Genomic DNA, 112,900 nt, shown 5'->3' on the forward strand with positions numbered 1-112,900 from the left:
GACTCAGGCGCAGGCGCGGGTCTATGCGCAGCTGCGCGAGGACCTGCGCCAGCCGCGCCCGATGCTGCGGCTGGTGCAGGGCGACGTGGGCAGCGGCAAGACCGTGGTCGCGGCGATGGCGGCGTTGCTCGCAGTCGCCGACGGGCGGCAAGCCGCGCTGATGGCGCCGACCGAGCTGCTGGCCGAGCAGCACCTCAACAACCTGTGCGGCTGGCTGGAGCCGCTGGGCCTGCGCGTGTGCTGGCTGGCCGGCAAGGTCACCGGCAAGGCGCGCGCGCAGGCGCTCAAGGACGTTGCCTCGGGCGCCGCGCAGGTGGTGGTGGGCACCCACGCGCTGATGCAGGAAGGGGTGGACTTCCATGATCTCGCGCTGGCCATCGTCGATGAGCAGCACCGCTTCGGCGTGCACCAGCGGCTGGCCCTGCGCGACAAGGGCAAGGGCAGCGTGCCGCACCAGCTGGTGATGACCGCCACGCCCATCCCGCGCACGCTGGCGATGAGCGCCTACGCCGATCTCGACGTGTCGGCCATCGACGAACTGCCGCCCGGCCGTACCCCGGTGACCACCATCGCGCTGGCCGCGGAACGCCGCCCGGAACTGGTCGAACGCATCCGCGCGGCGTGTGCCGAAGGGCGGCAGGCATATTGGGTCTGCACACTCATCGACGAGTCGGACGAAGTGGTGGCGCAGGCCGCGCAATCCACCTTCGAGGCGCTGCAGGCGGCGTTGCCCGGGGTGAGGGTGGCGCTGGTGCACGGACGCATGAAGGCGGCGGAGAAGCAGACCACCATGCGCGCATTCAAGCAGGGCGAAACGGGCCTGCTGGTGGCGACCACGGTGATCGAAGTGGGCGTGGACGTGCCCAACGCCTCGCTGATGGTGATCGAGAATGCCGAGCGGCTGGGCCTGGCCCAGTTGCACCAGCTGCGCGGGCGGGTCGGGCGCGGCAGCGCGGCGTCGAGCTGCGTGCTGCTGTACCAGTCCCCGCTGTCGGCGATGGCGCGCGAGCGGCTGGATACGCTGCGGCAGACCAGCGACGGCTTCGCCATTGCCGAGAAGGACCTGCAGCTGCGCGGCCCCGGCGAGCTGCTGGGCACGCGCCAGACCGGGCTGGCGGCCTTCCGCATGGCCGACCTGGCGCGCGATGCCGACCTGCTGCCGCAGGTGCATGCCCTCGCCGACCGGCTGCTGGCGGATGCGCCGCAAGTGGCGGACCGCATCGTCGACCGCTGGATCGGCGGCGCCGCGCGCTTTGCCGCGGCGTAGCGCTCAGGCCTCGCAGGCGGGCACGGCGCCGCAATAGATGCCGTGCAGGGTCTCGATGACGCGCTGGGCCGGGCCATCCGCCAGCGCGTAGAGGATCGTCTGCCCCTCGCGCCGCGTGTTCACCAGGCCGTCGTTGCGCAACACCGCGAGGTGCTGCGAGAGCGCCGACTGGCTCAGGTCGACCCGGGCATTGAGTTCGCCTACCGAGCGTTCGCCGCCGAACAACAGGCACAGCAGCATCAGGCGCTTGTCGTTGGCCAGCGCGCGCAGCAGCCGCGCGGCGTCGCCGGCGTGGGCACGCATGGCTTCCGGGTCCATGTCGAGGGCTGGCGGCGGAGGGGAGGGGGCCATCTTGGGCATTGCAGCGGGGCGGATGCGGCAGGAGGACGGCTTGAATTTATATCAGTTGACACTAATATAAGCAACAGCTAATGTATTCCTGCCGATGCGGCAGACCGGGGGTGGAAGATGGCCAGGATCGTGGTGATGGGAGCCGGGCTTGGTGGCATGAGCGCGGCCTACGAGCTCCGCGAAACGCTGGGCAAGGGGCACGAAATCGTGCTGGTGGGCAACGGCGACAGCTTCGGCTTCACGCCGTCCAATCCGTGGCTGGCGGTGGGCTGGCGCAAGCGCGACGAGATCAGCCTGGACGTGGCCGAACACGTCGGCCGCCACGGCATCCGCTTCGATGGCAGCGGCGTCGCCCAGATCGACGCCGCTGGCGATGCGGTGGTCACCGGCAGCGGCGAGCGCATCGGCTACGACTACCTGCTGGTCTGCACCGGGCCGAAGCTGGCCTTCGAGGAAGTGCCCGGCACCGGCCCGGACGGCGGCTTCACCCAGTCGGTCTGCACCACCCCGCACGCCGCGCATGCGTGGGAGGCCTATCAGGCATTCCTGCAGGATCCCGGCCCGGTCGTGATCGGCGCGGTGCAGGGCGCCAGCTGCTTCGGCCCGGCCTACGAGTTCGCGATGATCGTCGACGCCGACCTGCGCAAGCGCAAGCTGCGCGACAGGGTGCCGATGACCTTCGTGAGCAGCGAGCCGTACATCGGCCACATGGGCCTGGGCGGCGTGGGCGATTCCAAGGGCCTGATGGAATCGGAGCTGCGCCAGCGCCACATCAAGTGGGTGGTGAACAGCAAGGTGGCCGAGGTGCGCGACGGCGAAATGACCGTGGTGCCGCACGACGACAAGGGCCAGCCGCTGGAACCGCAGCAGCTGCCGTTCAAGTTCTCCATGCTGCTGCCTGCGTTCAAGGGCGTGGAGGCGGTGGCCGCGGTCGAAGGCCTGTGCAACCCGCGCGGCTTCGTGCTCGTGGACAAGCACCAGCGCAGCCCGAAGTACCCGAAGATCTTCGCGGCCGGCGTGTGCGTGGCGATCCCGCCGGTGGAAGCGACCCCGATCCCGACCGGCGCACCCAAGACCGGCTTCATGATCGAGTCGATGGTCACCACCATCGTGCGCAACATCCGGGCCGAGCTGAAGGGCGAGACGCCCGACTTCGAAGGCACCTGGAACGCGGTCTGCCTGGCCGACATGGGCGACACCGGCGCGGCGTTCGTGGCGCTGCCGCAGATCCCGCCGCGCAACGTGACGTGGACGAAGATCGGCAAGTGGGTGCACCTGGCCAAGATCGGCTTCGAGAAGTACTTCCTCTACAAGATGCGCCACGGCACCAGCGAGCCGATCTACGAGAAATACATCCTCGGCCTGCTCGGCATCGAGCGGCTGAAGGACGTCAAGCGTTCCAACTGAATCCCGACCCCCAAGGAGAGAGACATGACCCTCGATCGAGCCGTACAGGCATTTGCCGGCGTGATGGTGCTGGTCAGCGTGCTGCTGACCCAGTTCGTCCACCCCAACTTCTTCTGGCTCACCGTGTTCATCGGCGCCAACCTGTTCCAGTCCGCGTTCACTGGTTTCTGCCCCGCAGCGATGGTGATGAAGAAACTCGGTATCGGCCGCGGCGACGGCGCGTCCTGCAGCCGTTGCTGACGCCGTTGCACCAGAGGAGAAGATGATGCGCAAGCTGCGGCCCCTGTTGTTGCCAACCCTGCTGGCCCTGGCGGCCTGCGCTGGCGATGCGCCCGTCGCCACGCCGGCCCTGCCCGAGGACCTGACCACGTTCACCGTGGCCGAAGGGGGCGTCTTGTCCGGCCAGGGCTGGGACGGCGTGGTCGAGGCGGTGCGCCGCGCCGACCTTGCCGCGCAGACGGCGGGGCGGGTGTCGGCCGTGGCGGTGGACGTGAACGATCGCGTCCGCGCCGGCGAGGTGCTGCTGCGCATCACCGCGGTGGAGCAGGACGCCGCCGCCAACGCCGCGCGCGAGCAGCTGCGCGCCGCGGAAGCGTCCGCCGCGGAAGCCGAGCAGAACTACCGGCGCTTTGCCGCGCTGGCCGACGCGCAGTACGTGTCGAAGGCGCAGATCGACCAGGCTCGGGCGGCGCGCGACTCCGCGGTGGCGGCGCGCAACGCCGCTGCGGCGATGCTGGCGCAGGCCGTGCAGCAGTCGCAGTACACGGTGGTGCGCGCGCCGTTCGACGGCGTGGTGGCGCGGCGCGATGTCGAGCCCGGCGAAACCGTGGCGCCCGGCATGCCGCTGCTGACGGTGTACGCGCCGGACGCGCTGCGCATCGAAGTGGCCATCCCGCAGACCCGTGCCGAGGCGATCCGCAGGGATTCGCGCGCGCAGGTGTTGCTCGGCGATGGCCGCAAGGTCGCGTCGGCGGACGTGACGGTGTTCCCGGCGGCCGATCCGGCCAGCCACAGCGTCAACGTGCGGCTGAATCTGCCGTCGCTTGCGCCGCAGCCGGCGCCGGGCACCACTGCGAAGGTGGTGTTCGCCGCCGCCGCGGACGGAGGGGCGGGTGCCGCACAGGCGACGGTGCGCATTCCCGCCGCCAGCATCGCCCAGCGCGGCGAGCTGACCGGCGTGTACGTGGTGCAGGACGGCCGCCTGCAGCTGCGCCAGCTGCGGCTGGGTGCGCGCAGCGGCGATGCGGTGGAGGTGATTGCCGGGTTGAAGGCGGGCGAGGTGGTGGCCAGCGATCCGGTGGCTGCCACGCAGGCTATTGCCGCGCAGCGCAAGGCGGCGGAGGCGAGCCGTGACTGACGGGCAGCGTTTCGGCATTTCCGGGCGGCTGGCCGCGGCGTTCCAGCGCAACCCGCTGACCCCGATCCTGGCGATCATGGGGCTGCTGCTGGGCCTGCTGGCGGTGGCGATCACGCCGCGCGAGGAGGAGCCGCAGATCGACGTGACGATGGCGAATGTCATCGTGCCGTTCGATGGCGCCAGCAGTCGCGACGTCGAGCAATGGGTGGCCACGCCGCTGGAGCAGAAGCTGTCGGAGATCGAAGGCGTCAAGCACGTGTATTCGATCAGCCGGCCCGGCATGGCGGTACTGACGGTCGAATTCGAGGTCGGCGTGCAGCGCCAGCCGGCGCTGGTCCGCCTGTACAACCAGGTGTTCTCGAACGCCGATTTCCTGCCGCAGCGGGCCGGCGTCGGCCAGCCCATCGTCAAGCCCAAGGGCATCGACGACGTGCCGGTGATGGCGCTGACCCTGTGGAGCGACGATCCGCACATGGACGCCACCGCGCTGGGCGAAGTGGCGCATACGCTGGAAGCCGAACTCAAGCGCGTGCCCGGCACCCGCGACGTTTACACCATCGGCGCGCCCGACCGCAGCGTGCTGGTGACGCTGGATGCGGCCAAGCTGGCCGCCTACGGCATGAGCGGCAACGATCTGGCGCAGGCGCTGCAGACGGCCAACGTGGTGCACCAGGCCGGCGAGCGCGTGGACGCGGCGCAAGGCGCGGTTCCGGTGACGGCGGGCAGCTATCTGGCCAGCGCCGAGGACGTGGCCGGGCTGGTGATCGGCAGCCATGGCGGCAAGCCGCTGCTGCTGTCCGACGTGGCGACCATCGAGGCGCGCGGCGATCTCGCCCGCCAGTACGTCTGGCACGGCGCACCCACGGGCCGGGCCGGGCCGAAGGCCGGCAGCGCGCCGGCGGTCACGATGGCGATTGCCAAGAAGCCGGGCAGCAACGCCAGCGACATCACCACCGCGATTGCCCAGCGCATCGAACAACTCAAGGGTGAGCTGATCCCGCAGGGCGTGCAGGTCAGCGTGACCCGCGACTACGGCGCCAGTGCCAGCGACAAGGCTTCGACGCTGATCCAGAAGCTGGTGTTCGCCACCGGCAGCGTGGTGCTGCTGGTGCTGTTCGCGCTGGGCTGGCGCGAGGCCATCGTGGTCGGCGCGGCGGTGGTGCTGACGCTGGCGGTCACGCTGTTCGCCTCCAAGGTGATGGGCTTCACCCTCAACCGCGTGTCCCTGTTCGCGCTGATCTTCTCGATCGGGATCCTGGTCGACGACGCCATCGTGGTGGTCGAGAACATCCACCGGCACATGGCGCGCGGCGGCAAGACCCTGTTCGAGGCCATCCCGCCGGCGGTGGACGAAGTGGGCGGGCCGACCATCCTCGCCACCTTCACCGTGATCGCCGCGCTGATGCCGATGGCGTTCGTGTCGGGCCTGATGGGCCCGTACATGCGGCCGATCCCGATCAACGCCTCGGTGGGCATGCTGCTGTCGCTGGCGATCGCGCTCATCGTGACGCCGTGGCTGTCGCTGAAGCTGCTGGCCCGCCACGGGCACGCGGCGGAAGGTGGTCAAGCCCATGACGAGAAGCAGGCCAGCTGGCTGCATCGCCTGTTCGAGCGGGTGATGTCGCCGTTCCTGCGCGGCGACGGCGCGGCGCGCAGGCGCGGCCTGCTGTTCGCCGGGATGGTGGGCCTGGTGCTGCTGTCGGCGTCGCTGGCGGTGTTCAAGCTGGTGGTGCTGAAGATGCTGCCGCTGGACAACAAGTCCGAGGTGCAGGTGGTGGTGGACATGCCGGAGGGCAGCACGCTGGAGCAGACCAACGCGCTGCTGGCCGAGTTGGCGGCGAAGCTGGACACCGTGCCGGAGGTGCTGGACTACCAGGCCTACGCCGGCACCGCCGCGCCGATCAACTTCAACGGGCTGGTGCGGCAGTACTTCCTGCGCAGCGGCAGCAACGTGGGCGACCTGCAGGTCAACCTGGTGGACAAGCACGCGCGCGACCGCCAGAGCCACGAGATCGCGCTGGCGATGCGGCCGATGCTGGCCAAGGCCGGCGCGAAATACGGCGCCTCGGTGAAGGTGGTGGAAGTGCCGCCGGGCCCGCCGGTGCTGTCGCCGCTGGTGGCCGAGGTGTACGGGCCCGACTACGCCGGCCAGCGCAAGGTCGCGCTGGCGCTGGCGAAGGAGCGCTTCGCCGCTACCGAGGGCATCGTCGACGTCGACACCAGCGTGGAGGCGGACTCCCCGCGCGAGCGGATCGTGGTCGACCGCGAGCGCGCCGCCCGCCTCGGCGTGCCGCAATCGGCCATCGCCGATGCCATCGCCATGGGCGTGTCCGGGCTGGACGCCACCTACGTGCACGACGGCGCCTCGAAATACCCGCGCCCGGTGCGCCTGCGCCTGCCGGCGCAGGACCAGGCATCGCTGGCCTCGCTGCTGGCGCTCAAGGTGCGCGGCGCGCAGGGCCAGCTGGTGCCGCTGTCCGAGCTGGTGCGGGTGGAGGAGGCGACGTGGGACGGCGCCATCCACCACAAGGACGGCCTTCCGGTGGTCTACGTGACCGCGGACGAGGCCGGTGCGCTCGACAGCCCGCTGTACGGCATGTTCGGCATCGTCGGCCAGCTCGGCGACCACAAGGTCGCCGGGCAACAGCTTGCGCAGACCTTCATCACCCAGCCGGCCGATACCAGCGGCTATGCGGTGAAGTGGGACGGCGAATGGCAGATCACCTACGAGACCTTCCGCGACATGGGCATCGCCTACGCCGCCGGCATGGTGCTGATCTACCTGCTGGTGGTGGCGCAGTTCCGCAGCTACCTGGTGCCGCTGGTGATCATGGCGCCGATCCCGCTGACCGTGATCGGGGTGATGCCCGGCCACGCGCTGCTGGGCAAACAGTTCACCGCCACCAGCATGATCGGCATGATCGCGCTGGCCGGCATCATCGTCCGCAACTCCATCCTGCTGGTGGACTTCATCCAGCAGGAGGCCGCGCGCGGCGTGCCGCTGGTCGATGCCGTGATCGACGCCTGCGCGGTGCGCGCCAAGCCCATCGTGCTGACCGGCGTGGCGGCGATGCTGGGTGCGTTCTTCATCCTCGATGACCCGATCTTCAATGGCCTGGCGATCTCGCTGATCTTCGGCATCCTCGTCAGTACCATCCTCACGCTGGTGGTGATCCCCTTGCTGTACTACGTGCTGCGGCGGCGTACGCTGGACGCTGCCACGGCTGCCTGAAGCGATGATTGGAGGAATGGCATGAGCGAAGACGATGGCATCCGCCTGCTGCTGGAACAGGAAGGCCCCTACGCCTTCCGGATCAGCTTCGAAGGCACGGGCCTGGACGCCCTGCACACAGACGAGAGCGCGCCTTTGGGCGAAGGCGCCGGCCCGAACCCCTCGCACCTGCTGCTGGCCGGCGTGGCCAACTGCCTGTCGGCCAGCCTGCTGTTCGCGCTGCGCAAGTTCAAGAATGCGCCCGGTCCGATCCGCACCGAAATCGTGGCGCACAAGGCGCGCAACGAAAACGGGCGGTGGCGGATCCCGCGCGCAGAGGTGGCGATACGGCTGTCCGACGCCGCCGCGGGGCTGGAGCACTTCGACCGCGTGCTGGGCCAGTTCGAGGAGTTCTGCATCGTCACCCAGAGCGTGCGCGAAGGCATGCAGGTGGACGTGCGCATCATCGACGCCGACGGCGCCGAATACGTTCCCGGGGGCGCGGGGGCGGGCGCATGAGCGCGCCGTCCACCATCGTTGCCTGCCCGGCTTGCAACGGCTTGAATCGCGTGCCCAATGCGCGGCTGGCGGAGGCGCCGAAGTGTGGCAAGTGCGGCGCGGCGCTGTTCGTGGCGCATCCATTGGCGTTGGGCGCGGCCGGTTTCCATGCCCACGTCGAGCGCGCCGAGCTGCCGGTGCTGGTCGACTTCTGGGCGCCGTGGTGCGGCCCGTGCCGGATGATGGCGCCGCAGTTCGAGGCGGCGGCGGTACAACTGGAGCCCGCGCTGCGGCTGGCCAAGGTGGATACCGAGGCGCAGCCCGCGCTGGGCAGCCGCTTCGGCATCCGCAGCATTCCCACCCTGGTGCTGTTCCGCCAGGGCCGCGAGCTGGCGCGCCAGGCCGGTGCGATGGGCGCGGCTGATATCGTGCGCTGGACGCGCCAGTACCTTTGATTGCAGGAGTGTTTCCGTGAGCCAGTCCTATCCCGAGCTGATCGACGACCTCAATGCCGCCATCGGCAAGCTGCGCGAGGGTGCCCCGGATCCGATGCGGGGCTTCTCCGCATTGGCCCGCGAAGCGCTCAAGCCCGGCGCGCTGGACGTGAAGACCAAGGAGCTGATCGCGATCGGGATTGCCATCGCCACGCGTTGCGACGGCTGCATCGGCTTCCACGCCAAGGCCGCGATCAAGGCCGGCGCGACCCGCGAAGAAATCCTCGAAACCCTGTCGATGGCGATCTACATGGGCGCCGGCCCGTCGATGATCTACGCGGCGGAAGCGCTGCGCGCCTTCGACGAACTTGCCCCTTCGCAGGAGGCGCAGGCATGAGCATGCTGCGGCGAATCGTGTGGCCTGCACTGCTGCTGGCGGTTGCGCTGGCGACCGGCTGCGCGCATGCGCCGCCAGCGGCGACCTCGGTGGCGCTGCTGCAGCCGCTGCCGGGGCTGTACACCGCGGGCCAGCCGGCAGCCAGCGACTGGGCGGCAATCAAGGCGCGCGGCGTGCGTACCGTGGTCAACCTGCGCGCACCGGGCGAGCTCAAGGACCGCGACGAGGCTGCCGAAGTCCGCGCGGCCGGCCTGCGCTATGTCGAAATCCCGGTCAGCGGCGCCGAAGGCATCAATCCGGCCAATGCGCGCGCCCTCCACGAGGCGCTTGCGCCGGCCCACGGGGGCGGCGTGCTGGTGCATTGCGCCAGCGGCAACCGCGCCGGTGCGCTGCTGGCGCTGGAGCAGCGCGAGGGCGACGGCGTGGCTGCGCAGCGGGCGCTGGACATCGGCAAGTCCGGTGGCGTCACCGGGCTGGAAGGCAGGCTCCGGCAGGCACTGGGGATCCAGGAGTAAGGAGGCGGCATGGGCGCACGCATCACCGTCGTCGGCGCGGGCTTCGCCGGCCTGACCGCGCTGCGCACGCTGCGCAGGCACGCACCCGACGCCTCACTGACCCTGGTGGCGCCGCGCGCCGAACTGCATTACCTGCCGGGCACCATCTGGATCCCCTCCGGCCTGCGCAGCCGCGCCGACCTGGTGGTGCCGTTGGACGAATTCCTGCGCCGTGAGCGCATCAGCTTCCATCGCGCGCACGCCACCGGGCTGTCGGCGGACGGGCGCATCCTGCACACCGAGGCCGGCGACATCCCCAACGACGGCCTGGTCATCGCCACCGGTGCCCGCTTCATCCGCAAGCTGCCCGGCATCGAGCACGCCATCATTCCCTGCGAAGGCGTGGACGCTGGCGAGGCGATCCGCGACCGCCTTGCCGCGCTGGAGGGCGGCACGCTGTGCTTCGGCTTCGGCAGCAACCCGAACGAACCCATCGCCATGCGCGGCGGGCCGGTGTTCGAGTTCACGTTCGGCATCGAGACCCTGCTGCAGAAACAGCGGCGGCGGGAGCGCTTCCGGCTGGTGTTCTTCAGCCCGTCGGAAAAGCCGGGCCAGCGGCTGGGCGACAAGGCCGTCGGCTTGATCCTGGGCGAGATGCGCAGGCGCGGCATCGACACCGTACTGGGCGAGAAGCCGCAGCGCTTCGAAGCCGACGCGGTGCAGCTGGAGCGCACCCGCATCGACAGCGCCATGACCCTGTTCATGCCGGGGCTGACCGGCCAGGCGTGGCTCGACGACACCACGCTGCCACGCTCGCCCGGTGGCTTCGTGCAGGGTGACGCGCAGTGCCGCGTGCCCGGTTTCGACTGCACCTTCGTCGCCGGCGACGGCGGCAGCTTCCCCGGTCCGGACTGGCTGCCCAAGCAGGCGCACCAGGCCGACCTGCAGGCCGAGGTGGCCGCACGCAACCTGCTGCGCACCCTCCGCGGCGAGCCGGCGGAGGAGGCATTCACCGCCGAACTGGTGTGCATCGTCGATACACTGGATCGTGGCCTGCTGGTGACCCGCAAGGGCAGCGGCGGGCGGGCGTTGCCGCCGCTGCGCATGATGCATTGGGCCAAGGCCGCGTTCGAGAAGCGCTACCTGCGCCGCTACCGCTGAGTCGCTGCCGCTTGCCGGCATAATGCGGGGATGACCGCAGACCGCATCCCGCTACTCATCGATACCGACCCCGGCGTGGACGACGCGCTGGCCCTGCTGATGGCCTTCGATGATCCGCGCCATCACGTGGTCGGCCTGACCATCGCCGCCGGCAACGTCGGCCTGGGCCATACCGTCGCCAACGCGCTCAAGCTGTGCGAGGTGTGTGGCGTGGATGTGCCGGTATTTGCCGGCGCCGACGCGCCGCTGGTGTTCCCGGCCCGCGACGCCGCCTACGTGCACGGCCGCGACGGCTTCGGCGACACCGGCTACGCGCGTTCCTCGCGCGCCGCCGAAAGCGAACACGCCGCGCTGGCCATCCTGCGGCTGTCGCATGAGCACGCGGGCAAGCTGCTGCTGGTCGCGCTGGGCCCGCTGACCAACCTCGCGCTGGCGCTGAAGCTGGATCCCACGCTGCCGTCGCGGGTGGCCCGCTGCGTGGTGATGGGGGCCGCGGTCACCGCCCATGGCAACATCACCCCGGCCGCGGAGTTCAACATCGCCTTCGACCCGGAGGCGGCGCACATCGTGTTCTCGGCCTTCCCGACGGTCGAGCTGGCCGACTGGGAGGCGGTGCTGGCGCACGGTTTCCGCCATGACGACGCGGAGCGCTGGCTGGCCGCCGATTCGCCGCGGGCGCGGTTCTATGCCGGCATCTCCGCGCACACCCGCGCCTGGGCCAGGGCCGGCCGCGGCGAGCGCTGGCACGCCGCCGACGCGCTGGCGATGGCATTGGCGCTGCAGCCGGAGGGCGCGCTGGAGCTGCTGGCGCGTCCGCTGGCGGTGGAAACCGCCGGCCAGCACGCCCGCGGCGCCACCATCGTGGACTGGAACCGGCAGACCGGCGCGGCCGACAACGTGGCCATCCTGATGCGCTACGACCAGGCCCGGTTCGAGGCCATGATCGAGCGCGCCCTGGCCGCTTGCTGAGCCGGGGCAGGGTGGCTCCCGGGCCCCGGTTGCGCCGGGAATGCGGGGGTCGCTATAATGCGCGGCTCTTTCTCCCGTTCCACTTCCCAGAGTTTCCATCATGAAAGCCGGCATCCATCCCGAATACCGCGACGTCGTCTTCCAGGACGTGACCTCGGACTTCAAGATCCTGACCCGCTCGACCCTCTCCAGCAAGGAGACGGTGAAGTGGGAAGACGGCAACGAGTACCCGCTGATCAAGGTGGAAGTCTCGTCGTCCTCGCACCCCTTCTACACCGGCCAGAACAAGGTGATCGACACCAGCGGCCGCGTGGACAAGTTCCGCAAGCGCTACCAGAAGTAAGCGCCCGCGCAGCGTGTCACCCAGACGGCCGCCCCTTGGGCGGCCGTTTCGTTTTGGTTGATCCGGGTCAGGCGGCTGCGACTTTCGTCCGGGGTGCCGGTCTGGCCGCATATGCGATAATTCCGCTTTCCCATGCGCTGGCGCATGGCCCCGAGCGGCCGCGTGCCGGGCACCCCCAATGGAGTTGCGCCGTGTCCGAACTTGACCAGATCACCCTGACCGCAGGCGACAAGACGGTCGCCATGCCCGTGCTGAAGCCCACCCTGGGCCAGCCCTGCGTGGACATCGCGAAGCTGCCCAAGGAAACCGGCTGCTTCACCTACGATCCGGGCTTCGGCGCCACCGCCAGCTGCAAGTCGGCCATCACCTACATCGACGGCGACGCCGGCGTGCTGCTGTACCGCGGCTATCCGATCGAGCAGCTGGCCGAACACTCCACCTTCACCGAGGTGGCCTACCTGCTGATGCACGGCGAACTGCCCAACGCCCAGCAGCTGGACGGCTTCGAGCACGAAGTCACCCACCACACGATGATGCACGAGGCGTTCCGCACCTTCCTGTACGGCTTCCGCCACGACGCGCACCCGATGGCGATGCTGACCGGCATGCTGGGCTCGCTGGCCAGCTTCTACCACAACGACCTCGACCTCGACGATCCGGAGCAGCGCCGCCTGGCCGCGATCCGCCTGATCGCCAAGGTGCCGACCATAGCGGCGGCCTGCTACCGCTATTCGATCGGCTGGCCGATCCGCTACCCGCGCAACAACCTCGATTTCACCACCCGCTTCCTGCACATGATGAAGGAAGTGCCGAGCGAGCCGCTGGAGCTGAACCCGGTCGCCGCCAAGGCGATGGACCTGCTGTTCATCCTGCACGCCGACCACGAGCAGAACGCGTCGACCTCCACCGTCCGCCTGGTCGGTTCCACCGGTGCCAACCCCTACGTCAGCGTCGCCGCCGGCGTGGCCGCGCTGTGGGGCCCGGCGCACGGCGGCGCCAATGAGGCGGTGCTGAAGATGCTGGCCGAGATCGGCAGGCCGGAAAACGTGAAGTCCGCGGTCGACAAGGCCAAGGACAAGGAATCCGGCTTCCGCCTGATGGGCTTCGGCCACCGCGTCTACAAGAACTACGACCCGCGCGCGGCGCTGGTGCGCAAGATGACCCACGACGTGCTGGGCGCGCTCAACGTCAACGACCCGCTGCTGGAAGTGGCGGTGCGTCTGGAGGAAGCGGCGCTGAAGGACGACTACTTCGTGCAGCGCAAGCTCTACCCGAACGTCGATTTCTACAGCGGCCTCATCTACAAGGCGCTGGGCATCCCGGTGGAGATGTTCACGGTGATGTTCGCCATCGCCCGCACCGCCGGCTGGGTCAGCCACTGGTTGGAGCAGCAGGAAGATCCGGAAAACCGCATCGGCCGTCCGCGCCAGATCTACACCGGCGCCGGCAAGCGCGACTACGTGGATCTGGGCAAGCGCTGAGCCTGCCGCCGCGTGGCCACGGACGCCCCGCATTGCGGGGCGTTTCCGTCTGTGGCGTGCAGCGTCGAGAGGGGCGGGAGGGGTGGCGGCGAGGCAGCAACTCCTCTGCGGCAGGGTGTAGGGGCTGCGGGTCAGCGCGCCGCCTCGCCGGGAGCTTCGTCTTCGGCCAGCAGGGTCCGCAATTGCGCGGCCGAGGCGCGCCGCATCGGCTTCTCGTCGATGCTCGACAGCGGCGCCTGGCGCAGTCCGTCCAGTGGCAGCACGGTGGCATCGAACGCCAGGTCTTCCGCGCCGAAAAGCCAGCCGGGCGCATCCAGCTCGCGCGTGCGATCCAGCCGCAGGCGGCGGCTGCGCGCCTGCGCGGGGATGCCATGTTCGTCCAGCCAGCGCGGCACCGCGTCGGGGTCGTCGCTGTGCAGGTGCAGGGCGACCGGCGAATGGGCGTCGGCGGTGCCGTCCAGCACCGGGCCGACCAGGCGCGGTTCGAACGCGGCGAAGAACTCCAGCGCGCGCAGCGCGGCCTCGCGGCGTCGGCGCACCTCGGCCACCTGTCGATCGCCCAGGAACAGCCGCTGGTATTCGCGAAGCGCCTCCTCGATCTCGCGGTTGCGCGGCAGCGAGGCGTCGTCATGGATGCCCAGCCGCTGCGCGGCCTTGCGCTTCGCCAGCTGGAAGTCGCGGATGCCGCCTTCGGCCATCAGCCTTGCGGCTTCGTGGGCCAGGCGCTGCCGGCGCTCGCGGGTGCGCGCCTGCGCGTGCTGGTGCGCATGAACGTGCTGGCGGCTGTCCGGCATCGCGGTTCCTCGCGGCGACCTGCGCCGACTCTACCCGAGCTGGCGCGGCGTTGTCCGTGACGAAGGTGGGCGGCCTCAGAAGATGTCGAAGGATTCCTCCGCCGGCTGCGCCTCGATCTCGGGCTCGACCAGCGACTCTTCCTCCATCCGCTGCAGGTCTTCGGCCTTGACCCATTCCACGATGCCGCCGTCGCCGCCGGGTAGCAGCCGGCCACCGGGGCTGACGCTGACCTTGACCATGCCGGCCGGCGGATCGGGCAGCCGCTCGGGCTGGTCCTTCAGGGCCGCCTGCATGTAGCTGATCCAGATCGGCAGCGCGGCCTTGCCGCCGTATTCGCGGTAGCCCAGCGAGCGGAAGTCGTCGCGGCCCACCCAGACGGTGGTGACGTAGGGGCCGCCGAAGCCGGAGAACCAGGCGTCGCGGTGGTCGTTGGTGGAACCGGTCTTGCCGCCCACGTCCTCGCGGTTCAGCACCCGCGCGGCGGTGGCGGTGCCGCGCTTGACCACGTCGCGCATCATCGAAGCAAGCTGCCAGGCGACGCGCGGGTCGATGGCGCGCGGGGCGGCCACCACGTTCGGATCGATCGGCTGCGGCGCGGCAGCGGGTTGTGCGGGTTTGCCTGCGGCTGCCGCAGGCGCGGCGGTGCCGGCAGGGCCCAGATCAAAGCCGTCCACCCGCGCGCTGGACGGCACGGCAACGGCCTGACCGGGAGGGGTGGCGCCCGCGCAGGACGGGCAGGCGACCGGCGCGGCCTCCTTGAAGACCTCCTTGCCGTCGCGGTCGCGCACGTTGTCGATCACCCACGGCGTGACCAGGAAGCCGCCGTTGGCGAAGGCGCTGTAGCCGCGCGCCACCGACAGCGGGGTCAGCGAAGCGGTGCCCAGCGACATCGACAGGTTGGGCGGCAGGCTGGCCTCGTCGAAGCCGAAATGGCTGATGTAGCGGCGCGCATATTCCACGCCGATGGTGTCCAGCAGCCGCACCGACACCAGGTTGCGCGACTGCACCAGCGCCTCGCGGACCCGCATCGGGCCGGCGAAGTTGCCGCTGTCGTTCTGCGGCCGCCATTCCTTGCCGCGGCGGTCCTTGAACACCACCGGAGCGTCCAGCACGATCGAAGCGGGGTTGAAGCCGCGCTCGAATGCCGCCGCATAGAGGAAGGGTTTGAAGCTGGAGCCGGGCTGGCGACGCGCCTGGGTGGCGCGGTTGAACTTGTTGCCGGCGAAGCTGTAGCCGCCCACCAGCGCGCGCAGGGCGCCGTTGTCGGCGTCCAGCGACACCAGCGCCACCTGTGCCCGCGGAATCTGGTCGATCTCCCAGCGCGCCGGCGCCTCGGGCTTGTCGGCGGGCGCGGGCAGCCGGCGCACGCGCACCACGTCGCCGCGCTTGGCCAGCGCGGCGGCCGGCTTGCCGGTCCAGGCGATGGCGCTGCCGCTCAACGCCAGCTCGCTGCCGTCGCGCAGCACTACCGCCAGCCGGCCACCGGCGTTGTCGGTCACCACCGCCGGCAGCAGGTCGTTCTGCGCCGGGATGGCGCGCAGCAGGCGGCCGATGGCGGCGGCGTCCGCCCCTTCCGGGATCTGCACGGCCTGGTCGGGCTTGCGCCAGCCGTGGCGGTGGTCGTACACGCGCAGCCCCTCCACCACCGCGCGGTCGGCGGCGGCCTGCAGCACCGGGTCGATGGTGGTGGTGACGTGGTAGCCCTTGGTCAGGACGTCGCCGCCGAAGCGTTCCACCATCTGCTGGCGCACCATCTCGGCGACATAGGGCGCGTACACTTCGATCTCGCGCTCGTGCGGCTTGGCGTGCATGGGCGCCCGGCGCGCGGCGTCGGCGTCGGCGCGACTGACGAAGCCCAGCTCGGCCATGCGCGGGAGAATGTAATTGTCGCGGCGGATGCGGGCGCGCTCGGGGTTGCTGATCGGGTTGCCGCTGGACGGGAACTTGGGGATGCCGGCCAGGGTGGCGGCCTCGTCCAGGCTGAGCTGGTCCAGGGTCTTGCCGTAGTAGAACTCGGCGGCCGCCGCCACGCCGTAGGCGCGGTTGCCGAAGAAGCTCTTGTTGAGGTACAGCTCGAAGATCTCGTCCTTGTCCAGCTCCCGCTCCATCTTCATCGCCAGCAGCATCTCGGCAAACTTGCGGCGGAAGCTGTATTCGGAGCTCAGGAAGAACTGCTTGGCCACCTGCTGGGTGATGGTGGAACCGCCGGCCACCCGCTCCCGGCCGCCGGTCTTGGCCAGCAGCCAGAGCGCGCGCAGCACGCCCTTCACGTCGATGCCGTGGTGGTCGTAGAAATTGGCGTCCTCGGCGGCCAGGAAGGCCTGCTTGACCCGCGGCGGGACCTTCCCGATCTCCACCGGGTAGCGCCGCATTTCACCGAACAGCCCGATCAGGCGGCCGTCGCGGGCATAGACGTACATCGGCTCCTGCAGCTCGATCGAGCGCAGGCTCTGCACGTCCGGCAGCCGTGCGCTGACCGCGTAGACCATGATGCCGAGCGCCACGCCGCCGGCCAGGCAGGCGGCGGCCGCGCCGAGCAGGATCCAGCGCAACAGGCGGGGGATGCGGGGCATGGGCGCAGATTCCGATTGCAGCAAACGGGGCTGCGGAGTATAGAGTAGGCGCCGGCAACGACCGGCCCACGGGGGTGGCCGGTTTCCCTTCGCGCATGCGTAAATGGAGACCGGACAGGGCGAAATGGGGCGTGCGCGGCCGGTGCGTCGGTTGAAACCGGTTGCCTTGTCGTGAAAAGTCCGTTATTCATGTAGCACAGCACCTGTTGCGCGTAAGCGCCTGTGGCAAGGGGAGATACCGTGGGTCTGGGGACGAAAGCGCAACCGCCGTTGATCGGCGTGGACATCAGTTCGACCGCGGTCAAGCTGTTGCAGCTTGCGCGCACCGGCGACCGTTACCGCGTGGAGCACTACGCGGTGGAGCCGCTGCCGCCGAATGCCGTGGTCGAGAAGAATCTGGTCGAGGTCGAGGCCGTGGGCGAGGCGATCCGCCGCGCCGTGGCGCGCTCGGGCACCCGGGTCAAGAACGCCGCCGCTGCGGTGTCCGGCTCCTCGGTGATCACCAAGGTGATCCCGATGCCCGCTGCGCTCAGCGAGGACGAGCTGGAATCGCAGATCGAGCTCGAAGCGGTCAACTACATCCCGTACCCGGTCGAGGAAGTGAATCTCGATTTCGAGGTGCTGGGGCCGATGCCCGGCAATGCCGAGATGGTGCAGGTGCTGTTGGCGGCCTCGCGCTCCGAGAACGTCGAGATCCGCGCCTCGGCGCTGGAACTGGGCGGTTTGGCCGCCAAGGTCATCGACGTCGAGGCCTTCTGCATCGAGAACGCCTTCGCGCTGATGGCACCTACGCTGAACGTGCCGCGTGATGGGCTGGTGGCGCTGGTCGACGTCGGTGCCACCATGACCACCCTCAATGTCCTGCGCGGTGGCCGCAGCATCTACACCCGCGAGAACGTGTTCGGCGGCAAGCAGCTGACCGATGAGGTCATGCGCCGCTACAGCCTGAGCTACGAGGAAGCTGGCCTGGCCAAGCGCCAGGGCGGGCTGCCGGAAAGCTACGAGATCGAGGTGCTCGATCCGTTCAAGGAAGCCATGGTCCAGCAGGTCAGCCGCCTGCTGCAGTTCTTCTACGCCGGCAGCGAGTTCAACCGCGTCGACCAGGTGGTGCTGGCGGGTGGCTGCGCCTCCATCCCCGGCATCGCCGCGATGGTGGAAGAGCAGCTCGGCATCCCGAGCGTGATGGCCAACCCCCTGGCGCAGATGACGCTGGGCCCGCGCGTGCAGGCGCATGCCCTGGCGCAGGACGCACCGGCGTTGATGATCGCCTGCGGCCTGGCACTGAGGAGTTTCGACTGATGGCACGGATCAACCTCCTCCCATGGCGCGAGGAGCGCCGCAAGGCCCGGCAGAAGGAGTTCGCCGGCATGCTCGGGCTGGCGGTCCTCGCCGGCATCCTGCTGTCGTTCCTGATCGTCAGCTTCTATAGCGGCCGCATCTCCAGCCAGACCGCCCGCAACGAATACCTGCGCGGGGAGATCAGCAAGGTCGATGGCCAGATCAAGGAGATCGAGGCGCTCGACAAGAAGCAGGCGAAGCTGCTGGCACGCAAGGAAGTGATCGAGCAACTGCAGGCCAACCGGGCGCAGATGGTGCACCTGTTCGATTCGCTGGTCCGCACCATCCCCGACGGGGTGGCGCTGACCGCGATCAAGCAGGAAGGTGACATCCTCACCCTGAGCGGTCGTTCGCAGTCGAATGCGCGGGTTTCCACGTACATGCGCAACCTCGAGAGCTCGGGCTGGATGACCAACCCCGACCTCAACGTGATCGAGGCCAAGGAAGGCAATGCCGGCCTGCCCTACGAGTTCAACCTCAAGGTCAAGCTCGCCAACCCGAACGCGGCCAAGGACAGCGAGACCGCGCCGGTCGTGCCGGCGGCGTCTGCGCCTGCTGCTGGAGGAGCCGCGTCGTGAACAACAAGAAGAAGGTTAATCTTCGCGAACTGGAACTCAACAACATCGGCAACTGGCCGCGCGAAGCGCAGCTCGGTTTCTGCGGCCTGATCGTGCTGCTGCTGGTGGTGTTGGCGTGGTTCCTGGTGGTCAGTGGCAAGCGTGACGAGCTCAAGGGCCTCGAGGCCCAGGAAACCGAGCTGCGTACCGAGTTCGAAACCAAGCAGGGGCGCGCCGCCAACCTGGAGCCGCTCAAGCAGCAGCTGGCGCAGATGGAGCAGCAGTTGCAGCAGATGCTGCGGCAGCTGCCCAGCAAGACCGAAATGCCCGACCTGATCGTGGACATCTCGCAGACCGCACTGGCCACCGGCATCCAGAATGACCTGTTCCAGCCTGGTCCGGAGGCGAAGCAGGAGTTCTACGCCGAGAAGCCGATCATGCTGCGGATGGTGGGCAGCTACCACCAGTTCGGCGCCTTTGTCAGCGGCGTGGCGTCGCTGCCGCGCGTGGTCATCATGACCATGCACGACATCTCGCTGCAGCCCAAGAAGACCAAGGACAACCCGAACGCCCGCATCGGTGCCAACAGCGCCCTGGAGCTGGCCGGTACGGTCAAGACCTACCGCTACCTGGACGAGGACGAAGCGGCGCAATCCGAGCCGGCCGCTGACGCCGCCAAGAAGGAGGGCAAGTGACCATGCGCCTGACATCGCTTCGTCGCGTCTCCCGCCTTGCATTGGTGTTGTTGCTGTGCGGACTGCTGGCCGCATGTGGCAGTGGCCGCGGCGACCTGGAGAAATGGGTGGCCGAGGTGAAGGCCAAGCCGGCCCCGGCGTTGCCGCCGCTGCCGGTCATGCAGCAGTTCGAGACCTTTGAATACACCGCGCAGAACATGCGCGATCCGTTCGACCAGGCCTTCAGCGGAGACGGTGCCGGTAGCGGCCCGCGGCCGGATCCGGGCCGGCGCAAGCAGACGCTGGAAATGTTCGCCCTCGACAGCCTGAAAATGGTTGGCTCGCTGGGAGGCGGCAAGAACCTGGTGGCGCTGGTGATGGCCCCGGACAAGGTGACCTACCGGGTAAGCCCGGGGGCCTACCTGGGGCAAAGCGACGGCCGGGTGACCGGCGTCTACGAAGACCGGATCGAACTGGTCGAACTGGTTCCGGATGGCGCAGGCGGATGGCTGGAACGTCCCGCCAAGCTGGCGCTCGAAGACAATTGATTTGGGGAATACACCGATGACCGTCACCAACGCCAAGCAAACGCAGATCGTCCGGCGTCCCTTGCCCCTCCGGGCACTTGCGGCCGGCCTCGCGGCAGGCCTTTACGCAGCCGGCGCGGCCGCTTCGCCCGCCAGCCCCGTGCTGGTGGGGATGGGCCAGTCCGCGACCGGCGCCATGGCGGATCCCGCCAAGCGCACCGCGGAAGCAGTCACTGTCTCCGCGATCGATTTCAAGCGCGGCGACGGGGGAGCAGGCAAGCTGATCCTGCGCTTCTCCGGCGACGGCGCTGCGCCCGACCTGCGCAACATGGGCTCCAGCGTGGTCGTCGATATCGGCAATGCGCAGCTGCCGGCGGCACTGCAGCGCCCGATCAACGTGACCGATTTCGCCACCCCGGTGCAGCGGATCGATGCGCGTGCGACCAGCAATGGCGCCCAGCTGGTGCTGGGGACCACGGGCACGTTCGAGTCCATGGCCTACCAGCGCGGAAATGAATACATCGTGGAAATCCTGCCGCGTGCGGCCGCACCTGCGGTGGCGAAGGCGGAGAGCCGGATGCCCGCCGTCGGAGCCACCGCCAGCGGCGCTGCCGGCAGCGCCAGTGCAGTGCGCTATGGCGGCAAGCCGGTCACGTTCAACTTCCAGGACGTGCCGGTGCGCACCGTTCTGCAGTTGATCGCGGACGAGTCCAACCTCAACATCGTCGCCGCAGACACCGTGCAGGGCAACGTCACCCTGCGCCTGGTCAACGTGCCCTGGGACCAGGCGCTGGACCTGGTGCTGCAGGCCAAGTCGCTGGACAAGCGCCGCAGCGGCAACGTGGTGTGGGTGGCCCCGCAGAAGGAAATCGCAGATTTCGAGCAGGCCAAGGAAGATGCCCGCATCAACCTGGAGGAACGCGCCGAGAAGGTGACCGAGTACATCCCGGTCAACTACGCCAATGCCGAGGACATCGCCCGCCTGCTGACCGAAGAAAGCAAGGGCAACCAGCAGGGTGGTGGTTCGCAGGGTGGCCAAAGCGCCCAGGACCGTGGCTTCCTGTCCGGCCGTGGCAGCATCAGCTTCGACAAGCGCACCAATACCCTGCTGGTGATCGACATCCCGCAGCGGGTGGCCAACATCAAGGACCTGGTCCAGCAGCTCGACAAGCCGGTCGACCAGGTGGTGATCGAGGCCCGCATCGTGATCGCCAACGAGAACGTGGCGCGCGAGCTGGGGGCCAAGTTCGGCATCAGCGGGAACAAGGACAGCTCTTACTTCAGTGGTGATCTCGGTACTAACACTGAGAACAACAAATCCATCGTGGCAACAGACATTGCCAACCGCAACGAGATCGCGCGCGTGAATCAGGCGAACGCGCAAATGCTAAGCAAGTATCAGAACGATACGATCAAGTACCAGAACGAGTACTCGGCTTGGCAGGCGAAGGGTGATGCCTCAACTGCTGCTCCTACACCGCCGGCGTCGCCAGTCTTCGAAACCGCGAAGACGGTGACCAATACCATCACTCGCGGACTGATGAGCAATCTCCCTGCGGTCCTGAGCGGGGCGAACGCAGGTTCCTTGGCGCTGTCGATCCTCAATGCGGGCTATCTGCTCGACATCGAGCTGTCGGCGATCCAGACCCAGGGTCGTGGCGAAGTGATTTCCAACCCGCGCATCGTCACCAGCAACCAGAAGGAAGCGGTGATCCGGCAGGGCAAGGAGATCGGCTACCTCACCGTGACCGGCGCCGGCGGCCAGCTCACCCCGACCGTGGCGTTCAAGGAAGCGCTTCTGGAGCTGAAGGTCACGCCGACCATCACCAACGACGGCCGCGTGTTCCTCAACCTGGCGGTGAAGAAGGACGAGCTGGACGGCTTCGTGAACATGGGCTCCTTCGGCGAGGTGCCGCAGATCGCCAAGCGCGAAGTCAATACCGCGGTGCTGGTCGAGGACGGCCAGACGGTGGTGATCGGCGGCGTCTACGAGTTCAGCGACACCTCCGAAATCACCAAGGTCCCGTTCCTCGGCGACATCCCGCTGCTTGGCAACCTGTTCCGCAACAAGAACCGGAGCAAGAGCAAGGCCGAGCTGCTGGTGTTCGTGACGCCGAAGGTCATGCGCGTCGCCCAGCACTGATCGCTAGCCGTCTGCGACGACCGGAACGGGAGCCGAAGGGCTCCCGTTCCGTTTTCTGTCGTCGCGTCATCACGATCGAGCAGGCCGGATTGTTCACCAGCGCGCCGCGCACGTGCGAACCTTTGTCGACAAGACAGGTCGAAGCTGTCTGCATCCGAGGGACAGAGATGGACAACCCGGCACCCGAAGTTTCCCGCCTGCATGCCGTCTTCCGCGGCCTGCGCGACGCGCTGGCGGAGGAGATCGTCGGCCAGGCCGCGCTGATCGAGCGCCTGCTCATCGCCCTGCTGGCGGATGGCCATCTGCTGGTGGAAGGCGCGCCGGGGCTGGCCAAGACCACCGCGATCCGTGCGCTGGCATCGCGGCTGGAGGCGGACTTCGCGCGCGTGCAGTTCACTCCGGACCTGCTGCCCGCCGACCTGACCGGCACCGAGGTGTGGCGGCCGCAGGACGGCCGTTTCGAATTCCAGCCCGGGCCGATCTTCCATTCCATCCTGTTGGCGGACGAGATCAACCGCGCGCCGGCCAAGGTGCAGTCGGCGCTGCTGGAAGCGATGGGCGAGCGGCAGGTGACGGTGGGGCGGGCGACCTATCCGCTGCCATCGCTGTTCCTGGTGATGGCAACGCAGAATCCCATCGAGCAGGAGGGGACGTTCCCGCTGCCGGAAGCGCAGCTGGACCGGTTCCTGATGCATGTGCGGATCGGCTATCCGCAGGCCGATGCCGAGACCGAGATCCTGCGGTTGGCGCGCGAACGGGCCAAGGATGCGCTGCGCCCGGCCACCGCGCCGGCGTCGCGCATCGCGCAGGCCGACGTATTTGCCGCACGTCGCGCCGTGCTCGACCTGCACATGGCGCCGCCGCTGGAGCGCTACCTGGTCGAGCTGGTGCTGGCGTCGCGCGATCCCGCCCGCTACGACGCCGCGCTCGGCCGGCGCATCGCCTGGGGCGCCAGCCCGCGCGGGTCGATCGCGCTGGAGCGCTGCGCGCGGGCGCGCGCGTGGCTGGACGGGCGCGACTACGTCACCCCCGACGACGTGCGCGCGGTCGCCCCCGATGTGCTGCGGCATCGGGTACTGCCCAGCTTCGAGGCCACCGCCGAAGGTTGGGACGGCGAGCGGCTGGTAGGCGAGCTGTTGCGGCTGGTGCCGCTGCCGTAAGCGCGCGGCCCGGGAATCGGCAACTGCATGACTCAGACACCGCTATCCGGCGCACAACCGCCCATGGGGCCGGGGGCGGGCGATGGCGTGGTGCCCAGCCTCTCCGAGCTGGTGGCGCTGCGTGCGCTGGCGCAGGGCCGGCGGCCGCCGCTGCGCGGGCAGCACGGCGTGCAGGGGCATGCACTGTCCACTCTGCGCGGGCGCGGGATGGAATACGCCGAGTCGCGCGAATACGCGGCCGGCGACGACGCCCGCCACATCGACTGGCGGCTGACCGCGCGCAGCGGCAAGGCGCATACCAAGCTGTTCCAGGCTGAACGCGAGCGGCTCACGCTGGTGGTGGCGGATACCGCGCCGGCGCTGTATTTCGGCACCCGCGTGCGCTTCAAGTCGGTGCAGGCGGCCCGCGCAGGCGCGCTCGCCGCATGGCTGGCCGCGCGCGACGGCGACCGCATCGCCGCGCTGCGCGGCGCATCGCAGGAAGCGCCGGTGGCGCCGGCTTCCGGCCAGCGCGGCGCGCTGCGCGTGCTGGATGCGCTGGTGCGCTGGTATGCGCGGCCGCCGGAGGACGATGTCGGGCTGGCTAGGGCGCTCGAGCATGCGCGCCGCCTGCTGCGACCGGGCTCCCGGGTGATCGTGCTGGCCGATCCCGCCAGCGTGCTGGCGGTGCCGGTGCCGCTCTGGGCTGGCGTCGGCCAGCATCACGACGCCGTGGTGCTGTTGCTCACCGATCCGCTGGAACGGCGTCCGCCGGTCGCGCGCCTGCCGTTCTCGCTGGGCGGGGAACGGCTCGAGCTGGCGCTGGATGCGGCCGCGGTCCGGCAGCGCTGGCAGCAGGCCTTCGATGCGCCGATGCAGGCGGCGCTGGCGCTGCTGCAGCGGCAGCGCATCCGCGCCCGGCCGCTGTCCAGCGACGATCCCACCGATGCGTGGCTGGCGCTGCTGGATGGCCCGGCGGGGAGGGCGATGTGAACCTGCAGCCCGCGCCGACGCTGCAGCTGAAGGACGTGCATCCGGGCATCGCGCCGGACTGGTGGCCGCCCGCACCGGGCTGGTGGCTGCTGCTGGGCGTCGCGCTGCTGCTTGCGCTCTGGCTGGGGCGCTGGTGGCTGCTTCGGCACCGCCGTCGGCGCGAACTGGCGCGCTATTTCGACGAAACGCTGGCGCGGACGGCATCGCCGCCGGCGCAGGTCGCGGCGATGTCCGAACTGCTTCGGCGTGCGGCGCGGCGCATCGATCCGCGGGCGGACCGCTTGCAGGGCGAGGCGTGGCTGGCGTTCCTCGATGCCGGGATGAAGCCGCCGGCATTCCTGCACGGGCCGGGCGCGCTGCTGGTGGATGGCGCGTTCCGGCCCGCCGTCGATCCGGTGGCGGTGGAGGCCCTGCGGGTGGTTGCGCGCAAGCGATACCTGCAGTGGATGCGCCGCGCATGACGGCCCTGCGCGAACTGCTGGCCATCGATGGCTTCGCCTGGCCGTGGATGCTGCTGGCAGCCGCACTGCCGTGGCTGCTGTCCCTGCTGCCGCCTTTGCGTGCCGGCGACGGCGAGGCCGCGCTGCGGGTGCCCTGGCGTCGGCGCCTGCGCGACGTGGCCGAAGGCGGCAGTGGCCGCCCACAAGCGCGCGGGTTCCCGTGGCTGCGGTGGCTGGCGTGGTGCCTGCTGTGCGTGGCCGCCGCGCGGCCGCAGCAGCTGGGCCCGCCGGTGGCGCCACCGCAGGCCGGGCGCGAGCTGATGCTGGCGGTGGACCTGTCGGCCAGCATGGGCGAGGAGGACATGGAGCTGGGCGGACGCATCGTCGATCGCCTCACCGCGGCGAAAGCGGTGTTGGCCGACTTCCTCGACCGTCGCGCGGGTGATCGCGTCGGCCTGATCGTGTTCGGCGATCGCGCCTATGCGCTGACGCCGCTGACGCTGGATCGCCAGAGTGTGCGCCAGCAGCTCGACGGCACCGTGGTGGGCCTCGCCGGCCGCGCCACCGCGCTGGGCGATGCGATCGCGCTGGCCACCAAGCGGTTGCAGCAGCGCGATGCCAATGCGCCGGCACGCGATCGGGTGCTCATCCTGCTGACCGACGGGGTCAACACCGCCGGCCTGCTGGAACCGGAGCGGGCCGCGCAGATCGCCCGCGATGCCGGCGTGCGCATCCACGCCATCGCATTCGGCGGCGCTGGCGCCGCGGTATCGGTGTTCGGCTTCCAGCTGCCGCTGGGCGGTGGCGACGAGGTCGACGAAGCCGGCCTCGCAAAGATCGCCGAACTGACCGGCGGCCGGTTCTTCCGCGCCCGCGCGGTAGATGAACTGGCCGGCATCTACGCCGAGATCGACCGGCTGGAGCCGGTGCAGCGGGCCGGACAGGTGGTGCGGCCGCGCATCGAACGCTACCCGCTGCCGCTGGGCCTGGCGCTGGGCCTGGGCGGGCTGGTGTTGCTGGCGCGGAGGCGCGCGGCATGAGCACGACTTGGGCCGAGCTGGCGCAACTGCATTTCCTGCGGCCGTGGTGGTTGCTGGCGCTGCTGCTGGTGCCGCTGCTGGCCTGGCGCCTGCGCGCGCGCGCGCGCCGGCGTTCCGGCTGGCGCGATGCGGTGGACGCGCACCTGCTGCCGCACCTGCTGGAGCCTGGCGCAGCGGCGACGGGCGGCGCATGGGCGCGGCGGTTGGCGCTTCTGGGACTGGTGCTGGCGCTGCTGGCGCTGGCGGGGCCCAGTTTCCGCAAGCAGGCGCAGCCGCTGTGGCAGAGCCGGCAGCCGCTGGTGGTGGCGCTGGATCTTTCCCGCGCCGCGCTGGCGCGCGACCTGCCGCCGACCCGGCTGGCGCAGGCGCGCGCCAAGCTCGCCACCCTGCTGCGCGAGCGCGCCGGCGGGCAGGTGGCGCTGGTGGCGTTCGCCGACGACGCCTACACCGTCGCCCCGCTGACCGACGATGCCGCCAACGTCGCCCTGTTCCTCGATGCGCTGGCGCCGGACGTGATGCCGGCCGACGGCCAGCGCGTGGATCGCGCCATCGCGTGGTCGCAGCGCCTGCTGCAGCAGGCCGGTTTTCCCCGCGGCGACATCCTGCTGCTGACCGATCATGCGGACGCTGCGGCCATCGCGATGGCGGCCAAGGCCGCGGCCGCCGGCTATCGGGTGTCGGCGCTCGGACTCGGCACGGCGCAGGGCGGCGTGTTCGAAGCCCCCGGCGGGCTGGCGCAGGCGCGGCTGGACGCACCGTCGCTGCGCGCGCTGGCGGCCAGCGGTGGCGGCGGCTATCGCGCCCTGGCAGCGGACGATGCCGATCTGCGCGCGCTGGGCGTGCTGGAGCCGCGGCAGGCGGAGGGCGCCACCGCGCGCGGTGCCAGCGTGCTGCAATGGCAGGACGATGGCGCATGGCTGCTGCCGCTGGCGCTGGCCTGCTTCCTGCCGCTGTTCCGTCGCGGCAGCGCGCTGGCGCTGCTGCTGGCCGCCGCGCTGTGGCTGCCGCCACCGCCCGCCAGCGCGCAGGACGCGGGCAGCCGCGGCGGCGCGCTGTGGCAGCGCGCCGACCAGCTGGCGTACGAGCGGCTGCAGGAAGGCATCGCCGCGTACCGGGCGAAGGATTACCCGCGCGCGATCGAGAAATTCTCCGGCCTCACCGGCGCCGACGCCCAGTACAACCTGGGCAATGCGCTGGCCCAGGCCGGCCGTTACGACGAAGCGCTGGCCGCCTACGACCGCGCGCTGCGCCAGCAGCTCGACATGCCCGATGCGCGCTACAACCGCGCCCAGGTGGAAGCGGCACGCCGGCAACAACAGCAACAGCAAAATCAACAGCAGCAGCAAGATCAACAGCAGCAGCAAGATCAACAGCAGCAGCAAGATCAACAGCAACAGCAAGATCAACAGCAACAGCAACAGCAACAGCAACAGCAACAGCAACAGCAACAGCAAGATCAAAAGCAACAGCAAGATCAAAAGCAACAGCAAGACCAGAAGCAGCAGAACGGTCAACAAGGCGCAGGGCAACCCGCATCGCCCGGCGGCCGACAGGAGCGGCAACCCGGGCAGCAGGGCGCGCAGCAATCGCCGGGCGGACAGCCGTCGCCCGATGCGCAGCAGGACGGGCGCGAGCAGGCGCAGGCCGATGCGGCGCAGCGCCAGCGCATGCAGGAGGCGCTGCGCAAGCAGCAGGGCCAGCGCGGCAAACCGCAGGGCGAAGCGTCCGCGCCCGCGCGGGAAACGCCGGAGCAGCGCGAGCGCCGGCTGGCCAACGAGGCGTGGCTGCAGCGGGTGCCGGATGACCCGGGCGCGCTGCTGCGCGCGCGTTTCCAGCTGGAAGCGCGGCGCCGGCGCGAAGGCGGCGGGCCATGAGCAGGATGTTCCTCCGCGCGCTGCTGCTCCTGCTGGCGCTGGCCTGGCTGCCGGCGTCCGCGCAGACGCGGGCGTGGCTGGATCGCGCTGAAATCACCTACGGCGAAACCGTGGCGCTGAACATCGCCACCGACCAGCCGGTGGCGGAAATCGATTACGCCCCGCTGCGCGCGCAGTTCGAGATCGGTGGCCAAAGCGTGCGGCGCAGCTATGCGCTGGTCAACGGGCAGGCGCGGCGCACGTCGGTGTTCTCGGTCGGCCTGCGCCCGCGGGCGCCCGGCCTGGCCAGCGTGCCGGCGCTGCGGGTCGGCAACGCCAGCACCGCGCCGCTGCGGCTGGTGGTGCTGGAGCCTGCGGTGCAGCCGGCCAGCGCGAATGCCGACGTATTCGTGGAAACCAGCGTCGACGCGCTGCAGCCCTATGTGCAGCAGGCGGTGGGCGTGACCGTGCGGCTGAACTACGCGGTTCCGCTGCTGTCGGGCCAGCTGGAGCTGGAGCCGCCGGCGCGCGCCAGCCTGCAGCGGGTGGGCGAGGACATCACCTACGAGCGGATGCTGGGCGGGCGCCGCTACAGCGTGGTGGAGCGCCGCTTCCTGCTGATCCCCGAGCGCAGCGGCCCGCTGCTGCTGGCGGGTGCGCGCCTGAACGGCATTACCGGCGGCGGATTCAGCGGCCCGTTGTTCGAAGACGACCGTCAGCCGCTGTCGGCGGCGGCACCGGACACCCGGCTGCAGGTGCAGCCAATCCCCGCCAATGCGCCGCAGCCGTGGCTGCCGTTGCATCGGCTGGCGCTGCGCTACCTGCAGGCGCCGACCCAGGCGTTCGCCGGACAGGCGGCGGAGATCGAACTGGAGATGCTGGCCGACGGCGCCACGGCCGGGCAGGTGCCGGCGCTGGAACTCGGCGCGGTGGCGGATGCGCAGGTGTTCGCGGAGCCGCCACGGATGGAGGTGCAGTTCGTCGACGGCCGTCCGCGCACCACCGTGCGGCGGCGGTTTTCGCTGGTGCCATCCAAGCCGGGCCCGCTGGCGGTGCCGGGGCCGCGGATCCGCTGGTGGGATGCAGGCAGCGGCACTGCGCGTCTTGCCACGTTGCCGCCGCTGCAGCTGCAGGTGGCGGCGGGTGCCAACGTCGGCGGTGCGGAAGCGCCACCCGCGCCGGCCGAGGCTGGCGCGGCCGCGGATGCGCGCAAGGACGCGGTGCCGAGTACGGCGGTCATGCCACCGCGGTGGTTGGATTGGAAGCGCGCTTCGGTCTGGTTGCTGCCGCCGCTGCTGTTGCTGCTGGTGGCGCTTGCGGTGATCGCCGCCCGGCGCCGGCGCGCGCGCCTCCAGGCGGGCACCTCGCAGCCATCGCGTGCGCCTGCCGCCGCGTCGCCGCCGTCACTCGAGGCCGCGCTGCGCTCGGGCGACTTCGGGGACATCCGGCGCGCACTGGCTGCGCAGGCCGGGTTGCAGCGCGACGACTTCGACACGCTGCTGGCGCGGCTGGAAGATCCCGCGCAGGTACAGGCATTGCGTTGGGTGCAGGCCGCGCGCTGGGGCGGCGGCGACCAGCAGGCCGCACTGCAGGGGCTGCGCGCCGCGTTTGCGGGCGGTGCGCGCTGGCGGCCGGCGAAGCGGAGCGCGTCATCCCTGCTTCCGCCGCTGTATCCGGACTGAGCCGGCGCGTTTGTTAAGCTCGACCGCTCGATGGGGGACCACACGATGGCGAAAGCGGCAACCGGCAAACTGCAGCTGCACTGGAAGATGCTGATCGGCTTCATCGCCGGCCTCTCGCTGGGGCTGGTGGCGCACTACGCGTCAGGCGCGGATGCAGGCTGGGTGCAGTGGTTGACCGCCAACATCACCCAGCCGGCCGGCACGCTGTTCCTGCGGCTGATCTTCATGCTGATCATCCCGCTGCTGTTCTCGGCGCTGATCATGGGCGTGGCCGAGATGGGCGACGTGCGTTCGCTGGGGCGGGTGGGCTGGAAGACGCTGGGCTACACCGTGATCGCCTCCGGGCTGGCGGTGGTGCTGGGGCTGGTGCTGGTCAACTGGCTGCAGCCGGGCGCCGGCATCGACCGTGCCGCCGCGGACGCGATGCTGGCGCAGGGCGCCGACCGCGCGCAGGCCATCGTCGGTGGCGTGGGCACGCAGGCCAAGGGCTTGGACCTGCTGCTGGGCATCGTTCCCGACAACGTGGTCAAGGCTGCGGCCGAGAACACCATCCTCGCGGTGATGTTCTTCGCGCTGATGCTGGGCATCGGCCTGGTGCTGACTCGCAGCAAGGCCACCGATGTACTGCTGCAGGGCATCCAGGGCCTGTTCGAAGTGTCGATGACCTTGATCGGGCTGGTGATCCGGCTGGCGCCGTATGCGGTGTTCTGCTTCATGTTCAACCTGGCCGCGCTGTTCGGCTGGGACCTGCTGCGCTCGCTGGGCGCCTACGTCGGCGTGGTGGTGCTGGCGCTGCTGCTGCACATGCTGGTGGTGTATTCGCTGATGCTGAAGTTCCTCGGCGGCTGGTCGCCGCTGAAGTTCTTCCGCGGCTCGCAGGAAGCGATGGTGATGGCGTTCTCCACCGCCTCCAGCAATGCCACCCTGCCAGTGGCGCTGCAGGTGGCGGAAGAGAAGCTGCGCCTGCCGCGCAAGGTGTCGCGCTTCGTGCTGACCGTAGGCGCGACCGCCAACCAGAACGGCACCGCGCTGTTCGAAGGCGTGACGGTGCTGTTCCTGGCGCAGTTCTTCGGCGTCGACCTCAGCCTGCAGCAGCAGGTGACGGTGATGTTCGTCTGCATCCTGGGCGGCATCGGCACCGCGGGCGTGCCGGCCGGTTCGCTGCCGGTGGTGGCGCTGATCTGCGGGATGGTCGGCGTGCCGCCGGAAGGCATCGGCCTGATCCTCGGCGTGGACCGGTTCCTCGACATGTGCCGCACCACCCTGAACGTCACCGGCGACCTGATGCTGGCGGCGGTGGTTTCGAAGGGTGAAGCGGCCGAAGACGAGGCGGAGTCCTCGATGGCGTGAAACTCCGCCGGGTTGCAATGGAGAGGGTGGAGATGAGCGGGGGCGTGCGCTGATGGAGGTACGGGCGGCCATGGCAAGGCTTGCCGCGCTGGTTCGCACATGCGTCGAATAGTGCGGCGGGAATGGGTGTGGGGAGGGGAGGCGATGCAATGTTGAGCCTGCAGCTGCTGGGCGAGCGCCGACTGTGGCGCAACCGGCGCGACATCAGCGCGGAAATCCACTACCGAAAAGGCTGGGCGTTGCTCGCCTATCTGGCAGTCGAACGCGGCCAGTTGCATTCGCGCGAGAAGATCGCGCAGCTGTTGTGGCCGACGCTACCCCCGGTTGCCGCGCGAACCAACCTGCGCCAGGTCCTGTCCGATCTCGGCCATGCCCTGGATTGCGCGCACGGCAATATGCTGGACATCACCCGCGACTGCATCAGCCTGCCGTCGCGCGACTGCTGCAGCTTCGAGATGGACCTGCAGTTGCTGGAAGAAACCGCCGGGCTACCGTCGGCACCGGACGAAGCGGCGATCCTGGCGATTGAACGGAAGGCCGGACAGTTTGGTGGGGCGTTCCTCACCGGATTCCTGCTACCGAACTGCGTCGACTACGGGCACTGGCTGGTGGGCACGCGGCAGCGCCTGGCGGCGCTGACCGAACAGGCGCTGGTTCGGCTGTGCTCCGCCCAGCAGGCGATCGGTCGCCTGCCGCAGGCGATCGACAGTGCGCGCCGGTTGGTCGTGCTGGATGGCTGGAACGAGGAGTATCGGCGCCGGCTGATGCTGCTGTTGGCGGAGTGTGGGATGCACGCGCTGGCGCTGGAGCAGTACGCGCAGCTGGAAACCGAACTGCGCGCCGAGCTGGACACGGCGCCGGAGGCGCAGACCCAGGCATTGCGCATGCGAATCGAGGCCGATGGCCGCCGGCAGCGCGCGGCGGCCGGCGCCGGTGTCGCGTCGCTGCTGCCGCGCGCCGCCAGGAAGGAAGACGGTGCGGTGGAGACCCTGTTGATCGGTGGCGTGGCCACGGCCGCAAGCGGTTGGCTGCAGGTGACGGCGGGCAACGAGTCCGGCCGGCGCATCGTGATCTCGGATGCGCCGGTGGTGATCGGTCGTTCCCGCGAGAGCAGCCTGTACGTCCCGCATGACACCGTGTCGCGCCGGCACTGCGTGGTCTGGCGGGACGATGCCGGGTTCCACGTCTGCGACCTCGGATCGACCAACGGCACCCGGGTCAACGGGGCCATGGTGCAGGAAGCCGCCCTCGGCGACGGCGACCGCATCATCCTCGGCGAGATCGAGCTGTGCTTCGGCTGCGATTTCGCCGCGGTCGATTGAGGCCGCGGCGCGGGATCAGCGGCTCATGCGCAGGTAACCGATTACCTCGGCAACCTGGCCATCCTTGTTCGCGAACCCGTTCATGGTTTCGTCGGATTGCCGGCTCCACGGCGCGCCGGTGGCGGTGCCCGAGGCTTGCTGGCCGGCTTCGCGGAAACTGCCGTGGCGTGCATCCACCCGGCCGTCGATCTTGGCGTCGAGCAGGGTGGCTAATTCCGGGGTCAGGCCCTGCAGCCGCAACACGTTGCGCGGCAGGCTCTGATAGTTGCCGACGCTCCCATGCGGCTCCGACCACGTCACCGCCCCGAAGCAGGCGCGGACTTCGTGCGGCAGGCCCTGTCCATCCTGGTAGACGGCGCGATCGTGCTGGCCTTCGGCGCGGCCGGCCGGCAGGGTCACGCCGCGCGCAAGCATGGCATTCAGCAGTGGGTCGTCGCAGAGGAAGTTGTTCAGACCGTTGTTGACCCGTCCGCTGGGATTGTCGAAGTCGTCGCCGGGCACTACCCCGACCCCGGCCACGAACTGGTCGTAGGTGAGGATCCAGCCCTGCACGAAGTCGTGGCTCAGGCGTTCGGCGGCGGCGCTGCGGTAGACGTCGCGGCCGACGGTCAGGGCGCCCACGATCAGGGCGATGATGACCAGCACCACCGACATTTCGATCAGCGTGAAGCCGCGGCTGCGGTGCGACGGGATGGAGGACGATTGCTGTGGCATGGGTGTCTCGATGGGGATCGTGGGTCAGTACATGCCGATGCTGTCGGCGGTCTTGGCGTGTTCGCGCACGCTGTCCTCGAGGACGTTGGCGCGATTGATCAAGGGGTCAACGTCCTTGTAGGCCTTTTCCGAGGCTTTCAGCGCGGTATCGGCGAAGCCGACCATGACGCCAGCCGTGATCGTCACGGCAACGGCAGCGCCGGTTGCGATGGCGGCCAGCGCGACCTTGTAGGTCGCGACCGCGCCCATGGTCAACAGGCCCTCGGCCACGGTGTCGGCGATGCCACCGGCGGCACCGGCGGTGGCCGATAGGCCCGACAGCACCGCGGCGGCGCCGTTGGCGACGTTGGCTTCGGCCTGCTTGACTGAGATCGCCAGCTGTTTCTTGTAATCACCCAGCGCGGTGTGCTGGAGCGTGATCGCTGCCGCTGCATTGAAATGCGCGTGGCCGGCAGCGGCGAGGTTGTCGCCGCAGCGCATCCGCCCCCACAGCTGGTCGAGATCAACCGCCAGTACCCGGTCGTGGAAATCCGGTCCCTGCGCGCGTTTCGGCGAGTCGAACGCCGGCGCGCTGCCCTGCTGGTGGCCGCTGAAGCTGGTGCCGCCACCCGGCAGCGCCAGCGCATAGGCGACGTGGGCATCGATCTGGCTACTGGCCCGGGCCGAGGTGACGTGCAGGTAATTAGCGTCAAGCGTGGCATTGCCGGCGCTGCGCAGGGCCCAGCACAGGTCGAGGCCGTTGACATTGCCGAGTGGCAGTTCGATCCCGGTTTCGCTGCCGCTGATGACCTGCAGCGGGTCGTAGCGATCGCGGCGGACGGCGAGATCGGCATCCATGCGGCGATCGCCGGCGCGCCGCAGCACGCCGTAGCGGATCGCTCGCGCGCTGGCATCGGGCAGTCCCAAAGTCTTGTACGGCAGGCGACCGACCTGGCCGCTGCCGCAGTCTTCCACGCCGCTGGCGTCGCTGGCCGGGCAGGGCAGGCGGCTGTTGACCATGGCATAGGCCAGCAGTGCGTCGTCGGCGCGATTGAGCAGGCTGCGGCTGGCGCTTGCTTGCTGCTCGCTGGCGGCGGTGCCGAGGAAGCGTGCCAGCAGCAGGGTGACCAGGCCGAGCACGACCAGCACCACCGCCAGTTCGATCAGCGAGAAGCCGCGGGCGCGGGTTGCGGCGGAAGGCGTCATGGCTGCAGTCCTTTGGCATCGAGCGCGATCGCGTGTTCGCGGCTGTCATGGGCAAGTCCGCGCATCCGGGTGAGGTTGGCTTCGGCGGCGCGATGCTGTTCCCTGGCTTCCTCCAGATCGGCGTCCGCCTCCTCGAGATCCTTGATGGCCGCATCGAGATTGATGATCGCGACCACGAGTTGCGCAGTGGCTCCGGCATGCGAGGCAATGCCGGTGGCAATGGCCACCGCATCCGGCGGCCAGCCGGCGGCGGTCTGCAGGATCGCGATGGCTTCCACCACCACGCCCCAGGCGATGTCGAAGCCGGCGAACACCTCGCCGGTCTTGGCGTTGGACCTGTTCATCTCCGCGACCTGGATCGCGAACTTGCGGAACGCCTCGTACTCGGACGCGACCCGGGCGAGGTCGTAGGCGGCATAGGCTTCGCGCACTGCGCCGTGGACGCCGGCGACGCGATCCGGGCAGGCCAGCCGGCTGGCCAGCTCGCCGGGGCCGACCGCGAGCACCTGGCGCGCGCCGATGTCGGCGCTGCCGGGCAGGGCGAAGGGCTGGTTCGCGGCCTGCTGTTGGCCGACCGGGCCGAGGTGCATCAGTGCGAAGGCGGTCGGTATGCCTTGCATCCCGTCCAGCGACTTGTCGCTGTCCGCCTTCAGGCTCATGCACAGGTCGAGACCGTTGATCCGCGTGGATGGCGGCGTGCTGCCGCCGGCGTCCAGCGCCGCGGGCAGCAGCGGAGCAAAGCGGTCGCCCGGTGAGGCGGTCAGGGTTGGCTGCACCTGGTAGCGCAACCGGATCCTGCTCGGCAGACCCAGTGCCTGGGTCGGCAATACCGCGCGGCCATGCTCGATCACCGCCGCCGGCAGGCGGTCATGTGCCAGCGCATAGCCCAGCAGGGCCTGTTCGGCCTGGGCCAGGTCGCGCGCGGCGGCCTCGTTCTCGGCCAGCTTGGGGGCCAGCGGCAGCACCCGCCACAGCACCACGCCGAGTACGGCAATGGTGGCCATCACGACGGCAAGTTCCACCAGCGACCAGCCGGCGTTGCGGCGTGCGGGCGTCATGGTGTGGCCCCGGCGGGAATACCGCAGGTTGCCGGCTGCACCGGCCCGGTGGCGCCCTTGCAGTTGGCGCCTTCAAGGATGGCTTCGGCACCCTGGAACATCGGTACCTGCTGGCCGCCGGTGGAGCCGCTGGTGCTCAGGCTGCGCAGCGCATCGCATTGCGCCTGCGCGGAGTCATAGGCCTCGCGCTTTTTCTCCAGCTCCTTGGTCTGCTCCAGCACCGCCTTGCGCAGCCCCAGCAGCTTGTAATAGGTCATCGCATAGGTTTCGCGCTTGTCATTTTCGTCGCGGTGCTGACCCGGCACGATCAGCACGTCGCAGGGCCAGATGAGTGTGCAAATCCAGTGACCGCCCGGCAGGCCGCCGTCATCCAGGTAGTCGGCGATCGGCGGCGAGGGCAGGCCGAGCGCAGTCGAAAGCTTCTGCTGGTAGTCATGCCAGGCAGCGCGTTCGTTCGACTTGGCCGTATCCAGATCCTGCTGTTTCCACGCCAGGCACTGGCGTTGCTCCACCTGGCCGGAGGTGAGGATGTCGAGGTCGCAGGTGGTCATTCCGAGCAGGGCATTGCGATCGTTCTTGCAGCGCATCGTGCCGACGGTGTCGCTCGGCGGGCTGGCATCGCATTGCTGCACTCGCGGCCGGAGCTGGGCGATCGCATCGTTCATCTGGTCGAGCTGGGTTTGCGCATGCTTGACCAGGATCTCGGTGGTTTCCCAGTCGAAATACGCCTGCTCGGCGGCGCGAATGGCCGCAAGCTTGGGTTGCAGCATTTCTTCCATTTGCCGGCGACTTTCCAGCCAGGCATCGACGCGCTGGTTGTAGTCGTTGATGGGCTCGTAGTCGGTGTGGCAGGACACGGCACCGTTGCTGTCGGTGACGCAGTGTGGCCAGGAGTTGCGCACCGGCTTGGGCGGGTACTTGATCAGCGCCGACGGGATGACGCCCAGCCAGTTGAGCCTGGCCTGCGCGGCGTCGCGGTCGGCGATGGTCTGCTGCAGTTTTTGTTCGAGCTGCTCGACTTCCTGCTTCAGGCCGTCCTTCCAGTAGGGTGGGTCGACCGTGATCAGGTTGCCGTCGGCGTCGGCCTTCTCGCGCATCCATCCGCCTTCGGCGGCGATGCAGGCCTTGTCGGCCAGTCCGCCGATGTCGGCCGGGCCTTTGCCCGCCGCCTGCTTGGCCATATCGCGGGCTTCGATAGTCTTGGCCAGGCCCACCGATGCGGCGGCCAGCGCGGCGGCGGCCAATGCAGTCGAGGCCGATGCGAATCCGATCGCGATGCTGGCCGAGGTGACTGCGGCGGTGTAGGGCGGAATCAGGCCGCAGGTGACGAACGGCGGGATCGGGCAGGAGGCGATCGCGGCCGCGAGCTGGGCAGAGGCCGTGGCCAGGGTGCTGACCGAATTGGCGATGCTGGCGGCGGCAAGGGCGACATTGAGAATTGCGAACACTTCCGAGACTGCGGCCATCTTGACCGCGTTCTCGGTCTGGTCGACCAGGGCGGCGTTCTGCGCATCCACCTCGTCGGAGACGTCCACCGCCAGCGCCAGCATGTCCAGTGACGCCAGCACGACGCCATCGGGCTTGTCGGGGGCAACGTATTCGCAGCCGAGCGTCTGCGCCAGCGTGTGGAAGTCGCGCACCCGGACGCGGTCATCGTAGTCGGCATCGTTGGCGCGTGCCGGCGACTCCATTTCCGCGGCGGTGGTCTGGTTGGCGCCGTCGAACAGGCCGTTGCGGCCGGGATTGGCGCCGGCGATGCTGATCGCGTAGGCCACGTTGGCCGCATCGCCGCGGATGTCGGTGCTGCGGGCGCGGTCGGTGATGACGCCGGAGGCGGTTTCACGCGCGGCGTTGTGCAGCACCTTGCAGAAATCGAGGCCGTTGATGGCGGCGAAATCGTGCGGTTCGCCATCCCACTTCTTCGGGTTGAACTGGTTCTGCGCGAGCACCAGGTCGGCCTCGCCGCCGTCGCCGCCGAAAGCCATGTAGCGCATCGGCGGCAGCGCGCCGTCGCCGCCCGGATGCACGCTGCGCAGCGTGTTGACCGGAAGCCAGCCCTTCTGGTTCGGGCCCACGCAGTCACTGGCGGCGCTGGTGGGAGTGGCCACGGGGCAGGGCAGGTGGGCGTGGCGCGCGGCATAGGCCGCCAGTGCCTGATCGGCCCATTGCAGCGCCTGCTCCTGGCTTTGGACTTGCTGCATCGGCTTGCGCGCCTGCAGCAACAGGAAGCCGGCGGTGACCACGGCGCCGATCACGATCACGATGATCGAGGTCTCCAGCAGGCTGAAGCCCCGCTGCAGGAACGGTCTTGGCACTGCGCGCATGCGGCCTCCCGGCATCAGAATTGCGGCCCGGACATCGCCTGCTTGACCAGGTCGTAGACCGGCAGCAGCAGGGCGACGATCAGCAGGATGAACATGCCGCCGGCCAGCAATACGACCAGCGGCTTGATGATCTCGGACAGGTTGGTGATCAGCCGCTGCAGGCGCAGGCTGTATTCGGCCGACAGCCGCGCGAGCTGGCTGTCGAGCGTGCCGGTGTCCTCGCCGACCGAAATCATGCGCACCATCATTGGCGGGAAGCCGCCGACCTGGCGCATCGCCGAGGACACCCGGTCGCCGCGCTCGAGCACCTGGCGGATCGCGATGACGCGGTCGCGGAAATACTCGTCGCGGATCGCGCGCTCCATCACCTTGAGGCTGCTGACCATGTCGACGCCGGCCTTGATCAGCAGCGACAGGTATTCGGTGAGGAAGGCAAGGCCGCCGGAGTTCATGATGGTCTTGGCGATCGGCAGCCGGTGCAGCAGGTAATGCACGCTGCGCCGGAACGGGCGGCTGTAGCGCCAGGTCACCCACAGCACGAAGGCAAGCACGACCATGCTGATCAGGATGCCGACCACGTGCGCGGTGAACCACTCGGAGAACGCGATCACCGCCACCGTCAGCGGCGGCAGCTTGGCGTTCATCTGCTTGAACAGCGAGGTGAGGTTGGGGATGACGTAATAGATCCAGAAGCCGCCGGCGGCAAAGATCGCGCTGAACACGAACGCCGGGTAGATCAATGCCTGCCGGGTGTCGGCGGTCATGCGAGCGACGCGTTCGACGTGGTCGGCGGCCTCGGTCAGCATGCGATCCATGCTGCCGGTCTCGTCGCCGATCATCACCAGGTTGCGCACGGTTTCCGGGAAGGTGTCGGGATAGCGGTTGAACGCCTCGCTCAGGCCGGCGCCGGCATCAAGCTCATCCAGCAGGTTGCGCGCCACCCGCGCGGCGTTGGAGGCGCGCCCGGTGCCGACTTCCTGCGCCACCGCGCGCAGTGCTTCCAGCACGGGAATCCCGCTGCTGGTCATCACCGCCATGTCGCGCAGCATGCCGGCCAGTTCCGGCGGGCGGATGTTCGGCCGCAGCAGGTGGGCGAGGCTACGCTGGGTTTCCGCCAGCCAGCCGGGCAGCCGCTTGAGCAGGATCACGGTGGCGTCGTAGTTCTTCTCCAGCCACATCCGCGCCGAGCTGTCGTGCTCGACGGAAAGTTGCGCGATCCCGGCCTTGATCCGGCCGCTGGAGAGCAGCAGGCGATAGTAATAGACGTTCATGTGCCGACCGGCTCCGCAGCAGGACCGTCGCCGACCACGCGCAGCACTTCGGTCGCGGTGGTCTGGCCCATCATTACCCGGCGCTTGGCCAGGCTGACCATGTCGGTGAAGCCGCTGCCGTAGGCGAGGTTGCGAACCGCTTCGCGGCCGCTGTCATCGGCGATCGCGTTGGCGATGGCGTTGTCGAGGACCAGAATTTCGTAGACCGGCAGGCGGCCGTAGTAGCCGCTGCCGCGGCAGCGATCACAGCCGGCGCCGCGACGGCCGCAGGCATGCTCGTCTTCGATCCCGAGCCAGGTGCGTTCGGCGGCGGTGAACGCGACGTCTTCGCTGCAGAACGGGCAGTTCTGCCGGACCAGGCGCTGGTTGACCACGGCCAGCAGGTTGTCGGCGATGACTTGCGCCTCCAGTCCCAGCGGGCGCAGTCGCGGCACCACGCCGAACACGCTGGAGACGTGCAGCGTGGACAGCACCAGGTGACCGGTGGCGGCGGCTTCGATCGCCGCCTGCGCGGTTTCCGCATCGCGCATTTCGCCGAGCAGGATCACGTCCGGGTCATGACGCAGGAAGTGGCGCAGCGCGGAGCCGAACTCGTAGCCGGAGCGGCGGTTGACTTCGGTCTGGCAGGCGCCCGGGACGCGGTATTCGATCGGATCCTCGACGGTCAGCACGTTGCGCTCGATCAGCGACTGCATGCGCAGCGCCGCGTGCAGCGAGCTGCTCTTGCCGGAGCCGGTCGGGCCGGTGATCAGCACAAGACCGGCAGGCTTGGCGAACATGCGCTCCAGGGCCGCCACGTCCTCGCTGAAGAAACCGAGTTCGCCAAGCCCCGACAGGTCGCTGTGCTCGGGCAGCAGTCGCAGCACCATGCGCTCGCCCATGTCGCTGATCAGGGTCGAGACGCGCACGGTCAGCGAGCTGTCCAGGATGCTGATGCGGAAGCTGCCGTCCTGCGGCCGGCGCTGCTCGGAGATGTCCATTTCCGCCGCCAGCTTGATGAAGCCGAGCAGGCGATGCAGCGATGGGTGCATCGCCAGCATCGGCCGCAACACGCCGTCGACGCGGAACAGCACGTGGATGCTGCCTTCGGCCGGGGCGATGTGGATGTCGGTGGTGCGTTCGCGCACCGCCAGGTGAAGCAGGTAGTCGAGCAGTTTTTCCGGGCTGTAGGCGTGGTCGGCGTCGGCGGCGATGCGACGGATCTCGCGTTCCAGCAGCGACTCGATCGGGTTCTGCGCGAAGTAATAGGTATGCCGGATCAGCTGGCTGACCCGGGTGAACTCGCCTTGCAGGAAGGTGCAGCGCAGCCCGCAGCGCTGAAGCACCAGCTGGGACACCGCGTCGCGGTCGGCATCGCCGATCAGCACTTCCAGCGCGTTATCGAGCCGGCGCATCGGCAGGAACGCGCGCAGCAGGCACAGTTCGCGATTGAAAAGTGCCAGTACCTGCGGATCCGGAGCGGGCAGGGTGTCGATGCTGACGAAGCGGGTGCCGTGCAGTTCGGCGAGCACGCGGACGATGTCCGATTCGCTGGCCAGGCCATGCTTGATCAGCAGCGAGCCGAGCCTGCGCTTCTCGCTGCCGGCGTTTTCGACCGCGTGTTTCTGCAGCGCATATTCCAGCTGGGCGGCGTTGAGCATGCCACGGCTGAGGAGGATCTGGCCCAACGGCATGGGCTGTGCCTTGGCTGCGTCCGGACGGGAGCCAAGGGCAGACGGGAGGTTTTCAACGGCGGACATGCACAGGCTCCGTGGAACTCGTTGGGGCGGTGGAGGCAGGAAGTTCAAGCAGCAGCAGGCTCAGCGGATCCGCATTGCCATCGGCCGGCAGGTGATGGCGCTGCTGGAAGCGCGCCAGTGCCTGCCGCGTCTGCGGCCCGAACAGGCCGTCGGCAGATTCACCGTCGGCGGAATCGAAAGCCTGTTGTTCCAACAGGCGTTGCTGCAGGGTTTGCACCGCCGCGCTGCGCAAGCCGGCCTGTAGCTGCGCCAGCGGCAACGACGGCCGCCAGGCTGCCAGCCAGCGCGTGCCGGAGCGGGTCAGACAGGTGTCATCGCGGTGGGCGAGCACCGGCTGGAAGCGGGCGGGCAGGTCGAAGACCTGCACGGCGCGGGCATCGCCAGCGGATGGCGACAAGCGCTGCAGGCAAGCGTCCCAGCTGTTTTCTGCAGGGACGTTGCTGATGACGACGGCGGGTTGCGATGTCGGTGCCGGTGCGGGCCACAGCGCGACGCCGGCGCTGGCAAGTCCGGTGGCCAGCAGTGCGGCCGCTGCAAGCGGCCAATGGCGCCAGCGTCGGCGCGTCGGAAGGAAACCGGCTTCCGCCGCCGCCGCCCGCACCATGCCGGCATCGATGCGCGGCTCACCGCGCGCGATCACGCCGTACAGGCAGCGATCCATGATCAGGTGGATGCGGCGCGGATTGCCGGCGCTGCGGCGATACAGCAGCGCATGCGCGGCAGGCTCGATCCGGAGCTGTTCGGCGGCGCCGGCCTTTTCCAGCCGGAACTCGACGTAGCGCACGCACTCTTCGGCGTTGAGCGGCTGCATCCGCACGTGCTTGACGATCCGGCTGGTCAGCTGGCGGATCGCGCTGGTGGCGAGGATGTCGTCGAGTTCGGACTGTCCGGCCAGCACGATCTGCAGCAGCTTTTCCTGCCCGCTTTCCAGGTTGCTGAGCAGGCGCAGCAGTTCAAGGCTTTCGATGCCGAGGTTCTGCGCGTCGTCGATCACCAGCACGCAGGTGGTGCCTTCGTTCCAGCAGCGCAGCAGGAAGCGGTTGAAGGCATCGAGGTTGGCGGCGGCATCGGCGCCGGGCTCGAGGCCGAAGTCGCGGCAGATCGCGGCGAGCAGGTCCGGGCCCTGGAGGAAGGTGTTGAACACCAGCGAGGCGATCGCACCTTCGCGTACGACGTGATCCAGAAGCCGGCGCAGGAAGGTGCTTTTGCCCATTCCGATTTCGCCGGTCAGCAGCACGAAGCCCTTGCGCGCAAGCAGGCAGTGCGCGGCTTCCGCCAGCTCCAGTTGAAGCGACCCGGTGTGGAAATAGCTGTCGGCGTCCGGGGTTGGCGGAAACGGCGAGCGCGCCAGCCCGAGGTGGCGGAGATAGGCGCTGGCGGCCGGCGTGCTCACCGCAGTTTGGCCTCGACCTGCAGGATGGCGCGCTCGAGCGCGACCGACTCCACGTTGTCCGCGCGCAGCTGCTGCAACCGGGCGCGCGCGCTGTCGGCCTGGCCGTTGTCGGCCTCGAGGATCGCGAGGTTGATCGCCACGGTCTGGTCGCTGGGCATGCGCTCCGCGATCCTGCGGTACAGCGCCAAAGCGCCTGCGGCATCGCCACGGACGTGGGCAACCCAGGCCTGCATCCGCAGCAGGGTCAGGCTTCGCGGCGGCAGCTCGCGTTCCAGTTGTGCAAGGCTTTGCTCGGCGCTGCCGAAGTCGCCGGCATGCACGGCGGCATTGATCGCGGTCACCAGGCGGGCCACGGCCTGGCCTTCGGCAGGCGTGTCGTTTTCGCTTGCATCGCGCACGCTGATCTCGGCGACCAGGGCCGCTGCCGGAATTGTTGGTGTGTGGGCGGTGGCGACCGCCGATGCCCGCATCGGCATGGCGGCGGCGGGCGCAGGCGACGCGACGACTTCGGTGCGTGCAATGGCTTCTGCAGGGGCGGGGCGCGCAGGCGCCTGCGGCACGGGCGCCGGCGACGGTGTGCGATGGCTGGCTGCGACAGCGGCGGCAACCGGGGCCGGGGCGATGCGTGCGTGCGGCGGCGCACTGGCCGACGCAGCCAGCGTGCGCGTGGCCACGGGTGCGGCCTGGACGGTGGCAGTCGGACGCGTTGCCGCCCACAGCAGGCTGCCGGTGAGCAGCACGCCGCCGCCGGTGGCGAGCAGCAGCCACCGGCGAGGCCGGGCGCGGTTGCGCGCGGCTGCGCGCACCGGCGTGACAGGCACGCCGGCCGATGCGTCCAGCGCCTGCAACGCATCGAACATCATGCTCATATCACGCTCACCCGCAGCACCATCACCAGCTCGCGGCTGTTGTGCGACTTGTTTTCGGAACCGAACAGCTTGCCCAGGCCGGGGACGTCGGAGGCGCCGGGAACGCCGTTGTCGGAGGCCTGCGACTGCTGGTCGATCAGGCCGCCGAGCAGCACGGTGTCGCCGTTGTTGAGGTTCAGGGTGGTGGTCATGCCCTTGAAGCTGATCACCGGCAGGGTCACCGAATTGCCGTTGCCGACTTCAACCAGCTGGAGGCTGCCCGGCGCGACTTCGGTCTGCATCGGGTGCACCAGCAGTTCGACCGTGCCGTCCTTGTGGATCAGCGGGGCAACGCCGATCACCACGCCGGAGAACAGCGATTCCGTCTGCACGTCGGAGGAGGTGTTGGTCGCGCCGCCGCCGGGGTTGCTGAAGCTGGTGGTCGACTTGCTGACGTAGCGGATGTTCTGGCCAACGCTGAGGTAGGCCGGGGTGGCATTGCGCACCCGCACGCTGGGGTTGGACAGCACCTTCACGTGGCCGAACTCGCGCAGCATGTTGAGGGTGGCGCTGAAGGTGTCGCCGAGATAGCCCAGGCCGGTGCCGCGGCCGAGCGAGGAGCCGATCACCTGCTTGGGGATGGTCAGGATCTTGTCGAGCGTGTTGTGCTTGCCGGCGGGGAAGCCCGAGGAGCTGATCGGCTTGCCTTCGGCATCGAGCCCGTAGAACGGATCGGCGGTCATCGGGTTGTCGCCGGCCACGCCGGCGATGCGGCCGCGCAGCTTGGCCCAGTCCACGCCGTAGCGGAACGAGTCGCCGAGCTGGACGTCGATCAGCTGCGCTTCGATCAGCACCTGGCGGCTGAGCATCTTCTGGTTGCGTTCGATCAGTTCGGACACCGCGCGCACCTGCGACGGTTTGGCGCGCACGTACAGGGTGCCAGTCAGCGGGTCGAGGCTGAAGCGCGGCGTCTCCATCGGCGGGCCATCGCTGGATTTCGCCGCGGTGTCGACCTTCAGGATCGCGTCGACCGAGGCGGCAAGCTGCTTGTACGGGTCGTTTTCCTTGCCGACCTTGCCGTCGAGGATGAGCTTGCCGCGCAGCGAGTCGCCACCGCCGCTGCCGCTGGAGCCGGCGCCGAACACGTCGCCGCCGGTGCTCATTTCCAGCGAGGTGGTGGTGTTGAGCATCTCCACGTTGAAGATGCGTTCTTCCATCGGGCTGACCACCAGGGCGCCGCCGCGGGTTTCGCCGGAGAGGTCGAACGCGGTCAGGATGTGGTTGTACACCTCGCGCGCGGTGACGTTCTTCAGGAACAGGCTGGCGCGCTGGTCGCGGGCCAGCACGTTCGGATCGACGATCAGGTTCATGCCGAGCTGGTCGGCCAGCGCCCAGAGCAGCGCGCCGACGTTGGCCTCGTGCATGTTGATGGTGACGATGCGGTTTTCCAGCGGGTCGTACTTGGGTGCGACCGGGGCGGCCGCGACCACGACCGGCGGCGTCTTTTCCAGCGCCTGGCGCAGCCGCTGCTGCTCGGCGGCAAGCTTGGCGGACTCCTCCTCGACCCGCGAAGAGATGGTTTCCAGAGACTTGTATTCGGTCTTCGGCATGCTTTCGATGCTGCGCTGGGTTGCGCAGCCAGCGAGCAGCACGGAGGTCACGGCGGCTGCGATTGCCAGGCGACGCAACGGGAAGGACCGGGAGGTATCGAGGGCGTTCATCAGAGCGGGTCTGCCTTGTCGTTGGGCGGGCGGGCGTTAGCGGGTGGTCGTGGCCAGCCAGCCGAGCAGCGTGCTGGCGCTTTCGGCGAGGACCACGTCGTCGTAGGTCGCGTCCATGGCGCGACCGGGAGCGGCGATGCAATGCGCGGAGGTGTCTGCCATCGCGCGGTTGAGGCCGTCGAAACCGGGATGCGTGCTGCCCACATCGTCGCGATCGGCGACGGGTGCGATCAGCGCGAATGCCGGGTTGGCGACGATATGGCTGCAGCTTTCCGGGTCGGCGGCGCTACCGCGTCCGGTCAGGAAGGGGCGGTCGCTGCCGCGCGCCAGCTTGGCGGCCTGGGACAGCGCGCTGCGCAGGCGGGCGACGCCGTCGAAGTCGATGGTGCCGAGATCCGGCGGCGCGACCAGATCCGCGCCCGCGCCCTGGCGGGAGACCGCGTAGCGCATGCGCTGGTCCGGCTGCGGTGGCGGCAGGCCGAGGCTTTCATAGGGCAGCCAACCGACCTGGGCACCAATCGGGCAGCTTCCGGCCAGGCCTTCGCGTCCGCCCGCGCCATTGCTGCTGAGGTCGGGACAGGGCAGGCGCTTGTTCCTGAGCAGGAACGTGCGCACCGCTGCGCGTGCGGTTTCCGCCTCGGCCTGCGCACGCGCACGCGCGCGGACGTCGAGCACGCCCGAATAGGCGCCGCTGGCCAGCACGCTGAGCACGCCGATGATGCTGATCGTCACCGCCAGTTCGAGCACGGTGAATCCCGTGGCGCGATATGGCGGGGAGCGGCGTGGGCGGATGCCGGCGGTCATCTCAGCCACCGGTGGCAGGCAGGGTGGCCGGCGTCAGCGGCGGCAGGGTCGAGCCGGGCGCGCGCACGTCTGGATCCATCTGGGTCTGCAATTGACGGATCCTGGCCATCTTGGCCTCCATCTGCTGCTTGCGCTCGGGGCTGTCCGCCTGCTGCATCAGCTGCTGCAGCTCCTGCGCGACGTCCTGCATCTGTATGCTGATTTCGAGATTGCGGCGCACGGCGGGGAGATCGATCTGCGAAGTGACGGCCGGGTCATTCATCGCCTCCAGGGTGTCCAGCGCCTGGCGCAGGTGCGCATTGGTTTCCTTCGCACGCAGGCTGGCGGCGGCGGCCACGCCGCGGATCGACTGCTGCAGCTGCTGCAGCTGCTGCGCGCGCAGCGCGTCGGCGGCCGCGGCCTGCGGGGCGCGGTCGGCAGTGGCGCCGGTTGCGTCCTGTTGCAGCCACGGCGGCGGGGCCTCGTCGGCAGTCGCGGTCTGCGGGGCGGGGTCGGCGCTGTCGACGGCAGGTGCGTCGGCGGCAGCCACCGGCGGTGGTGTCGTGGCCGTGCCGCTGCGCGTCGCAAGCGCGCGCAGGGTCAGCACCACGACCAGGCCGACGACGACCAGCAGCGCGGCAGCCACGAGGATGACGCGGCGGTTGTTCATCGCGCGCCCCCGGTGGCCGCCTGCCCGGCAAATGGCGCCGGCAAGCGCAGGGTCAGGCGTTCGCCGCTGCTGGCGTCGAGGCTCACGTGGTCGCGGCCGATCGTGAGCACCCGGCTGCCGTCGGCCAGGCGTTCGCCGGCCCGCACCAGCACGCCATCGACGATTGCGCGACGGCCCTGGTCGGTGGACAGGATCAGGGTCAGCTGATGGCTGACGACGACGGGTTCGGCCGGCGTGCCTTCGTCAGACGCCAGCCCGGCGGGTGCGGCGGACGAGGGCGTGACCGCCGGGCTGGACGCAATCGCGACGGGGGCCAGGGCGAGCGCGTCCAGCGCCGCCAGGGCCTTCCGGTTCTGGTCGATGTTCAGCTGCAGCTGGGCGATCGCGGTCGAGCCTACTTCATCCGCATAGGCGTGGCGGACGCTGGGCTTGGCGACGATCATCGCGCTTCCCCAGGCGACCACGCAGAGCCACAGCGCCAGCGCCAGGCTGGCCGAATACTTGAGCTTCACGATGCCTTCTCCGGGGTGGTGGTGGCGGCCCGGCGCAGCAGGTAGGAGAACGCGCCGCCCACCGATTGCGAGCGCACGTTGCCCTGCTGAGGGTCGATCGCCTCGGGCAGGTAGCCGGCGGCGCGCAGGCGCTGCACGAAGCGCGCGACCTGCATGCCTTCGCTGTTGCCATTGGGGCCGTGGTTGACCATGCCGTCCACGCGCAGGCGATGGCCCTTGCCGCCGGTGTCGGCTTCCAGGCGCAGGCGCAGGATGCGGACATCGTCACCGGCAGCGCTGCGCAGTTCCTGCAGCGCCGCATTCGGGTCGAGTGCCTGCTGCAGGCCGGCCGCGCGGCTGACGAACTCCAGCAGCGATGGATACGCGTCGGGGATGGCCTGCTTCGGCTGCAGGCGGGCGATCTCGGCGTCAATCTCGGAGATCTGCGCATCAAGGTTGGCGGCACGCTCGTTGGCGGTGTGTGCGGCCAGCGACCAGCGACCGCCCAGCCCCCCCAGCGCCAGTGCCAGCACCAGCGAGGCCGCGCTGGCCCAGGGCAGCACCCGTTCGGCCATGTACATCAGGCGGCTGCTGAGCGGGTTGACCGCGGCCAGCGCATTGGCGTGCGCGACCAGGCCGGAAATCCCGCTGCGGTATTGCACGCCATCGGCGTCGCGAACCAGCGTGTGCGGGCCGAGCCGGACATGGGTGCCGCTGTTGGCGGAGAAAATCTCCATCAGGGCTTCGTCCAGCCAGCGGCTGGCGGTGATCGGAGCCACCGGCCGCGGCGCGGCGACCGGCGCGTCGTCGATGTCGTCCTCCACCGGCTGGGGCTCGAACTGCCCGTCGAACGTCATGTCGTCGTCCGCGGCGGTATCGGCAAGCGGCAGGCCCGGCGCGAATCGCGGCGACGGAGCGACGGAGCGCAGGGTCGGCGTCTCTTCGATGTGCACGCTGGCGTGCGCGCCGGTGGATGCGGCCGGTGCGCGGGTCAGGCAGCCGTACCATTCGACTTCCAGCGTTTCCAGCGCCTCGTCGGCGCCGGCCAGCTCGCGGCCGGCACGCTCGGCCAGTGCGCTGACGGTCATCGCCAGATCGCTTTCGGACTCGCTGTAAGCCAGCCCCGAAACGTGTACGATGCGGTTGCGCAGGTTGGCCACGAAGGTGAACTGGCGGCCGCTGTGCAGCACCACGCCGCGGCCGGGGCGCAGCATCCGCCACAGCAGGGCCAGCGATGGCACCAGCAGGCAGTGGTCGTCGTGATCCTCGGCCCAGGCGAACATCTGCTGCCAGCGATCCAGCGGCACGGCGGTGAACAGGGCCTGGTAGCCGTTGCCCACGGTCTTGCTCTGGTGGATCAGGATCTTGCTTTCGTTGTCGATCAGGCCGTCGGCGCGCAGGCGCTTCTCGATCAACGCCACCGCATGGGCGGGACTGCCTTCCAGCGAGATGACCTGGCTGACCCCGCCATCGAAATCGACGATGGCGACGGCCGAGCGATCAAGCTTGGGGCGGGTGTCCAGCCGGTTGACCCGGTTGCCGTCGAAGGCCAGCCACTGGCCGTCCATGTGCAGCAGAGACAAAGTGCTCATGGAGCCTCCGTGAGGATGGCCGGCGCGGCCGGCATCGCCTGGGTGCGGAACAGCAGGGTGCCGCGCAGGCTCAACATCAGCGGCGGACTGCGTGGATCAGTGGTGTCGAACAGGCCTTCGTCGGCGCGGGTCACCGACAACTCGAATGCCTCCGCGCCGAAGATCCGCTCCGAATTGCGGGTGACCCCGCCGAGCAGCGGATTGATCTCGTCCCGGACCAGCGGGGTCTGGCTGATGTTGATCAGGCGCTCGCCCCAGTTTTCCTGGACGAAACCGCCGGATTGCGCCCGCTGCACCAGCATCTTCGCGCCGTCCGCCAACTGCACCCGCAGGCGCGCCTCATGGCTGCGCTGCTGGGCGGCTGCCAGCGCCTGCTGGCGGCCGCCGACCTGCGCATAGGCTTCGGCCAGGTCGCTGCGGGCCCGGGTGAACCAGATCACGGCAACCAGCAGGGCTCCCATTGCGATGGCGAACAGCAGCAGCGAGGCCCGCCGCGACTGGCGGACCCGGTTATGCCAGGGAATGCTGGCGGAGACGGACGAGGTCATGGCCGTCGATCCTTACTGGTTCATCTTCAGGTGGGCGACCACGGTCAGCACCTGCTGGTCATCCGTCGCGGCGGCGTTGGCGGTGTTGTCGCCGGTGGCGTTGATGTCCTGACTGTTGTTGCCCAGCCACTGCGCGCCCGGATTGAACTCGGTGCCGGCGGCGCGGACCACGCCTTCCTGGCGGAAGGCGCCGTTCTGTGCGTCGGGCTTGCCGTCGATCGACTGGTCAAGCGCGCGTGCCAGATCCGGGGTGAGGCCGGTGATCACCATCACGTTGCCGGAACCGGAGGCGGTGCCCGGCGGATTCCATTGGAAGCAGACCTGGATTTCCTGCGGATTGCCGTTGGTATCCAGGTAGACGTAGCGGTCTTCCATGCCCTGGCCGCGGCCCGGCGGCATGGTGACGCCGGACTTCAGCATCAGGTTGCGCAGGTCGAAGTCGGGGCCGCTCTGGAACGGGCGCGCCATCTTCGGACCGGCGTTCTTGCGGCAGATCGCGTCGGGCGCGGTGGCATTGGCCATGTCGCCGCCGGACAGGGTGTCGGCGTTGCCGGCGAAATTGAAGCCGTTGACCATCAGGCGCGGTGCGCTCTGGTTGTCGCCGATCGGTGCGCCGAGCCGCTGCGCGTAAGTGTTGTAGGCGACCACCCACTGGTCGACGAACTTCTGCTTGATGCGGGTGTATTCGGCGTTGCGCTGGACGTCGCGGCCGATCATGACCGCGCCCAGGATCACGCCGATGATGACCAGCACCACCGCCATTTCGACCAAGGTGAAGCCACCCTGGCCCGCGCGGCGGCCAGTGATAGAGCGTGCTTGCATGAGTTTTCCCCTAAGAGATGGTGATAAGTGGACGCAGGCGGGCTGCCCCCGACGCAGCGCCTGGAAACGTAAATGCCGGGTGTAAGAGGCTCGTAAGAGCCTTGCGGGTGGCGGTTTCCCGATGCCGTCCTGCCGTGCGGGTTGGGCGCGGCGCGACAGCCAGTGGCCGGGGATGGGACAATGGGCATCCCCTCCGCCTTGCCCGATGCCATGACTGCGCCCAGCCGCCGCGACCTCGCCAACGCCATCCGTTTCCTCGCCATCGACGCGGTGCAGGCCGCCAACTCCGGCCACCCGGGCATGCCGATGGGCATGGCCGACATCGCCGAAGTGGTCTGGAACGACTACCTGAAGTGCAACCCGGCCAACCCGGGCTGGGCCGACCGCGACCGCTTCGTGCTGTCCAACGGGCACGGGTCGATGCTGCAGTACGCGCTGCTGCACCTGGCCGGCTATGACCTGCCGATCGACGAGCTGAAGCGCTTCCGCCAGCTGGGCAGCCGCACCCCGGGCCATCCGGAGAACCACGTCACCCCCGGCGTCGAGACCACCACCGGCCCGCTCGGCCAGGGCCTGGCCAACGCGGTCGGCTTCGCGCTGGCGGAAAAGCTGCTGGCGCAGCGCTTCAACCGCGACGGCCACGCCATCGTCGACCATCGCACCTGGGTGTTCCTGGGCGACGGCTGCCTGATGGAGGGCATCAGCCACGAGGCCGCCTCGCTGGCCGGCACCTGGGGCCTGGGCAAGCTGGTCGCGTTCTGGGACGACAACAAGATCAGCATCGACGGCAACACCGACGGCTGGTTCACCGACGACACGCCGAAGCGTTTCGAGGCCTACGGCTGGAACGTGATCCGCGGCGTCGACGGACATGACGCGGTGGAGATCAAGACCGCCATCGAGACCGCGCTGAAGTCGTCGGACAAGCCCACCCTGATCTGCTGCCGCACCACGATTGGTTTTGGCTCGCCCGCGAAGGCAGGCAAGGAATCCAGCCACGGTGCGCCGCTGGGCAAGGACGAAGTGCAGGCCACCCGCGATGCGCTGGGCTGGGCGCACGCGCCGTTCGAGATTCCGCAGGACATCTACGCCGGCTGGCGCGGGCGCGACCGCGCTGGCGCAGAGGCCGAGTGGAACACCCGCTTCGCCGCCTACAAGGTCGCGCATCCGGAAGCCGCCGCCGAATTCGAGCGCCGCCTGTCCGGCGCGCTGCCGGCCGGTTTCGAGGCCGCCGCCGATGCCTTCATCGCCAGGCTGCAGCAGGACGGCCCGGTGATCGCCAGCCGCAAGGCCTCGCAGAATGCGATCGAGGCGTTCGCGCCGCTGCTGCCGGAGCTGGTGGGCGGTTCGGCCGACCTGGCCCATTCCAACCTGACCCTGTGGAAGGGCAGCAAGTCGGTGGCCGGCAGCGACCCGGACGCCAACTACGTCTATTACGGCGTGCGCGAGTTCGGCATGACCGCCATCGGCAACGGCCTGGCCCTGCACGGCGGCTTCATTCCCTACGACGCCACCTTCCTGGTGTTCAGCGACTACGCCCGCAACGCGGTGCGCATGAGCGCATTGATGGACGTGCGCGCCATCCACGTCTATACCCATGACTCCATCGGCCTGGGCGAGGACGGCCCCACCCACCAGCCGGTGGAACACATGGCCTCGCTGCGCCAGATTCCCAACAACGACGTCTGGCGTCCCTGCGACGCGGTGGAATCGGCGGTGGCATGGAAGGCGGCCATCGCCCGCGCTAACGGCCCGTCCTGCCTGGTGTTCAGCCGCCAGAACCTGGCCCACCAGACGCGCACCGACGCGCAGTTGGCCGACATCGCGCGTGGCGGCTACGTGCTGAAGGACAGCGTGGGTGCGCCGGAGCTCATCCTGATCGCCACCGGCAGCGAGGTCGGGCTGGCCATGCAGGCTGCGGAGAGGCTGGGCGACAAGGTGCGCGTGGTGTCGATGCCGTCGACCGACGTGTTCGAGCGCCAGGATGCGGCCTATCGCGAGGCGGTGCTGCCGAAGGCCTGTCGCAAGCGGGTGGCGGTGGAGGCCGGCGTGACCGGTTTCTGGCGCCAGTACGTGGGCCTGGACGGCGCGGTGGTGGGCATCGACAGCTTCGGCGCCAGCGCCCCGGCCGATGCGCTGTTCCCGCACTTCGGGATTACCGTCGAACGTTTGATCGAAGTCAGCAACGCGCTCTGAAATCGCGCGTAGCCTTGCCCTTGCGATGATCCTGCGTTCCCGCCATTTCCGGCACTGGATGGCCCGTCTTGCACTGGCGGCCATCCTGCTGGTGTCGCTGATGCCCACCGTCAGCCGCTGGCTGGAAAGCGGTGCGCAGCGGCTGCCGGACATGGTGCTGGCGATGTGCACCAGCGACGGCATGGCGTTTACGAAGCCGAGCCTGCTGGCCGACAGCGGCGGCACGCCGGCGCCGATGCCGGCCGGCGGCATGCCCGACGAATACTGCGGTTACTGCCCGCTGCTGTCCGCGCTGGCGCCGGTGTTGCTGGCGCTGGCGCTGTTCCTGCCGCCGCTGCGCCGTCGCCTGCTGCCGGCGTCGACATTGCCCACCCCGCATGCGCCACCGCTGCTGCGCGGTCTGGGCGCGCGAGGGCCACCGATCCTGCTCTGAACCACAAGCGTTCCACCTGGCGGAATCCCGCCTCCCCACTTGTGCTTTGGAGCCAACATGAATCCCCTTCGTTCCGCGACGGCCGCGCCGTCGCGCCGCGTGCTTGCCTGCGCGCTGGCCGCCGTGCTGTTCCCCGTTTCCGCCATCGCCGCAGACGGCGACGATGCGAAAAACCTCGACCGCGTGGTGGTCATCGGCATGCCCACCCAGCCGCTGACCTTCGAAACCGATCCCAAGCTGCCGCGCCAGCCGGTGCCGGCCAGCGACGGCGCCGACTACCTCAAGACCATTCCCGGCTTCACCGCGCTGCGCAACGGCGGCACCAATGGCGACCCGGTGCTGCGCGGCATGTTCGGTTCGCGCCTGAACCTGCTGACCAACGCCGGCAGCATGCACGGCGCCTGCCCGTCGCGGATGGACAACGCGATGTCCTACGTCGCCCCGGAAACCTTCGATGCGCTGGTGGTGGTGAAGGGCCCGCAGACCGTGCGGTGGGGGCCCGTGGGCTCGGCCGGCACGGTCCGCTTCGAACGCGACACGCCGCGCTTCGAGCAACGCGAACTGCGCGCGCAGGGCAGCCTGCTCGGCGGCAGCTTCGGCCGCAACGACCAGGTGCTGGAGCTGCTGGCCGGCGCCCCGCGCGGCTACGCGCGGCTGGATGCCAACCGTTCGGAAGCGCGCGACTACGAGGACGGCGATGGTGCGCGCGTCCCCTCGGCGTGGCACAAGTGGAACGCCGACCTGGCGCTGGGCTGGACGCCCGATGCCGACACCCTGTTGGAACTGTCGGTCGGCGCCGGCGATGCGCAGGCGCGCTACGCTGGCCGCGGCATGGACGGTTCGCAGTTCCGTCGCGACAGCCTCGGCCTGCGTTTCGAGAAGGCCTTCGCCGGCACCCTGCGCAAGGTGGAGGCCAACGCCTACCGCAACGCCGCCGACCACGTGATGGACAACTACACGCTGCGCGATCCCAATCCGCTGGGCAGCATGCCGATGCCGATGGGGTCCAACGTCGAGCGCACCACCACCGGCGGGCGGGTGGCGCTGGAGTGGGGTTGGCAGGCGTTCTCGCTGGTCGCCGGCGTGGACGCGCAGCGCAGCGACCACCGCCGCCGCAATGCCATGGGGCGCGATGCGTGGCGCGCACAGCCGTGGACCGACGATGCCGGCTTCCGCCAGCAGGGCGTGTTCGCGGAAAGCACTTGGACGCTGTCCGGGGCGCATCGGTTGGTGGCGGGCGCGCGGGTCGACCGCGCCGAAGTCACCGACCATCGCGCCACGCTGGGCGCGATGGTCAACCCCAGCTTCGGCCAGACCCGCAGCGAAACCCTGCCGGCCGGTTTCCTCCGTTTTGAACGCGACATCGTCGGCAGCGGCTTCGGCTGGTTCGCGGGCGTGGGCCACACCCGGCGCATGCCCGACTACTGGGAGCTGTTCTCGCCCAATCGCGGGCCGATGGGCAGCGCCAACGCCTTCCTCGGCGTGCAGCCCGAGAAGACCACCCAGCTCGATGCCGGCCTGCAGTGGCGCGGCGCGCGCGGCAGCGCGTGGGTGTCCGGCTACCTCGGGCGCGTGGACGACTTCATCCTGTTCCGTTACATGAGCGGCGGCATGATGGGCAGCACCTCGATGGCGAGCAATGTCGATGCGCGCATCCACGGTGCCGAAGCCGGCGGCGAGTTCCGCCCGACGAAGGACTGGACGCTGGGCGGCAGCGTGGCCTGGGCCTGGGGCGCGAACGCCGATGCCGGCACCGCGCTGCCGCAGATGACGCCGCTGGAGGGCCGCTTCACCGCCGCCTGGGACAACGGCCGCTGGAACGCCGGCGTGCTGCTGCGGGCGGTGGCAGCGCAGGCCCGCGTGGCCGCAAGCCAGGGCAACGTCACCGGTCGCGACCTCGGCCCCAGCAAGGGCTTCGCCACGCTGGCGCTCAATGGCGGCTATCGTGTCAGCGAGCGGGTGCAGGTGTCCGCCGGCGTCGACAACCTGTTCGACCGCCGCTACAGCGAGCATCTGAACCTGGCCGGCAACGCCGACTTCGGCTACCCGGCAATGCCGGTGCGGATCAACGAGCCGGGGCGCAATCTCTGGCTGAAGCTCAATTTCTCGCTGTGAAGCGTGTGCCGCGCGTGGCCGGTCAATCCCGCCGCGCGCGGCATCGGGCGAAACCGATACCGAGGTGCAAGCAATGAAGCAATGGACAGGTGGGATCGTGGCGCTGTGCCTGCTGGCGACCGGCGCGATGGCGGGCAACGCACACGTGCAGGTGCGTGACGCGTGGACACGCGCTGTGCCGGCGGTGGCGCCGGTGGCTGGCGGGTTCCTCACGGTGGTCAACGACGGCGATGTCGATGATCGCCTGCTGCGGGTGGAAAGCGACATCGCGCAGCGGGTGGAACTCCACCAGATGCGCAACGACGGCGGCGTGATGCGGATGCGCGCGCTGCTCGACGGCGTGGCCGTGCCCGCGCACGGCAAGCTCGAACTCAAGCCCGGCGGCTACCACCTGATGCTGATCAAGCCGCGGCGCGCGCTGGTGGAAGGCGGCCACTTCGAGGCCACGCTGGTGTTCCAGCGCGCCGGGCGGGTGCCGGCCCGGTTCGAGGTGCGCGCGATGGGGGCGGGCCGCTAGCAAGCGGATGCCGCCGGTTGGCCCTGTCCGTGAGCACCGGGCATCCAGCCTCCTCGGTGTGCAAGGCATGGCGCCTGCAGCTCGCAGGCGCCCATTGCGGCAGGTCGCCCTGCGATTCCGCTTGACATGAACATTTACGTCTGTAATCTGAAGAAAAGATTACGGGCGTAAACGATGCAGATCAGCGAAGCCGAGTCGGTGGTGATGGACGTGCTGTGGGCGCGCAGCCCGCTGGGTGCGGACGAAGTGGCACAGGCGCTGGCCGGCCGCCAGGACTGGCAGGACGCCACCATCAAGACCCTGCTCAACCGCCTGCTCAACAAGGGCGCGATCCGGGCCGAGAAAGACGGTCGCCGCTATCTGTACTCGCCGATGGTCAAGCGCGAGGACTGGGTGCTGGCGGAAAGCCGCGGCCTGCTGGAGCGGTTGTTCGACGGCCGGGTGGCGCCGCTGGTGGCGCATTTTTCCGCCCACCGCAAGCTGAGCAAGAAGGACGTGGCCGAACTGCGCAAGCTGCTGGAGGAGATCGACGATGGCAAGCCATGAGCTGTTGCAGGGATTGATCGAAGCCACCCTTGCCGGCAGCGCGGCGATCCTGCTGGTGCTGGCCCTGCGCTGGCCGCTGCGGCGTGCGTTCGGCGCGCGGGCGGCCTATGCACTGTGGCTGCTGGTGCCGCTGGCCATCGTGGCAACGTTGCTGCCGCCGGCGACCGCCGATGCCGTGCGCGCGCCGGCGGTGCGGATGCTGGTGCTGCCGGCGGACTTCGCCGTGACCGCGGCGCCCGCGCAGACCGGCATCGATTGGCGCGGCCTGCTGCCCGGCCTCTGGCTGTGCGGTGCGCTGGCCTGCGGGCTGCTGCTGTGGCGCGCGCAAACCGCATTCCGGCGCGGGCTGGGACGGTTGCTGCCGCATGGCGAGGCGCTGCGCGCGCAGACCGTCAGCGCGGGCCTGCCGGCGACGCTTGGCCTATGGCATCCGCAGGTGGTGCTGCCGGCCGATTTCGATACGCGCTTTGAACCGGAACAGCGCGCGCTGGTGCTGGCGCACGAACGCCGTCACATCGCCCGCCGCGATCCCTGGGCCAACGCCGTCGCCGCGCTGCTGCGCTGCCTGTTCTGGTTCAACCCGCTGCTTCACTTCGCCGCCGCGCGCATGCGCCACGACCAGGAACTGGCCTGCGATGCCGACGTGCTCGCCGCCCATCCGCAGCAGCGTCGCTCCTATGGCGATGCCCTGCTTAATGCCCAGCTCGCGCTGCAGGTCGCACCGCTGGGCTGTCACTTCGGCTTCGGCCACCCGCTCAAGGAGAGAATTGCCATGCTTGCTCATCCCGTTTCGACGAATCGGCGCTGGTTGGGCAGCGCTGCCTTGGCCTGCCTGCTGCTGGGTGGTGGTTACGCGGCATGGGCGGCGCAGCCGGCGACGCCGGCGGCTGTTCCGGCAAATGGCATCGCCGCCGACATCGTGTTGCGCGTGGACGAGGACGCGCCGCGCGCGCTGCGCATCGTGAGCGAGGCGGACAAGCCGTTCTCCCTGGAGTCCGACGCCAACGGCAGGCGCTTCACCATTGCCGGAACCGTGTCGCGTGTCGCCCATCAGGACAAGCCCGCGATGCTGCTGCAGCTGCGCATCGACGAAGGCGGCAAGCGGATCGCGGAGCCGAAGCTGGTCGTGGTGAATGGCAAGCCGGCCGCAGTCCATCTGGGAACCGAGGCGCAGGCGCAGGATGGCGGCAAGGCGTTCAAGGGCCTGCGGCTCGACATCACCCTGACCGACTCGACAAAGGCGCCTGTGGTCACCATGAACCGGAGCCAGGCCAACATGCGCGAGATGATCAGCGGCCTGGCGCGCGATCACGGTATGGCGGTGACCGGATTGGAGCTGATTCCAGAGAAGCAGCAGGTGTCGATGGGCCTCGATGGCATTCCGTTGGAAACGGTGCTTGCGCTGGTCGGGGAGTCGATGGATCTGGATGTGCGTCAAGTCGGCAAGCGGATCGAGATTTCGCCGAAGAAAGGCGGTGCTGCCGCCAGTGCATCGACCCTTCAGCCAGGGCAGGTCATGGATGCGTCGCGCGCGCTGCATCCTCCGCGTTATCCGGCCGACGCGCTGAAGGAAGGCAAGACCGGGGTGACGGTGCTGGTGGTGGACATCGATGCCCGCGGCGGCGTCACCGGCACCAGGGTCGAGCGGTCGTCCGGCGACGCGCGGCTCGACGGCGCCGCGCAGGAGGCAGCGGCGAAGTGGCGGTTCATGCCTGCGAGGAAGCAGGGCCGGCCGGTGGCCAGCAAGGTGCGGGTCCCGGTGGAGTTCGCGCAGGACGAACCGACGCAGCAGGCGGGTTGAGCATGCCGGTTCGGTGGAGCGAGGCGGCGCCCGCGAGCGTCGTGGTGCTGCTGTCCGCAGTGGCCGGCTGCGCCTCGCAGCCGGCCGCGCCGCCGCCGCGCGAAGGCTATGCCGCCGACGGCGCGGTCAGCGCGGAAATCGTCGAAACCATCGATGCGGGTGCGCGCTACCAGCCGATGCCGGGCAGCAGCTATCTCAGTCCCTTGCCGGTTCGCGACAATGCCAAACCCGAGTATCCGCCGGCGTTGCTGGACCGTCGCCTGCCGCCGGCCGAAGTGGTGGTGCGGCTGATCGTGGATGGCGCCGGCAAGGTGGCCGACGCGCGCATCATGGAAAACGCCGGCGGTGAGCCGGCGTTCGCGGAAGCGGTGCTGGTGGCGGTGCGCGGCTGGACGTTTTTCCCGCTCAAGCGCGTGACCGGCAGGGTAGTGGAGCCGCTGCCGTTCACCCAGGAATACCGCTTCGTATTCCGCCAGGTCAACGGCCGCGCGGTGGTGGAGCTGGGCGGCTGAAACCCGCTCAGGGCGCCGCCTGCGCGCCCAGCGCCTGGTTCAACAGCTGCGCCAGCCGTTTGCCGGCCAGCTGCACGCGCGCCTCGGCCAGCGGGCGGAACCTGTCCAGGTAGGCGTGATCCATCTTGTGCTGGTCGTCGGCCGGATACAGGCCGTGGACATCGATCAGCCTGCAGGAAGCGGCGGCCCATTCCAGCAGTACGCCGGCACCAGGGCGCGGCGCGGCGGGCGTGGCGATGCCGGTGTCCAGTGCGTCGGCGTAGTCGCGCAGCCCCAGCCCGCGGCTGGCCAGGATGTAATAGTCCCAGACCGAGTGCAGGTTGGTGCCCATCACGCCGTCGACATAGCTCTTGCGCGCATAGGCCTCGGGCTCCAGCGGCGTGCGCAGGCTGACCTGGAAGCGGTTGCCGCCGCTGTCGGTGCGGTTGCCCGCGTGCATCGGCTGGTGTTCGTCGCCAACCAGGTGGACCACGAACTTCAGCGCATCGCGACGGGCTGCGAGCGGCTGCTTGCGGTCGGCGAGGATGGCCAGCTGGCGGTCCAGCGCGCCGACGACGCAGTCGCCGTCCGGGCAGTCGCGGACCAGGTCGAAATCGCAGCCGCCGCCCTTGGCGTTGATGTAGTGCCAGCGCGAGGTCGCCTTGAAGCGCTCGGGGTCGGTGCTGCGCAGCTCGTCGGCCCAGGAGGCGACGCCGGCCAGGGTGGGCGTGGGCTCGCCGGCCAGCAGGCGGGCGATTTCGGCCCGGGCCTTCGGATCGAGATGGCGTTGCGCCAGCTCGCCGACCAGGGCGTGGCCCAGCGGCGCCCAGGCGAGCGCGGTGGAGGTGGCGCCCAGGCAGAGCAGGGCCGCAGCAAGCAGGGGGCGGAAACGGAGTCGGATGGCCATGCCGGGAGGATACCCCGGCATGGTCGCCACCGGATGACCGGATCAGAACGCGAAAACGTAGGCGACGCCGTACACCGAAGGGTCGATGTTGACGGTGTTGCGGGTGCCCAGGTTCGCACCGTTCAGCTTGACCTTGGTGTCGATGTCGATGGTGCGGTAGTCCACGCGCAGCGCGGCCTTCTCGGCGAGCTTGAAGTCGATGCCGACGTGGCCGGCCAGCCCCCAGGAATCCGACAGCGACAGCGAGGTGCCGGCGATCGGGCCTTCGGTCCTGGTGCTGAAGAAGCGGGTGTAGTTCACCCCGGCACCGACGAACGGACGCAGCTTGCCCTGGCCGAAGTGGTACTGCAGCGACACCGTCGGCGGCAGGTGCTTGGTGGAGCCGACCTTGCCCACGCCGGCCACGTCGATGTCGTGCTGGAACGGCAGCGCCGCCAAGACCTCCACGCCCAGGTTGTCTTTCAGGAAATACTCGGCAGTGATGGTCGGGCGGAGGTTGTTGCCCACGTCCATCCTGAGGTTGCCGAGCGGAGTGGCGGTCAGGGTGCCGTTGTTGGACTTGGGGGCGACGTTGTGGGCGCCGATGCCGATGGTCCAGGTGCCGGTGGACTGGGCAAGCGCGGGGGTGGCGGCCAAGGCCAGGGCACTGACCAGGATGGTGCGGGGGAAGTGCATGCTGCGGGACTCCATGGGTGGGTTTGTTTCAACTGAAACAAATGATCCGCCCGCCCATCCGCGCCGGTATTGATCGGGATCAAACCGGTCCCGGCGGTCGCGTCGGGGCGATCCGGTAGAATGCGGGTTTGCCCAATCCCGTCAGGAGTCTCGTTCCATGGCCATCAAGGTCGGCATCAACGGTTTCGGTCGCATCGGGCGCTGCGTGTTCCGCGCGGCGGTGCAGAACTTCGGCGACGACATCGAGATCGTCGGCATCAACGACCTGCTGGAGCCGGACTACCTGGCCTACATGCTGCGCTACGACTCCGTGCACGGCCGCTTCGACGGCGACGTGAAGGTCGAGAACGGCCAGCTGGTGGTGAACGGCAAGACCATCCGCCTGACCGCCGAGCGCGACCCGGCCAACCTGAAGTGGGATGCAGTGGGCGCCGACGTGGTGCTGGAGTCCACCGGCCTGTTCCTCACCGACGAGACCGCGCGCAAGCACATCGCCGCCGGTGCGAAGAAGGTGCTGATGTCGGCGCCGTCGAAGGATGCCACCCCGATGTTCGTGTACGGCGTGAACCACGCCAAGTACGCAGGCGAGGACGTGATCTCCAACGCCTCCTGCACCACCAACTGCCTGGCCCCGATCGCCAAGGTGCTGAACGACAAGTGGGGCATCAAGCGCGGCCTGATGACCACCGTGCACGCCGCCACCGCCACCCAGAAGACCGTCGACGGCCCGTCCAACAAGGACTGGCGCGGCGGCCGCGGCATCCTCGAGAACATCATTCCGTCCAGCACCGGCGCGGCCAAGGCGGTCGGCGTGGTGATCCCGGAACTCAACAAGAAGCTCACCGGCATGAGTTTCCGCGTGCCGACCAGCGACGTGTCCGTGGTCGACCTGACCGTCGAGCTGGAGAAGCCCGCCACCTACGCCGAGATCTGCGCGGAGATGAAGGCGCAGAGCGAAGGAGCGCTGAAGGGCATCCTGGGCTACACGGAAGACAAGGTGGTCGCCACCGATTTCCGCGGCGACGCCCGCACCAGTGTCTTCGACGCCGAGGCCGGCATCGCCCTGGACGACACCTTCGTCAAGCTGGTCAGCTGGTACGACAACGAATGGGGCTACTCGAACAAGTGCCTCGAGATGGTCAAGGTGATGGCCGGCAAGTAAGCCCGCGCCGTTCGCCGCCATGGAAAAGCCCCGCCTTGAGCGGGGCTTTTTCGTCCTTCACTCGCCGATGGCGGAGCGGATCAGCAGCTTGAGCTTGTCGGGCACGCCGTCCCACTTGCTGGCGTCGGGCAGCGCCGGCTTCTTCACCGCCAGCACCGGCCACTGCGTCGCCAGTTCCGCGTTGATGGCGAGGAAGGGCTCCTGCCCCGCCGGCACGTCGTCCTCGGCATAGATCGCGCCGACCGGGCATTCGTCCACGCACAGGGTGCAGTCGATGCAGCTTTCCGGATCGATGACGAGGAAGTTCGGGCCTTCGTGGAAGCAGTCGACCGGGCACACCTCCACGCAGTCGGTGTGCTTGCAGTTGATGCAGTTCTCGGTGACGACGTGGGTCATGGGCGCGACGCGGGTCTTCCAGTCTGCCGTGGGCGGCGCCGGCCGGGCCATGACCCAGGTCAAGGCGGGACTGCCGCGCGGGGGGATAATCGTCGCCGCCCGCAATGCCGCGCCGCCAGGAGTCCCGCCCGCCATGCCGCATCCGGCCGCAGCCCCCGCCCCGGAAGAGGCGATCCCCGCGTTCGCACAGATCGAGGCACTGGTGGATCGCTTCTATGACCGCATCCAGGTGCACCCCGAACTCGGCCCGGTGTTCAATGCCGCGGTCCACGACTGGCCCGAGCACAAGCGCCTGCTGACCTCGTTCTGGGCGTCGGTGATCCTGCGCGCCGGCAGCTATCGCGGCAATCCGATGGCGGCGCACCACGGCCACCCGATCACCACCGCGCACTTCGTGCAGTGGCTGGCGCTATGGCGGGAAACCGCCGATGCGCTGCTGGCCCCTGCGCAGGCGGAACTGGTGCACGAGTACGCCAGCCGCATCGGGCGCAGCCTGCGCTACGGCCTGGGATTGCCGGAGCCAGGCGATGGCCGGATCCCGCTCGGACCGCGGCCGCCCTTGCCGCGCGGCGGCTGAGCGCGGATGCGCAGTGGGATCAGGCGTAGAACATCAGCTTCGCCAGCACCACGATCCCGACCATCAGGGTCAGCACCACGCGGTGGGTATGCCGGAACCGGCAGGGGTCCATGGTGCCATTTCGTCCGGCGCGCACCGCGCCGATGAAGACCACCAGCACCCCGAATGCGAGCAGCGCCTTTAATGCCAGCAGCCAGCCCCATCCGAACCGCGGCTGGAGGCAGGAAAAACCGTTGCAGCGGATGTGGAAGAGGGCGAAGCCGCTGAGGAACAGCAAGCCAACGAAGCCCGGCATCAGGCGGCGCGCGCGCGCCATCACCGCCTGCTCGATCCGCTCCATCAGCGCGTGGTCGAAGTTGCGGTGGAGCGACTCCAGCACCAGCACCTCGAAGCACACCGCGCCCACGAACACGATCGCGCAGGACAGGTGCAGCAGCAGGATCAGCGGATACCACGATGCCATGGCGCGAACTTACGCCGTGCACGCCGGACAGTCCGTGATCCGGGTCAAGACGACGACGCGCCGGGTGCGGATGCTGTGGTAGAAAGCGGAGGATGAGCGAGACCCCGCCGCCCCCGGCCTGGAGCCTGCGCAAACGTCTGGCCAGAGGACTGGTGCTGACCGCTATGCTGCCGATGGTGCTGTTCGCAGCAATCCTGCTGGTGAGCGAGTGGCAGCGCAACCGCGACGAGCTGATGCGGCGGCTGGATGCGAACGCGACCCTCAATGCCGCGGTGGTCGACGACTTCCTCGACAGTCAGCTGGCCGGTGTGCGCCTGCTGGCCAACCAGATGAGCGACGATCCCGCTCGGCGCGGTGAGGAGCTCGGGCGGTTGCTGGACATCTATCCCTCGATGCTGCGCGTGCATCTGGTGGATGCCCGCGGGGATGTTGTGGCCGTTCGCGATGCGCGCGGCCGCGCCCTGCCGCCGCTGCCCGGGCTGGTGGCTGGGGAAGTCTGGTTCCAGTCCATGCGCAGCGGATCGGGCGCTGCCGTCTCCGGCGTCTATCGGCGCAGCGCCTACGGCACGGAGGAGGTGGTCGGCGTCGCCGCGCCGCTCCTGCGTGACGGTCGCTTTGCCGGTGCCCTGCAGGCGGAGATTCCGGTGCAGACCTTCACCCGCCTGACGGCGGAAAGCCTGGGCCGCCGTGGATTGGCGATGCTCCTGCTGGATGCCGACAACCGGGTTGTGCATGCGGGCCCGGAGCTGCGTTGGACCCCCCGGGCCGAGGCGGGGGCCGATGGCCTGGCGCTGCAACGCAATGCCATCACGCCGGGACGCGGAGCGCGGATCCTGCGCATGGATGGTTTGCTGCGCGACGGCGGCACCGCTTATGTCGAGGCGGTGGCCATGCGCAATGGCTGGACCCTGGTCCTGGTGGCCTCGCGCAGCCACCTGCTGGTGCCGCTGCTGCCGCGCCTGCTGTTGCTTGCGGCGCTGCTGGCGGTGAGTGTTGCAGGCGTGGCCTGGGCGCTGTGGCTGCAGCGCCGCCTGCTGGGCCGGAGCATCGGCTACCTGCTGGGCAGTCTGCGCGGGTATGCGCTGGGCGGCAGGATGGTGTCGGACCGGAACGACGCCATCCCGGAAGAGCTGCGGCCGCTGGCCGACGGCATCGGCGAGCTGGGCGCGCGCATGAACGCGGCGTTCGACGATCTGCAGACGGCGTTGGAGGAGCGCGAGCACGAGATCGCCGCGCGCACCGCTTCGCTGCGCGAAGCGGTCTCCGAGCTCGACCGCCTCAGCCGCACCGACGCGATGACCGGCTGCCTCAACTACCGCGGGTTCACCGAGACCGGCGAGCGGCTGTTCAGCGAGGCGCGTGCAAGCGGCCGTTCGCTGTCCGTGCTCGCGCTCGATATCGACCATTTCAAGCGCTACAACGACCTCTACGGCCATGCCGAGGGCGACGGTGCGTTGCGCCGCTTTGCCGGCGCGGTGCGCAGCGCGCTGCTGCATGCCGATGACGTGCTGGCGCGTCCGGGTGGCGAGGAGTTCACCGTGTTCCTGCCGGCCACCGACCACGCGCAGGCGCTGCAGGTGGGGGCGCGCGTCTGCCAGCGGGTGCGTGATGCCGACATCGCGCACCTGGGTTCGCCCAAGGGGCGGCTGACCGTCAGCGTCGGAGTGGCGACGCTGCAGCCGGGCGACGCCGACCTGGAGGATGTCCTGCGCCGCGCCGACGCCGCGCTGTATCGGGTCAAGGCGGCGGGGCGCGACGGCGTGGGCGCCTGAGCGCACGCCCCGCTGACGCGGTGCGTGTGGCGGGCCGCCGTCGCCGGTATCCTGCCGGCGGGGCCAGCGGCATTGGCAAGGGATGGGGACAGGCATGGAAGGTCTGATCGGGTTGCTCGTGCTCGCGATCCTGGCGGTGCCGGTGTTGTTGGTCGTGGCGCTGGTCTCGGTGTCCGGGCTCAAGCGCCGCGTCGCCGACCTGGAAGCGGAAGTGGCGCAGCTGCACCGGCGGGCAACGGCACCGCCGGGGCAAGCCCCCGCCGCCCCCGCATCGGGCGACTGGATGCAGCGATCCGCACCGCCGCCGGAATCGCCACCTGCCGCGCAGGCGCAGCAGCCAGCGCCCGCCGTCGTCATGCCCGCGCCTGCGGTGGCCGATGCGCCCGCGTCGCCACCGGCTGCGCCTGCGATAACGGCGCGCCCGCTCGAAGCCACTGCGGCGTCGCCATCGCCGGGCCACGCGCGGCCTTCGCGCGCCGTCCCGCCTGCGCCGGCGCGCCCGGACTTCGTCACCGTCAGCATTCGTGCAGTGAAGCGCTGGTTCAGCGTCGGCAACGTGCCGGTGAAGATCGGCATGCTGGTGCTGCTGGCCGGCGTGGCGGCGCTGCTGAAATACGCCGCCGACCAGGGCTGGATGGTGATGCCGCCGGAATTCAAGCTCGCCGCCGTCGCGGCGGCGGCGCTGGGGGCGCTGGTGTTCGCCTGGCGCAAGCGAGAGAGCAATCGTGCGTTCGCGCTCAGCCTGCAGGGGGGCGCCATCGGGGTGTTGCTGCTGGTGGTATTCGCCGCGTTCAAGGGCTTCGGCCTGCTGCCTGCGGGGGCGGCGTTCGCGTTGAGCGTGATCCTGGTGGCCGGCGCAGGTGCGCTGGCGGTGCTGCAGGATGCCAGGGCGCTGGCGGTGTTCGCGCTGCTGGCCGGATTCCTGGCGCCGATCTGGTTGTCCACCGGCGGCGGCAACCACGTGGCGTTGTTCTCCTACTACGCGATCGTCAACGCGGCGATCGTCGGGATCGCCTGGTATCGCGCCTGGCGGGTGCTCAACCTGCTCGGCTTCGCCTTCACCTTCGGCATCGGCACGGTCTGGGGCGTGCTGGACTATGCGCCGCACAAGTACGCCAGCACCCAGCCGTTCCTGCTGCTGTTCTTCCTGTTCTACCTGGCGATCCCGCTGCTGTTCGCACGGCGCCGTCCGCCCGGCCGCCGCGACCTGATCGATGGCTGCCTGCTGTTCGGCGCGCCGCTGGTGGCGTTCTCGCTGCAGGCAGGGCTGATGGCGGGCAGGCCGATGGCGCTGGCGTTCTGCGCGCTGGGCGTGGGCGCGCTGTACATGGCACTGGCGTGGTGGCTGCGGCAGCGCCGCGGCTTCGACCTGCTGCTGCAGGCCTATGCGATGCTGGCGGTCGGTTTCGCCACGCTGGCGGTGCCGCTGGCGCTGTCGGCGCAGGCCACCGCCAGCGTGTTCGCGCTGGAAGGCGCCGCACTGGCGTGGCTGGGGCTGCGCCAGCAACGTCGGCTGCCGCAGTTCGCCGGTGCCGGGTTGCAGCTGGCGGCTGCGGCCGCCTTCGCCATCGCCCGCGCCAACGGCGTGGACGCCGGCACGATGGTGTTCAACGGCAACTTCATGAGCGCGCTGCTGATCGCACTCGCCGGATTTGCCAGTGCCCGTGCCTACCGCCAGGCGGGCCACGACACCCCGGCGCTGGCCTACTACGGCTGGGGCCTGGCCTGGTGGCTGCTCAACGGCATCCACGAAATCGATGCCTGGCTGCTGCATCGCTCCGTGCCCGATGCGCTGCTGGCGTTCGTCGCGCTGACCGGCTGGCTGGCGGCGGAAGTGCATCGCCGCCGCCCGGCGGGTGCGCTGGCGGTCACCGCGCTGGCCGCCCTCGTCGCGGCGGCGCCGCTGGCGCTGTGGCAAAGCGCGACGCACGCGCAGCCGTTCGCCGGCCACGGCCTGTGGGCATGGTTGGCGTTCGCGCTGCTGGGCGTGCGCAGCCTCTTGTGCCTGCGCGACAGCGGTCATCGCGCCGCGGCGGCCGCGCAGTTCGCCTGGTGGCTGGTGTGGGCGTTGGCGGCCAGCCTCCTGTTGGACTGGCTGGGTGGGCGCACCGCAGGGCTGGCCGATGGGTGGCGACAGGCGCTGGTGGTCATGCCGTGGCTGGCGCTGGCGACAGCGGCGCTGTATCGCTGGCGCTGGCTGTCGATGCCGCTGGGCGAACGCTTCGATGGCTGGCGCGAGCGGCTGCTGGCGGTGGTGTTCGCGGTGCTGGGCCTGTGGTGGGTCGCCGCGCTGTTCCGGGTCGGCGGCGCCGCGCCGTTGCCATGGGTGCCGCTGCTCAACCCGCTGGAGCTGGCGCAGCTGGCCGCGCTGGTGCTGGCGCTGCGCTGGCAGCTGGGCGATGCGCGCCGGCCGCAGCCGGCGCTGGGCATCCTGTTCGCGCTGCTGGGCTTTGCCTGGCTGACCGCGCTGGTGCTGCGCGCCGTGCATCACTGGGGCGACGCGCCGTGGTCGGACGCGCTGCTCTCCACCAGTCTGGCGCAGACCAGCCTGACCGTGGCGTGGAGCGTGTTGGGCATGCTCGGCTGGGTGGCCGGGTCGAAGCGCGGCCAGCGCACGCTGTGGCTGGCCGGCGCGGCGCTGATGGGTGTGGTGCTGGTCAAGCTGGTGGTTGTGGATCGCCAGCACCTTGGCAATCTGCTCGGCATCGGCTCGTTCATCGCCTACGGCCTGCTGTGCACGGTGGTGGGGTATTTCGCGCCGGCGCCGCCGAGGCGCGCCGGCGATGAGGGGATGGAGGTGTCCGCATGAAGAACATCCGCATGCACCGCTGGCTGTGGTTGCTGGCCCTGCCCATGGCCGCACTCGCGGCGATCGCCGACGACTACGCCGGTCGCTGGCCACTGACGCTGGAGCGGACCGACGGCGGCGCCTACCGGGTGGTGCTGGACCGCGGGGTGTACCGGCAGCTGCAGTCGCCGGCGTTGCGAGACCTGGTGGTGGTCAACGCGGATGGCGCAGCCGTCGCGACGGCCGTGTTTCCGCCCGACGCACCGTTGGCGCAGGCGGGCGGCAGCGTCGCGCTGCCGTGGTTCCCGCTGCCCGGCGATGCCGGCGCGACCGGGCTCGACGTCGCCGCGATCAGCGAGGTCACCAGCGACGGCAGCCTGCGCCGGGTCGAGCTGCGCGGCGCCAATCCCGCTGCGGCCGGCGACAGCGGTTTCGTCGTCGACGCCAGCCACCTGCGCGAACCGGTGGTCGCCCTGCGCTTTGCCTGGTCGGAGGCGCAGGCCTTCGATCGCGGCTACCGCGTCAGCGTCTCTGACGACCTGCGGCAGTGGCGCGAGGTCGAGCCGGATGGCCGGCTGGTGCAGCTGCGCAACGGCGACCGCCGGGTGGTGGAAGACCGCATCGCCCTGCCGGGCGTGCGCGCGAAGTACCTGCGCCTGTTGCCGAATACGCGCCAGCAGGGGCCTCTGGCTTTGACCGGCGTGCGCGCAGAACTGGCGGGGCAGGTCGCCGCCCCGGCGCTGCAGTGGGAAGCGCTGCAGGGACGCCGGGTCGAAGGCCGCGACGGCGTGCATTTCGAATACGCGCTGGCCGGGCGCTTCCCGATCGAGGCTGCCGACGTGGTGGCGGCCGGCAACAGCACCCGCGGATGGCTGCTGCAAAGCCGGGGCGGCGACGATGCCGCGTGGCAGGCCGCGGCCGCGCCATGGGTGGCCTACCGGCTGGACGGCAGCGAAGGCTCCACGCGCTCGCCGCCGCAACCGTTGGATCGGCTGGTGCGCGACCGCCAGTGGCGGCTGCTGGCACGCAGCGACGGCGCGCAGGAAGCGCCGGTGCTGCGGTTGGGCTACCGCCCGGAAGTGGTGCTGTTCCTCGCTGAAGGCCGGCCGCCCTTCGCGCTGCTGGCGGGAAGCGCGCGCGCCATGCGTCCGGCCACGCCGTTGCCGCAGCTGATCGACACGCTGCGCGTCGCGCGCGGCAGGGACTGGCAACCGGCGGTGGCGACCCTGGGCCCGCGCGAGGAGCTGGCCGGTGCCGCCGCGTTGCAGCCGGGAAGCGCCGTCGACTGGCGCCGCTGGCTGCTGTGGGGCCTGCTGCTGGGCGGCGCCCTGCTGGTGGCCGGATTTGCCGCCAGCCTGCTGCGCAAGCGGCCTCCTGCCGGGTGATGCGACGCGCGCTGGCGTCGCGCGCCGGTTTGCCGCGCCCGCGTGGGGGCCGGACAATAGGCGCAACTCTCCACGGGAACACCGCACCATGTCCATCGTCCGCATGACCGACCTCGACCTTGCCGGCAAGCGCGTGCTGATCCGGCAGGACCTCAACGTGCCGATCGACGAGGCCGGCCACATCACCTCGGAGCAGCGCATCCTGGCCTCGCTGCCCACCCTGCGCCTGGCGCTGGAGAAGGGCGCGGCGGTGATGGTGACCTCGCACCTCGGCCGGCCGAAGGAAGGCGTGTGGAGCGGCGCCGATTCGCTGGCGCCGGTGGCCGCGCGCCTGTCCGGACTGCTGGGCCGTGAAGTGCCGCTGGTGAAGGACTGGACGGACGGCGTGGACGTGGCGCCGGGCCAGCTGGTGCTGCTGGAGAACTGCCGCATGAACGTCGGCGAGAAGGCCGACGACGAGGCGCTGTCCAAGAAGTACGCCGCGCTGTGCGACGTGTTCGTGATGGACGCCTTCGGCACCGCGCACCGCGCGCAGGCCTCCACCCACGGCGTTATCCGCTTCGCCCCGGTCGCCTGCGGCGGCCCGCTGCTGATGGCCGAGCTCGACGCGCTGGACAAGGCCCTGGCCAACCCGGCCCGCCCGCTGCTGGCCATCGTCGCCGGCAGCAAGGTGTCCACCAAGCTGGAACTGTTGGGCAGCCTGGTCGGCAAGGTCGACCAGCTGATCGTCGGCGGCGGCATCGCGAATACCTTCATCGCAGCAATGGGCCACGGCGTCGGCAAGTCGCTGGTGGAGCCGGACCTGCTGGATACCGCGAAGAAGATCATGGCCGACGCGCATGCGCGCGGCGCCGACATCCCGCTGCCGGTGGACGTGGTGGTGGCGCCTGCGTTCGCCGCCGACGCGCCGGCCACGGTCAAGCCGGTGGATGCGGTGGGCGCGGGCGACATGATCCTCGACATCGGCCCGGCCACCGCCGCGCGCTACGCGGAACTCATCGCCAAGGCCGGCACCGTGGTCTGGAACGGCCCGGTCGGCGTGTTCGAGTTCGACGCCTTCGCGGCCGGCACCGAAGCGGTGGCGCGCGCGATCGCGGCGTCGCCGGCATTCTCCATCGCCGGCGGCGGCGACACCCTGGCGGCGGTGGACAAGTTCGGCATCGCCGATCAGGTGTCCTACATCTCCACCGGTGGCGGGGCGTTCCTCGAGTTTCTCGAAGGCAAGACCCTGCCGGCGGTGGCGGCGCTGGAAGCGCGCGCGGGCTGAAGTCGATTGCAGCGATGTGGCGAGGCTTGCGCGCCGCATCGCTGTGGTAGCGTTGACGGTCATCCACTGACAGCGATGTCATCGCCTTCATGACCGCCGCAACCACGCAGGAACAGCGTCGCCACACCCGCATCGTCGCCACCCTCGGCCCCGCCACCGATTCGCCCGGGGTGCTGGAGGCGATCCTGCGCGCCGGCGTGGACGTGGTCCGGTTGAATTTCTCGCATGGCGATCCGTCCGCGCAGGTGGCGCGCGGCGAAGCGGTGCGCGAAATGGCGGCGCGGATCGGCCGCGAGGTCGGCATCCTGGCCGACCTGCCGGGGCCGAAGATCCGCGTCGAAACCTTCGCCGAGGGCAAGGTCTCGCTGAAGGCCGGCCAGCGCTTCGACCTGGTGGCCAGCCTCGACGCGCCGCCCGGCGATGCCAGCCAGGTCGGCGTCAGTTACCTGGAACTGCCCGGCGACGTGGCGCCTGGCGACGTGCTGCTGCTGGACGACGGCATCGTGCAGCTGCAGGTGGTCGCGGTGGAGGGCGAGCGCATCGCCACCACCGTCCTCAACGATTGCGTGCTGTCCAACCGCAAGGGCCTGAACAAGCAGGGTGGCGGGCTGTCGCTGGGCGCGATCACCGAGCGCGACCGCGAGCTGATCGCCATCGCCGCCGGCATGCAGGTGGACTTCATCGCTGTCTCGTTCTGCCGCAGCGCCGACGACATGCACGAGGCGCGGCGGGTGGCGCGCGCGCACGGCAGCAAGGCCGCGCTGGTGGCCAAGATCGAGCGCACCGAGGCCATCGAGAACCTGGCCGAGATCGTCGATGCCAGCGACGTGGTGATGGTGGCGCGCGGCGACCTCGGCGTGGAGATCGGCGACGCCGAGCTGCCCGGCCTGCAGAAGAAGATCATCCGCGAGGCGGTGGCGCGCGAGAAGGTGGTGATCACCGCCACCCAGATGCTGCAATCGATGGTGGACAGCCCGATGCCCACCCGCGCCGAGGTGCTGGACGTCGCCAATGCGGTGATCGACGGCACCGACGCGGTGATGCTGTCGCAGGAGTCCGCCGCCGGCAATTGGCCGGTGCGCGCGGTGGAGACGATGGCGCGGATCTGCCTGGGCGCTGAGCGCCAGTTCGCGGTCGACATCGATTTCGAGAAGGCGCCCCGCGGGCTGGAGCGCGCCGATCAGGCCATCGCGATGGCCACCATGTTCCTGTCCGAGCACATCGGCGTGCGCGCGGTGGTGGCGATGACCGAATCCGGCGGCACCGCGCGCTACCTGTCGCGGTTCCGCTCCTCGGTACCGGTCTACGCGTTTTCCCACCACGCCAACGCGCGCCGGCGGATGGCGATGATGCGCGACGTATTCCCCATGCACTACGACAGCCGCGGCCAGACCCCGCGCGAAGCCGCGCGCGGCAGCATCCGCCTGCTGGTGGAGGCGGGCCTGCTCGGTGCCGGCGACCGGGTGATCTTCACCAGTGGCGAGCACATGGAAACCAAGGGCGCCACCAACACCCTGCGCCTGCTGGAGATCGGCCCGGACGGGCGCGCCACCGGGTTGGGGGAGCTGTAGCTCGCCCCATTCATGGACGCGCGCCGACGTCGTCGCATACTCCCCCGAAAATATGGCGTGATGCGATTCGCGCAAATTGGGGGGGGGAGATGACGGCGATGGGCTGGGTCTGGAAATTTCTGGTGATTTCCATCGTGCTCTCGATCTCTCTGCGCGCGGGCGCACAGGAGGTCGAGTACAGGGTTGCGAATGAGGGGCGGATCTCGTCCTGGTGGCGACTGGCGGAGGGTGTCGATGTCGCAGGACCTGGGTATCCCGAGAAGTCGTTGTCGGCACGCCCGGATGTTTGCCTGGCTCTGGGCTATGTCATACAGCGGGATGGAACGATCGCTGATCCCGTCATCGTCAAGCGCTGGAGCAGCGCCGCTGCGTTGGACAATGCCGCGTGGGAGGATTTCGGTCGGTCCGCGGCCGGAGAGCTCCAGCGGTGGCGCTTCGTTCCCGTGCAGGGGGCGGTCGCGAGGCCCACTTTCACGGTTGCAACTTTCTATTTTTCCGGCGGTGAAGCCGGCGTGGACGACCTGAAGCAGCATTGCCGCATCGACGATGTGCATGACGCACTGGTCGATGTTCGGCAGGCGGCGTACGACCGCGGGAGCCTGAACCGGGAGTGGCTGGATCGTGCGTATCGTGAGACCCTGCGTCGGGAGATCCGCGCCAACCAGGCGAACCGCTGCCGGCTGAGCCACAGCATGGCCGAAGGCTGCTTCGATTGAGTCGTAGCGAACACACACCTGTCCGAGGAAGGAACATGTCGACCAAAGCCATCGTGTTTGCAGCAGGGCTGCTGTCCCTTGTGGCGGCAGCGAGCGCGGGTGCGCAGAGCGTGCGCGTGGTGAACGAGGGCGGCATCCGCGACGAGTGGACGCTGTCGCCGGGTGCCAAGCTTGCGGCTCCGGGTTACCCCGGTGCATTCGCCGAACGGGGCGACAATGTCTGCCTGGCGGTGGGGTACCGCATCAATCCGGACGGCTCCACCAGCGACTTCTCGCTCTTGAAGTCCTGGTCCAGCAGCACGGGCGAATCGGAGCCGGCAGAGGGGTTCTGGGATGCGTTTGCGCAGGCATCGGTCGCTGCCTTGCAGCAGTGGAAGTTCACGCCGAAGCCGGAAATCACGACGTCCCGCGCGGTTGATACCGTTGCGACGATGACCTTCATGGGCAAGCAGGCCGAGGATCCGGCGGGTTTGCGCGCCAAGTGCGGCATCAAGGATCTCGCCTCCTTCCTGGAGCAGGTGAAGTCCGACATGGCGAAGCGCGGGGACATGAATCGGCATCAGCTGAAGAACACCTACAGGCAGCAGACGCGGTCTGAAATGATCCGTACCCCCCGCGGCTGAGCGCCTGCGTTAGCGGTCATCGCCCGGCGCCAGCGGATCCTGAGCGTCTTTCTCCGGCCGGGCCTTGCAACGTGGGCTCCGTGCGCGGGTCTTGGCTGCGGCGGGGCTGCTGGCCGGCCGGCTATAATGCGCGGATTCCCTCCGCCAGCCGAGCCGCACGCCATGAGCATCGAACAACTCGCCGAAACCGCCCGCGCCATGGTGGCCCCGGGCAAGGGCATCATCGCGATCGATGAGTCCTCCAGCACCTGCAAGAAGCGCTTCGACGGCGTCGGCATCGCCTGCACCGAAGAGAACCGCCGCGCCTACCGCGAGCTGCTGCTGACCGCGCCGAACGCCAACCAGTACCTGTCCGGCGCGATCCTGTTCGACGAGACCATCCGCCAGTCCACCAGGGACGGCGTGCCGTTCGCCAAGTACATGATGGACAACGGCATGATCCCCGGTATCAAGGTGGACAAGGGCACCCATCCGCTGGCCGGCTTCCCCGGCGAGCTGGTCACCGAGGGCCTGGACGGCCTGCGTGAGCGCCTGGCCGAGTACTACAAGCTCGGTGCGCGCTTCGCCAAGTGGCGCGCGGTCATCACCATCGGGGAGGACATGCCGTCCGGCACCTGCATCGAAGCCAACGCGCATGCGCTGGCCCGCTACGCCGCGCTGTGCCAGGAGCAGGGCCTGGTGCCGATGGTGGAGCCGGAGGTGCTGATGGACGGCGACCACGACATCGAGACCTGCTACGAGGTCACCGAGGTCACCCTGCGCGCGCTGTTCGACGCGCTGTACAACCAGAACGTGATGCTGGAAGGCACCATCCTGAAGGCGTCGATGGTCGTGCCGGGCAAGAACTGCGCGGAGCAGGCCAGCGTCGAGGAAGTGGCCGAGTCCACCCTGATGTGCCTGAAGTCGGCGGTGCCGGCGATCCTGCCGGGCATCGTGTTCCTGTCCGGCGGCCAGAGCGACGAGGACGCCACCGCGCACCTCGACGCGATGAACCGGATGGGCCCGAACCCGTGGCCGCTGTCGTTCTCCTACGGCCGCGCCATGCAGCAGGCCGCACTGAAGCTGTGGGCGCAGGACATGCAGGGCAATTACGCCAAGGCCCAGCAGACCGTGTTCGAGCGCGCCAAGGCCAACGGCCTGGCGGCGCTGGGGCAGTGGGGTGAGTGACCGCGTTTAGCCGTTGCCTTCCGGCAACGGCTGCGGGAGCGAACGCCCGTACAGGGATGCAAGGGCCGGGGCGACCGAAGGTTTCGATGTCCCGCCATGGAAGGCAGCAAGGAAGTCCTCGAAGGTGGCCATCGAAGTGAACCAGAACGCCGGCCCTGTGCCGGCGTTCGCATTTTTTGTCCGCCGCCGGGCGGGGCGACGTAGACTTCCGCCACGGACACGAGGAACAGGCATGGCCGGCGGACATCTGGTGCAGAGGGTGAGGAGCGCGCTGGCACAGGGCGATCAGGCCGGTGCCATCGCGCTGCTGCGTGGTGCAGGTCTTCCCGCGATCAGGCAGGCAATCGGCGAACTGCGCGCCCTGCCCGCGGAAGAGCAGCGGGCGATCAAACTGCTGCTGGGGCAGGCGGCGCGGCAGGCGGCGGCCGGTGCCGCCGACGTGGCGGAGGAGGCGAAGCGCATCCCCAGGCTTGCGCTGCGCGATCACCCCCGCACCCCCACCGTGGAAATGGGCGAGCGGCCCGGCAGCCTGCGCTGGGTGATGATCGTGCTGGGGTTGCTGGCGCTTGCCGCGTGGCTCGCCTTCGGCGGCTTCTGAAGCCGCGGCCGGCAACGCAGCAGCGCGGGTCCGGTTGACAGCCGCCCGCCCAGCCGATGGCACAGGAGCCGCGTCAACGGCAAAGGCTAGAATCGCGAGCCCCCCGCCCGAGCCGCGCCATGCCGCTGATCCGCCGCTATTCCCTGCTGTTCGCCGCATCCACTGCGCTTGCCCTTTCCGCCTGCGGCAAGCAGGGCGGACCCGCCGCGGGTGGTCCTGGCGGCGGCCGCGGCAACCAGCCGGTGCCGGTGGAAGTGGCAGTAGTGCGCGAACAGGACTGGAACGATGCCCTGCGCGCGCTGGGCACGGTGAAGGCGCACGAGGCCGTCACGGTGACCGCCAAGGTCAGCGAAACCGTGCAGCAGGTGCATTTCGAAAGCGGCCAGGAGGTCGCGCGCGGCGCCGCGCTGGTGACCCTGAGCGGCCAGCAGCAGCAGGCGCTGCTGGCTTCGGCGGAAGCACAGCTGCGGGAAGCCGAGCAGCAGTTCCAGCGCCAGCAGCAGCTGGTCGGCCAGCAGCTGGTGGCGCGCTCGGCGTTCGACACCGCCCGCACCGCCCGCGATGCCGCCCGCGCGCAGGCCGCGCAGATCCGCGCCAACCTCTCCGACCGGGTCATCCGCGCGCCGTTCGCCGGCGTGCTGGGCATCCGCCAGGTCAGCCCCGGCGCGCTGGTGACACCGGGCACGGTGATCGCCACGCTCGATGCCATCGACCGGGTGTACGTGGACTTCCCCGTGCCGGAAACCGAACTGGCCGGGGTTGCGCCCGGGCAGGCGTTGATCGGCCGTGCCGGTGCCTACCCCGGCCGCAGCTTCGATGGCAGCGTCGCCACCGTGTCCGCGCGGCTGGATGCGGGCACCCGCGCCGCCACCGTGCGCGGTGATTTCCCCAACCCCGAGCGCCTGCTCAAGCCGGGCATGCTGATCGACGTGGCGCTAGTGCGCGGCACCCGCCCGGCCATCGTGGTGCCGGAGCTGGCGGTGCAGCAGATCGGCAGCGAAACCTTCGTCTGGCGGGTGAAGGACGACGGCAGCGTGGAGAAGGCCGATGTGACGGTGGGCGGCCGCATCCCTGGCAAGGTGATGCTGAAGGACGGCATCCGCGCGGGCGAACAGATCGTGGTCGAGGGCACCGGCAAATTGCAGCCCGGCGCGAAGGTGGCGCCGGCCGGCGCTGCAGCCGCAGCCGACGGCGCGAAGAAGTAAGCCATGAAGCTGTCCGATCTTTCGATCAAGCGGCCGGTGCTGGCCGTGGTGATGAGCCTGCTGCTGATCGTGCTGGGCACGATGTCGTTCCTGCGCCTGACCCTGCGCGAACTGCCGGCGATCGACCCGCCCATCGTCTCGGTGCAGGTGAACTACCCCGGCGCCTCGGCGGGCGTGGTCGAAACCCGCATCACCAAGCCGCTGGAAGACGCGCTGGCCGGCATCGAGGGCATCAACACCATCGATTCCAACAGCCAGAACGGCAGCTCGCGGATCAGCATCGAGTTCTACGCCAGCCGCGACATCGAGGCCGCCGCCAACGACGTGCGCAACGCGGTCAGCCGGGTGGCCGACCGCATGCCGGAGGAGGCGGACCCGCCGGAGATCAGCAAGGTCGAGGCCGATTCCGACGCCATCCTGTGGCTCAACCTGCGGTCCAGCACGATGGACCAGATGCAGATGTCGGACTACGCCCAGCGCTACCTGGTCGACCGCTTCTCCAGCCTGCAGGGCGTGGCGCGCGTGTTCCTGGGCGGCAGCCAGCGCTACGCGATGCGGATCTGGCTGGACGGCAATGCGCTGGCCGCGCGCGGGCTGACCCCGGCCGATGTGGAAAGCGCGCTGCGCGCCGAGAACGTGGAGCTGGGGGCGGGCCGGCTGGAATCCAGCCAGCGCGATTTCATCCTGCGGGTGGCGCGCGACTACACCACCCCGGAGGCGTTCGCGCAGATGCCGCTGGGCAAGGGCAGCGACGGCTACGTGGTGAAGCTGGGCGACGTGGCGCGGGTGGCGCTGGAGTCCACCGAGCGGCGCGCCTACTACCACAGCAACGGCGAGCCGGCGATGGGCATCGGCATCGTCAAGACCTCCACCGCCAACAGCCTGGAAGTGGCGGAGGCGGCCAAGGCCGAAGCCGAGCGCATTCGTCCGACGCTGCCCAAGGGCACCGACATCTACGTGGCCTACGACAGCACCACCTTCATTTCCGCGGCGGTGGAGCGGGTATACGAGACGCTGGTGGAAGCGGTGGTGCTGGTGCTGATCGTGATCTGGCTGTTCCTCGGCAGCGCGCGCGCGGCGCTGATCCCGGCGGTGACGGTGCCGGTGTGCGTGATCGCCTCGTTCATCGCGCTGTACGCCTTCGGCTTCTCGATCAACCTGCTGACCCTGCTGGCGCTGGTGCTGTGCATCGGCCTGGTGGTGGACGATGCGATCGTGGTGGTGGAGAACATCCAGCGCCGCGTTGATCTGGGCGAGCCGGCGCTGGTGGCCGCGCGCCGTGGGACGAAGCAGGTCGCGTTCGCGGTGCTGGCCACCACCGCGGTGCTGGTGGCGGTGTTCCTGCCGGTCGGTTTCCTGCAGGGCAATACCGGCCGCCTGTTCCGCGAGCTGTCGGTGGCGCTGGCGGCGGCGGTCGCCATCTCCGCCTTCGTCGCGCTGACCCTGACCCCGATGATGGCCAGCAAGCTGCTGCGCCCGCACACCGGCGCGCAGGCGGTGCACGGCAACCGCGCCAGCGAATGGCTCAACACGCGTTTCCAGCGCCTGGCCGGCGGCTACCGGCGCGTGCTGGACCGGCACATCCACCGGGTCTGGCTGTTCGGCGGGCTGATGGCGGCGGCCGTGGTGGCGCTGGTGCTGCTGTTCAAGCTGCTGCCCAGCGAACTGGCGCCGGGCGAGGACCGCGGCTCGTTCCAGCTGATGATGGAAGGCCCTGAGGGCGCCGGCTTCGACTACACCGTGGCGCAGCTGAAGCAGGTAGAGGCGATCCTTCTGAAGGAAACCGGCCCCGACCAGCCGATCCTGCGGGCCAATCCGCGCGTGCCCGGCGGCTGGGGTGCCAGCGAGGAGATGCACACCGGCCGCGCGATGATCTTCCTGCAGCCGTGGGATCGGCGTGAGAAGAGCACGGTGGAGCTGGCCGGCGAGCTGGAGAAGAAGTTCTCCGGGCTGACCGGCGTGCGCGTGCGCACCATGGCCGGCGGCGGCCTGGTACGCACCCGCGGCCAGCCGTTCCAGCTGGTGCTCGGTGGCCCGGATTACAAGGAACTCGCGCAGTGGCGCGACATCATGCTGGCGAAGATGGCCGACAACCCCGGCTTCGTCGGCCCGGATTCGGATTACAAGGAAACCCGCCCGCAGATGCGGGTGGTGATCGACCGCGCGCGCGCCGCCGACCTCGGCGTGTCGGCCACCGACATCGGCCGCGCGCTGGAGACGATGATGGGCGGCCGCCGCGTCACCACCTTCGTCGACAACGGCGAGGAATACGACGTCAAGCTGCAGGCCGACCGCGACGGCCGCGATTCGGTGGCGGCGCTGGATGCGCTGCAGGTGCGCGGTCGCCACGGCATGCTGGTGCCGCTGTCCAACCTGGTCACCCTGCGCGAAGTGGCCGAACCGGGCACGCTCAACCGCTTCAACCGCCTGCGCTCGATCACGCTCAGCGCACGGCTGGCCCCCGGCTATCCGCTGGGCGAGGCGGTGGCCTGGGCGGAACAGACCGCGCGCGCGTCGCTGCCGGACTACGCGCAGATCAGCTGGAAGGGCGAGTCGCGCGAATTGCAGCAGTCCGGTGGCGAGGTGCTGGTGACCTTCGCGCTGGCGCTGCTGATCGTGTACCTGGCGCTGGCCGCGCAGTTCGAGAGCTTCCTGCACCCGCTGGTGATCATGCTCACGGTGCCGCTGGGCGTGCTCGGTGCGCTGCTGGGACTGTGGATCACCGGCGGCACGGTCAACCTGTTCTCGCAGATCGGCATCGTGATGCTGGTCGGCCTGGCGGCGAAGAACGGCATCCTGATCGTGGAGTTCGCCAACCAGCTGCGCGACGAGGGCCGCGCCATCCACGACGCCATCGTCGAGGCCGCCGCGGTGCGCCTGCGGCCGATCCTGATGACCTCCATCGCCACCGTGATGGGCGCGGTGCCGCTGGTGATCTTCGGCGGGCCCGGCTCGGCCAGCCGCGCCACCATCGGCGTGGTGGTGATCTTCGGCGTCGCCTTCTCCACGCTGCTGTCGCTGTTCGTGGTGCCGGCCTTCTACGCGGCGCTGGCGAAGTACACGCGCTCGCCGGAAGAGTTGGCGCAGCGGCTGGAACAACTCGAGGCGGACACCCCGCAGGTGGGCGGCCATGCGTGATCGCGACGGCGGTTCCCCGTGGCAGCCGCGCGGCCCGCGCCCGTCGCGGTCGGGCGCGCCTCGCCCTGGATCATCGCCGCGTGAAAAAACGCGGCGCGAACCGGAACGCCACGAGGCTTCGCAATTTGAAACAGCGGACAGCGCGCATTCCGCGCGCGAACGCCGCGACGCCGAGCTGCGCCTGTACGGCCTGAATGCGGTGCGCGCGGTGTTCGCGCATCGCCCGCAGGCGCTGCGCAAGCTCTATCTGGCCGAGGCGCGCATCCCGCAGCTGCAGCCGCTGCTGAAATGGTGCGTGGCGCACCGCGTGGGCTACCGGGTGGTGGACGAGGCGGACCTGCAGAAGCTCGCGGCCAGCGCCCACCATGAGGGCGTAGTCGCCGAGGTGCTGCGCGAGGAGCCGCTGCCGCTGTCGACCTGGCTGCGTGATCTCCCGGCTGGTCCGCAGTGCGCGCTGTGGCTGGATGGCGTAGGCAATCCGCACAACCTGGGCGCGATCCTGCGCAGCGCCGCGCACTTCGGCGTGGCCGCGATCCTGCTGCCCAAGCATTCGGCGCTGGCGCTGTCCGGTGCCGCCGTGCGGGTGGCGGAAGGCGGCGCGGAAGCGGTGCCGCTGGTGCGGCTGGGGCGCGAGGACAACAGCATCGCGCAGCTGCGCGGCGCCGGTTTCGGGCTGGCCGCCACCGTGGTGCGCGGCGGCAGCGATCTGTTCACGGCCAGCCTGCCGTCCCGGCTGTTGTACGTGCTGGGTGCGGAGGGCGAGGGCATGTCGCCGGCACTGGCGGCCGCCTGCGATCTGCGCCTGTCGATTCCCGGCACCGGCGCGGTGGAAAGCCTCAACGTGGCCGCCGCCACCGCGGTGCTGCTGGCGGCGTGGGCGCGCCACCGCTGAGCCGCCCGGGCTCCTCTTGTAGGAGCGCACGGAACGGGCGCGAACGCTTTCTCGGGACCACGCAAAGAGCCTCGCACCCCTGCGGTGCGCTCCTGCAGTGTCCTTGCAATTCGGAGTTCCGCAGTGCCTGCGCTTACCAGCCGCTCGCGCCCTGTTCCTCGGTGGCGCTGAAGTTGGACCGCGCGCCGCTGGAATCGTTGGCGACACCGGTGGCGAAGTAGGCCACGCCGGTGCCGGCCGCGCGGTCGATCCACAGCCCCGACAGCAGGCCATAGGCATTGCCGCTGTGGCCGATGCGCCCGCGGCCGTCGCCGAACAGATCGTCCCGGCAGCTGGTGCCGTTGCCCTGCGCGAGCTGCTGGGTGGCCAGGCCATAGGCGCAGAAGAAGCCGCCGCGATTGGGCTCGTCTTCCTCGCCGATCACGCCATTGGCGCCATCGAAACGCCAGACCGGCGTCGCCAGCAGCGCCACCGACGCCGGGCTCAGCACCCGCACCCCGTCCAGCTCGCCATCGTTGAGCAGCATCCGGCCGATCCGTGCCAGGCCGCGCGCGGAGATGCGCAGCCCGCCCTGCGGGGAGAACAGCGCGCCGTTCTCGCCCGGTTGCCAGCGCGACAGGTCGCAGCCGCCGTCGGCCGCCGCGATCACCAGGCAGGCCGGGCGCTGGCCGCGCAGGTCGTCCTTCTGCGGCTGGCCTTTGTCGTCGTACAGCACCACCGCGCGGGCCAGCGCCGCCTCGCTGCTGCCGGACCAGTTGAAGCCGGCGTCGATCCCCAGCGGGAACAGCACCAGCCTGCGCATCAGCCGGTCGAAGCGTTCGCCGGTGGCGCGCTCCATCAGCTGCGCCACCAGCGGGAAGTTGAGGTTGGTGTAGCGGAAGAACGTGCCCGGCGCGTGCTGCGTGTCCCAGGCCTGCGGCTTGCCGGTGATGAGGCGGATGTCCTCGCCCAGCGGCACGTTCCAGTAGCCGGCGGCGTCGGTCAGGCTGGAGGTGTGCGACAGCAGCATGCGCAGGCTGATCGGTGCGTCCGGGAACGCCGGGTTGCGCAGCGGGAAGCCCAGCAGCGCCGACACATCGGCATCCAGATCCAGCTGGCCCGCCTCGACCAGCCGCAGCACGCCGATGGCGGTGACCAGCTTGCTGATGGAGGCCACCCGCGCCGGGTCGTCGGCGGTGAGCACCCGGCCGCTGGCCGTGTCGGCCAGGCCCTCGGCCCGCACGCTGGTCTCGCCGGCGCGGTCAAAGGCGACCCGGACGCGGCCCGTCGGCTCGCCTGCAGCGGCCCAGGTGGCCGTGAGCATCAGGGCCAGCGCGGCCAGGCGTCGAATCGGGGTCATGCATGGGCTCCGGGGATGCCGACGACCTGCCGGCGCGCCCCGCAGAGTAGCTGAACCGATCCTTTCCGGGCGCCCGGGCATGACTTCCTGCCCATGTGTTCTGATGATTCGGTGTATTACATTACCAGCACACTAATTCAGGAGGTCGTCATGTTCACCACCCGTTTCCCCCGCAGCCCCAGTTTCGTCGAGCGTCGCAAGAGCGAGCGCAGTGCCAACGACGGCGAGTTCCAGCCCCGCAGCCGCGGCGAGCGCGAGTTCGGCATCGGCTACGGCCGCAGCAGCGGTTATGTCCGCAACCGCAGCTATGTCGCCACCCAGCCGGCGCTGTTCCGCTGCCGCTGAGCCCGATGGGCGCTCACCCGGCGTCCAGCATCGCCCCCGCGGCCCGCACCAGCTCGGGGAAGAACGTCTCGAACGTGGCCTGCGCCGCATCCTCGTCGGCGCGCAGCACGTCGAGGCAGGCCAGCAGCCTGTCGCCGTTGCGCGAGAGCCGTGTCGAAATGCCGCGCACGGCGGCATCCACGCTCTCGCGCCTGGCATACGAACCCAGCCAGTCGTGGGCGGCCATGCGCGGCGCCAGCGCCGCCAGTCGCCCCGGCAGTTCCGTGCGGCGCGCCTCCAGGATGCGATAGATGCGCGCGGTGAACGCGCCCAGCGGCGCATCGTTCCAGCGATCCCAGCCCTGTGCCAGGCAGTGGTCGAAATACACGTCCAGCACGATGCCGGCGTAGCGGCGCAGGCCGCCGAAGCGCGTGCGCATGGCCACCACGGCCGGGTGGTCGTCGGTGTAGCGGTCGATCCGCCGGTGGCGCACGATCTCGGCGCGCACCGGCGTCGGCCAGTCCTCCAGGCCGCTCTGGCCGAACACGAAGTCGCCCAGCAGGGCGCCGAGGATCGCGTCGTCCGAGTGCCGCGCCAGCCAGGCGTGGGCAAGATAGTTCATGCGCCGATGTTAGACGGCGCGCCGGTTGCGCGTGGGGCCGTGCCTGGCTGATGCCTCCTGCAAGGCCCGGCGTGCGGGAACGAAGCCGCGCGCAGGGCTCAGCGCGTGCTGGCGGCAGCGTCCGGCTGGCAGTCCGGCCCCAGTGCGGTGTCGTCGGGGCCCACGCACAGCCGGAAGCCGCTGAGGCCGGCAATCTGGCGGCTGTCGCCGCGGGCCACCGCGAAGCGCTGGATTGGCGCCAGCGCGCAGTCCTTGCCGTCGCCGCAGGCGTCTGGATACAGGGTGTAGTGGCACCAGCCGCTGTCGCTGGCCCGGCAGTCGAAGCGGGCCACCCCGTCCTGCACGCGCGCCCGGCTGGCCAGCACGTCGTGGCCGCCCTCGGCGATGCGGTTGCTGTAGGTGGTGCCGCCCAGCGAGCAGCCGCCGAGGGCCAGCAGGAACTGCAGCAGCGCGACGAACTTGGTCATGCCGAGATCGAACATGGTGGGCCTCACATGTGCTTGAACAGGCCCATGAAGGGCTGGCTGACCACCAGCGTCTCCGGACGGTGCTTGAGCCGCACCGTGCCGCGCCCGCTGTCGTCGCGGACGATCCCGGCGATGGCCTTCAGGTTGACGATGGTCCCGCGGTGGATCTGCTTGAACGTGTTGCCGTCGAGCCGTGGCAGCAGTTCGCGCAGCGAGCTGCGCAGCAGCGCCTCGCCCTCGGCGGTGACCACGGTGGTGTACTTCTGGTCGGCGCGGAAATACAGCACGTCGTCCACCAGCACCAGCCGGGTCTCGCGCCCGGCGCTGGCGGTCAGCCAGGTCAGCGGCTCCACCGCGCCGGCGGCCTTCGGCAGCGCGCCCAGCTTGTCCAGCAGCGCGGCCAGCGCCGCCGCGTCCGGTTGCGCGTCGCGCGCCTGCAGGCGTTCGAGGGTGGCGGCGAGGCGTTCGGGCTTGACCGGCTTGAGCAGGTAGTCCACGGCGCCCTGCTCGAAGGCGTCGATGGCGTACTGGTCGTAGGCGGTGACGAACACGATGTGGGTGCGCGGGCTGGCCTCGGTGGCGATGCGCGCGACTTCGAGGCCGGTCAGGCCGGGCATGCGGATGTCGAGGAAGGCGACGTCGGGTTGGTGTTCGGCCAGCGCCTCCACCGCGCTGGCACCGTCCTCGCATTCGGCCAGCACCTGCAGGCCGGGCCACGCGCGCCGGAGTTCGGCCACCAGCGCCTGCCGCAGCAGGGCTTCGTCCTCCGCGACGACGCAGGTCCACGTGCGGACGGGTGCAGTCTCAGTCATGGCGGGCTCCGTTGGACGGCACCGTGATGGTGGCGGCGACGCCGCTGGGGAAGTTGGCGATGACCGACAGGTTGGCCTCGCCGGCGTAGCGCAGGCGCAACCGCTCGCGCACGTTCTTCAGGCCGATGCCGGTGCCGCTGGTCTGGGTGTTGAAGCCCTCGCCGTCGTCGGCCACCGTCACCGCGATCTTGCCGTCGTCGTCGCGGCGGGCGCGGATCCACACGGTGCCGCCGCCGGTGCGCGGCTCCAGGCCGTGCTTGATCGCGTTCTCCACCAGCGTCTGCAGCATCATCGCCGGGAGCGGGGTGGCGCGCAGCGCCTGCGGCACGTCCACCTGCATGCCGAGGCGGTCGCCCATGCGGATCTTCAGGATCTCCAGGTAGGCCAGCGCGCGTTCCAGCTCCATGCCCAGGGTGGACATGTCGTCTTCGGCGTTGGGCAGCGAGCGGCGCAGGTACTGGATCAGGTGGCCCAGCATCGCCTCGGCGCGGGCCGGGTCGCTGCGGGTGAGCAGCTGCGCACTGGCCAGCGTGTTGTAGAGGAAGTGCGGCTCGACCTGCGCGTGCAGCAGGTGCAGTTTGGCCTCGGTGAGTTCTTTCTCGGTCGCGGTCTGCGCGGCGCTGGCCTGCTCGCTGCGCCGGCGGTCTCCGATGCGGCGGGTGATGGCGCGGGCCACCGCCTCGGCGTTCTCGAAGTTGGTGCCGTCGTCGACCAGGAACCAGTCGCTCCATGCCGGACTCTCCGGTTCGCAGATCAGCGTCACCCTGCCGCTGTCGCCGGCCGGGGTGACCGTGGCCTGCAACTGGTTGTGGTCGGGCGCGAACCACAGCAGCGGGTTCCAGCGCCGCAGCGGCGGCTCGCCGTACAGGTGGGGGCGGGCGATCTTGGCCCGCACCTGCAGGCTGTCGCGCGCGGCCTGCACGCCTTCGGCGCCGGGCAGGCCGCGCACTGCGGCCTCGACCACGTCGAAGGCCTCGCCGGCCTCCAGCGGGATCTCGATGCTTCGCTTCTGGCGGTTGTCCAGCGTTTCGTTGTCCACCCGCCCGGCCACCAGGCGCACGCGGTGCAGGTGCGAGAACGCGCCGGCCACCACCAGGCCCATGGTGGCGAAGCCGAACAGGATCACCGGCGCCTCGAACTGGCCGATCAATGGCAGGCTGGCGTAGACGGCGACGGCCAGCATCACCGCGAGGCCCCAGGCAACGGTGATGCGCAGCAGGAAGAACAGACGCTTGAACATGGGCGATGGGCCGACAGGAGATGGCCGCGAGCATAGCGACGCACATCGCGGCGGGAAGGGGCGGGGCGACGAAGGCCGGGTGGCGCGCGACGAAAACGGCCTCGCCCGGCATGACCTCCGGCGCGCGCTTCGCCAGCACGGCCTGCAGTGGGAATCGGCCATCCCAGGGCTTCGCAACGCCGCCGACGATCGCACCGGGAACGTATTCGACCCCGCGATCCGCGGCAGCACCGACCGGTTCGTGCATCTCCACCGCAAGCCGTGGGGCGCGCGCTGCACCTTGGCGGGTGGTAGCCGCGACCCCGCGGCGCGATGCTGGCGGCGCCGGACGGTCGCCCGGTCGCCGCGCCACGGGGCCAGCTGCCGCAACCGCGGACATGGCCACCGTATCTGCTGAAGCTCCTTCCTTCGGATATGCGCCATGACCCGTTGCTTCGCCCTGCTGTTCGCCGCGCTCCTGCCCTGGGGGGCAACGGCGCAACCGGCCCCACCCGTCGCGGTCCACGCCATCGCCCCCGCCGATGATCCCGCGCGGCAGGCGCTGGATGCCTGGCTGGAGGCCTTCAATGCCAACGACCGCGCGCGCCTTGCGGCATTCCGCGATCGCTACCTGCCGACGTTCGACGTGGACGGCATGCTCGAATTCCACGGCCAGACCGGCGGCTTCCGGCTGCTCCGCCGCGAACCGTCCCCGCCCGGAACCGCGCGTGCGCTGGTGCAGGAAGCGGCCTCGGACACCGTTGCGCGGGTGTCGGTGACGGTGGCCGCAGGCAAGCCCCTGGCGCTGGACATCGCGGCGATCGAGCGCCCCGACGATCTGCGCATTCCGCGGCTGGACCGGGCCGGCGCGATCGCGGCGCTGGCCGCCAAGGCCGACGCCGAGGCGGCCCAGGACGCGTTCTCCGGCGTATTGCTCGTCGCGCGCGGCGACGAGGTCCTGCTGCAGCGTGCGTGGGGGCTGGCGGATCGCGCCGCCGGCACGCCGGTGACGCTGCAGACGAAGTTCCGCCTTGGCTCGATGGACAAGATGTTCACCGCGGTGGCCACCTTGCAGCTGGTGGGAGCCGGTCGCCTGGCGCTGGACGATACCGTCGGCCAACACTTGCCGGGCTATCCGAACGCGGAGATCGGCAAGGTCACGATCCGCCAGCTGCTGACCCATGCCGGCGGCACGGGCGACATCTTCGGGCCGGCGTTCGTCCAGCACCGCACGACGCTGAAGACCCATGACGACTATGTCCGGCTGTTCGGCGCGCGTGGGCCCACCCATGCGCCGGGGCAGGGGTTCGAGTACTCGAACTACGGCTACGTCCTGCTGGGCGCCATCATCGAGCGCGTCAGCGGGCAGTCGTACTACGACTACATCGCCCGGCACGTGTTTGCCCCGGCCGGCATGCGCGACAGCGGTTCGCTGCCCGAAGGCACCAAGGTGCCCGGCCGCGCGCACGCCTACACGCGCAAGGACGGCAGGTGGATCGACGCCGCGGACACCCTGCCGTACCGGGGCACTGCGGCCGGCGGCGGCTACAGCACTGCGGCCGACCTGCTGGAGTTCGTGCGCGCGTTGCGCGACGGCACGCTGCTGCCGCCCGCCTTGCTGGCCGACGCCACGCGCAGGCAGACGCCGTGGTACGGCTACGGCTTCATGGTCGGGCAGCGGCAGGGCGTGGCCGGCTTCGGCCATGGCGGCGGCGCGGAAGGCATGAATGCCGCGCTCGGGGTGTTCCCGGCGCAGGACACGGTCGTGATCGGCCTTGCCAACGTCGATCCCCCGGCGGTGGAGCGGCTGGTCGACTTCTACACGGCGCGGATGCCGCTGGATCCCTGAGCCCGCGGGAAGGTCAATCGCGTACGCCGGGCCGGTCGCCGCGGACGCGCAGGTAGCGGGCGAAGCGCGGCGTGCCCTTGGCGGTCAGGCCGTTGTAGCGGTAGGTCACCACCGTCCCCGGCCGCGGCGGCTGCCGGCGGTCGGCGTCGGACAGGCCGCTGCCCAGAGCGAAGCGGCGGCCGCGGGCGTCTTCGACCAGCAGGGCGCCCACCAGGCCGGCGTACTTGCCTTGCCCGGGGCGGTAGCCGACCACGCGCGCTTCGGCATCGGCTACCGGCTTGTACTTCAGCAGGCCGTCGCTGCGCCCGCCCACGTAGCGGGCGTCCGCGCGATGCAGCACCAGGCCTTCGCCGCCGGCGGCCACCACGGCGCGCAGGCGCGCGTCCAGCGCGGCGCGGTTGCCCAGGCGCGCCTGCGCTATTGCATGCAGGCCGGGCGCGGCTGCCCGCGCCACCAGCAGCCGCAGCCGTTGCGCGCGCTGCGAGAACGGGCCGGGATCGGCCGGCAGGTCGAAGGCCATGAAGCGCACCTGCCGCCAGCCTGCTTCGTCCGGCCGCAGCGCGCGCACCAGGTCGCTGACCTGCTGGAAGCGTCCGCGCGCGATCCACAGTTCGCCCTCGATGGCCTGCGCCGGCCAGCCGGCGGTGAACCACGCCGGTGCGTCGATGGCCTTGCCGCTGCGGGTCAGCAGGCGGCGCCCATCCCAGCGGGCGCGGACGCCGTCGAGCTTTTCACTGACGAGGTAGCGGGCCACGTCGACCTGCCCGTGCAGGCTGGTGGCCAGCATCGGCGCCGGCGTCGGCGAGGCGGCCCAGCCGGGCGCTGGCGGCAGGCAGGCGGCCAGCAGCAGGGCGAGCAGGGCGGGGCGCAGATCCATGGCGGGCTCCGGTTGGGTCGCAATGCCAGCCTCGCGTCTTGGCCAGGCGGCGCCCATCGGCCGGCACCGCATGCGTGGGTGGGAATTCCCCGGATCAGCCGGCGCCGACGCGGCGACCAGCGGCGAGGACTGGATGCGGTCGACGCTGTGCGAGGAGGCGCTGCGGCTGGGCCGGGTGCTTGCCGGGCTGCTGTCGCGCAAATCGGTAGTGTTCGGCCTGCTCGCGCTGATGGAGCTGCAGGCATCGCGCATCCCGGCGCGCACCCGCGCCGACGGGTCGCCGGTGCTGCTGGCGGACCAGGACCGCGCGCGCTGGGACCGGCTGCAGCTGCACCGCGGCCTGCAGGCGCTGGCTGTGGCGCAGCGGCTGGGCGGGACGGACGGCCCGTACGCGCTGCAGGCCGCGCTGGTGGCCTGCCATGCGCGTGCGCTGCGCTTCGAGGACACGGACTGGGACGCGATCGCGATGCTGTACGCGCGGTTGATGAGGGTGGCCCCCTCGCCGGTGGTCGAACTCAACCGCGCGCTCGCGGTGTCGCGTGCGCACGGCGCGTGGGTGGCCCTAACGCTGGTGGACGCGCTGATGGCGGAGGCGAAGCTGCGCGGCTATCCGCCCCTGCACGCGGTGCGCGGGGACCTGCTGGCCGCGCTGGGTCGCCATGACGAGGCCTGCGCCGAATTCGCGCAGGCGGCGGCCCTGACCGGCAACGCGCGCGAGCGCGAGGTGCTGCTGGCGCGTGCCGCAGCAGGCGGGGGGCCGGCCTGACGCGACGAAGCCGCCCGCAGGCGGCCTCGCGTGCGCATGCCGGCGGCGATCACAGGTTCGCGACCGGCTCCTTGAATTCGCGGCGCAGCCAGCTGTCGATCATCCGCTTCTCGTACCGCAGGGGGTCGGTATCGTGGAGCGGGGAGGCGTTGACGAGGAAGCCGGGGTCGGTGATCTTGCGTTCGCCTTCCGCCACCACCGCGCCGCTGGCGTCGAAGCGCTTGTACTGCACGGTCATGCGCGGCGGGTAGATGTCGCGAACGATGCGGACGTCCTGCCGGTGCAGGCTGCGCCAGGGCTCGTAATCACCCGCGCGGTCGATGTCGACGATGGTGAGTTGCAGGCGCTCACTGGCCGGCAGCTGCGTTTCGGCACGCTTGCGCAGGTATTTGGCCAGGTCGGTCAGCCAGCTGCCGCGGCTGCTGTCCAGGTGGTTCCGGCTGCGGCGCAGCTCGGTGAAGGTGGCGGGATCGGCCCAGGCCACGCTGACCGGCCCGGCGTCCGGGAGGGCGCGGGGGGCATCCGCGGCCAGCATGCCATCGCCGGTGGCGGCGCAGCCGGCCAGCGCAAGGGTCAGGGCAAGTGCGGTGAGCTTGGCGTGCATCGTTGTTCTCCGCTTGGGTCTGCCCCCAGTGTGCCCCCGCCCGCAGGCGCGCGGGAGGGCAGCGGCGCGGGTCAGTCAGCCGCCGTTCCGGTGCCGTCGGCGGTGTCCAGGAACCAGGCTTCCACGGTGCCCTTGATCTTCATGGTCATCGGCATGCCGCGGCGGTCCAGCGAGCGGCCGGCCTGCACGCGCACCCAGCCTTCGCTGATGCAGTATTCCTCGACGTTGTTGCGCTCGGTGCCGTTGAAGCGGATGCCGATGCCGCGCTCCAGCAGCTCGGGCTGGTAGAACGGGCTGCGCGGGTCGTTGGAGAGGCGGTCGGGCGGGGTGTCGGACATGGGTAGGCTGCCGGCGTGGAAAGGGGCCGACAGCATACCCGCCACCGGCCGTTCAGCCGAGCTTGCGCGCGGCGGCGAACGAGGCCAGGTTGCCCAGCCCCACTGCGCCCACCAGCACCGCGATCACGCCCGGGGTGACCTCCTGCCAGCCGGCCGCCTCGACGATGCCGAAACCCAGCGCCAGCATGACCAGGGTGATGCCCCAGCGCAGGGACGACAGCCGGCGGTTGGTTTCGTCGGCGCGCAGGATGCTGGCGACCAGCTCGGGCGAGCCGTTGCTGGACACCAGTTGCTTGCGCACGCGGGCGTCGACCACCACCTTGATGGCGTAGGCGATGCAGACGAACAGGGTGACGGGGATGAGCAGTTCGAAGTTCATGGGGATGCCTCGTGGGTCGGGCCGGGATGGCCGTTCGGGCAAAGGGATACGGGCGCGGCGCGGCCGGTTGCAGGCCCGGGGGAAGAAATCCGTTGCAACCGGGGCCGCCTCCGACGTATCCCATGCAGCATGGACACCGATCGCGCCCTTGTCGACGCCGTGCTCGCGGACCGCCCCGGCGCGTTCGAACAGCTCGTGCGCGATTACCAGGGCCTGTGCTGGCACGTGATACAGCGCATGGTGCGCCATCCCGAGGACACCCGCGAGCTGTGCCAGGAAGCATTCCTGCGGGTGCACCGCTACCTGCACCAGTACCGCTTCGACAGTCCGCTGAAGTCGTGGATCGGGCAGGTCGCCTATTCGGTCGCCAAGCGCCACCTCGAGCGCAAGCGCATCCGGCTGGCCGAGCCCGCGGGCGATGAGGACGGCCAGTCGCTGCTCGACAACCTGGGCGACGACGAGGACCTCCAGCAGTCGCACCTCCAGGCCGAGGAGGCGCGCCATCTGCATGCGGCGATCGAACGGCTGCCGCCGCTGCAGCGCACGATCCTCACCCTGTATCACCTGGACGAGCTGCCGATCGGCGAGATCGCCACCATCACCGGACTGGCCGAAGGCACCATCAAGAGCCACCTGTTCCGCAGCCGGAATAAACTGCGCGCGCTGCTCGCGCCGCGCATCGGAGTTGCCGCATGAAGCCCCACGATCCCACCGCCGTCGACGACGCCCGCTGGCACGCGCAGGAACAGGCGCGCCGCGGCGAAGCGGAGGCCGATCCGCTGGACCTGCGCGTCGCCCGCGCGCTGCGGCAGGCGCCGCCGATGGCGTTGCCGCCGGATTTCGCCGCCCGGGTCGCGGCGCGGGCCCGCGCGGACGCCGCCGCAGGCCTCGACCTGGAAGCCTGCTTGCTGCGCGTGTTGGGCGTGGTGTTCGCGCTGTCCGCCGCGGCGGTGGTGGCGTGGTTCGGCCGCGGCTGGGCCGCAGACCTGGTGCAGGTCCTGCCGGGCGGGCGCGAGGCGCTGGGCTGGTGCGCGACGGCGGCGCTGTGCCTGCTGGCCAACGGTGGCCTGGGCCTGCTGCGTCGACGCGTGGGGCGGTCCGCGGTGGCTTGACCCACCCGCTACACTGCGCGGATGCCTGCCGCGCACCGTGATCCTGCCCTCGACGCCCTGCTGTATCCCTTCGACGCCGGCCTGCTGCGCTGGCCCGAGCGCTGCCTGTTCCTGCGCGCGCGCGAGGGCGCGGCGCTGCACGCCCGCGGTTGGCGCGGCGTGGTGGGGACCCAGCCGTTCAAGCCCGAGGCCGAACGCCTGCAGCGGCTTGGCGTGGACCTGCTGGATGAGGATGCGCTGCCGGCGGCGGCGTTCCCGCTGGTGCTGGTGCTGCCGCCGCGCCAGCGCGAGGAGGCCCGCGCGCTGCTGGCCAGGGCCTGCGCCGCGGTGGCGCCCGGCGGCATGGTGGTGGCCGCGGTGGCCAACGACGAGGGCGCCAAATCCCGCGAGACTGACCTGAAGCAGTTGGCGGGCGTGCTCACCACTGCCAGCAAATACCACTGCCGGGTGTTCTGGACGACGGCCGCCGCCACGGCTGACGCCGCGCTGCAGGCGCAGTGGGCGCAGGCCGATGCGCCGCGCACGCAGTCCTCCGCCGAGGTGCCCGGCGGCAGCTTCCGCACCCGCCCCGGCGTGTTCGCCTGGGACCGCGTGGATGCCGCTTCGGCGATGCTGGCGGCGGCGCTGCCCGCCGACCTGTCGGGCCGCATCGCCGACTTCGGCGCCGGCTGGGGCTACCTGTCGCAGGAGTTGCTGGCGCGCTGCCCGAAGGTGGCGTCGCTGGACCTGTTCGAGGCGGATGCGCGCGCGCTGGCGCTGGCCGAGGCCAACCTCGCCGCACCCGCGCAGGCCCGCGGCGTGCCGGTGCGCTGCCATTGGCACGACGTGGCGGCCGGGGTCGAGGGGCGTTTCGATGCCATCGTCTGCAACCCGCCGTTCCATGCGCTGGGCCGCGGCGAGCGCCCCGACCTCGGTCGCGCCTTCATCGCGGCGGCGGCGCGGGCGCTGCGCCCCGGCGGCCAGCTGTGGCTGGTCGCCAACCGCCACCTGCCGTACGAGGAGGCGCTGGGGGCCGGCTTCGGCCAGGTGGATGCCGTTGCCCAGCAGGGCGGCTTCAAGATCGTCCGCGCGGTAAAGGCATGAAGCTGGTCAAGCACCTGGCCAACCTGGGCTACGGCAGCCGGAAGGAGGTCCAGTGGCTGTTCCGCGAGGGCCGCATCACCAACGCCGCGGGCGAGGTGCTGTACGCGGACGATCCGCTGGACCACGACGACGTGCGGGTGGACGGGCAGCCGCTGGATCCCGCGCCGGGCCTGCTGCTGGTGCTTCACAAGCCCACCGGCTACACCTGTTCGACCAGGGATGCCGGCCGCCTCGTCTACGACCTGCTGCCGCCGCGTTTCCGCCTGCGCCAGCCGGTGCTGTCCACCGTCGGCCGGCTGGACCGCGACACCTCCGGCCTGCTGCTTCTGACCGACGACGGCCAGCTGCTGCACCGGATCATCTCGCCGAAGGCGAAGCTGCCCAAGGTCTACGTGGCCACGCTGGCCGAGGACCTGCGCGGCGACGAGGCGGCGCTGTTCGCCAGCGGCACGCTGCTGCTGGAGGGCGAGAAGGCGCCGCTGCTGCCGGCGGAACTCGAGGTGCTGGGCGCGCGCAGCGCGCGGCTGACCCTGCACGAGGGCCGCTACCACCAGGTGCGGCGGATGTTCGCCGCTGCCGGCAACCACGTGGTCGCGTTGCACCGCGAGCGCATCGGCGGGCTGGCGCTGGACGGGCTGCCCGGGGGCGAATGGCGGATGCTGGGCGAGGACGATCGGGCGCGGCTGTTCGCGGGCTGACCGCCGCCGGCGGCTTCGCGTCTCAGTGCGCTGGCGCGTCGGAGAGCAGCTTGTGGAAACCGTCGGCGCCCAGTTCCCGCATCGTTTCGATGTTGCGCTCGATGATCCCGTCGGGGTCCGGGTAGGCGGCCACCGCGCGGTCGATGCTGTCCTCGCGCAGCAGGTGCAGGATCGGCCACGGCGCGCGGTTGGTCAGGTTGCCGGGGTCGTCCGGCGTGGTGTCGGCGAAGCGGTAGTCGGGGTGGAAGCTGGCGACCTGCAGTACGCCATCCAGGTCCATCGCCTCCACCAGGCCGTCGGCGTCGTCCAGGAAATCGTTGTAGTCCAGGAAGTCGCCCAGCACCTGCGGATGCACCAGCAGGGTGGTGTCGATGTCTTCCGCCGGGGTGTCGCGCAGCAGCGCCAGCTCCTCGCCCAGCTGCTCCAGCAGGGCGCGTTCGGTGCTGGCGTCGCTGACCACGATCCGCACCTGCTGTTTCACGTACACGGCCTTGGCGAACGGGCACAGGTTCAGCCCGATCACCGCGCGCTCCAGCCAGCGGCGGACGTCGGCTGCGATGGCCTCGGGGTCGAAGCCGGTTGCGTCGGTGCGGTCGTGGGTCATGCGTTGGGTCCCGGTGGATCGGCGGGTGCGTGCATCAATCGCGGAAGTTGTCGAACTGCAGCGGCAGCTCGAACTCCTGCGCGCGCAGCAGCGCCATCGCCGCCTGCAGGTCGTCGCGCTTCTTGCCGGTGACGCGCAGTTTGTCGCCGTTGATCTGCGAATCGACCTTCAGCTTGGCGTCCTTGAGTGCGCCCTGGATCTTCTTGGCCAGCTCGCGCTCGATGCCCTGCTTGACCGTGACCTTCTGGCGCGCGCCGGCCAGGTTGGTCTCGATGTCGCCGAACTCCAGGCAGCGCACGTCGATCTTCCGCGCGATCAGCCGCGCGCGCAGGATGTCGGTCATCTGCTGCAGCTGGAAATCGCTGGGCGCGGACTGGCTGATGACGTTGTCGTCGAGCGCGAACTTCGCGTCCACGCCCTTGAAGTCGAACCGGGTGGTCAGCTCGCGGCTGGCCTGGTCCACCGCGTTGGTGAGTTCGTGGGTATCCACTTCGGAGACGATGTCGAAGGAAGGCATGGCATTCGGAACGGTGACGGGGCGGGCAGGTTACCGCATGCTGGGCGGATGCCGACCAAACCCGCCCTGCCGGACCCGCGTCCCGGTCGCGCCCTCTGGCTGATGCTGGCCTCGGTGGCGCTGTTCTCGCTGATGGATGCCGGGCTGAAGACGCTGTCCGCCCACTACCCGCCGTTCCAGGTGGCGGCGCTGCGCGGCGCCTCGTCGCTGCCGCTGGTGCTGGCCTGGGCGCTGGCCACCGCCGGTCCGCGCGCGCTGCTGCGGGTACGCTGGCCGCTGCACCTGCTGCGCGGCGCGCTGGGCATCGCGATGATGGCGAGCTTCGTGTACGCGCTGAAGACGCTGCCATTGTCCACGGCCTATTCGATCGTCTTCGTCGCGCCGCTGCTGATCACCGCGCTCTCTGTGCCGTTTCTCGGCGAACGGGTCGGGCCGCGGCGCTGGACGGCGATCGCCATCGGCCTGCTCGGCGTGCTGGTGGTGCTGCGGCCGACCGGGCAGGGCATGCTGACCGTGGCCGGGCTGGCGGTGCTGGTGGCGGCCACCGGCTATGCGGTGTCGGCGATCACCGTGCGGGTGCTGGCCCGCACCGACAGCACCCAGGCCATCACGTTCTGGCTGCTGGCGCTGCTGGCGCTGGGGGCGGGCGCGTTGGCGCTGCCCGACTGGGTGGCGCTGCGCCGCGAGCATGTCTGGATCGTGGCTGCGATCGGCGTGGCCGGCGCGCTGGGCCAGTATGCGATCACGGAAGCGTTCCGGGTCGGCGAGGCCTCGCTGATCGCGCCGCTGGAATACACCGCGCTGGTCTGGGGCGTGGGCCTCGACCTGCTGCTCTGGGGCGTGCTGCCGGATGGCATGACCTGGGCCGGTGCCGGCATCATCGTGGCCAGCGGGCTGTACCTGCTGCGGCGCGAGCGGGTGCACGCGGAGGCCGAACATCCGTGATTCTGCCGGGGGTGAAACCCGTGGTTTTGGCGGGTGCATCCCATTGTTCGCACGCAGTTGGGGATTTTCTAAAAAATACCCGGATAAATTTAGAGAATTGCTGCGCTGCGATTTGTGGCGGGCGCGGCGATATGTTCCCATGGCGTCTTTCCCCACGAGCGGAGTTCCGGCCATGGCCGAGCTGAAGGAAGCGCGCGTCCCTGATATCGGCGGGCACGGTGACGTGCCGGTCATCGAACTGCTGGTCAAGCCCGGCGACACCGTGGCCAAGGACCAGGGTCTGGTCACGCTGGAGTCCGACAAGGCGACCATGGAGGTGCCATCGCCGTTCGCTGGAGTGGTCAAAGAGGTCAAGGTGAAGCTGGGCGACGCCGTGTCCGAGGGCACGGTGGTGGCAGTGATCGAGAGCGACGATGCGGCGCACGCCGAGCCGGTGCCCGCCCCGCCGGTGGCCAGCGCGGAAACCGGCGCCAAAGTCGAGCCGACCGCGGTGGCGCCGGTGCCCGATCGGCTGGCCCAGCAATCCGTCGCGCAGGCGCCGGCCGCGGTGGAGAGCGGTGCGCCGGTGCCGGCCCTGGCCCCGGTGGCGGAGCCCGGCCAGCCCGGCATTCCGCCGATGCGCTTCGAGGCCGATGCGGTGCTGCCGGCCAAGGTGCCTTATGCCAGCCCGGCGGTGCGCCTGTTCGCGCGCGAGCTGGGCGTGGATCTCGACCAGGTGGCCGGTAGCGAGCGCGGCGGCCGCATCTCGAAGGAGGACGTGCAGAAATTCGTGAAGTCTGCGCTGGCCGGCGGCGGAGTCGCGCCGGTGGCGGCCGCAGGCGGTGGCAGCGGGCTCAACCTCATCCCGTGGCCGAAGGTGGACTTCGCCAAGTTCGGCGCCATCGAAACCAGGCCGCTCTCGCGCATCCAGAAGATTTCCGGCGCCAACCTCGCGCGCAACTGGGCGATGATCCCGCACGTCACCCAGCACGACGATGCCGACATCACCGAGCTGGAGGCGCTGCGCGTTGCGCTGAACGAGGAGAACGCCAAGGCCATCGCCGCCGGCAAGGCCGGCAAGCTCACGATGCTCGCCTTCCTGATCAAGGCCTGCGTGGCGGCGCTGCAGAAGTTCCCGACCTTCAACGCCTCGCTGGACGGCGACAACCTTGTCCTCAAGCAGTACTTCCACATCGGCTTCGCCGCCGATACCCCGAATGGGCTGGTGGTGCCGGTGCTGCGCGATGCCGACCAGAAGGGCGTGGCCCAGATCGCGAAGGAAATGGGAGAGCTGGCGGCGCTGGCGCGCGACGGCAAGCTCAAGCCGGAGCAGATGCAGGGCGGCTGCTTCACCATCAGCTCGCTGGGCGGCATCGGTGGCACCGCGTTCACGCCGATCATCAACGCGCCGGAAGTGGCCATCCTCGGCGTGTCCAAATCGGAGATGAAGCCGGTCTGGAACGGAGAGAAGTTCAAGCCGCGGCTGATGCTGCCGCTGTCGCTGAGCTACGACCACCGGGTGATCGACGGCGCCGCCGCCGCCCGCTTCACCACCTACCTGGGACAGCTGCTGGCCGACCTGCGTCGGGCCATGCTCTGAAGGAGACCGACATGGCGGACATCGAATCGAAAGTGCCCGACATCGGCGGCCACGGCGAAGTGCCGGTGATCGAGATCCTGGTCGCGGTGGGCGACACCGTGAAGAAGGACCAGGGCCTGGTCACGCTGGAGTCCGACAAGGCCACCATGGAGGTGCCCGCGGCCGCCGACGGCGTCATCAAGGCGCTGAAGGTGAAGCTGGGCGATACCGTGTCGGAAGGCAGCGTGATTGCGGTCATCGAGGGCGCGGCGGGCGAAAGCGCGCCGAAACCGCCCGCGCCCGCGCCAGCGAAGGCCGAGGCGCCGGCACCGGCGCCGGCGCCAGTTGCGAAGGCGGAGCCGGCAACGCCTGCACCGCAAGCCGCCACATCGTCCGGCCGCAAGGCCGACATCGAGTGCGCGATGGTGGTGATCGGCGCCGGCCCGGGCGGCTACACCGCCGCGTTCCGCAGCGCCGACCTCGGCCTCGACACCGTGCTGGTCGAGCGTTACGCCACGCTCGGCGGCGTCTGCCTCAACGTCGGCTGCATCCCGTCGAAGGCGCTGCTGCATGCCGCCGACGTGATCGAGCAGGCCGCGCACGCCAGCGACTACGGCGTGGATTTCGGCAAGCCCAAGATCAGCATCGACAAGCTGCGCGAATACAAGGACAAGGTCGTCGGCCAGCTCACCAAGGGCCTGGCCGGCATGGCCAAGCAGCGCAAGGTGCGAACGGTGCAGGGCGTGGCGAAGTTCGTCTCGGCGAACGAGCTGGAGATCGCCGCGGCGGACGGCACCACCCAGCTGCTGCGCTTCGGCCACTGCATCATCGCCGCGGGTTCGCAGCCGGTGAAGCTGCCGTCGTTCCCGTGGAATGACGCGCGGATCATGGATTCCACCGATGCGCTCAACCTCGCCGAGGTGCCGAAGAAGCTGCTGGTCGTCGGCGGCGGCATCATCGGGCTGGAGATGGCCACGGTGTATCGCGCGCTGGGTGCGGACGTGACCGTGGTCGAGTTCATGCCGCAGTTGATCCCCGGCGCGGACGCGGACCTGGTCAAGCCGCTGGCCGACCGCCTCAAGAAGCAGGGCGTTGCCATCCACCTCAAGACCAAGGTGGTCGAGGCGAAAGCGCAGAAGAACGGGATCGCCTGCACGTTCGAGGGCGAGTCCATCCCCGAAGCCAAGCTGTTCGACCGCGTGCTGGTGGCGGTGGGGCGCAGCGCCAACGGTGCGAAGCTGGATGCAGACAAGGCTGGCGTGCGTGTCGGCGAGCGCGGGTTGATCCCGGTCGATGCGCAGATGCGCACCAACGTGCCGCACATCTTCGCCATCGGTGATCTGGTCGGCCAGCCGATGCTGGCCCACAAGGCCACGCACGAAGGCAAGCTGGCTGCGGAAGTGGCCGCCGGCGAAAAGAAGGAATGGGTGGCGCGGGTGATCCCGTCGGTGGCCTATACCGACCCGGAAATCGCGTGGGTGGGCGTCACCGAGACCGAAGCGAAGGCCAAGGGCATCAAGGTCGGCGTGGGCAAGTTCCCGTGGGCGGCCTCGGGTCGTGCCATCGGCCTGTCGCGCACGGAGGGCTTCACCAAGCTACTGTTCGACGAAGACACCCACCGCGTGATCGGCGGCGGCATCGTCGGCGTCCACGCGGGCGAGCTGATCTCGGAGATCGCGCTGGCCATTGAGATGGGCTGCGAGGTGCACGACATCGGCCACACCATCCACCCGCACCCCACGCTGGGCGAATCGGTGGGCATGGCGGCCGAGGTCTACGACGGCAGCATCACCGACCTGTACATCCCGAAGAAGAAATAGCCGGCCCCATCCGTCCTGCAGCATCGACAACGGCGCGGGCTCAGATCCGCGCCGTTGTCGTTTCAGGCGGTGAAGGCGTCCTGGGGTGGTAGGTCGTCGCGGGCGCGGCGCGCCTCGATCCGCTTCCACACCTTTTCGTGGAAATGGAACACCACGGTGTTGCAGGCCGGCTCCACCAGCGCCAGCGCGCCGCCGACCAGCCAGCTGCCGGTCATCAGCCAGCCCACCGAGAACGCCACCAGGAAGTGCAGGGCCGCAAAGCTCAAGGTCTTGCGCATGGTCGGCCTCATTAATGAGAATAATTCTCATTATTGATCCAGCGATGCGCCCTCGTCCAGTCGAAGATTGCGATCGCATCCATCGGTCCCGGCACGCGTCCCGCACGGGGAAAGAAAGCCCCGGCCGGGGATGGGGCCGGGGCTTGGGGCGTCCGCACGGGATCTGACGAGGAATTTGCGGACGCTGCAGGTTGTGACAGTGCCGACGCCCGGAAGTTCCGCGGAGGACCCGCACGGCTTCCGGCGGTTGCCGCTGAAAAAGAGCGCCTGCTATAATTCGGCGGCTTCGCAGGACGGTTTTCGCAACCGCCCTCCGATCCCGTGCCGATACCGGCTGATTTTGCAGGAAACGTCCGCGTGCTCAATTCCGTCAACGCGGGCTGGCGGCTGGCGCTGCGGGTGGTGGTCTTCCAGGCCATCGCCACGCTGGCGACAGCGGCGGCCTGCTATATCAGCGGTCCGCGCGCCGCGCTCGCAGCTCTCGCGGGTGGTGGCGCGATGGCGCTGGGCAGCCTGCTGGCGGCCTGGGGTGCTTTCGGTGGTGGGGTGGCAGGTGCCGGCGTGGCGCTGGGGCGCCTGCTGCTGGGCACCGCGGTGAAGTGGCTGGTCGTGGTCGTCGGGCTGTATCTGGCGATGGCGGTGTGGAGATTGCCGGCGGTGCCGGTACTGGCCGGGGCGGCGATGGCCGCGGCGGCTTTCGTGGTTTCGATGAGATTCGTGGCGCAGCGCAGTACGACGAGGACGAACGCGTGATCCTGGAAGCAATGGGCCTGGCCCCAGAGGGCGGCGATACCGGCGGCGGTTTGACCGGCTACATCGTCCACCACCTGACCCACAACACCAAGCAGTTCTCGTTCGGCACGGTCCATATGGACTCGTGGGTGGTGGCGCTTGCGCTGGGCCTGTTGGCCAGCTTCTGGCTGTGGTGGTATGCCCGCAAGGCGACCGCTGGCGTGCCGTCGAAGGGGCAGGCCTTCGTCGAGCTGGTGGTCGAGTTCGTTGACTCCGAGGTGAAGAACACCTTCCACGGAGACCGCCGCTTCATCGCGCCGCTGGCGCTGACCATCTTCGTCTGGGTGGTCTTCATGAACGCGATGGACCTGCTGCCGCTGGACATCCCGGGAGCGGCCGTGCAGGCCGTGGCCGGCGAAGAAGTGGCGCACCACACCTACTTCCGCTGGGTGCCCACTGCCGACATCAACACTACCTTCGGGCTGTCGCTCACCGTCCTGCTGCTGATCATCTTCTACTCGATCAAGGCCAAGGGCGCCGGCGGTTTCACCAAGGAGCTGTTCACCGCGCCGTTCCACGCCGAGGGCACCTTCGCCAAGATCGTGCTGGCGCTTCCGAACCTGTTCCTCAACGTGGTCGAGTACCTGTCCAAGCCGGTCAGCCTGGGCATGCGGTTGTTCGGCAACATGTACGCGGGCGAGCTGGTGTTCATGCTGATCGCCGGCCTGTTCGTGTCGTGGTTCACCTTCCTGCCGGGCATCGTGTTCCAGTCGATGTGGGCGATCTTCCACATCCTGATCATCCTGCTGCAGGCCTACATCTTCATGGTGTTGACCGTCGTCTACCTGGCGATGGCGCACGAGCACCACTGATCCATCGCTGTACCCCGGTTCCGCTCCACCTTCCGTCGTTCCACCTTCAATTCACCGCAAGCACCGCAACTGGAGATCCACCATGGAATTCATCGCCCAAGTCCAGGCCTACACCGCCATCGCCATCGGCATCATCGTCGGCCTGGGTGCCCTCGCCGCCGCCCTCGGCATCGGCATCATGGGCAGCAAGTTCCTCGAATCCGCCGCCCGCCAGCCGGAGCTGGTGCCGATGCTGCAGGGCCGCATGTTCCTGCTCGCCGGCCTGATCGACGCGGCGTTCCTGATCGGCGTGGGCGTGGCGATGATGTTCGCGTTCGCCAACCCGCTGCTGGCCGCCGTGCAGGCTGCCGCCGGCGCCTGATCGCGTCGCGTGGATGAAGGCGCGCGCTGCCTCGGGGCGGCGCGCGCCGGCAACATCGCGCCGCGGCATGTCGCCGCGGCGCAGCCTTGAAGAAAGCCCCGCAGCGCCGGGTCTTCTGAAACGTCAGGTCACGACATGAATCCGAATATCACCCTGCTGGGCCAGATGATCAGCTTCGCGATCCTCATCTGGTTCTCCGTCAAGTTCATCTGGCCGCCGCTGATCAAGGCGATCGAGGAGCGCCAGCAGAAGATCGCCGAAGGCCTGGCCGCCGCCGACAATGCGCAGAAGAACCTCGCGCAGGCCGACGCCAAGGTCGCCGACGAACTGAAGACCGCCCGCGCCAAGGCCAACGAGATCATCGAGCAGGCCCACCAGCGCGCCAACGCCTTGATCGACGCGGCCAAGGCCGATGCGATCGCCGAAGGCGCGCGCCAGAAGGCGCTGGCCGAGGCCGAGATCGAGGCCGCCGCCAACCGCGCCAAGGAAGAGCTGCGCAAGCAGGTATCCCTGCTCGCCGTCAGCGGCGCCGAGAAGCTGCTCAAGCGCGAGATCAACGCCAACGACCAGAAGGCGCTGATCGACGAACTGGCCGCGCAGCTCTGAGGCCCGGACGATGAGCCAGGCCCTGACCCTTGCCCGCCCCTACGCCCGCGCCGCCTTCGCGGTGGCGCGCGAGGCCGGTGCGCTGCCTGCCTGGTCGGATGCGCTCGGCTTCGCCGCCCGCGCCGCCGCCGAGCCGCAGGCAGCCGTGCTGCTGGACAACCCGAAGCTGACCCGCGCCGACGTGGTCGCGCTGCTGGCACCGGACGGTGCGCAGGACGCGTTCCGCAACCTGCTCGGCCTGCTGTTCGACAACCGCCGGCTGCCGCTGCTGCCGGAGATCGCCGGCCTGTTCGACGAGCTGCGCTTCGAAGCCGAGCGCGTGGTGCGCGCGAAGGTCACCTCCGCGGCGACGCTGGGCGACGGCGAGCTGGAAACGATCAAGGCAGCGCTGCGCAAGCGCTTTGGCCGCGAGGTCGAGGTCGAGACGGCGATCGACGAAAGCCTGATCGGCGGTGCGCTGATCGATGCCGGCGACGTCGTGATCGACGGCTCGATCCGGGGCAAGCTCACGCGCCTGCAGTCGGCGCTGTCGAACTAATTCATTTGCATACGCGGGCGGCAACGCCGGCACCAAGGAAACCAAGATGGCCACCACCACGCTCAACCCGTCCGAAATCAGCGAACTGATCAAGACCCGCATCGAGAAGGTCGCGCTCGCCGCCGAAGCCCGCAACGAAGGCACCGTGACCTCGGTGTCCGACGGCATCGTGCGCATCCACGGCTTGGCCGACGTGATGCAGGGCGAAATGATCGAACTGCCGGGCAACACCACCGCGCTGGCGCTGAACCTGGAGCGCGACTCGGTGGGCGCGGTGGTGCTGGGCGACTACGAGCACCTGCGCGAAGGCGACGTGGCCAAGACCACCGGCCAGATCCTGTCGGTCCCGACCGGTCCCGAGCTGCTGGGCCGCGTGGTCAACGCGCTGGGCGAGCCGATCGACGGCAAGGGCCCGATCGACGCCAAGACCCATTCGCCGGTGGAAACCATCGCGCCGGGCGTGATCTGGCGCAAGTCGGTCGACCAGCCGGTGCAGACCGGCTACAAGTCGGTCGACAGCATGATCCCGATCGGCCGCGGCCAGCGCGAGCTGGTCATCGGCGACCGCCAGACCGGCAAGACCGCGCTGGCGATCGACGCGATCATCAACCAGAAGAACTCCGGCATCCGCTGCGTGTACGTGGCGATCGGCCAGAAGAACAGCACCATCGCCAACATCGTGCGCAAGCTCGAGGAGTTCGGCGCGATGGCCTACACCACCGTCGTCGCCGCCTCGGCTTCCGAATCGGCCGCGATGCAGTACATCAGCGCCTACTCGGGCTGCGCGATGGGCGAGTATTTCCGCGACCGCGGCGAAGACGCGCTGATCGTGTACGACGACCTGTCCAAGCAGGCCGTGGCCTACCGCCAGATCTCGCTGCTGCTGCGCCGCCCGCCGGGCCGCGAAGCCTACCCGGGCGACGTGTTCTACCTGCACAGCCGCCTGCTGGAGCGCGCCGCGCGCGTGTCCGAGGACTACGTCGAGAAGTTCACCAACGGCGAGGTGAAGGGCAAGACCGGCTCGCTGACCGCGCTGCCGATCATCGAGACCCAGGCCGGCGACGTGTCGGCGTTCGTGCCGACCAACGTGATCTCGATCACCGACGGCCAGATCTTCCTCGAGACCGACCTGTTCAACGCCGGCATCCGCCCGGCCGTGAACGCCGGCATCTCGGTGTCGCGCGTGGGCGGCGCGGCGCAGACCAAGATCATGAAGAAGCTGTCGGGCGGCATCCGCATCGCGCTGGCGCAGTACCGCGAGCTGGCGGCGTTCGCGCAGTTCGCCTCCGACCTGGACGACGCCACCCGCAAGCAGCTGGAGCGCGGCCAGCGCGTCACCGAGCTGATGAAGCAGAAGCAGTACGCGCCGATGTCGGTCGCGCAGCAGGCGCTGTCGATCTACGCGGTCGACAAGGGCTACCTGGACGACGTGCCGGTGAACAAGGTGCTGGCGTTCGAGGAGGGCCTGCAGGCGCACTTCGCCAACACCGCCGGCGAACTGGTCGCGCAGATCGATGCCACCGGCAACTGGAACGACGACATCGAAGCCGCGTTCAAGAAGGGCATCGAAGAGTTCAAGACGACCGGCAGCTGGTAAGACATTCCGTCACTCCCGCGAAAGCGGGAGTCCATGGACGTGGAACATCAAAACGCTGGATTCCCGCCTTCGCGGGAATGACGGCAAAGAGAAGAGAGATGGCAGGCGGACGCGAAATCAAAACCAAGATCAAGAGCGTGCAGAACACCCGCAAGGTGACGCGCGCGCTTGAAATGGTCTCGGCCTCCAAGATCCGCAAGGCACAGGACCGGATGAAGGCGTCGCGCCCGTACGCGCGCGCGATGAAGCAGTTGATCGGCCACCTGGCGCAGGCCAACACCGACTACCGCCATCCCTACCTCGTCCAGCGCGCCGACGTGAAGCGCGTCGGCTACGTGGTGGTGTCGTCCGACCGCGGCCTGGCCGGCGGCCTGAACAACAACATGTTCCGCAAGCTGCTGGTCGAGTTCCGCGCGCTGCAGGAGCAGGGCATCGAAGTCGACGTGGTCACCATCGGCCAGAAGGCGTCGGTGTTCTTCCGCCGCATCAAGGTCGGCATGCTGGCCTCGGTCACCCACCTCGGCGATGCGCCGAAGCTGGAGCAGCTGATCGGCGTGATCAAGGTGATGCTGGACGCGTACACCGACGGCAAGGTCGACAAGGTGTTCCTGGCCTACAACGACTTCGTCAACACCATGACGCAGAAGGCCACCTTCGACCAGCTGCTGCCGCTGCCGCCGGCGGAAACGCAGATGGCCAAGCACGAGTGGGATTACATCTACGAGCCGGACGCGGAGTCCGTGCTGGAACACGTGCTGACCCGCTACATCGAGTCGCTGGTGTACCAGGCGGTGATGGAGAACGTGGCTTCCGAGCATGCCGCGCGCATGGTCGCGATGAAGGCGGCAAGCGACAACGCCAGCAAGCTGATCGACACCCTGAACCTCGTCTACAACAAGGCGCGTCAGGCGGCGATCACCCAGGAAATTTCCGAGATCGTCGGCGGCGCCGCGGCGGTCTGACCCAAACATTCCTGTAGGAGCGGCACCAGCCGCGACCGGGAACTGATCGCGGCGGACGCCGCTCCTACAAAAGCAGCATTAGAGAGTCTTGAGGAAACAACCATGAGCAACCAGGGCAAGGTCGTACAGATCATCGGCGCGGTCGTCGACGTCGAATTCCCGCGCGAGAGCGTGCCGAGGGTGTACGACGCGCTGAAGGTGCAGAACACCGCCATCACGCTGGAAGTGCAGCAGCAGCTGGGCGACGGCGTGGTGCGCACCATCGCGCTCGGCTCGACCGACGGCCTGAAGCGCAACCTGATTGCCGAGAACACCGGCCGCGCGATCTCGGTGCCGGTCGGCATCGGCACGCTGGGCCGCATCATGGACGTGCTGGGCAACCCGATCGACGAGGCCGGTCCGGTCGCCGCCGACACCACCTGGGAAATCCACCGCGCCGCGCCGTCGTACGAAGACCAGGCCTCGACCACCGAGCTGCTGGAAACCGGCATCAAGGTGATCGACCTGATGTGCCCGTTCGCCAAGGGCGGCAAGGTCGGCCTGTTCGGCGGCGCCGGCGTGGGCAAGACCGTCAACATGATGGAGCTCATCAACAACATCGCCACCGAGCACAGCGGCCTGTCCGTGTTCGCCGGCGTGGGCGAGCGCACCCGCGAGGGCAACGACTTCTACCACGAGATGCAGGAGTCGGGCGTCGTCAACGTGCAGGAGCACGCCAAGTCCAAGGTGGCGATGGTCTACGGCCAGATGAACGAGCCGCCGGGCAACCGCCTGCGCGTGGCGCTGACCGGCCTGACCATGGCCGAGTACTTCCGCGACGAAGGCCGCGACGTGCTGCTGTTCGTGGACAACATCTACCGCTACACGCTGGCCGGTACCGAAGTGTCGGCGCTGCTGGGCCGCATGCCCTCGGCGGTGGGCTACCAGCCGACCCTAGCCGAGGAAATGGGCGTCCTGCAGGAGCGCATCACCTCCACCAAGACCGGTTCGATCACCTCGATCCAGGCCGTGTACGTGCCCGCGGACGACCTGACCGACCCGTCGCCGGCGACCACCTTCGCCCACCTCGACGCCACCGTCGTGCTGTCGCGCAACATCGCCTCGCTGGGCATCTACCCGGCGGTGGACCCGCTCGATTCGACCTCGCGCCAGCTGGACCCGAACGTGATCGGCAACGAGCACTACGAGACCGCGCGCCGCGTGCAGTCCACGCTCCAGAAGTACAAGGAGCTGAAGGACATCATCGCGATCCTGGGCATGGACGAGCTCTCCGAAGAGGACAAGCAGGCCGTGGCCCGCGCGCGCAAGATCGAGCGCTTCTTCAGCCAGCCGTTCCACGTGGCGGAAGTGTTCACCGGCTCGCCGGGCAAGTACGTGCCGCTGAAGGAAACCATCCGCGGCTTCAAGGGCATCGTCGACGGCGACTACGACCACCTGCCGGAGCAGGCGTTCTACATGGTCGGCTCGATCGAGGAAGCGGTCGAGAAGGCCAAGAAGATCGCCGCCTGAGCAGGCGCGGCATGAGGTAGGGCGGGCCGTCGGCCCGCCGATGCGGCACACCCACGGCGGGCCCCGGCCCGCCACATGGAATCGAAAGACATGGCATCCACCATCCGTTGCGACATCGTCAGCGCCGAAGCCGAGATCTTCCACGGCGAAGCCGAACTGGTCGTCGCCACCGGCGAGCTGGGCGAGCTGGGCATCGCGCCCAAGCACGCGCCGCTGATCACCCGCCTGAAGCCGGGCAAGGTCGTCGTGACCCTGCCGGGCGGTGAGAAGCTCGACTTCGCGATTTCCGGCGGCATGCTGGAAGTGCAGCCGACCGTGGTGACCGTGCTGGCCGACACCGCGGTTCGCGCCGACGAGATCGACGAAGCCGCGGTGCGCGCCGCCAAGGAAGAGGCCGAGCGCATCATCGCCCGTCGCGGCGAGGCGATGGAGATCGCCGAGGCGCAGCAGCGCCTGGCCGAAGTCACCGCGCAGCTGCAGGCGCTGGAGCGCCTGCGCAAGAACCTGCGCCACTGATCATCCGGCTTGCCGGTCGTCGAATGCAAAGCCCCGCGATGCGGGGCTTTTGCTTTTGCGCGGCGCTTGGCAGGATAGCGGGCCATCGTCGTTCATGCGTCGTATCCATGGCGGTGCGATGATCGCCACAGACGCCTTGTCAGGAGAGCCACCATGCGTTCCATCCGGATCCTCGCCTGCGCCCTGCTGGCCGCTGCCACGCTGGGGCTGTCCGCCTGCGCGACCGGCCCGATGGTGCGCACCGACTCCGATCCGACCGCGGATTTCGCCCAGTACCGCACCTGGGGGTTCTACCAGCCGATCGCGATGGAGCAGTCCGGCTACTCCAGCTGGATCTCCGAGCGCATCCGCGAGGACGTGCGCCGGGAAATGGAATCGCGCGGCTATCGTTACGCCGCCGAAGGCGCCGACCTGCTGGTCAATTTCCAGGGCGTGGTGGAGGACAAGACCGCCGTCTGGAGCATGCCGCGCAGCGACGTGCAGTGGTTCTACAGCTATCGCCACCGCAGCTACGTTGCCGTGCCGGTGTGGTACGACCAAACCCAGGTGAGCCGTTACCGCGAGGGGACGCTTACCGTCGATCTTGTCGACGGCAAGCGCAACCGCATGGTGTGGACCGCCGCAGCCAGCGCTCCGGTGCCCGGCAAGAAGATGCCCCCGGAAAAACGCATGGCCGAACTGGATCGCGCCATCGCGGCGATCTTTGCCAAGTATCCCCACCGGGCCACGCCGTAAGCGGCGGGCCGGCGGGGGCGGAAGCGGTGGCGGCCGGTTCGTGGCGGGCGCGACGCTGGCAGGTGGTCGCCCGGCGCCATCCGTCCGCGTTCCTGCTGGCGGCCCAGCTGCTCAGCCTGCTGGCCTATCCGCTGGTGGACGACGGCAGCGGCGGGCGCCTGCTGTTCGGTGCCGGCGCGCTGGTGGTGGTTCCGCTGGCGCTCTGGGTGGTGATGCGCAGCCCGCTGATCAACTGGATCGGCTGGCTGCTGGCGCTTCCGGCGATGGCGCTGACGGTGCTTGGGGTGTTGTTCGACTACCCGTCGTTGCTGCCGATCTCCGCGTCGCTGGAAGCGGCCCTGTACTTCTATGCCGCGGGCGGCTTGATCGCGTACATGCTCCGCGACCACAAGGTCACCTCCGACGAACTGTTCGCCGCGGGCGCGACCTTCACCCTGCTGGCCTGGGGATTCGGCTACGCCTACCTCGCCTGCCAAGCTTGGTATCCGGGCAGCTTCACCGGCATCGAGCCGGAGCGGCAACGTCGCTGGCTCGACCTGCTGTTCTACAGCTTCAGCAACCTGTCCGCGACCGGGCTGGGCGATACGCTGCCGGTGACCGCGCAAGCGAAGGTGCTGACCATGCTGGAGCAGTTCGCCGGGGTGGGCTACATCGCCACCGTGGTGTCGCGGCTGATCGGGTTGAGCATCGTCCGGGATGAAGTGCGCGGCTGAGGCGTCAGGGAAGGCCGGCCTGGAGCTTGCGGATGTCGGCGGTCAATGCTGAGAGGATGGGATGGTCGCTGCCTGCGGTGGCGCTTGCCAGTGCGTTGAGGAAGTTCTCGAGGTTGGTGCGGCGGGTCCACCACGCTGCCTGCGGGTCGGTTTCCGGGCGTGGGCCGAGGGCGGTGGCCAGGCCGTCCAGCCATGCCGAAACCGCTGCCCGGTCAAGATCGCCGCGCGCAATCAGGTAGGTGGCTGCGCGCGCGAGCCGGGTCGGCTCGCCGAAGGCGTAGCCGCGGTTGTCGGCAGGCATTGATTGCGCACCCACGGCGGCCAGCAACGCCATGGTTTGCGCCGGCTGCAGCGCCTTGTTCAAGGCCAGTTGCATGGCCCAGTCGGCGCCGTGGGCAACGCCGTGTCGCCAGCCCTCGCCATCGGCATAGCCGCGATAGTCGCGCACCGACCGCAGGTAGGCGGCGGCGGCATCCGCCATGCGTGCGCGCTGCCCCGGCGTCATCCACGGGCGGACGCGATCGGTGCGAGCCACTTCCGACAGCACCAGCGCCGCGAACGGCTTGCGGAAGCCGCTGGCGTCTTCGCCATCGAGGTGTGCCGAGAGTTTCCGTTCCAGCGTGCGCAGCGTGGCGTCGCCCAGGCGGTTGCCGCGCATCCAGGTGGAGAGCGCCTCGAAGGCGATGCCATCGCGCAGGAATGCGTCGCCCTCGCCCAGGCAGTCGGCCAGCGCAAGCGCGCGCACGTGGCGTTCGGCATCGTGGTCGATGGTGAAGCCGCTGGCTTTCCATCGATCGAGTGAAGCCTGGGCCTCGGTGGACAAGATGCAATGTGCCTGTGCCGGGATTGCGACCAGCCCGGCGAGCACGAGGGCGAAGACGGCATGCAGGCAGGTGCGGCGAATGGGCATGGCGAAGCCGGTGGATTGGGAGGAGATGCGCAGCGTATGCCGGCGCGGCGATGCAGGGATTGTCCCGATTTGTCGGAATGGCCGGGCCGCGCGTACTTGCGTGCATGGCGAGGGCCGCACGTATGATGCGGCTCCCAGTGGCCTGCACGCGACCACATGCCGCCATCCCGTCCGAACCCGACCGACGCGCCGCCGGTGAACCGCCTGCGGGTCGGAGAGTGCGTGGTCGATGTCTCGCTGCGTGAGGTCGTGCGCGCAGATGGCACCAAGACGCGGATTACCGTGAAATCGATGGCGGTGCTGCTGCTGTTGGCCGAGCGCTCGGGGCAGGTGGTGAGCCGCGAGGCGCTGCTGGACTCCGTGTGGGCGGGCACCCTGCCGACCGACGACGTGGTGACGCAGGCGGTCACCCTGCTGCGCAAGGCACTGGGTGACGATCGCGATGCGCCGGCCTACGTGGAAACCATTCCGAAGGCCGGCTATCGGTTACTGGCCAAGGTCGAATGGCAGTCGGATGCCGTTGGCGCGCCGATGTTGCCTGCTGCCCGCCGACGCCCGTGGCTATTTGTCATGCTGGTTGTGTTGGCGGTGATTGCGGCGACGTGGGGCATGCTGCATTGGCGCAAGCCATCGCCCGTGTCGCCGCCGCGAAGTGACGCCGCGCTGCCGGTCGATTTGCCCTACACCCTGCTGACTGCGCGCCCGGGCCCGGAAACCCAACCCGCGCTGTCGCCGGATGGCGCGCTGGTGGCGTACGCGATGCCGCCCGCCGAGTCCGATGGCGCGCCGGCGATTTTCCTGCAGGCGACGCAGCCCACGCCGCCGCGTCAGCTGACGACGCCTCCTGCCGATCATTCCGATCATCTCCCGCGCTGGTCGCCGGACGGGCGCCAGCTGATGTTTGCCCGCATCGACGAAGCGGGTGGCTGTGAGCTGTTGCTGATGCCGGCCAGCGGTGGTGCCACCCGCGCGGTCGGGCGCTGCGATCGCCTCAACGGCCGCTACGACTGGCTGCCCGACGGCAGCGGCATCGTCGCCGGGTTGAAGCTGGAGGGCGGGGGCCCTGCGCCGCTGTCGGTGCTGCGGCTGGACAGCGGGCAATGGCAGCCGATGCGGTATCCGGTCGGGGCCGGCGAAGCGGATTTCGATCCGCATTTCTCGCCGGACGGCACGCGGCTGGCGTTCCGTCGCGGCCTGAGCCATTCGGATCTGTGGGTGATGCCGGCGGCGGGAGGCGCGCCGACGCGGCTGACCCGGCTGCAGGGCAACATCACCGGTTGGGCCTGGACGCCGGATGGGCAGACGCTGTTGCTGGGCTTCCACGGCAATCCGTCGCTGCTGTTCCGGCACGACCTGGCCAGCGGCCGCACCCGGGCACTGGGCCGGTTCCCTGCCAGGAGCCTGGACGTTGCGGCGCGGCGTGGCGTGATGGTGTTCGCCGTCGACGATGCGCACACCGCGATGTTCCGTTACCCGTTGCCGCTGCGCACGGACGCCAATCCGGAAGCGCTGTTCCCCTCGACCGGGGATGACATGCTGCCGTCGCCTTCGCCGGACGGGACGCTGCTGGCGTTCCTGTCCGACCGCAGCCGTGAAGTGCGGTTATGGCTCGGCGCGCCGGGACAGCCCGGCCAATTGCGCATGATCGAAGGCATCACGCCGGTGGCGCGGCATCCGCCGCAATGGTCGGACGATGGACGCCGGCTGCTGGTGATCGGCGAAGCCGCTGTTGCCGGTGGTGGGCATCGGCCGCAGTTGCACGAGATCGATGTCGCCAGCGGCCGCGCGCGGGTGCTGGCGATCGCGGACGCGACGCCGTATTTCGCGCAATACCTGCCGGACGGCCGCCTGCTGCTGGTGGTGGATCGCGGCGCGGGGCGGCTGTCGCTGTGGATCGTGGCGTCGTCTTCGCCATCGCAGGTGGTTGCGGTGCTGGACGACGTGGGCGAAGCGCGCTTCGACCGCGACAGCGGGAACCTGTACTTCGTCCGCAGCGGGCAGCCGGGGCTGTGGCGAACCGGGCTGGAGCTGCGTGCGCCGGTGCAGGTGGACCCGCGCCAGCCGGCTGGCTATTGGTTGCGTCGCTGGGGCGTGCTGGACGGCCGGCCGTTTGCCCTGCGCACGGCCGCGCCGGCGTGCCTGGCGAACTGGCACTGGCTGGGCGAGGGCGGGCCGGCCGATCCCGGCTGCCTCGACCGGGAGCGGCGCGGGGTGCCATCGCTGGCGCTGATGGCGTCCGGCGATGGCAAATGGCTCTACGCGAGCATGACGACGGGGCTGGAGAACAGCGACATCGGCCTGATGGATCTCGATGCGTTGGCGGCGGCTGGTGCTGCAACGCGTTGATTCAAAAGCATTCGGAAAAATTTCGGGTGACTTTCGCCGGGATTTCCTGACCGCCGGGTAGTGCCGGCGCAGTGATGGCGGCCGAGCCTTCGACAGGAGCCGGCCGTGTCTTCCATTTCCCCATTCATTGGGCCGGTGCCGGCGCGCGCCGCGCCGACTGCCGGCCGGCTGCATCTCACGGTGGTTGCCGGCGCGCGGGCGCTGGCGGCATCCGCGCATGCGGCCGTGTTCTGGCTGGTGCTGCGCGGCCAGGTGGAAGTGCGGGCGAAGGAGGGTGATTTCCTGCTCGGGCCGGGCGACTGGATCGCGCTCGACGGCGATTCGGCGCCGCATGCCCTGGGGCGCGCCGGCACCCTGCTGCTTGGCGCTGATCTCGATCCGGACCTGAAGCGTCGGTGGGGCGGGATGCTGCTGTTTCCGGCGCGCGGCCGGATGCCTGCACGTGCGCGCGGCCATGCGTTCCGGTCCTGGCGGGCGAACGGTGCCTTCGAGGACGATCATCCGGGCAGCGGCGTGGGCGGTGGCGCGTTGCTGGAGTTCCTCGCCGACCTGCAGGCGGACCTCATCGGTCGCATCGATCGTTGCCCGGGGCATTCGGACCGGCGCAGGCGGCAGGTGATGGTGCGCATGCAGCGCGCGCGGCTGTGCCTGGAAGGCCGGATGGACGGCGGCCTGCGCATCGGTGAACTGGCCCGGCGCATCCATTTTTCGCCGTGGTATTTCAGCAAGGTGTTCCAGGCCCTGTACGACATCGGGCCGCTGCAGTTTTCCGTGCGGATGCGGCTGGAGCACGCGCACCGGCTGCTGGCGACCACCTGCCTGCCGGTGACGGAGGTGTCGGCGGCCTGCGGCTTCGACAATCCGTGCAGCTTCGCGCGCGCGTTTCGCGCGCGCTTCGGGATGAGTGCCTCCGAATACCGCCTGCGCCATGCTCGGGGTGGCGATGCCGCGCCACGGAAGCGCGCATGCGTGGCGTCCCCGGCTTGCATGCGGGGCGGGCGATGAGCCGGTTCCGCTATTCCGCCGCCTGCAAGGTCGAGGCGGTGCGCCGGGTGGTGGAGGACGGCTTCCGCGTTTGCGACGTGGCTTGCGCGCTGGGGGTCAGCGAAGGCTCGCTGTTCTTCTGGGTGCGCCGCTACCGGCAGTTCGCCCGCCGCGAGCACGCGCGCTCCGCTGGAATGCTGCCGCGTGCGTCGCGTCCGGCCGTCGATTCGCAGCGTGATACCGGAAGCCTCGTTGCCTGGCTGCGGCATGCGGATGCGGCAGCCGCGCCGTCGCGCAATCCGCCAATTCCGGCAAAGCAGCCGGACATGCCGCGCACCTAGCATCGAATCGTTAAAAAATCCTGAAGCCGCATCAATGCGGCATCGGGTTCACCACCACCATCACGCTGGAGAACCGAAGTGAAAAGCATCCGCCGTTCCAATCGCTGCCATCGCAAGGCGCTCGCCCTCGCCGTGGCCCTGTGCTTCGCCGCCGGCGCGCAGGCGCAGACCAATACCTCCGGCGCGGTGACCGGCCGCGCCGCGTCTGGCGACACCATCACCATCAGCAATCCGGCGACCGGCTTCAGCCGCACGATCACGGTGGGCGCGGACGGCAGCTATCGCTTCGCCCAGTTGCCGACCGGGCAGTACCAGCTGAGCCGCAACGGCGGCGCGGTGCGCGGCGTGACCGTCAACGTCGGCACCGCGAGCAGCGTCGACTTCGCCACCAGTGGCGATGCCACTACGCTGGACGCGGTGACCGTGGTCGGCAGCGGCGCGGTGAATCCCATCGACGTGTCTTCGGTCGAATCCACCACAATCATGACCGAGGCGCAGATCGACCGCCTGCCGGTGGGGCGCGACGCCACCAGCGTGGCGCTGCTGGCGCCGGGCACGGTGCGCGGCGACGGCCGCTTCGGCAACCTGGCCTCGTTCGGTGGCGCGTCGGTGGCCGAGAACGTCTATTACGTCAACGGCTTCAATGTCACCAACATCGTCAAGGGCCTGGCCTTCAGCGAGATTCCGTTCGAGGCGTTGCAGGAGCAGCAGGTCAAGACCGGCGGCTATGGCGCCGAGTTCGGGCGCTCGCTGGGCGGCGTGATCAACATGATCACCAAGCGCGGCACCAACGACTGGAAGTTCGGCGGCAACGTCTACTGGAGCCCGGGATCGCTGGCCAGCGGTGCGCGCTTCGCCTACGACCCGCAGCGCGACGGCAGCTATACCGTCGAGGAAGGCGGCACGCAGGACGCGCTGCGCTACAACCTGTATGCCAGCGGCCCGCTGGTGAAGGACAGGCTGTTCGTGTTCGCCCTGTACCAGGGCCAGAAGAACGACGCCGACCAGATCTTCGAAGGCGGCAGCGGCAAGGTCCGGGAGGATTCGCCGCAGGGCCTGGTGAAACTGGACTGGCAGATCAGCGACAACCACAGCCTGGAGTTCACCACGTTCCGCGACACGCTGGAAACCAACACGGTGAACTACCAGCGCGCGGCCGGTGACCTCGGCCTGGGTGGCGGCACCGAGAACGGCCGCGGCTATGCGAAGACCGGTGGCGAGAACCACGTCCTGCGCTGGACCGGCTACATGACCGACAACCTCACGCTCTCGGCGCTGTACGGGCGCGGTGAGTATTCGCGCGCGGCCACCGACACCAATTCCGTGGACTGCCCGATCGTGATCGATGCGCGCACCTCCGCCACGGTCGGGCCGCTGGGCGTGGCCGGTTGCTGGATCGGCGGCGGTATCGTGAGCGACCCCAATGCCGGCGACGTGCGTAAGGCCTGGCGCTTCGACGGCGAGTGGGCGCTGGGCGACCACCTGGTGCGCTTCGGCGTGGACCGCGAGGAGTTCTCGACGGTGGACGGCAACGTGTACTCCGGCACCAGCCACGAGCCGGAGACGCCCGGCGGCGTGTTCTGGCGCTATTCCAACGTGCTGCCCGGCCAGGCGTTGCCCGGTAACGGCGCAATCGTGCCGGGCGGCGTCACCGAGATCGTGCGCCTGCGCTATTTCGAGAACGGCGGCAATTTCGTGACCAAGAACAGTGCCTGGTACCTCGAGGACAACTGGAGCGTCACCGACAACTTCCTTGCCTATGTCGGCATCCGCAACGAGTCGTTCACCAACCTCAACTCGCTGGGTGGTGCCTTCATCGACGTGAAGAACACCTGGGCACCGCGGCTGGGCTTTTCCTGGAACGTGCGTGGTGATTCCAGCCTGAAGGTGTTCGGCAACGCGGGCCGCTATTACATCCCGGTCTATGCGAACACCAACGTCCGCCTGGCCGGCTCCGAACTCGATTACATCGAGTACTACACCTTCAGCGGGATCGATCCGGCTACCGGTGCGCCGACGCTCGGCACCAAGCTGGGGGATCGCTTCCACAACAGTGAGGGCGGGGTGCCCGATCCGAAGGGCGTGGTGGACAACGAACTGACCCCGATGTACCAGGACGAGTACATCGTGGGCATGCAAATGGCGCTGGGCGAAAAATGGTCGCTGGGCGTGCGTGGCATCCACCGCAGCCTGAAGTCGGGCATGGACGACGTGTGCGACGGTGCCGGCGCGCAGGCGTGGGCGGCGGCGAACGGCTTCACGCCGGGCGAGGCGCAGGCGATCCGCGACGCCATCGATCATTGCTTCCTCACCAACCCGGGCAAGGACCTGTCGATCAACGCCGACCTGAAGGGCGATGGCCAACTGGTGCGCGTGGACGTGCCGGCGTCGGCGCTGGGCTTCCCGCTGGCCAAGCGCAAGTACACCGCGCTGGAAGTGTTCGCGGAGCGCTCGTGGGACGACAAGTGGTCGCTGCAGGCGTCCTACACCTGGGCCAAGAGCATCGGCAACACCGAGGGCTACGTGCGCTCCGACAACGGCCAGGACGATGCCGGCATCACCTCGTCGTTCGATTTCCCCGGTCTGATGGACGGCAGCTACGGCTACCTGC

General features: G+C 69.6%; 107 protein-coding genes and 1 pseudogene (2 of these 108 running past the window's edge). 73 read left to right on the top strand and 35 right to left on the bottom strand.

Annotated features, from left to right (window positions below; genetic code table 11):
- Positions 1-1,267, top strand: the 3' portion of a protein-coding gene (recG, locus tag SPK54_RS03535; protein ID WP_330946550.1) for an ATP-dependent DNA helicase RecG. 824 nt of this gene lie to the left of the window's left edge; the window shows 1,267 of its 2,091 coding nt (coding positions 825-2,091); the start codon falls outside the window, past its left edge; it ends in the stop codon at positions 1,265-1,267.
- A gap of 3 nt (positions 1,268-1,270) precedes the next feature.
- Here the strand turns inward: recG and SPK54_RS03540 are convergent, their stop codons facing one another.
- Positions 1,271-1,618, bottom strand: a complete 348-nt coding sequence (locus SPK54_RS03540; protein WP_330946551.1) for a metalloregulator ArsR/SmtB family transcription factor — start codon at positions 1,616-1,618, stop codon at positions 1,271-1,273.
- Positions 1,619-1,753: 135 nt separating this feature from the next.
- Between SPK54_RS03540 and SPK54_RS03545 the strand changes: the two genes are divergently transcribed.
- From SPK54_RS03545 to SPK54_RS03600, 12 genes are all read left to right on the top strand, one after another.
- On the top strand, positions 1,754-3,025 hold the full coding sequence (locus SPK54_RS03545) for an FAD/NAD(P)-binding oxidoreductase (protein WP_330946552.1): 1,272 nt from the start codon (positions 1,754-1,756) through the stop codon (positions 3,023-3,025).
- 24 nt (positions 3,026-3,049) lie between these two features.
- Positions 3,050-3,265, top strand: coding sequence for a DUF2892 domain-containing protein (locus tag SPK54_RS03550; protein WP_330946553.1), 216 nt, complete (start codon positions 3,050-3,052; stop codon positions 3,263-3,265).
- 25 nt (positions 3,266-3,290) lie between these two features.
- On the top strand, positions 3,291-4,382 hold the full coding sequence (locus SPK54_RS03555) for an efflux RND transporter periplasmic adaptor subunit (protein ID WP_330946554.1): 1,092 nt from the start codon (positions 3,291-3,293) through the stop codon (positions 4,380-4,382).
- Positions 4,375-7,614 (top strand): efflux RND transporter permease subunit, encoded by a 3,240-nt coding sequence (locus tag SPK54_RS03560; protein WP_330946555.1) that lies wholly within the window; start codon positions 4,375-4,377, stop codon positions 7,612-7,614. The genes SPK54_RS03555 and SPK54_RS03560 overlap by 8 nt, the downstream gene beginning before the upstream one ends.
- A 21-nt stretch (positions 7,615-7,635) precedes the next feature.
- Positions 7,636-8,112, top strand: a complete 477-nt coding sequence (locus tag SPK54_RS03565; protein ID WP_330946556.1) for an OsmC family protein — start codon at positions 7,636-7,638, stop codon at positions 8,110-8,112.
- Positions 8,109-8,546: a thioredoxin TrxC gene (trxC, locus tag SPK54_RS03570; RefSeq protein ID WP_330946557.1), complete on the top strand. Its 438-nt coding sequence runs from the start codon at positions 8,109-8,111 to the stop codon at positions 8,544-8,546. Before SPK54_RS03565 ends, trxC begins: the two co-directional genes overlap by 4 nt.
- Positions 8,547-8,562: 16 nt before the next feature.
- On the top strand, positions 8,563-8,922 hold the full coding sequence (locus SPK54_RS03575; protein ID WP_190280127.1) for a carboxymuconolactone decarboxylase family protein: 360 nt from the start codon (positions 8,563-8,565) through the stop codon (positions 8,920-8,922).
- Positions 8,919-9,437, top strand: coding sequence for a protein tyrosine phosphatase family protein (locus tag SPK54_RS03580; protein ID WP_330946559.1), 519 nt, complete (start codon positions 8,919-8,921; stop codon positions 9,435-9,437). Before SPK54_RS03575 ends, SPK54_RS03580 begins: the two co-directional genes overlap by 4 nt.
- 9 nt (positions 9,438-9,446) lie before the next feature.
- Positions 9,447-10,577 carry an FAD-dependent oxidoreductase gene (locus tag SPK54_RS03585; protein WP_330946560.1) on the top strand — a complete coding sequence of 377 codons (1,131 nt, stop codon included), beginning with the start codon at positions 9,447-9,449 and terminating at the stop codon, positions 10,575-10,577.
- 30 nt (positions 10,578-10,607) lie between these two features.
- Positions 10,608-11,546 carry a nucleoside hydrolase gene (locus tag SPK54_RS03590; protein ID WP_330946561.1) on the top strand — a complete coding sequence of 313 codons (939 nt, stop codon included), beginning with the start codon at positions 10,608-10,610 and terminating at the stop codon, positions 11,544-11,546.
- A gap of 100 nt (positions 11,547-11,646) precedes the next feature.
- Positions 11,647-11,889: a type B 50S ribosomal protein L31 gene (locus SPK54_RS03595; RefSeq protein ID WP_330946562.1), complete on the top strand. Its 243-nt coding sequence runs from the start codon at positions 11,647-11,649 to the stop codon at positions 11,887-11,889.
- 191 nt (positions 11,890-12,080) lie between these two features.
- Positions 12,081-13,370: a citrate synthase gene (locus SPK54_RS03600; RefSeq protein WP_330946563.1), complete on the top strand. Its 1,290-nt coding sequence runs from the start codon at positions 12,081-12,083 to the stop codon at positions 13,368-13,370.
- Between the two features lie 131 nt (positions 13,371-13,501).
- On the opposite strand, the gene SPK54_RS03605 is transcribed toward SPK54_RS03600, so the two are convergent.
- Positions 13,502-14,164: a hypothetical protein gene (locus tag SPK54_RS03605; protein WP_330946564.1), complete on the bottom strand. Its 663-nt coding sequence runs from the start codon at positions 14,162-14,164 to the stop codon at positions 13,502-13,504.
- Positions 14,165-14,239: 75 nt separating this feature from the next.
- On the bottom strand, positions 14,240-16,738 hold the full coding sequence (locus SPK54_RS03610) for a penicillin-binding protein 1A (RefSeq protein ID WP_330946565.1): 2,499 nt from the start codon (positions 16,736-16,738) through the stop codon (positions 14,240-14,242).
- A gap of 240 nt (positions 16,739-16,978) precedes the next feature.
- On the opposite strand from SPK54_RS03610, the gene SPK54_RS03615 reads away from it, so the two are divergent.
- The 13 genes from SPK54_RS03615 to SPK54_RS03675 all read left to right on the top strand — a co-directional run bounded on the left by SPK54_RS03615 (position 16,979) and on the right by SPK54_RS03675 (position 31,796).
- A complete protein-coding gene (locus tag SPK54_RS03615; RefSeq protein WP_190280135.1) occupies positions 16,979-18,037 on the top strand; it encodes a pilus assembly protein PilM in 1,059 nt (352 codons plus the stop codon).
- On the top strand, positions 18,037-18,654 hold the full coding sequence (locus tag SPK54_RS03620; RefSeq protein ID WP_190280136.1) for a PilN domain-containing protein: 618 nt from the start codon (positions 18,037-18,039) through the stop codon (positions 18,652-18,654). Before SPK54_RS03615 ends, SPK54_RS03620 begins: the two co-directional genes overlap by 1 nt.
- Complete coding sequence (pilO, locus tag SPK54_RS03625) at positions 18,651-19,328, top strand: type 4a pilus biogenesis protein PilO (RefSeq protein WP_330946566.1); 678 nt, start codon at positions 18,651-18,653, stop codon at positions 19,326-19,328. Before SPK54_RS03620 ends, pilO begins: the two co-directional genes overlap by 4 nt.
- Positions 19,325-19,855 carry a pilus assembly protein PilP gene (locus SPK54_RS03630; RefSeq protein WP_190280138.1) on the top strand — a complete coding sequence of 177 codons (531 nt, stop codon included), beginning with the start codon at positions 19,325-19,327 and terminating at the stop codon, positions 19,853-19,855. Before pilO ends, SPK54_RS03630 begins: the two co-directional genes overlap by 4 nt.
- Positions 19,856-19,871: 16 nt before the next feature.
- Entirely contained in the window at positions 19,872-21,977 is a 2,106-nt protein-coding gene (locus SPK54_RS03635; RefSeq protein WP_330946567.1) for an AMIN domain-containing protein, read from the top strand.
- Positions 21,978-22,144: 167 nt separating this feature from the next.
- Complete coding sequence (locus tag SPK54_RS03640; protein WP_330946568.1) at positions 22,145-23,137, top strand: MoxR family ATPase; 993 nt, start codon at positions 22,145-22,147, stop codon at positions 23,135-23,137.
- A gap of 27 nt (positions 23,138-23,164) precedes the next feature.
- Complete coding sequence (locus SPK54_RS03645; protein WP_330946569.1) at positions 23,165-24,109, top strand: DUF58 domain-containing protein; 945 nt, start codon at positions 23,165-23,167, stop codon at positions 24,107-24,109.
- Between the two features lie 2 nt (positions 24,110-24,111).
- Positions 24,112-24,570: a DUF4381 domain-containing protein gene (locus SPK54_RS03650; RefSeq protein WP_330946766.1), complete on the top strand. Its 459-nt coding sequence runs from the start codon at positions 24,112-24,114 to the stop codon at positions 24,568-24,570.
- Positions 24,567-25,589, top strand: coding sequence for a VWA domain-containing protein (locus SPK54_RS03655; protein ID WP_330946570.1), 1,023 nt, complete (start codon positions 24,567-24,569; stop codon positions 25,587-25,589). The genes SPK54_RS03650 and SPK54_RS03655 overlap by 4 nt, the downstream gene beginning before the upstream one ends.
- Positions 25,586-27,463, top strand: coding sequence for a VWA domain-containing protein (locus SPK54_RS03660; RefSeq protein WP_330946571.1), 1,878 nt, complete (start codon positions 25,586-25,588; stop codon positions 27,461-27,463). The genes SPK54_RS03655 and SPK54_RS03660 overlap by 4 nt, the downstream gene beginning before the upstream one ends.
- On the top strand, positions 27,460-29,124 hold the full coding sequence (locus SPK54_RS03665; RefSeq protein ID WP_330946572.1) for a BatD family protein: 1,665 nt from the start codon (positions 27,460-27,462) through the stop codon (positions 29,122-29,124). The genes SPK54_RS03660 and SPK54_RS03665 overlap by 4 nt, the downstream gene beginning before the upstream one ends.
- Before the next feature lie 30 nt (positions 29,125-29,154).
- Entirely contained in the window at positions 29,155-30,474 is a 1,320-nt protein-coding gene (locus tag SPK54_RS03670; protein ID WP_330946573.1) for a dicarboxylate/amino acid:cation symporter, read from the top strand.
- Positions 30,475-30,623: 149 nt separating this feature from the next.
- Positions 30,624-31,796 (top strand): FHA domain-containing protein, encoded by a 1,173-nt coding sequence (locus tag SPK54_RS03675; protein ID WP_330946574.1) that lies wholly within the window; start codon positions 30,624-30,626, stop codon positions 31,794-31,796.
- A 15-nt stretch (positions 31,797-31,811) separates the two neighbouring features.
- Here the strand turns inward: SPK54_RS03675 and SPK54_RS03680 are convergent, their stop codons facing one another.
- From SPK54_RS03680 to SPK54_RS03750, 15 genes are all read right to left on the bottom strand, one after another.
- Positions 31,812-32,510, bottom strand: a complete 699-nt coding sequence (locus tag SPK54_RS03680) for a prepilin-type N-terminal cleavage/methylation domain-containing protein (RefSeq protein WP_330946575.1) — start codon at positions 32,508-32,510, stop codon at positions 31,812-31,814.
- Between the two features lie 24 nt (positions 32,511-32,534).
- Positions 32,535-33,695, bottom strand: coding sequence for a prepilin-type N-terminal cleavage/methylation domain-containing protein (locus SPK54_RS03685; protein ID WP_330946576.1), 1,161 nt, complete (start codon positions 33,693-33,695; stop codon positions 32,535-32,537).
- On the bottom strand, positions 33,692-34,753 hold the full coding sequence (locus tag SPK54_RS03690; protein ID WP_330946577.1) for a type II secretion system protein: 1,062 nt from the start codon (positions 34,751-34,753) through the stop codon (positions 33,692-33,694). The genes SPK54_RS03685 and SPK54_RS03690 overlap by 4 nt, the downstream gene beginning before the upstream one ends.
- Positions 34,750-37,077, bottom strand: a complete 2,328-nt coding sequence (locus tag SPK54_RS03695) for a hypothetical protein (RefSeq protein ID WP_330946578.1) — start codon at positions 37,075-37,077, stop codon at positions 34,750-34,752. Before SPK54_RS03695 ends, SPK54_RS03690 begins: the two co-directional genes overlap by 4 nt.
- A gap of 14 nt (positions 37,078-37,091) precedes the next feature.
- A complete protein-coding gene (locus SPK54_RS03700) occupies positions 37,092-38,348 on the bottom strand; it encodes a type II secretion system F family protein (protein WP_330946579.1) in 1,257 nt (418 codons plus the stop codon).
- Positions 38,345-40,021, bottom strand: a complete 1,677-nt coding sequence (locus tag SPK54_RS03705; RefSeq protein WP_330946580.1) for a GspE/PulE family protein — start codon at positions 40,019-40,021, stop codon at positions 38,345-38,347. Before SPK54_RS03705 ends, SPK54_RS03700 begins: the two co-directional genes overlap by 4 nt.
- A 52-nt stretch (positions 40,022-40,073) precedes the next feature.
- Positions 40,074-41,480: an AAA family ATPase gene (locus SPK54_RS03710; RefSeq protein ID WP_330946581.1), complete on the bottom strand. Its 1,407-nt coding sequence runs from the start codon at positions 41,478-41,480 to the stop codon at positions 40,074-40,076.
- Positions 41,477-42,349 (bottom strand): tetratricopeptide repeat protein, encoded by an 873-nt coding sequence (locus SPK54_RS03715; RefSeq protein ID WP_330946582.1) that lies wholly within the window; start codon positions 42,347-42,349, stop codon positions 41,477-41,479. Before SPK54_RS03715 ends, SPK54_RS03710 begins: the two co-directional genes overlap by 4 nt.
- A complete protein-coding gene (mshL, locus tag SPK54_RS03720) occupies positions 42,346-43,989 on the bottom strand; it encodes a pilus (MSHA type) biogenesis protein MshL (RefSeq protein ID WP_330946584.1) in 1,644 nt (547 codons plus the stop codon). Before mshL ends, SPK54_RS03715 begins: the two co-directional genes overlap by 4 nt.
- Positions 43,990-44,085: 96 nt before the next feature.
- Positions 44,086-44,853 (bottom strand): prepilin-type N-terminal cleavage/methylation domain-containing protein, encoded by a 768-nt coding sequence (locus tag SPK54_RS03725; RefSeq protein WP_330946585.1) that lies wholly within the window; start codon positions 44,851-44,853, stop codon positions 44,086-44,088.
- 1 nt (position 44,854) lies between these two features.
- On the bottom strand, positions 44,855-45,502 hold the full coding sequence (locus tag SPK54_RS03730) for a hypothetical protein (protein ID WP_330946586.1): 648 nt from the start codon (positions 45,500-45,502) through the stop codon (positions 44,855-44,857).
- A complete protein-coding gene (locus SPK54_RS03735; protein ID WP_330946587.1) occupies positions 45,499-46,014 on the bottom strand; it encodes a hypothetical protein in 516 nt (171 codons plus the stop codon). Before SPK54_RS03735 ends, SPK54_RS03730 begins: the two co-directional genes overlap by 4 nt.
- Positions 46,011-47,585 carry a hypothetical protein gene (locus SPK54_RS03740; RefSeq protein ID WP_330946588.1) on the bottom strand — a complete coding sequence of 525 codons (1,575 nt, stop codon included), beginning with the start codon at positions 47,583-47,585 and terminating at the stop codon, positions 46,011-46,013. Before SPK54_RS03740 ends, SPK54_RS03735 begins: the two co-directional genes overlap by 4 nt.
- The gene (locus SPK54_RS03745; protein WP_330946589.1) at positions 47,582-48,133 is read right to left on the bottom strand and encodes a hypothetical protein; all 552 of its coding nucleotides are present in this window, start codon (positions 48,131-48,133) and stop codon (positions 47,582-47,584) included. The genes SPK54_RS03740 and SPK54_RS03745 overlap by 4 nt, the downstream gene beginning before the upstream one ends.
- Positions 48,134-48,145: 12 nt before the next feature.
- Positions 48,146-48,955 carry a prepilin-type N-terminal cleavage/methylation domain-containing protein gene (locus SPK54_RS03750; RefSeq protein WP_330946590.1) on the bottom strand — a complete coding sequence of 270 codons (810 nt, stop codon included), beginning with the start codon at positions 48,953-48,955 and terminating at the stop codon, positions 48,146-48,148.
- Between the two features lie 210 nt (positions 48,956-49,165).
- Between SPK54_RS03750 and tkt the strand changes: the two genes are divergently transcribed.
- The 7 genes from tkt (at position 49,166) to SPK54_RS03785 (ending at position 57,075) form a co-directional block, all read left to right on the top strand.
- Positions 49,166-51,151: a transketolase gene (tkt, locus tag SPK54_RS03755; protein WP_330946591.1), complete on the top strand. Its 1,986-nt coding sequence runs from the start codon at positions 49,166-49,168 to the stop codon at positions 51,149-51,151.
- A 25-nt stretch (positions 51,152-51,176) separates the two neighbouring features.
- Positions 51,177-51,584 (top strand): DUF2946 family protein, encoded by a 408-nt coding sequence (locus SPK54_RS03760; RefSeq protein WP_330946592.1) that lies wholly within the window; start codon positions 51,177-51,179, stop codon positions 51,582-51,584.
- A 57-nt stretch (positions 51,585-51,641) separates the two neighbouring features.
- Complete coding sequence (locus SPK54_RS03765) at positions 51,642-53,699, top strand: TonB-dependent copper receptor (protein WP_330946593.1); 2,058 nt, start codon at positions 51,642-51,644, stop codon at positions 53,697-53,699.
- Between the two features lie 73 nt (positions 53,700-53,772).
- Entirely contained in the window at positions 53,773-54,216 is a 444-nt protein-coding gene (locus SPK54_RS03770) for a copper chaperone PCu(A)C (RefSeq protein WP_330946594.1), read from the top strand.
- Positions 54,217-54,390: 174 nt separating this feature from the next.
- Positions 54,391-54,762, top strand: a complete 372-nt coding sequence (locus SPK54_RS03775) for a BlaI/MecI/CopY family transcriptional regulator (RefSeq protein WP_330946595.1) — start codon at positions 54,391-54,393, stop codon at positions 54,760-54,762.
- Positions 54,749-56,563: a TonB family protein gene (locus SPK54_RS03780; protein WP_330946596.1), complete on the top strand. Its 1,815-nt coding sequence runs from the start codon at positions 54,749-54,751 to the stop codon at positions 56,561-56,563. The genes SPK54_RS03775 and SPK54_RS03780 overlap by 14 nt, the downstream gene beginning before the upstream one ends.
- 2 nt (positions 56,564-56,565) lie before the next feature.
- Positions 56,566-57,075, top strand: a complete 510-nt coding sequence (locus SPK54_RS03785; RefSeq protein WP_330946597.1) for a TonB family protein — start codon at positions 56,566-56,568, stop codon at positions 57,073-57,075.
- A gap of 7 nt (positions 57,076-57,082) precedes the next feature.
- Here the strand turns inward: SPK54_RS03785 and SPK54_RS03790 are convergent, their stop codons facing one another.
- Positions 57,083-57,961 carry a S1/P1 nuclease gene (locus SPK54_RS03790; RefSeq protein ID WP_330946598.1) on the bottom strand — a complete coding sequence of 293 codons (879 nt, stop codon included), beginning with the start codon at positions 57,959-57,961 and terminating at the stop codon, positions 57,083-57,085.
- Between the two features lie 42 nt (positions 57,962-58,003).
- Positions 58,004-58,636, bottom strand: coding sequence for an OmpW family outer membrane protein (locus SPK54_RS03795; RefSeq protein ID WP_330946599.1), 633 nt, complete (start codon positions 58,634-58,636; stop codon positions 58,004-58,006).
- 157 nt (positions 58,637-58,793) lie between these two features.
- On the opposite strand from SPK54_RS03795, the gene gap reads away from it, so the two are divergent.
- Positions 58,794-59,798: a type I glyceraldehyde-3-phosphate dehydrogenase gene (gap, locus tag SPK54_RS03800; protein WP_330946600.1), complete on the top strand. Its 1,005-nt coding sequence runs from the start codon at positions 58,794-58,796 to the stop codon at positions 59,796-59,798.
- A gap of 57 nt (positions 59,799-59,855) precedes the next feature.
- Here the strand turns inward: gap and fdxA are convergent, their stop codons facing one another.
- On the bottom strand, positions 59,856-60,194 hold the full coding sequence (gene fdxA, locus SPK54_RS03805) for a ferredoxin FdxA (RefSeq protein ID WP_330946601.1): 339 nt from the start codon (positions 60,192-60,194) through the stop codon (positions 59,856-59,858).
- Positions 60,195-60,327: 133 nt separating this feature from the next.
- Between fdxA and SPK54_RS03810 the strand changes: the two genes are divergently transcribed.
- Positions 60,328-60,771, top strand: coding sequence for a group III truncated hemoglobin (locus SPK54_RS03810; RefSeq protein WP_330946602.1), 444 nt, complete (start codon positions 60,328-60,330; stop codon positions 60,769-60,771).
- A gap of 19 nt (positions 60,772-60,790) precedes the next feature.
- Here the strand turns inward: SPK54_RS03810 and SPK54_RS03815 are convergent, their stop codons facing one another.
- Complete coding sequence (locus tag SPK54_RS03815) at positions 60,791-61,234, bottom strand: hypothetical protein (RefSeq protein WP_330946603.1); 444 nt, start codon at positions 61,232-61,234, stop codon at positions 60,791-60,793.
- A 92-nt stretch (positions 61,235-61,326) separates the two neighbouring features.
- Between SPK54_RS03815 and SPK54_RS03820 the strand changes: the two genes are divergently transcribed.
- The 12 genes from SPK54_RS03820 to SPK54_RS03875 all read left to right on the top strand — a co-directional run bounded on the left by SPK54_RS03820 (position 61,327) and on the right by SPK54_RS03875 (position 78,356).
- Positions 61,327-63,006, top strand: a complete 1,680-nt coding sequence (locus tag SPK54_RS03820; RefSeq protein ID WP_330946604.1) for a sensor domain-containing diguanylate cyclase — start codon at positions 61,327-61,329, stop codon at positions 63,004-63,006.
- Between the two features lie 94 nt (positions 63,007-63,100).
- Positions 63,101-65,815: a DUF2339 domain-containing protein gene (locus SPK54_RS03825; RefSeq protein ID WP_330946605.1), complete on the top strand. Its 2,715-nt coding sequence runs from the start codon at positions 63,101-63,103 to the stop codon at positions 65,813-65,815.
- Positions 65,812-67,179, top strand: coding sequence for a DUF3999 family protein (locus tag SPK54_RS03830; protein WP_330946606.1), 1,368 nt, complete (start codon positions 65,812-65,814; stop codon positions 67,177-67,179). The genes SPK54_RS03825 and SPK54_RS03830 overlap by 4 nt, the downstream gene beginning before the upstream one ends.
- Positions 67,180-67,267: 88 nt before the next feature.
- On the top strand, positions 67,268-68,446 hold the full coding sequence (locus SPK54_RS03835; protein ID WP_330946607.1) for a phosphoglycerate kinase: 1,179 nt from the start codon (positions 67,268-67,270) through the stop codon (positions 68,444-68,446).
- A gap of 89 nt (positions 68,447-68,535) precedes the next feature.
- A complete protein-coding gene (pyk, locus tag SPK54_RS03840) occupies positions 68,536-70,017 on the top strand; it encodes a pyruvate kinase (RefSeq protein WP_330946608.1) in 1,482 nt (493 codons plus the stop codon).
- A gap of 98 nt (positions 70,018-70,115) precedes the next feature.
- Positions 70,116-70,733, top strand: a complete 618-nt coding sequence (locus SPK54_RS03845; RefSeq protein ID WP_330946609.1) for a hypothetical protein — start codon at positions 70,116-70,118, stop codon at positions 70,731-70,733.
- A gap of 35 nt (positions 70,734-70,768) precedes the next feature.
- Positions 70,769-71,356 (top strand): hypothetical protein, encoded by a 588-nt coding sequence (locus SPK54_RS03850; protein WP_330946610.1) that lies wholly within the window; start codon positions 70,769-70,771, stop codon positions 71,354-71,356.
- 162 nt (positions 71,357-71,518) lie between these two features.
- A complete protein-coding gene (locus SPK54_RS03855; RefSeq protein WP_330946611.1) occupies positions 71,519-72,523 on the top strand; it encodes a class I fructose-bisphosphate aldolase in 1,005 nt (334 codons plus the stop codon).
- 232 nt (positions 72,524-72,755) lie between these two features.
- The gene (locus tag SPK54_RS03860) at positions 72,756-73,121 is read left to right on the top strand and encodes a hypothetical protein (protein WP_330946612.1); all 366 of its coding nucleotides are present in this window, start codon (positions 72,756-72,758) and stop codon (positions 73,119-73,121) included.
- 119 nt (positions 73,122-73,240) lie between these two features.
- Entirely contained in the window at positions 73,241-74,326 is a 1,086-nt protein-coding gene (locus SPK54_RS03865; RefSeq protein ID WP_330946613.1) for an efflux RND transporter periplasmic adaptor subunit, read from the top strand.
- 3 nt (positions 74,327-74,329) lie between these two features.
- Positions 74,330-77,464, top strand: a complete 3,135-nt coding sequence (locus SPK54_RS03870; protein ID WP_330946614.1) for an efflux RND transporter permease subunit — start codon at positions 74,330-74,332, stop codon at positions 77,462-77,464.
- Entirely contained in the window at positions 77,457-78,356 is a 900-nt protein-coding gene (locus SPK54_RS03875) for a TrmH family RNA methyltransferase (protein ID WP_330946615.1), read from the top strand. Before SPK54_RS03870 ends, SPK54_RS03875 begins: the two co-directional genes overlap by 8 nt.
- 133 nt (positions 78,357-78,489) lie before the next feature.
- Here SPK54_RS03875 and SPK54_RS03880 read toward each other — a convergent pair whose 3' ends face one another.
- Positions 78,490-79,695, bottom strand: a complete 1,206-nt coding sequence (locus SPK54_RS03880; protein WP_330946616.1) for a serine hydrolase domain-containing protein — start codon at positions 79,693-79,695, stop codon at positions 78,490-78,492.
- 150 nt (positions 79,696-79,845) lie between these two features.
- Here SPK54_RS03880 and SPK54_RS03885 point away from each other — a divergent pair, with 150 nt between their 5' ends.
- Complete coding sequence (locus SPK54_RS03885; protein ID WP_330946617.1) at positions 79,846-80,040, top strand: hypothetical protein; 195 nt, start codon at positions 79,846-79,848, stop codon at positions 80,038-80,040.
- Positions 80,041-80,053: 13 nt separating this feature from the next.
- On the opposite strand, the gene SPK54_RS03890 is transcribed toward SPK54_RS03885, so the two are convergent.
- The 4 genes from SPK54_RS03890 to SPK54_RS03905 all read right to left on the bottom strand — a co-directional run bounded on the left by SPK54_RS03890 (position 80,054) and on the right by SPK54_RS03905 (position 83,160).
- On the bottom strand, positions 80,054-80,641 hold the full coding sequence (locus SPK54_RS03890; protein WP_330946618.1) for an ACP phosphodiesterase: 588 nt from the start codon (positions 80,639-80,641) through the stop codon (positions 80,054-80,056).
- A 98-nt stretch (positions 80,642-80,739) separates the two neighbouring features.
- The gene (locus SPK54_RS03895; RefSeq protein WP_330946619.1) at positions 80,740-81,123 is read right to left on the bottom strand and encodes a hypothetical protein; all 384 of its coding nucleotides are present in this window, start codon (positions 81,121-81,123) and stop codon (positions 80,740-80,742) included.
- 8 nt (positions 81,124-81,131) lie between these two features.
- Positions 81,132-81,920, bottom strand: coding sequence for a LytTR family DNA-binding domain-containing protein (locus SPK54_RS03900; RefSeq protein ID WP_330946620.1), 789 nt, complete (start codon positions 81,918-81,920; stop codon positions 81,132-81,134).
- Positions 81,913-83,160 carry a histidine kinase gene (locus tag SPK54_RS03905; RefSeq protein ID WP_330946621.1) on the bottom strand — a complete coding sequence of 416 codons (1,248 nt, stop codon included), beginning with the start codon at positions 83,158-83,160 and terminating at the stop codon, positions 81,913-81,915. The genes SPK54_RS03900 and SPK54_RS03905 overlap by 8 nt, the downstream gene beginning before the upstream one ends.
- Between SPK54_RS03905 and SPK54_RS03910 the strand changes: the two genes are divergently transcribed.
- Positions 83,153-83,557 (top strand): hypothetical protein, encoded by a 405-nt coding sequence (locus tag SPK54_RS03910; protein WP_330946622.1) that lies wholly within the window; start codon positions 83,153-83,155, stop codon positions 83,555-83,557. The two genes, SPK54_RS03905 and SPK54_RS03910, sit on opposite strands and share 8 nt — an antisense overlap.
- 24 nt (positions 83,558-83,581) lie before the next feature.
- Positions 83,582-84,988 carry a serine hydrolase domain-containing protein gene (locus tag SPK54_RS03915; RefSeq protein WP_330946623.1) on the top strand — a complete coding sequence of 469 codons (1,407 nt, stop codon included), beginning with the start codon at positions 83,582-83,584 and terminating at the stop codon, positions 84,986-84,988.
- A gap of 13 nt (positions 84,989-85,001) precedes the next feature.
- On the opposite strand, the gene SPK54_RS03920 is transcribed toward SPK54_RS03915, so the two are convergent.
- Positions 85,002-85,865, bottom strand: coding sequence for a DNA ligase (locus tag SPK54_RS03920; protein ID WP_330946624.1), 864 nt, complete (start codon positions 85,863-85,865; stop codon positions 85,002-85,004).
- Between the two features lie 109 nt (positions 85,866-85,974).
- On the opposite strand from SPK54_RS03920, the pseudogene SPK54_RS03925 reads away from it, so the two are divergent.
- Positions 85,975-86,631, top strand: a pseudogene (locus SPK54_RS03925) (DUF6596 domain-containing protein); the annotation flags it as partial.
- Between the two features lie 49 nt (positions 86,632-86,680).
- Here the strand turns inward: SPK54_RS03925 and SPK54_RS03930 are convergent.
- The 3 genes from SPK54_RS03930 to SPK54_RS03940 form a co-directional block, all read right to left on the bottom strand.
- Positions 86,681-87,235 (bottom strand): DUF3016 domain-containing protein, encoded by a 555-nt coding sequence (locus SPK54_RS03930; protein WP_330946625.1) that lies wholly within the window; start codon positions 87,233-87,235, stop codon positions 86,681-86,683.
- Between the two features lie 71 nt (positions 87,236-87,306).
- The gene (locus SPK54_RS03935; RefSeq protein WP_330946626.1) at positions 87,307-87,573 is read right to left on the bottom strand and encodes a DUF3297 family protein; all 267 of its coding nucleotides are present in this window, start codon (positions 87,571-87,573) and stop codon (positions 87,307-87,309) included.
- Positions 87,574-87,625: 52 nt separating this feature from the next.
- The gene (locus tag SPK54_RS03940) at positions 87,626-87,952 is read right to left on the bottom strand and encodes a hypothetical protein (RefSeq protein WP_330946627.1); all 327 of its coding nucleotides are present in this window, start codon (positions 87,950-87,952) and stop codon (positions 87,626-87,628) included.
- A gap of 129 nt (positions 87,953-88,081) precedes the next feature.
- Here SPK54_RS03940 and SPK54_RS03945 point away from each other — a divergent pair, with 129 nt between their 5' ends.
- Genes SPK54_RS03945 through SPK54_RS03960 form a run of 4 tightly spaced genes read left to right on the top strand, consistent with a single transcriptional unit; the run spans position 88,082 to position 90,845 of the window.
- The gene (locus SPK54_RS03945; RefSeq protein WP_330946628.1) at positions 88,082-88,648 is read left to right on the top strand and encodes a sigma-70 family RNA polymerase sigma factor; all 567 of its coding nucleotides are present in this window, start codon (positions 88,082-88,084) and stop codon (positions 88,646-88,648) included.
- Entirely contained in the window at positions 88,645-89,064 is a 420-nt protein-coding gene (locus SPK54_RS03950; RefSeq protein ID WP_330946629.1) for a hypothetical protein, read from the top strand. The genes SPK54_RS03945 and SPK54_RS03950 overlap by 4 nt, the downstream gene beginning before the upstream one ends.
- A gap of 21 nt (positions 89,065-89,085) precedes the next feature.
- Complete coding sequence (locus SPK54_RS03955; RefSeq protein ID WP_330946630.1) at positions 89,086-90,147, top strand: methyltransferase; 1,062 nt, start codon at positions 89,086-89,088, stop codon at positions 90,145-90,147.
- On the top strand, positions 90,144-90,845 hold the full coding sequence (locus SPK54_RS03960; RefSeq protein WP_330946631.1) for a pseudouridine synthase: 702 nt from the start codon (positions 90,144-90,146) through the stop codon (positions 90,843-90,845). The genes SPK54_RS03955 and SPK54_RS03960 overlap by 4 nt, the downstream gene beginning before the upstream one ends.
- Before the next feature lie 22 nt (positions 90,846-90,867).
- Here SPK54_RS03960 and SPK54_RS03965 read toward each other — a convergent pair whose 3' ends face one another.
- A complete protein-coding gene (locus SPK54_RS03965; RefSeq protein WP_330946632.1) occupies positions 90,868-91,449 on the bottom strand; it encodes a DUF1415 domain-containing protein in 582 nt (193 codons plus the stop codon).
- A 34-nt stretch (positions 91,450-91,483) separates the two neighbouring features.
- Positions 91,484-91,966: a YajQ family cyclic di-GMP-binding protein gene (locus tag SPK54_RS03970; protein ID WP_330946633.1), complete on the bottom strand. Its 483-nt coding sequence runs from the start codon at positions 91,964-91,966 to the stop codon at positions 91,484-91,486.
- Between the two features lie 102 nt (positions 91,967-92,068).
- Here SPK54_RS03970 and SPK54_RS03975 point away from each other — a divergent pair, with 102 nt between their 5' ends.
- The 3 genes from SPK54_RS03975 to lpdA all read left to right on the top strand — a co-directional run bounded on the left by SPK54_RS03975 (position 92,069) and on the right by lpdA (position 96,289).
- A complete protein-coding gene (locus SPK54_RS03975) occupies positions 92,069-92,911 on the top strand; it encodes a DMT family transporter (RefSeq protein ID WP_330946767.1) in 843 nt (280 codons plus the stop codon).
- 172 nt (positions 92,912-93,083) lie between these two features.
- Positions 93,084-94,490, top strand: coding sequence for a dihydrolipoyllysine-residue acetyltransferase (locus SPK54_RS03980; protein ID WP_330946634.1), 1,407 nt, complete (start codon positions 93,084-93,086; stop codon positions 94,488-94,490).
- Between the two features lie 11 nt (positions 94,491-94,501).
- Positions 94,502-96,289 (top strand): dihydrolipoyl dehydrogenase, encoded by a 1,788-nt coding sequence (gene lpdA / locus SPK54_RS03985; RefSeq protein ID WP_330946635.1) that lies wholly within the window; start codon positions 94,502-94,504, stop codon positions 96,287-96,289.
- A 62-nt stretch (positions 96,290-96,351) separates the two neighbouring features.
- Here the strand turns inward: lpdA and SPK54_RS03990 are convergent, their stop codons facing one another.
- On the bottom strand, positions 96,352-96,567 hold the full coding sequence (locus tag SPK54_RS03990; RefSeq protein ID WP_330946636.1) for a DUF2061 domain-containing protein: 216 nt from the start codon (positions 96,565-96,567) through the stop codon (positions 96,352-96,354).
- Positions 96,568-96,924: 357 nt separating this feature from the next.
- Between SPK54_RS03990 and SPK54_RS03995 the strand changes: the two genes are divergently transcribed.
- The 11 genes from SPK54_RS03995 to SPK54_RS04045 all read left to right on the top strand — a co-directional run bounded on the left by SPK54_RS03995 (position 96,925) and on the right by SPK54_RS04045 (position 105,708).
- Positions 96,925-97,320 (top strand): ATP synthase subunit I, encoded by a 396-nt coding sequence (locus SPK54_RS03995; protein WP_330946637.1) that lies wholly within the window; start codon positions 96,925-96,927, stop codon positions 97,318-97,320.
- A gap of 11 nt (positions 97,321-97,331) precedes the next feature.
- The gene (gene atpB, locus SPK54_RS04000; protein WP_330946768.1) at positions 97,332-98,171 is read left to right on the top strand and encodes a F0F1 ATP synthase subunit A; all 840 of its coding nucleotides are present in this window, start codon (positions 97,332-97,334) and stop codon (positions 98,169-98,171) included.
- An 82-nt stretch (positions 98,172-98,253) separates the two neighbouring features.
- Positions 98,254-98,532, top strand: coding sequence for a F0F1 ATP synthase subunit C (atpE, locus tag SPK54_RS04005; RefSeq protein WP_028838711.1), 279 nt, complete (start codon positions 98,254-98,256; stop codon positions 98,530-98,532).
- Positions 98,533-98,667: 135 nt separating this feature from the next.
- Positions 98,668-99,138, top strand: coding sequence for a F0F1 ATP synthase subunit B (locus SPK54_RS04010; RefSeq protein ID WP_330946638.1), 471 nt, complete (start codon positions 98,668-98,670; stop codon positions 99,136-99,138).
- 10 nt (positions 99,139-99,148) lie between these two features.
- Positions 99,149-99,676 carry a F0F1 ATP synthase subunit delta gene (locus tag SPK54_RS04015; protein WP_330946639.1) on the top strand — a complete coding sequence of 176 codons (528 nt, stop codon included), beginning with the start codon at positions 99,149-99,151 and terminating at the stop codon, positions 99,674-99,676.
- A 46-nt stretch (positions 99,677-99,722) separates the two neighbouring features.
- Positions 99,723-101,273 (top strand): F0F1 ATP synthase subunit alpha, encoded by a 1,551-nt coding sequence (gene atpA / locus SPK54_RS04020; protein ID WP_330946640.1) that lies wholly within the window; start codon positions 99,723-99,725, stop codon positions 101,271-101,273.
- A 98-nt stretch (positions 101,274-101,371) separates the two neighbouring features.
- Positions 101,372-102,235: a F0F1 ATP synthase subunit gamma gene (gene atpG, locus SPK54_RS04025; protein WP_190280198.1), complete on the top strand. Its 864-nt coding sequence runs from the start codon at positions 101,372-101,374 to the stop codon at positions 102,233-102,235.
- Positions 102,236-102,337: 102 nt separating this feature from the next.
- Positions 102,338-103,744, top strand: a complete 1,407-nt coding sequence (atpD, locus tag SPK54_RS04030; RefSeq protein WP_330946641.1) for a F0F1 ATP synthase subunit beta — start codon at positions 102,338-102,340, stop codon at positions 103,742-103,744.
- Between the two features lie 90 nt (positions 103,745-103,834).
- Entirely contained in the window at positions 103,835-104,260 is a 426-nt protein-coding gene (locus SPK54_RS04035; RefSeq protein WP_330946642.1) for a F0F1 ATP synthase subunit epsilon, read from the top strand.
- Positions 104,261-104,413: 153 nt separating this feature from the next.
- Complete coding sequence (locus tag SPK54_RS04040) at positions 104,414-104,995, top strand: DUF4136 domain-containing protein (protein ID WP_330946643.1); 582 nt, start codon at positions 104,414-104,416, stop codon at positions 104,993-104,995.
- A 26-nt stretch (positions 104,996-105,021) separates the two neighbouring features.
- Positions 105,022-105,708 (top strand): potassium channel family protein, encoded by a 687-nt coding sequence (locus SPK54_RS04045; RefSeq protein WP_330946644.1) that lies wholly within the window; start codon positions 105,022-105,024, stop codon positions 105,706-105,708.
- Between the two features lie 4 nt (positions 105,709-105,712).
- Here SPK54_RS04045 and SPK54_RS04050 read toward each other — a convergent pair whose 3' ends face one another.
- On the bottom strand, positions 105,713-106,618 hold the full coding sequence (locus SPK54_RS04050) for a DUF2785 domain-containing protein (RefSeq protein ID WP_330946645.1): 906 nt from the start codon (positions 106,616-106,618) through the stop codon (positions 105,713-105,715).
- A 156-nt stretch (positions 106,619-106,774) separates the two neighbouring features.
- Here SPK54_RS04050 and SPK54_RS04055 point away from each other — a divergent pair, with 156 nt between their 5' ends.
- From SPK54_RS04055 to SPK54_RS04070, 4 genes are all read left to right on the top strand, one after another.
- On the top strand, positions 106,775-108,964 hold the full coding sequence (locus SPK54_RS04055; RefSeq protein WP_330946646.1) for a winged helix-turn-helix domain-containing protein: 2,190 nt from the start codon (positions 106,775-106,777) through the stop codon (positions 108,962-108,964).
- 135 nt (positions 108,965-109,099) lie between these two features.
- Positions 109,100-109,969, top strand: a complete 870-nt coding sequence (locus SPK54_RS04060; protein ID WP_330946647.1) for a helix-turn-helix transcriptional regulator — start codon at positions 109,100-109,102, stop codon at positions 109,967-109,969.
- A complete protein-coding gene (locus SPK54_RS04065; protein WP_330946648.1) occupies positions 109,966-110,289 on the top strand; it encodes a transposase in 324 nt (107 codons plus the stop codon). Before SPK54_RS04060 ends, SPK54_RS04065 begins: the two co-directional genes overlap by 4 nt.
- 78 nt (positions 110,290-110,367) lie before the next feature.
- Positions 110,368-112,900, top strand: partial view of a TonB-dependent receptor gene (locus tag SPK54_RS04070; protein ID WP_330946649.1) — the 5' portion only. It continues 476 nt past the right edge of the window; the window shows 2,533 of its 3,009 coding nt (coding positions 1-2,533); it begins with the start codon at positions 110,368-110,370; its stop codon lies off the right edge, out of view.

It is taken from the genome of Thermomonas sp. LB-4, from assembly GCF_036409385.1.
Taxonomy (GTDB): domain Bacteria; phylum Pseudomonadota; class Gammaproteobacteria; order Xanthomonadales; family Xanthomonadaceae; genus Thermomonas.

Coding starts and splice junctions, on each gene's coding strand:
- SPK54_RS03820 (WP_330946604.1), top strand. CDS start 61,327: ATGAGCGAGACCCCGCCGCCCCCGGCCTGGAGCCTGCGCAAACGTCTG.
- SPK54_RS04055 (WP_330946646.1), top strand. CDS start 106,775: ATGCCGCCATCCCGTCCGAACCCGACCGACGCGCCGCCGGTGAACCGC.
- SPK54_RS03620 (WP_190280136.1), top strand. CDS start 18,037: ATGGCACGGATCAACCTCCTCCCATGGCGCGAGGAGCGCCGCAAGGCC.
- SPK54_RS03590 (WP_330946561.1), top strand. CDS start 10,608: ATGACCGCAGACCGCATCCCGCTACTCATCGATACCGACCCCGGCGTG.
- SPK54_RS03980 (WP_330946634.1), top strand. CDS start 93,084: ATGGCCGAGCTGAAGGAAGCGCGCGTCCCTGATATCGGCGGGCACGGT.
- SPK54_RS04010 (WP_330946638.1), top strand. CDS start 98,668: ATGAATCCGAATATCACCCTGCTGGGCCAGATGATCAGCTTCGCGATC.
- SPK54_RS03965 (WP_330946632.1), bottom strand. CDS start 91,449: ATGACCCACGACCGCACCGACGCAACCGGCTTCGACCCCGAGGCCATC.
- SPK54_RS03990 (WP_330946636.1), bottom strand. CDS start 96,567: ATGCGCAAGACCTTGAGCTTTGCGGCCCTGCACTTCCTGGTGGCGTTC.
- SPK54_RS03870 (WP_330946614.1), top strand. CDS start 74,330: ATGAAGCTGTCCGATCTTTCGATCAAGCGGCCGGTGCTGGCCGTGGTG.
- SPK54_RS03975 (WP_330946767.1), top strand. CDS start 92,069: ATGCTGGCCTCGGTGGCGCTGTTCTCGCTGATGGATGCCGGGCTGAAG.
- SPK54_RS03945 (WP_330946628.1), top strand. CDS start 88,082: ATGGACACCGATCGCGCCCTTGTCGACGCCGTGCTCGCGGACCGCCCC.
- SPK54_RS03855 (WP_330946611.1), top strand. CDS start 71,519: ATGAGCATCGAACAACTCGCCGAAACCGCCCGCGCCATGGTGGCCCCG.
- SPK54_RS03780 (WP_330946596.1), top strand. CDS start 54,749: ATGGCAAGCCATGAGCTGTTGCAGGGATTGATCGAAGCCACCCTTGCC.
- SPK54_RS03930 (WP_330946625.1), bottom strand. CDS start 87,235: ATGCACGCCAAGCTCACCGCACTTGCCCTGACCCTTGCGCTGGCCGGC.
- SPK54_RS03565 (WP_330946556.1), top strand. CDS start 7,636: ATGAGCGAAGACGATGGCATCCGCCTGCTGCTGGAACAGGAAGGCCCC.
- atpB (WP_330946768.1), top strand. CDS start 97,332: ATGGGCCTGGCCCCAGAGGGCGGCGATACCGGCGGCGGTTTGACCGGC.
- SPK54_RS03700 (WP_330946579.1), bottom strand. CDS start 38,348: ATGAACGTCTATTACTATCGCCTGCTGCTCTCCAGCGGCCGGATCAAG.
- SPK54_RS03880 (WP_330946616.1), bottom strand. CDS start 79,695: ATGACCCCGATTCGACGCCTGGCCGCGCTGGCCCTGATGCTCACGGCC.
- SPK54_RS03685 (WP_330946576.1), bottom strand. CDS start 33,695: ATGACGCCTTCCGCCGCAACCCGCGCCCGCGGCTTCTCGCTGATCGAA.
- tkt (WP_330946591.1), top strand. CDS start 49,166: ATGACTGCGCCCAGCCGCCGCGACCTCGCCAACGCCATCCGTTTCCTC.
- SPK54_RS03770 (WP_330946594.1), top strand. CDS start 53,773: ATGAAGCAATGGACAGGTGGGATCGTGGCGCTGTGCCTGCTGGCGACC.
- atpD (WP_330946641.1), top strand. CDS start 102,338: ATGAGCAACCAGGGCAAGGTCGTACAGATCATCGGCGCGGTCGTCGAC.
- SPK54_RS03635 (WP_330946567.1), top strand. CDS start 19,872: ATGACCGTCACCAACGCCAAGCAAACGCAGATCGTCCGGCGTCCCTTG.
- SPK54_RS03705 (WP_330946580.1), bottom strand. CDS start 40,021: ATGCCGTTGGGCCAGATCCTCCTCAGCCGTGGCATGCTCAACGCCGCC.
- SPK54_RS03950 (WP_330946629.1), top strand. CDS start 88,645: ATGAAGCCCCACGATCCCACCGCCGTCGACGACGCCCGCTGGCACGCG.
- SPK54_RS03750 (WP_330946590.1), bottom strand. CDS start 48,955: ATGCAAGCACGCTCTATCACTGGCCGCCGCGCGGGCCAGGGTGGCTTC.
- pyk (WP_330946608.1), top strand. CDS start 68,536: ATGACCGCCGCAACCACGCAGGAACAGCGTCGCCACACCCGCATCGTC.
- SPK54_RS03815 (WP_330946603.1), bottom strand. CDS start 61,234: ATGGCATCGTGGTATCCGCTGATCCTGCTGCTGCACCTGTCCTGCGCG.
- SPK54_RS03810 (WP_330946602.1), top strand. CDS start 60,328: ATGCCGCATCCGGCCGCAGCCCCCGCCCCGGAAGAGGCGATCCCCGCG.
- SPK54_RS03745 (WP_330946589.1), bottom strand. CDS start 48,133: ATGACCTCGTCCGTCTCCGCCAGCATTCCCTGGCATAACCGGGTCCGC.
- SPK54_RS03890 (WP_330946618.1), bottom strand. CDS start 80,641: ATGAACTATCTTGCCCACGCCTGGCTGGCGCGGCACTCGGACGACGCG.
- SPK54_RS03740 (WP_330946588.1), bottom strand. CDS start 47,585: ATGAGCACTTTGTCTCTGCTGCACATGGACGGCCAGTGGCTGGCCTTC.
- SPK54_RS03900 (WP_330946620.1), bottom strand. CDS start 81,920: ATGACTGAGACTGCACCCGTCCGCACGTGGACCTGCGTCGTCGCGGAG.
- SPK54_RS03655 (WP_330946570.1), top strand. CDS start 24,567: ATGACGGCCCTGCGCGAACTGCTGGCCATCGATGGCTTCGCCTGGCCG.
- SPK54_RS03715 (WP_330946582.1), bottom strand. CDS start 42,349: ATGAGCATGATGTTCGATGCGTTGCAGGCGCTGGACGCATCGGCCGGC.
- SPK54_RS04040 (WP_330946643.1), top strand. CDS start 104,414: ATGCGTTCCATCCGGATCCTCGCCTGCGCCCTGCTGGCCGCTGCCACG.
- gap (WP_330946600.1), top strand. CDS start 58,794: ATGGCCATCAAGGTCGGCATCAACGGTTTCGGTCGCATCGGGCGCTGC.
- SPK54_RS03605 (WP_330946564.1), bottom strand. CDS start 14,164: ATGCCGGACAGCCGCCAGCACGTTCATGCGCACCAGCACGCGCAGGCG.
- SPK54_RS03640 (WP_330946568.1), top strand. CDS start 22,145: ATGGACAACCCGGCACCCGAAGTTTCCCGCCTGCATGCCGTCTTCCGC.
- SPK54_RS03830 (WP_330946606.1), top strand. CDS start 65,812: ATGAAGAACATCCGCATGCACCGCTGGCTGTGGTTGCTGGCCCTGCCC.
- SPK54_RS03760 (WP_330946592.1), top strand. CDS start 51,177: ATGATCCTGCGTTCCCGCCATTTCCGGCACTGGATGGCCCGTCTTGCA.
- SPK54_RS03665 (WP_330946572.1), top strand. CDS start 27,460: ATGAGCAGGATGTTCCTCCGCGCGCTGCTGCTCCTGCTGGCGCTGGCC.
- SPK54_RS03730 (WP_330946586.1), bottom strand. CDS start 45,502: ATGAACAACCGCCGCGTCATCCTCGTGGCTGCCGCGCTGCTGGTCGTC.
- SPK54_RS03860 (WP_330946612.1), top strand. CDS start 72,756: ATGGCCGGCGGACATCTGGTGCAGAGGGTGAGGAGCGCGCTGGCACAG.
- SPK54_RS03790 (WP_330946598.1), bottom strand. CDS start 57,961: ATGGCCATCCGACTCCGTTTCCGCCCCCTGCTTGCTGCGGCCCTGCTC.
- SPK54_RS03785 (WP_330946597.1), top strand. CDS start 56,566: ATGCCGGTTCGGTGGAGCGAGGCGGCGCCCGCGAGCGTCGTGGTGCTG.
- SPK54_RS03725 (WP_330946585.1), bottom strand. CDS start 44,853: ATGACCGCCGGCATCCGCCCACGCCGCTCCCCGCCATATCGCGCCACG.
- lpdA (WP_330946635.1), top strand. CDS start 94,502: ATGGCGGACATCGAATCGAAAGTGCCCGACATCGGCGGCCACGGCGAA.
- SPK54_RS03935 (WP_330946626.1), bottom strand. CDS start 87,573: ATGTCCGACACCCCGCCCGACCGCCTCTCCAACGACCCGCGCAGCCCG.
- SPK54_RS03690 (WP_330946577.1), bottom strand. CDS start 34,753: ATGACGCCCGCACGCCGCAACGCCGGCTGGTCGCTGGTGGAACTTGCC.
- atpG (WP_190280198.1), top strand. CDS start 101,372: ATGGCAGGCGGACGCGAAATCAAAACCAAGATCAAGAGCGTGCAGAAC.
- SPK54_RS03660 (WP_330946571.1), top strand. CDS start 25,586: ATGAGCACGACTTGGGCCGAGCTGGCGCAACTGCATTTCCTGCGGCCG.
- SPK54_RS03545 (WP_330946552.1), top strand. CDS start 1,754: ATGGGAGCCGGGCTTGGTGGCATGAGCGCGGCCTACGAGCTCCGCGAA.
- SPK54_RS04015 (WP_330946639.1), top strand. CDS start 99,149: ATGAGCCAGGCCCTGACCCTTGCCCGCCCCTACGCCCGCGCCGCCTTC.
- SPK54_RS04065 (WP_330946648.1), top strand. CDS start 109,966: ATGAGCCGGTTCCGCTATTCCGCCGCCTGCAAGGTCGAGGCGGTGCGC.
- SPK54_RS04035 (WP_330946642.1), top strand. CDS start 103,835: ATGGCATCCACCATCCGTTGCGACATCGTCAGCGCCGAAGCCGAGATC.
- SPK54_RS03595 (WP_330946562.1), top strand. CDS start 11,647: ATGAAAGCCGGCATCCATCCCGAATACCGCGACGTCGTCTTCCAGGAC.
- trxC (WP_330946557.1), top strand. CDS start 8,109: ATGAGCGCGCCGTCCACCATCGTTGCCTGCCCGGCTTGCAACGGCTTG.
- SPK54_RS03795 (WP_330946599.1), bottom strand. CDS start 58,636: ATGCACTTCCCCCGCACCATCCTGGTCAGTGCCCTGGCCTTGGCCGCC.
- SPK54_RS03550 (WP_330946553.1), top strand. CDS start 3,050: ATGACCCTCGATCGAGCCGTACAGGCATTTGCCGGCGTGATGGTGCTG.
- atpA (WP_330946640.1), top strand. CDS start 99,723: ATGGCCACCACCACGCTCAACCCGTCCGAAATCAGCGAACTGATCAAG.
- SPK54_RS03915 (WP_330946623.1), top strand. CDS start 83,582: ATGACCCGTTGCTTCGCCCTGCTGTTCGCCGCGCTCCTGCCCTGGGGG.
- SPK54_RS03675 (WP_330946574.1), top strand. CDS start 30,624: ATGTTGAGCCTGCAGCTGCTGGGCGAGCGCCGACTGTGGCGCAACCGG.
- SPK54_RS03895 (WP_330946619.1), bottom strand. CDS start 81,123: ATGTTCGATCTCGGCATGACCAAGTTCGTCGCGCTGCTGCAGTTCCTG.
- SPK54_RS04050 (WP_330946645.1), bottom strand. CDS start 106,618: ATGCCCATTCGCCGCACCTGCCTGCATGCCGTCTTCGCCCTCGTGCTC.
- SPK54_RS03680 (WP_330946575.1), bottom strand. CDS start 32,510: ATGCCACAGCAATCGTCCTCCATCCCGTCGCACCGCAGCCGCGGCTTC.
- atpE (WP_028838711.1), top strand. CDS start 98,254: ATGGAATTCATCGCCCAAGTCCAGGCCTACACCGCCATCGCCATCGGC.
- SPK54_RS03940 (WP_330946627.1), bottom strand. CDS start 87,952: ATGAACTTCGAACTGCTCATCCCCGTCACCCTGTTCGTCTGCATCGCC.
- SPK54_RS03845 (WP_330946609.1), top strand. CDS start 70,116: ATGGGCTGGGTCTGGAAATTTCTGGTGATTTCCATCGTGCTCTCGATC.
- SPK54_RS03670 (WP_330946573.1), top strand. CDS start 29,155: ATGGGGGACCACACGATGGCGAAAGCGGCAACCGGCAAACTGCAGCTG.
- SPK54_RS03920 (WP_330946624.1), bottom strand. CDS start 85,865: ATGGATCTGCGCCCCGCCCTGCTCGCCCTGCTGCTGGCCGCCTGCCTG.
- SPK54_RS03765 (WP_330946593.1), top strand. CDS start 51,642: ATGAATCCCCTTCGTTCCGCGACGGCCGCGCCGTCGCGCCGCGTGCTT.
- SPK54_RS03695 (WP_330946578.1), bottom strand. CDS start 37,077: ATGCGCGCAGTGCCAAGACCGTTCCTGCAGCGGGGCTTCAGCCTGCTG.
- SPK54_RS03875 (WP_330946615.1), top strand. CDS start 77,457: ATGCGTGATCGCGACGGCGGTTCCCCGTGGCAGCCGCGCGGCCCGCGC.
- SPK54_RS03645 (WP_330946569.1), top strand. CDS start 23,165: ATGACTCAGACACCGCTATCCGGCGCACAACCGCCCATGGGGCCGGGG.
- SPK54_RS03960 (WP_330946631.1), top strand. CDS start 90,144: ATGAAGCTGGTCAAGCACCTGGCCAACCTGGGCTACGGCAGCCGGAAG.
- SPK54_RS03580 (WP_330946559.1), top strand. CDS start 8,919: ATGAGCATGCTGCGGCGAATCGTGTGGCCTGCACTGCTGCTGGCGGTT.
- SPK54_RS03955 (WP_330946630.1), top strand. CDS start 89,086: ATGCCTGCCGCGCACCGTGATCCTGCCCTCGACGCCCTGCTGTATCCC.
- SPK54_RS03970 (WP_330946633.1), bottom strand. CDS start 91,966: ATGCCTTCCTTCGACATCGTCTCCGAAGTGGATACCCACGAACTCACC.
- SPK54_RS03555 (WP_330946554.1), top strand. CDS start 3,291: ATGCGCAAGCTGCGGCCCCTGTTGTTGCCAACCCTGCTGGCCCTGGCG.
- SPK54_RS03885 (WP_330946617.1), top strand. CDS start 79,846: ATGTTCACCACCCGTTTCCCCCGCAGCCCCAGTTTCGTCGAGCGTCGC.
- SPK54_RS03775 (WP_330946595.1), top strand. CDS start 54,391: ATGCAGATCAGCGAAGCCGAGTCGGTGGTGATGGACGTGCTGTGGGCG.
- SPK54_RS03540 (WP_330946551.1), bottom strand. CDS start 1,618: ATGGCCCCCTCCCCTCCGCCGCCAGCCCTCGACATGGACCCGGAAGCC.
- SPK54_RS03905 (WP_330946621.1), bottom strand. CDS start 83,160: ATGTTCAAGCGTCTGTTCTTCCTGCTGCGCATCACCGTTGCCTGGGGC.
- SPK54_RS03610 (WP_330946565.1), bottom strand. CDS start 16,738: ATGCCCCGCATCCCCCGCCTGTTGCGCTGGATCCTGCTCGGCGCGGCC.
- SPK54_RS03585 (WP_330946560.1), top strand. CDS start 9,447: ATGGGCGCACGCATCACCGTCGTCGGCGCGGGCTTCGCCGGCCTGACC.
- SPK54_RS03825 (WP_330946605.1), top strand. CDS start 63,101: ATGGAAGGTCTGATCGGGTTGCTCGTGCTCGCGATCCTGGCGGTGCCG.
- fdxA (WP_330946601.1), bottom strand. CDS start 60,194: ATGACCCACGTCGTCACCGAGAACTGCATCAACTGCAAGCACACCGAC.
- SPK54_RS03865 (WP_330946613.1), top strand. CDS start 73,241: ATGCCGCTGATCCGCCGCTATTCCCTGCTGTTCGCCGCATCCACTGCG.
- SPK54_RS03835 (WP_330946607.1), top strand. CDS start 67,268: ATGTCCATCGTCCGCATGACCGACCTCGACCTTGCCGGCAAGCGCGTG.
- SPK54_RS03850 (WP_330946610.1), top strand. CDS start 70,769: ATGTCGACCAAAGCCATCGTGTTTGCAGCAGGGCTGCTGTCCCTTGTG.